A 112513-nucleotide genomic window follows, 5' to 3' on the forward strand; every position below is an offset into this window, starting at 1 on the left:
CCCCCGCCCCGCCGGCCGCCGCCCCTGCCTCTGTCGCTGCCCCGGCTGCCCCCGCCGCCCCGGCCCCCGCCGGCGGCTCGGCCGAGAGCGCCTACGTCACCCCGCTCGTGCGCAAGCTCGCCGCCGAGCACGGCGTCGACCTCGCGACCGTGCAGGGCACCGGCGTCGGTGGCCGCATCCGCAAGCAGGACGTCCTCGACGCGGCGACCACGAGCGGCAGCGCCCCTGCAGCCCCCGCCGCCGCCCCGGCGGCCCCGGCCGCAGCACCCGCAGCACCCGCAGCGCCGGCCGCCCCCGCTGTCGCGGACACCGCCGCCGCTGCGGCACCGACGCTGCCCCAGCCGGCGGCCGCGCCGGCTGCGCAGCCGAGCGCGCCGGCCCCGGCGTACGCCTCCCAGCCCGTCGCCGCCGCGGCCCACACCACGGTGCGCGGCACGACCGAGGAGCTGTCGCGGCTGCGCAAGGTCATCGCTGCGCGCATGACCGAGTCGCTGCAGGTGTCGGCGCAGCTCACGACCGTCGTCGAGGCCGACGTCACCGCGATCGCGCGGCTGCGCGACCAGGCGAAGGGGGCCTTCGAGCAGCGCGAGGGCACCAAGCTGTCGTTCCTGCCGTTCTTCGCGCTCGCGACGATCGAGGCCCTCAAGGCCCACCCGGTCGTCAACTCCAGCATCGACCTCGCGGCCGGCACGGTGACCTACCACGACGGGGTGCACCTCGGCATCGCCGTCGACACCGACCGCGGCCTGCTCGTGCCGGTGCTGCAGGGCGCGGGCGACCTCAACCTGGGTGGCCTGGCACGCGGCATCGCCGACCTCGCGGAGCGCACCCGCACCAACAAGGTGACGCCCGACGAGCTCGGCGGCGGGACCTTCACGCTGACCAACACCGGGTCGCGCGGGGCGCTGTTCGACACCCCGATCATCAACCAGCCGCAGGTCGGCATCCTCGGCACCGGCGCGGTCGTCAAGCGCCCCGTCGTGGTCAAGGACCCGTCGCTCGGCGAGGTCGTCGCGGTGCGCTCGATGGTCTACCTCGCGCTCACCTACGACCACCGCATCGTCGACGGCGCCGACGCGGCCCGCTTCCTCGTCACGGTCAAGGAGCGCCTGGAGGAGGGCGACTTCGCCGCCGAGCTCGGTCTCTAACCCCCGGGTGCGGGCCAGCGGCGCCCGCGGTTGACTGGGGTCATGAAGATCGCAGTCACGGGCGCGTCCGGCCTCATCGGACGCGCCCTCGTCCCCGCCCTGCGCGCTGACGGCCACGAGGTCGTCACGCTCGTTCGCCGCGCCCCTCAGGGCGCCGGCGAGATCGGCTGGGACCCGGCCCGGCGCGAGCTCGATCCGGCCGCGCTGACCGACGTCGACGCGGTCGTGCACCTCGCCGGCGCGGGGGTTGCGGACAAGCGCTGGTCCGATGCGCGCAAGCGCGAGATCGTCGCCAGCCGGGTCGACGGCACGACCACGGTCGCGCTCGCGATGGCGGCCGCGCCGGAGCGCCCGCGGGTGCTGCTGTCGGCGAGCGCGGTCGGCTTCTACGGCGACACCGGCGACCGGCTCACCGACGAGACCGGACCGCGCGGCAAGGGCTTCCTCGCCGACACCTGCGTTCAGTGGGAGGCCGCGACGGCCCCCGCCGAGAAGGTGGCGCGGGTGGCCCACCTGCGCACCGGCATCGTGCTGTCCAAGGACGGCGGCGCGCTCGCCAAGCAGCTGCCCATCTTCAAGGCCGCCCTCGGCGCACCGCTCGGCAGCGGGCGGCAGTGGGTCCCGTGGATCACGCTCGCCGACGAGGTCGCAGCGATCCGCCACCTGCTCACCGCCGACGTCCGCGGCGCGGTCAACCTCGTGGCCCCCAACCCCGTGACCAACAAGGACTTCACCAAGGCGCTCGGCAAGGCCGTGCACCGCCCGACGCTGCCCGTCCCCGTGCCCGGCCCGGTGCTCTCGATCGGCCTGGGCGGCTTCGCCAAGGAGGGTGTCCTCGCCGGCCAGCGGCTCGCCCCCGCAGCCCTCGAGGCCAGCGGCTTCGCCTGGTCGCACCCGCGTCTCGACGAGGGCCTCGCCGCGGTCCTGTAGCGACCTCTACGGTCGGGTCGTGGCGGACTCCGACTGGCGGCAGCAGACGTACCTCGTCCGGTGCGAGTGGGGACCGGTCGGCGCGGCCCGGGTCGCGGGCGACGGCGCCGTCGTCGTGGTCGACGTCCTGTCGTTCAGCACCTCGGTCTCGGTCCTCGTGGAGCGCGGCACCGCTGTCGTCCCCGCGCCGTGGCGCGACGGTCGTGCCGCCTCGCTGGCCCGCGACCACGACGCTGACCTCGCAGTCGGCCGCCGCGAGGTCACCGATGCGTCGCCGTGGTCGCTGTCACCGGCGGCGCTCCGTCGCGCACCCGCAACGCCGCGGCTCGTCCTGCCGTCCCCCAACGGCTCGGCCATCGCCGCGGCCTCGACCGGTGTGGTCGTCGCTGCCTGCCTGCGCAACGCGACGGCTGTCGGTCGGTGGCTGCGCTCGCAGGGCTACGGCGCGGACCGGGCCGTCAGCGTGATCGCGGCCGGCGAGCGCTGGCCCGACGGCTCGTTGCGGCCCGCCCTCGAGGACCTGCTCGGTGCCGGCGCCGTGATCGCTGCGCTCTCGGCCGTGTCGCTGTCCCCCGAGGCCGCCGCGGCCGCTGCCCTGTACGACGCGATGACGCCCGCTTCGGTCGCAGACGCGGTCCGGGCCTGTGCATCCGGCCAGGAGCTCGCCGCGAGCGGGTTCGGCGAGGACGTCGACATCGCGGTGGAGATCGACCAGAGCGGCGTCGTGCCCGTCCTCCTTGACGGGATCTTCCGGCAAGCCAGGTAGCGGCACCTACCTCACACCAGTTCGCACTCCCAGTCCTCGAAAGGGGGTTCGACGACGTACGTCGGGTCGAGGCGTGCGCGCCACCACTGTGCGGCCCGTTGTCCAGCGGCATGCTCGTTGGTGACCGTCCCGTCCTCACGGACATCGAGAACGTTCGTGAAGATGGCGAAGAGGCGTTCGAGGTCAGACCCGTACCCGAGCAACGAATCGCGGTAGTCGCCCTCGAAATCCTTGAACACGTCGGCGATGCCGAGAGTGCCGTTACCAACGAAGAAGGCGAAGAAGCGAATGGCTGAGCGAACATCGGTAGTCAGTTGAGGCACGGCAGACAGTCTGGCACCGCGCCTGCCATCCTGGCCTGAGGTGCTTCCACCGACCCGCTGAGAAGGCCGGATAGCCCGGGCTGGGGACAACTCGCTTCCGCGGAAGCGACCGAGCGCGTGAAGGCCGGCTATTTGTCGGGGTCGAGTCGGGCTCGGAGCCGTTGTACCGCTGCGAGTAGGGGTTCAAGGTCGTTGGCGACGGTCCCGCTGACGATGGCATGCTCGGTGTCGAAGTATCGGTGTGCGAGTTGGTCGCGCATGGCCGAGATGTTCCGCCATGGAATGCCCGGTTCAGAGGCGAGCAGCGACGGTGAGACGGCTTTGACAGCCTCGCCGATCTCCAGCAGTCGAATGCGGACGGCGTCGAAGACCAGTCCGCCCGACAGTTCGCCGCGGGCGCCTTTGGGACCGGATCGCCGCGATGGCGGTATCGATGTCGTTGAGGCGCTGTTCGTCGTACCGCTTCACAGGCGAACCAGGTCGGCCTCGACAGCCGGGCGAACTCCAGCCTTCAGGCCAGACTCGGGGATGAGGTCCACCGGGGAGCCAAGCAGCTCTTCGAGCTCGTTCTGGACCTTGGCGATCGCGAACAGCCCCATCCCGGCAGGGAGCTGTACTAGCAAGTCGACGTCGCTATCGGGACGGTCCTCACCACGGGCGACGCTTCCGAAGACGCCCATGACATGAACTCCGTGGCGACCGGCCACCTCCAGGACTTCCGCTCGACGTCTCCGAAGACGCCGGCCGACGGGTCCGGTCAAACGTTGCACGCCTCGGCGTGGCCTCCCGATCGACAGGTCTAGCTCGAAGCCCGTTGCCGCGACGAGTGCCGCAAGAGTCGGCACCGACGGTTGGCGGCGCCCAGCCTCGTAGACGCTGATGACGCTCTGCGTCACGCCTGCCTTGTCCGCGAGCTGCGCCTGCGACAGGCCGGCTGCCGTCCGGGCCTCGCGCAGCAGGCTGGCCGCCTTCATGCTCACCATGGCTCATCATAGCGGATTGTGCATTGTCAGCGACTCTCTTCCGCCACGGGCAGGGGCTTGTTCGAGCTAGTGACGCCTCCCGTTGTCGTCGACGGGAGCTTCCCCCGGGGCTCACCTGAGTGACGGTCCGCCGCGCTCGCCGAATCGCTCGCGCGCGGCCTGCTTGCTCACCCCGAGCACGGCAGCGATCTGCGTCCACGAACGCCCGCGCTCCCGGGCGGCCGTCACGCGCTGGGCGAGCGTCAGGTCGCTGGCGGCCACCGCCAGCATCGCCTCACCGATCGCGCGAAGGTCCTCTCCGTCCGCGTCTGGCGCTGTGAGGGCGGCCGGGTCGAGGGACTCGAGCCAGGCCTCGGCATCCGCGACAGCGCGCTCGAGTTGCTCCTTGCTTCGTGCCATCTTCACCACCTGCCTGGACGGGCGCTAGGACATCAATGACAAGGTAGCCTTGTCGCATCCCGGAGGTCCACGCCCGGCGTTACCGACCGGTCACGCAGGGGCGACCGAGGCGAGCAACCAGCGACCGCTGGACTTCACGAGCACCACGTCGTACGACGCTGCCGGCCGCTCGCCGACCTGCTCGAGCACCGTGCCGCCGATCGTGCGCACCTCGTGCGGTGCAAGCACGTCGACGGTGCGGAGGGCGACACGATCCGGAGACTGCTGACGAACCTCGAGCTCGATGACGCGGTGCCGCAGCCCGGTGGCGACGCGTCCCGCGTCCGCGAGCCGACGGACCGCCGCGGTGTCGGCGGCGAGGCCCGCGGAACCGGGCGCCCACACGGAAGTCAGCCCGTCGGTGGCGGCCTGCGCGAAGGCCTCGGAGCGGGCACGGTCGAGGGAGTCGAGGACAGCCGTCCACGTGACGAGCCTGGTGGCCGTCGGCGACACCGCAACCGGCGGGACGGCGACCGGGAGGGCAGTGATCGACGGCGTACCTGCTGCACGACCCCAGGCCCACCCGGCGCCCGCGGCCAACACGACGAGGGTCAGTGCTGCACCCACGACCAGACCCCGCCGCCCAGGGACCCGGGACCTGAACCTGGACGTGCGCAGGGGGTCGGACAGCACGCGCGCGCCTCGGTCGCGCAGTGGCACCGCGACAGGACGGGTCACCGGCTCCTCGGAACGCGCCGACCACGACGCCGCAACCACCGGACGGATGAGCGGCGCGGCGTCAGGATCAACGGCCGGCACAACGGCCGGCACGGTGAGCGGCCCGCCGGCGGCCCGCAGCGGCAACGGGGTGCAGGACTGCTGCAGCGTCCGAGCGAGGGAGGTGGCGGTGGGCCGGGCAGCGGAGTCGGGGTGGACGGCGGCGGAGAGGGCGGCGAGCAGCGCCGGCGGTGCGTCGGACGCGGGAGACGCGGGAGACGCGGCGGGCCCCGACGAGGGCAAGGGCGCAGGGTCGGGGAGCGGCAGCCCGAGCAGCCGCAGCCCGAGCACGCCGAGGGCCCACACGTCGGACGCCGGGGTGACGGGGGCGCCGGCGAGGCAGCCGGGGGTGGCGTCGACGGGCCGCTGCTCCCCCGGCGCCTTGGCCGCCCCGAGGTCGGCGAGCAGCGGCATCCCGTCTGCGGTGAGCAGCACGGTGGCGGGCGACACGTCGCCGTGGACGAGGCCGGTGGCGTGCGCGGCCGCGAGGCCGAGCGCGACCGGGACGAGCACGGTGACGACCTCGCCCGGGTCGAGGGTGCCGCGACGCGAGAGCAGCCGGCCGAGCGTCCCGCCGACCGCGTGGTCGAGGACGAGCACGGTGTCGTCGAGCAGCACCCCGCGCAGCCGCACGACGTAGGGCGAGCTCACCCGCGCGAGCGCCTCGGCCTCCCGCTGCAACAGGTCGGGGTCCACACCGGGGAGCAGCCACTTGAGCGCGACGACCTCGCCGGTGACCCGGTGGACGGCCCGGTGCACCCGCGCCGCCCCGCCGGTGGCGAGCAGCTCCATCACGTCGTACCCCGGGACCTCCTGCACTCCTCGACGCTAGGCGCGCGGCCTCGACAGGCGGCCGAGTTGTCCACAGGCATAGGGTCGCCCGGTGCCTGAGGTCATCGTCGTCGGGGCCGGGCTGGCCGGCCTGGCGTGCGCGCGCCACCTCGCGCGCCACGGTGTGGAGGTCGTGGTCCGCGAGGCGGCCGACGCCGTCGGTGGTCGGGTCCGCACCGATCGCGTCGACGGGATGCTGCTCGATCGCGGCTTCCAGGTGCACAACACCGGCTACCCCGAGGCCCGGCGCGTCCTCGACCACCCGGCGCTGGACCTGCGGCCCTTCGCGGCGGGCGCGCTGGTCCGGGTCGGCGACCGGCTGCACCGGGTCGGCGACCCGCGACGCGTCCCGACCTGGGCCGCGTCGACGGCGCTCGCCCCGATCGGCAGCATCAGCGACAAGGCCCGCATCCTGCAGCTGTCGGCCCGGGCGGCGCTCGGCTCCGCCGACCGGCTGCTGGCAGCCCCGGAGACGACGACCCGCGAGGCACTGCGGCAGCGCGGCCTGTCCGACACCGTCGTCGACCGCTTCTTCCGACCGTTCCTGTCCGGGGTGCTGCTCGAGGACGAGCTCGCGACGTCGAGCCGCTTGTTCGACCTCGTCTGGCGGTCCTTCGCGCTCGGCACCCAGGCGGTGCCGGCGGCCGGCATGCAGGCGATCCCGGAGCAGCTCGCCCGCGGCCTCGACGTGCGGCTCGACAGCCCCGTCGACACCGTCGCACCCGGTCGCGTCGACGGCGAGACCGCCCGCGCGGTCGTCGTCGCCACCGGCGCGACTGTCGCCGCCCGCCTCGTCCCCGGACTCGTCGTCCCCGCGCTGCGGCGGGTCACGACGCTCTACCACCTGGCCCCCGAGCCGCCCGTCACCGAAGCCGCGGTGGTGCTCGACGGCGAGCGCAGCGGGCCCGCCGTCAACAGCGTGGTCCTCACGCAGGCGGCTCCGTCGTACGCCCCTGGTCGTCACCTCGTCTCGAGCTCGGTGCTCGCGTGGGGCGTCCCCGAGCCGGAGGTGCGGGCGCACCTGGCGCGTGTCTACGGCGTCGACACGTCGCGGTGGGAGCACGTCGCGAGCTACGACGTCGAGGACGCGCTGCCCGCGATGCCCCCGCCGATGGGGCGCTTCCGGCGCGACGTCCGCCTCGACCACGGGCTCTTCGTCTGCGGCGACCACCGCGACTCCGCGTCCATCCAGGGCGCGCTCGTCTCCGGCCGCCGCGCGGCGACCGCCGTGTTGAAGGAGCTCGCGTGAACATCCTCGCCATCGGTGGCGGCGGCTTCGTCCCGACCGAGCGCTACGGCGCCGCCCCCGGCCCGCTCGTCACGCACGCCCTCGCCCTCACCGGCAAGGAGGCACCGCGGGTCTGCGCGCTCTACACCGCGACCGGTGACGACGTCGCGCGCATCGCGCAGTGGCACTCCTGCTGGGCGGCCTACGGCCACGGCATCCGCGCCTCCCACGTCGCCGTCCTGCCGATGCCCAACGTCGACGACCTGCGCGCCCACCTGCTCGCGCAGGACGCGGTCTACGTCGGCGGTGGCTCGGTCGCGGGCCTCGCGGTCCTGTGGCGCCTGCACGGGCTCGACGCCGTGATGCGCGAGGCCTGGCAGGCCGGTGTCGTGCTGTTCGGGGTGAGCGCGGGCTCGCTGTGCTGGCACAGCGGAGGTACGACGGACAGCTTCGGCCCCGAGCTGCGGCCGTGGACCGACGGCCTCGGCCTCATCCCCGGCTCGAACTGCCCGCACTACGACAGCGAGGCGAGACGGCGACCGCTCTACCAGCAGCTCGTCCGCGACGGCGTGCTCGCGCCGGGCTACGCCGCGGACGACGGGGTCGGCCTGCACTACGTCGGGACGACCCTGCACGAGGCCGTCGCGGATCGCCCCGGGGCCTCGGCCTACCGGGTCGACGTCACGGGCGAGGAGCCGGTGCCGACTCGCCTGCTCGGCTGAGGGCGCTGGGCCACCAGGTCCGACGGTCCAGCTGCAGGGTCAGTGCGGGCACGAGCAGGCTGCGCACGACGATCGTGTCGAGCAGCACCCCGAAGGCGACCGCGAAGCCCAGCTGGGCGAGCGGCACCAGCGGCAGGACGCCGAGCACGCCGAACGTCGCGGCGAGCACGACCCCCGCGCTGGTGATGACGCCGCCGGTGACGGCCAGGCCCTTCAGCGTACCGGCCCGGGTCGACCCGGTCTCGACGGTCTCCTCGCGCACCCGCGACATGAGGAAGATGTTGTAGTCGATCCCGAGCGCGACGAGGAAGACGAACGCGAACAGCGGGAACGACGAGTCGGCGCCCGCGAAGCCGAAGACCTCGTTGAAGACGATCGCGCAGACGCCGAGGGTCGCGGCGTAGGACAGCACGACCGTGCCGATGAGCATCAGCGGTGCGACGACGGCCCGCAGCAGCAGCGCGAGCACGACGAGGATCACCAGCAGCACCAGCGGGATGATGACGCGGTTGTCGCGCTGCGAGGCCCGCTGCAGGTCGAGGTTGATGGCCGTCGACCCGCCGACGAGGACGTCACGGGAGACCTCGTCGACCTCGTCGCGCAGCCGGTCGACGACGGCCTGCGCGTCGGTGCCGTCTCCCGACACCGACAGCGTCGCGTTGAGCAGCACCAGGCCGTCGCGCTCGTTGCGCGGGGCGGCCGGGTCGGTCGGGTCGGTCGTGGCGAAGGCGCTGCCGACGACGTCGCGGTCGGCGTCGACGACCCGCTTGACCGCGTCGGCCTGGGCGACCGGCGCGACGACCGTGACCGGCCGGCCGCTGCCCGCGTCGTAGTGGCGCTCGATGACCTCCTGGCCGACGACGGACTCGTTGCGCTCGGTGAAGAAGTCGGAGCTCCCGATGCCGCTCGCCTGCAGCTGGGTGGCACCGGCGGCGAGCACGAGCAGGGCGCCCGCGCTGAGCAACGACACCCGGCGGGGGTGGGCGCCGACGTGCTCGCTGATGCGGCCCCAGACGCCGTGCTCGGTAAGGCCCAGGTGGTCGGCCTGCGGGACCCGCGGCCAGAAGGCCCGGCGCCCTATCAGCAGCAGCAGCGCGGGCAGCAGGGTGGTCATGGTGAGCGCCGCGGAGACGACACCGATCGCGGCGACCGGGCCGAGGCCGCGGTTGCTCGCGAGATCGGAGGCGAGCAGGCACAGCAGGCCGAGGCAGACGGTGGCGGCGCTCGCGACGATCGCGGGCACCGCGCCGCGCAGCGCCACCCGCATCGCGTCCCAGGGCCGGTCGAACTCGTGGAGCTCCTCGCGGTAGCGCGCGATGAGCAGCAGCGCGTAGTCGGTGCCCGCGCCGAAGACGAGCACGGTGAGGATGCCCTGGCTCTGGGCGTCGACGGTGAGCAGATCGGCCCTCGCCAGGCCGTAGATGACCGCGGCAGAGGTGGCGAAGGCAGCTCCGGCGCAGACCAGCGGCAGCAGCCACAGCACGGGGCTGCGGTAGACGAGGAGCAGGATCAGCACCACGACGCCGGCGGTCGCGAGCAGCAGCGGCCCGTCGATGCTCGAGAAGACCTCGAACTGGTCGGCCGAGAAGCCACCGATGCCGGTCACCCAGACCCCGAGGCCGTCTTTCGGGTCGGTGCCATCGCGGATCTCCCCCACGATGACCGGCAGCTTCTCGACGTCGGTGCCGTCGACGGCCGCGACGACCTGCAGCGCCTGGCCGTCCTTCGCTGGCTGTGCGGGCAGCACCGCGACGACACCCTCGACGCGGGCGATCCTCGCCGCGTCGCGCTCGACCCGCGCGCGGTCCGCGTCGGTGATCCCGCTGGTCCGCTCGTAGACGACGAGGGTCGGGAAGACGTCGGCTCCCGCGAGGGCCTTCTCGACCTCGAGCGCCAACGTCGACTCGGCGCTGTCGGGCAGGAACGCCGACTGGCTGCTCTCGACGACATCTGCCAGCTTGCCCGACAGCGGGCCCGCGACGGCGAGCACCAGCAGCCACAGGACCGCGATGGCGCCGGCGTAGGGACGGACCCGGTGGCGACGGGCAGGGGTGTCGATCATGCCGGGCACGCTAGCGACGGCGGGGTCCTCCCGCCCTTCGGCGTCCCACGTGTCGGGAGCGATGTGCGCCACGTCTCGTCAGGGGCGGTGCGTCGTACCCTCGTGGGGTGGAGATGCGTCGGCTGGGAGTGCTGCCCTACGCCGAGGCGTGGGACCTGCAGCGGTCGGTCCACGCCGAGGTGGTCGCCGGCGGTGACGACGTGGTGCTGCTGCTCGAGCACGATCCGGTCTACACCGCGGGCAAGCGCACGGAGGCGTGGGAGCGGCCGCTCGACGGCACACCGGTGGTCGACGTCGACCGCGGCGGGAAGATCACCTGGCACGGGCCGGGTCAGGTGACCGGCTACCCGATCACGCGGCTGGCGGACCCGGTCGACGTCGTCGCCTACGTGCGCGCGCTCGAGCAGGTCCTCATCGACACCTGCGCCGCGCTCGGCCTCGCGACGACCCGGGTCGAGGGTCGCTCCGGCGTGTGGACGCTGGACGGGGCGCGCAAGGTCGCGGCCATCGGCATCCGGGTGGCGCAGGGAGTCACGATGCACGGCTTCGCGCTCAACTGCGACCCGGACCTCACGGCGTACGACGCGATCGTCGCGTGCGGCATCACCGACGCGAGCGTCACGTCGCTGACCCGAGAGCTCGGGCGGTCCGTGACCGTGGCCGACGCGCTGCCGGTGCTGGAGCGGCACCTGCCGTCGCTGGTCGCCGCGCGGGTGTGACGGTCCGACCCGCGACCGGGCTCGACGAGGCGGCGATGATCGGTGCCTGGGTCGCGGCCCAGGGGGCCCGCGGGCTGCCGCCGTCGAAGGCCCGGCAGTCACGTGTGCGCGCCAAGCTCCGCGAGCCGCTCGCTCTTGGGCTCGTGAGCGGCGACCCCGTGGTGGGGATGCTGCTCGCCGAGCCGTGGCGCTCGCCCGAGGGCCGCCTCGTCGGCGGTGTGCTGCACCTGTCGATGCTCTTCGTCGCTCCGGCCTCGCAGCGGGCGGGCCACGGGACCGCGCTGGTCACGGCGCTGCTGGCCCGCTACCCGCAGGTGCGGGTGTGGTCGCGCGACGCCGTGGGCTTCTACGAGGGCCTCGGCTTCACCCGGACCGGTGCCGAGTCCGACGTCGGCGTAGAGCTCGAAAGCCCTGCGCTGCAAGCACTTCGGCCCTAGTCTGCACCTCGTGGAGCACTGCGACGCCTGCCGCTTCGACGCGTCGCTGTGGACCCGCGAGGACCTCCGGCGCACCCTCGAGATGGCGCCCCTGCTGGTCGAGGGCGTGACGGGTCGTCGTGGTCCTGCCGTGTCGTCAGACGACGTCGACCTGGTCGCCGCGGTGCACCGGCTCTGGCACGACCTGTCGACCGCCGGTCGCGATGCCTGCGCCGGGACCCCGTCGGTCTCCGGCGTCGTGGTCCAGGTGTCGCTGTCCCGCGGGGGCGTGCCGAAGCTGCCGGTCCTGCGCGCGGCCGTCACCGCCCAGGGCGTCTCCGGCGACCGGCAGGCCACCCGCAGGCACCACGGGCGGCCGTGGCAGGCGGTGTGCCTGTGGTCAGCGGAGGTCGTCGACGCCCTCGCCGCCGAGGGTCACCCGATCGGCTACGGCTCGGCCGGGGAGAACCTCACCGTCCGCGGCCTGCCCTGGGCGTCGGTGCGACCTGGTGCGCGGCTGCTCGTCGGCTCGGCGCTGGTCGAGGTGATGGCCTTTGCGATCCCGTGCCGCAAGAACGCGCAGTGGTTCGCCGACGGCCGCTTTCGCCGGATGGCACAGGAGGTCTCGCCGGGCCGGTCGCGGCTCTACGCGCGCGTGGTCGTCGACGGCGTCGTGGCCCCCGGCGACCCCGCGGTCCTCGAGCCGTTCGCCGTCCCGACGCAGGCGGTGCCCGCACGGCAGGAGTCGTTCTTCTAGGGTCTGCGCCATGCCCTACGCCCTCGAGCTCCGCCAGCGCTTCACCCCGCTGCAGAACCGCTACGACCTGGTCGGCTTCCGCGACGGCAGCGAGACGCTGCTGGGCTACGCCGAGCAGAAGCGCTTCAAGCTGAAGGAGAAGATCACCTTCTACGGCTCCGACGACAAGTCGCAGGTCGCCTTCACCCTCGGCGCGCGCAACGCCTTCGAGATCGCCGGGAAGTACGACGTGTGCGCGGCCGACGGCACCGTGCTCGCGACCATCGCCAAGGACCCGGCGAGCTCGCTGTTCCGCTCGACCTACCACATGGTCATCGGCGGGCGCGACCTGCTCGGCACGGAGCGCACGCTGTGGAAGGCGCTCTTCCGCCGGTTCGTCGACCTGCCGCTGTTCCCGATCCAGTTCGACGTCCTCGACGCCGGCCGGCCGGTGCTGACGATCGACCGCATCATGCAGATCCGCGACAGCTACCGCACCGAGGTCGCCGACGACAGCGTCGACTGGCGGGTGGCGGCGGCGATGACGGTGGCCGTCGACGCGTTCATGCAGCGCTGACGTCTCGCTACACCTGCGGCAGCACCTCCGACGCAACGAGCTCCAGCTGGTCGAGGTCGGTGAGGTCGAGGGCCTGCAGGTAGAGACGGCTGGCGCCGACCTCGCCGAAGGCACCGATCTTGTCCACGACCTCTGCGGGCGTTCCCGCGAGACCGCCGGCCCGGAGCGACTCGACGCTGCGCCCCAGGGCGTCCGCGCGGCGGCGCACCTCAGCCTCGTCACGTCCGACGCAGAGCGCCTGGCAGGCCGACAGCACCAGGGAGCGCCCGGTCTGCGCCGCCGCGGCGCGCACCCGACCGAACTGCTCCGCCGTCGCCTCGAGCGAGGCGAAGGGCAGGTTGAACTCGGTCGCGAACCGCGCCGCCAACCGGGGTGTGCGGACCGGACCGCTGCCGCCGACGACGATCGGCACCGGCGACTGCACCGGCTTGGGCAGGGCCGGTGCGTCGACCAGCGCGTAGTGCTTCCCGGCGAAGGAGTAGGGACCCGACGAGGCCCACAGCCCGGTAACGATCTCGAGCTGCTCCTCCAGCCGCTCGAAGCGCTCCCCGAGCGACGGGAAGGCGATGCCGTAGGCGGTGTGCTCCTGCTCGAACCAGCCCGTCCCGAGCCCGAGCTCGACCCGGCCGCCCGACATCGCGTCGACCTGGGCGGCGGCGATCGCGAGCATCGCGGGCAGCCGGAAGGTCGCGGCAGTCACCATCGTCCCGAGCCGAATCGTGGAGGTCTCGCGCGCAAGTCCGGCGAGCGTGACCCAGGCGTCGGTCGGGCCGGGCAGACCGGTGCCGTCGCGGGGCGTGACGAACCCCGGGAAGTCGAAGGCCACCAGGTGGTCTGAGCGGAAGAACGCGTCGAAGCCGCACGCCTCCGCGGTGCGGGCGACGGCGAGCAGCTCGTCGTACGACGCACCCTGCTGGGGCTCGGTCATCACGCGCAGGTCCATGGCCCGGGACGATAACCGCACCCGCACGCGTTAGCCTGGGGTGTGACGATCGCCCCCGACGGCCGCAGGATGCTGCGCCTCGAGGTCCGCAACGCGGCGACCCCCATCGAGAAGAAGCCGTCATGGATCCGGACCCGCGCGGTGATGGGCCCGGAGTACACCGCGCTCAAGGCGCTGGTGAAGGACGAGGGCCTGCACACCGTGTGCGAGCAGGCCCAGTGCCCCAACATCTTCGAGTGCTGGGAGGACCGCGAGGCGACCTTCCTCATCGGCGGTGACCAGTGCACCCGCCGCTGCGACTTCTGCACGATCGACACGGGCAAGCCCGCCGACTACGACACCGACGAGCCGCGCCGGGTCGCGGAGTCGGTCGCGACGATGGGCCTGCGCTACGCCACGATCACCGGTGTCGCCCGCGACGACCTCCCCGACGGCGGCGCCTGGCTCTACGCCGAGACGGTCCGTCAGGTGCACGCGGCCGTCGAGGGCATCGGCGTCGAGCTGCTCGTGCCCGACTTCGACGCCGTGCCGGAGCAGCTCGCCGAGGTCTTCGGCAGCCGACCCGAGGTGCTCGCCCACAACCTCGAGACGGTCCCGCGGATTTTCCGCCGGATCCGCCCCGGCTTCCGCTACGAGCGCTCGCTCGACGTCATCACCCAGGCCCGCGCGGCCGGCCTCGTCACGAAGTCCAACCTGATCCTCGGCATGGGCGAGACCCGCGAGGAGGTCAGCGAGGCGCTCGCCGACCTCGTCGCCGCGGGCTGCGAGCTCATCACGATCACGCAGTACCTCCGGCCCTCGAGCCGCCACCACCCCGTCGAGCGCTGGGTCGAGCCGCAGGAGTTCGACGAGATGGCCGAGGAGGCCCGCGAGCTCGGCTTCTCCGGCGTGATGAGCGGCCCCCTGGTCCGCTCGTCCTACCGCGCCGGCCGGCTCTACGCCGAGGCCGTCGCGGCCCGCGGCTAGCTGGTCCGCACCCAGGCGGTCGTCCCCTCCGGCACGACACCCTCGACCGGCCGCGACGACAGCAGCAGCTCCCCCTCGGGCAGCGGCACGTCCGGCCCGGTCGACAGCACGCAGACGAGCGCACCCCCGCCCTCGAGGTCACGGGCGAAGGCGAGCGCGCCCTCGGGCACGTCGCGCCAGCGCACCTCGCGTGACAGCGACGGCAGCAGCGCACGCCGGGTCTCGAGCGCCCTGCGGTACGCCGACAGCGTCGACGCGTCGTCGCCCTGCTGCACCGCCACGGCGCGGTCCAGCGCCTGCGGGCCGAGCGGCAGCCATGGCGTCCCGGTCGTGAAGCCGTGACCGGGAGACTCGGCGGTCCACGGCACCGGGGTGCGGCAGCCGTCGCGTCCGACGACCTGCCCGCCGGAGCGCAGCCAGATCGGGTCCTGGCGCAGCTCGGCCGGCACGTGGTCCTGCTCGAGCCCGAGCTCCTCCCCTTCGTAGAGGTAGGGCGAGCCCGGCAGTGCGAGCAGCACCATCGTCGCTGCCAGCGCCCGCGCCCGGCCCTCCGCGCCACCGCCGTAGCGGGTGGCGTGGCGCACTACGTCGTGGTTGGACAGCACCCAGGTCGGTGACGCACCGTCGACCTCGAAGGCCTCGAGCGACTGAGTCAGCAGCGCCTTCCACCGGGTGGCGTCGAAGGGCGCGGCGAGCAAGGGGAAGTTGAAGGCCTGGTGCAGGCGGTCGCGCCCGACGAAGCGGGTGACCCGCTCGACCTTCGGCAGGAACACCTCTCCGACCATCACGCGGTCGCCGGCGTAGGAGTCGGTGATCTCGCGCCAGCGGCGGTAGACCTCGACGACCTCCGGCTGGTCCCAGGCGTTGGGCATGTGGTGGAACATCACGCCGTCGGCCTCCTCGCCGGGAGGATGGTCCTCGAGCCCCTCCTGCTTGTAGAGCGCGTGGGCGACGTCGATGCGGAAGCCGTCGACGCCACGGTCGAGCCAGAAGCGCAGGATCCGCTCCCACTCCTCGTGGACGGCGGGGTTGCGCCACTCGACGTCGGGCTGGCGGCTGTCGAACAGGTGGAGGTACCACTGCCCGTCGGGCACCTGGGTCCAGGCGGGCCCGCCGAAGACCGAGTGCCAGGAGTTCGGCGGACCACCGTCGCGCCCGTCGCGGAAGACGTAGCGCTCCCGCATCGGCGACAACGGGTCCGCGAGCGCCTCGCGGAACCACGCGTGCTCGTCGCTGGAGTGGTTGGGCACCAGGTCGACGATGACGTGCAGGTCGAGCTCGTGGGCGCGGGCCAGCAGCGCGTCGGCGTCGGCCAGGGTGCCGAACAGCGGGTCGACGTCGCACTGGTCCGCCACGTCGTAGCCGTGGTCCGCCATCGGTGAGCGGTAGAACGGGGTCAGCCAGACCGCGTCGGCACCGAGCGCCGCGACGTGCGGGAGCCGGGCCGTGATGCCGGGCAGGTCACCGACCCCGTCCCCGTCGGAGTCGGCGAAGCTGCGGACGTAGACCTGGTAGACGACGGCGTCGCGCCACCACACGGAGGGGGCCGTCACACCGAGACGCGAGCGCCGGTCGCCGCGTCGAACCAGTGCAGTTGCTCCGGGTCGGGCGCGAGCCAGACCGACGCGCCCTTGGCCGGCGGTGACTTCGGGTCGACGCGCGCGACGAGCACCTGGGCGCCGTTGCTGCCCTCGACGCTGGCGTGGACGAATGCGTCGGAGCCCAGCTCCTCGACCAGCTCGACCGTCGCGGGGACGCCCTCGCCGGAGCCGACCAGGCGCAGGTCCTCCGGCCGGGTGCCGAGCACGGCCGCGGACCCGGTCAGGCCGGCCGCGGTCTCGCGCGACGGGGTGAGCACGAAGTTGCCGAGGTGCGAGGCGCCGTCGCTGCCGATCTCGACGTCGAAGAGGTTCATCGCGGGTGAGCCGATGAAGCCCGCGACGAAGACGTTGCCGGGCCGGTCGTACATCGCGCGCGGGCTGTCGACCTGCTGCAGGACGCCGTCCTTGAGGACGGCGACCCGGTCGCCCATCGTCATCGCCTCGACTTGGTCGTGAGTGACGTAGAGCGTCGTGACACCGAGCCGGCGCTGCAGCGAGGCGATCTGCGTGCGGGTCGCCACGCGCAGCTTGGCGTCGAGGTTGGACAGCGGCTCGTCCATGCAGAAGACCTGCGGGTTGCGCACGATGGCGCGGCCCATCGCGACGCGCTGGCGCTGGCCGCCCGACAGCGCCTTGGGCTTGCGCTCGAGGTAGTCGCTGAGGTCGAGGACCTTCGCAGCCTCCTCGACCCGCGTGCGGATCTCGGTCTTCGGCACGCCCGCGATCTTGAGCGCGAAGCCCATGTTGTCGGCGACGGTCAGGTGCGGGTAGAGCGCGTAGGTCTGGAAGACCATCGCGATGTCGCGGTCGCTCGGGTCGACGTTGCTCACGTCGCGGTCGCCGATGCGGATCGCCCCGCCGTCGACGGGCTCCAGGCCTGCGAGCATCCGCAGCGACGTCGACTTGCCGCAGCCCGAGGGCCCGACGAGGACGAGGAACTCGCCGTCACCCACCTCCAGGTCCAGGGCGTCGACGGCGGGGCGCTGCGCCCCGTCGTACATCCTCGTCGCCTTCTCGAAGGTGACCGTGGCCATCGTGTGCCTTCCCTCCACCGGCAGGAACGTGCCGGACGATCCGAGTGGGAGTGGTGCAAGTCGACGCGCCGGGTTGCCCCGACGTTGTCGTGACGCGCATCCTGCGGCACACTCGCCGCAACTGCAAGCGCTTGCAGCAAGGAGGAGCCCGGTGATCGCCCGGATCGAGGACGTGGCACGCGAGGCCGGGGTCTCCACCGCGACCGTGTCGAGGGCGCTGCGCGGGCTGCCCAACGTCTCGGAGGTGACCCGGGTCCGGGTCGTCAGGGTGGCGACCGACCTGGGCTACGTCGTGAGCCGCACGGCGTCGACCCTGGCCAGCGGGCGCACCCTCACGGTCGCGGTGCTCAGCCCCTTCATGGAGCGCTGGTTCTTCTCCCAGCTCATCGCGGCGGTCGAGTCCGAGCTGCGCACCCGCGGCTACGACGCACTGCTGATCGGGCTCGCTCAGCCCGGTGCGCCCGGCCGCGATGCCTTCAAGCCCGAGACCCTGCGCGGCCGGGTCGACGCCGTCGTGGTCCTCACCGCCCCGCTGACCGGTGGCGAGCTCGACGGGGTCCGGCGGCTCGGTCTGCCGACCGTGTTCATCGGGGCCTCGCTCGGTGGGGCGATGTCGGTGCGGGTCGACGACGTGGCTATCGCACGGACGGCGACGGAGCACCTGCTCCACCTCGGGCACACGCGGATCGCCTACGTGGGAGGCGATCCGCACGAGCCGATCAACTACACGACGCCAGCCGACCGGCGGGCGGGGTGGATGGCAGCGATGCGAGCGGCCGGGGTCGAGCCGGTCGCGGCGTACGAGGTGCCGGGGCTCTTCACGCCCGCAGGAGGCCTGGCCGCAGGACGCGCGCTGCTCGCACTGGCCGAGCCGCCGACGGCGGTCTTCGCGGCCTCCGACGAGATGGCCTTCGGTGTGCTGGCCGCCGCACGCGAGGCAGGGGTGCGCGTGCCGGCGCAGCTGTCAGTGGTCGGCGTCGACGACCACGAGCTCGCGACGCTGGTCGACCTGACGACGGTCGCGCAGCCGGTGGCACGCCAGGGGACGCTGGCCGCACAGCTCGCCCTCGACGCCATCAGCGGGCTCTCACGGACACAGGAGCACGTCGTGGTCCCCGTCCACCTCGAGGTGCGCGGAACCACCGGGCCATGTCCGGCTTGAGGATGCTTTTCGCAGAGACTTGAGCCTGCGGACGGCTTTGTTACGGGATCGTGACCGGTGATCACGGTCACACCTGTTGCGACCTCGTAACGCAAGCGCTTGCATGATGCTCTGCTGGGCTGCGATCACGCCGCCCCCTTCGGAGGGATCCGCATGACCTCACTCACCCGCGGCCGCCGCCGGGCGTCTGCTGCCGGAGCGCTCGCGCTCGCCGTCGGCCTCGCAGGCTGCGGCTCCAGCGACCCCGACCCCGTGGCCACGACCGGGGGTGACTGCGCCGCCTACTCGTCCTACGGCGACCTCAAGGGCAAGACCGTCACCGTCTTCACCGGGATCGTCACCCCGGAGGACGCGCTGCTGGAGAAGACCTGGAAGCCCTTCGAGGACTGCACCGGGGCCGACATCAAGGGCACCTTCGACAAGTCCTTCGAGACCCAGATCCTGGTGCAGGCCCGCGCCGGCAACGCGCCCGACATCGCGATCGTCCCGCAGCCGGGCCTGCTCAAGCAGCTCGTCGCGACCGGCAAGGCCAAGCCCGCGCCGGCAGCGACGACGGCCAACGTCGACAAGTTCTTCTCGCCGGACTGGAAGTCCTACGGCACCGTCGACGGCACCTTCTACGCCGCGCCGCAGAACGCCAACATGAAGTCCCTGGTCTGGTACTCCCCCGCCGAGTTCAAGGAGAAGGGCCTCACCGCCCCGACCACGCTCGCCGAGCTGCAGACCCTCACCGACACGCTGGCAGACGGCGGCCGCAAGCCGTGGTGCGCCGGCATCGCCAGCGGCGAGGCGACCGGTTGGGTGATCACCGACTGGATGGAGGACATGATGCTCCGGCTGTCGGGGCCGGAGACCTACGACAAGTGGGTCAACCACGAGATCGCCTTCAACGGTCCCGAGTCCACCGCCGCCCTCGACGCGGTCGGGGCGATCCTCAAGCAGGACAAGTACGTCAACGGCGGCCTGGGCAACGTGAAGTCGATCGCGACGACGACCTTCCAGGACGCCGGCCTGCCGATCCTCGACGGCGCGTGCTCGCTGCACCGCCAGGCGAGCTTCTACGCCGCCAACTGGCCGAAGGGCACCACCGTCGCCCCCGACGGTGACGTCTTCGCCTTCTTCCTGCCCGGCAAGACCGCCGAGGACAAGCCGGTCCTCGGCGGCGGCGAGTTCCTGCTCGCCTTCGCCGACCGTCCGGAGGTCCAGGCCTTCCAGACCTTCGTCGCGAGCGACACCTGGGCGACGCTGGCCGCGCAGGGCGGTGGTGGTCGTGCCGTCTCCGCCAACCGCGGCGTCGACATCAGCAAGTGCGACTGCAGCCCGATCGACACCCTCGCCTTCGAGACGCTGACCGACGAGAACGCCACGTTCCGCTTCGACGGCTCCGACGCGATGCCGGCAGCCATCGGCTCCAACGCCTTCTGGAAGCAGGCGACGAGCTGGATCACGGGTCAGAGCACGAAGGACACCGTCGACAAGATCGAGGCGGCCTGGCCGAAGTAGACCCGACGTCGGGCGGGCTGGTGCGCACAGCACCAGCCCGTCCGCGCTCGTTCCTCGCACCGACCCCGACCAGGCACCCGAGGTGAGACGTGAGTCCCAGTCAGAAGTTCCTCGAGATGGCCGGCGCGCTCTCGGTCTTCCTCGCCGTGATGGGCGTGATCCTGCTCGTCGCGTCCCGCTTCGGGGGCCGCAAGGGCGATCGCGTGGTCGCCGGTGCGTTCCTGCTCCCCACCGTGCTGCTGGTGCTCGTCGGCCTGGTCTACCCCGGCCTGCAGACGATCTACTTCTCCTTCTTCGACGCCGCTGGCAGCGCCTTCGTCGGCATCGACAACTACACGACCATCTTCACGACGCCCGACCAGGTCACGGTGCTGCGCAACACCTTCCTGTGGGTCGTCGTGACGCCGTTCGTGGCCACCGCGGTGGGGCTGCTCTACGCGATCCTCATCGACAAGGCCCGCGTCGAGGCCTTCGCGAAGGCGCTGATCTTCCTGCCCATGGCGATCTCCTTCGTCGGCGCGTCCATCATCTGGAAGCTGGTCTACGAGTTCCGCCCGGACCAGCCCGGCATCAAGCAGATCGGCCTGCTCAACCAGCTGCTCGTCACCGCCGGGCTGCCACCGCAGCAGTGGCTGATCAACGAGCCGTGGAACACCCTTCTGCTCATCATCGTGATGATCTGGATCCAGGCCGGCTTCGCGATGACGGTGCTGTCGGCGGCCATCAAGGCCATCCCCGAGGACATCGTCGAGGCCGCTCGCCTCGACGGGGTCCGGGCCTGGGGGATGTTCCGGTTCGTCACCGTGCCGAGCATCCGGCCCGCCCTCATCGTGGTGCTCACCACCATCGGCATCGCGACGCTGAAGGTCTTCGACATCGTCCGCACCATGACGGGCGGGCAGTTCGACACCAGCGTCGTGGCCAACGAGTTCTACAGCCAGAGCTTCCGCAGCGACGAGCAGGGCCTCGGGGCCGCGCTCGCGGTGCTGCTGTTCGCCCTCGTCCTGCCGATCGTCGCCTACAACATCCGCCAGCTGCGCGCCTCGGAGGCACGATGACGACCGGCCAGACCGGCACTGCCGTGCCCGTCACGACCACGCCCCCGATGAAGCCCCTCGAGAGCGCCTCGGCCAAGGCCAAGCGCCGGCTCACCTCGAAGTGGGCCTCGCTCGCCGCCGTCGTCATCGCGGTGCTGTGGACGCTGCCGACCTTCGGCCTCGCCGTCACTTCGATCCGACCCGAGCGACAGATCAAGACCAGCGGCTGGTGGACCTTCTTCAAGGACCCGCAGTACACCCTCGACAACTACCGCGAGGTGCTGAGCTCGACCGGCAGCGCCGGCCTCGGCAGCTACTTCGTCAACTCGTTCGTCATCGTCATCCCGTCGGTGGTCATCCCGATCTGCCTGGCCGCGCTGGCCGCCTACACCTTCGCCTGGATCGACTTCCGCGGCCGCAACCTGCTGTTCGTCGCGGTCTTCGCGCTGCAGATCGTGCCGATCCAGGTGACCCTCATCCCGCTGCTCAAGCTCTACGTCGACACCGGCCTCGCGGGTGAGTTCGCCACGGTCTGGATCTCGCACTCGATCTTCGCGCTGCCGCTCGCGATCTTCCTGCTGCACAACTTCATGCGCGAGATCCCCAAGGAGCTCATCGAGGCGGCCCGCATGGACGGCGCCGGCCACGTCGGCATCTTCTTCCGGGTCCTGCTCCCGCTGCTCACCCCGGCGCTCGCCGCGATCGGCATCTTCCAGTTCCTCTGGGTCTGGAACGACCTGCTCGTCGCGCTGACCTTCGCCAGCACCTCCGACACGCAGCCGATCACGGTCGCGCTGGCCAATTTGGTCGGCACCCAGGGCACCCAGAACCACCTGCTGTCGGCGGGCGCGTTCGTCGCGATCGTCGTACCCGTCGCGGTCTTCCTGTCCCTGCAGCGGTTCTTCGTCCGCGGCCTGCTCGCCGGCGGCCTCAAGGGCTGACGCGTCAGGCACCCAGCAGGTCGCGCACACGGCGCTCCTGCTCACCGGCCAGTGCCGCGACCAGCGACGCCAGCGCCCGGGAGCGCAGGGCCGCCACGGACGCGTCCGGCTCGAAGAGCACCGAGACGTCGGTGGCGACCGCCCGCCAGCGGTCGCGCTCGGCCGCCAGCAGCGCGGCGTAGGCGTCGCGGGCCCGGCGCTCCCGGCCGTGCCAGGCGAGCGCACCGACCCCCGCGCAGTCGGCACGGGCGGCGTCCACCTGCGGGGCGGCCTCCCCCGCGACCCCGGCCACCAGGGCCTCCAGCGAGGCGCGCACCGCCGCGGGCGTCGAGGCCCCGGTGAGCTGCGGCGAGGCGTACTGCACGGTCCCCGCGGCGCGCGCAGCTTCGTGAGCCTGCACCGCCTCGCCGGCCTCGACACACGCCAGCAGGGCCCGCTGCTCACCGTCGGCCGCGACCCTGTCGACGCCGGTGCCGAGCACCGCCGTGGCAGCCAGCGCCACGAGCAGCGCCTGCGGGACTCGGCGGGCAGCCAGGCCGTCGACAGGACCCTCGACGACGTCGGTCATGCCCGCCCGGCAAGGCGGTCGGCGATCAGCGCGGCGTAGAAGGCATACGACGCCTTCGGCACCCGACGCAGCGTGCCCGCCTCCACCGCGACGAGCCCGAAGCGCTGCGTGTAGCCCTGCGCCCACTCGAAGTTGTCGAGCAGCGACCAGGCGAAGTAGTCACGCACCGGCACACCGGCGGCGACGGCCTCGTCCAGGGCCGCGAGGTGGGTGCGCAGGTAGTCGACGCGGTCGAGGTCGGGCTCGCCGGGCGGGTCGGGGAAGGCGCCGCCGTTCTCGGTGACCCGCAGCGGCACGCCGGGGGCACGCGCCGCGACCCACCGCAGCGTGTCGACGAGCCCGGTCGCGTCGACCTCCCAGCCCATCGTCGTGAGCGGCGGTCGCGGCGCGAAGGAGAAGTCCGGAGCCCCGGGGAAGGCGTCGACGTCCTGCCCGACCCCTCCGGCCGCCGGCGCGGGCGGACCGATGCGGAACGGCGTGTAGTAGTTGACGCCGATCCAGTCGGCGGAGCCGCGCACCAGCGCGAGGTCGTCCTCGCGGCCGGCCAGCGCGGGCAGGGCGCTCGGGTAGGTCCCGTCGACGAGGGCGTCGACCCAGAGCCTGTTCTGCAAGGCGTCGACGACGTCTGCCGCGACCGGGTCGCCGTCGGGCTCGCAGCGCACCGTCGTGAGGTTGAGGACGATGCCGACTTCCGCGCTGGAGTGGGCAGCGCGCACGGCGTCGGCGGCGAGGGCGTGACCGAGCAGCAGGTGGTGCGCGGCGTCGAAGGCCCGAGCAGGCTCGCGGACCCCGGGCGCGAAGACCCCGGCCGCGTGGCCGAGGAAGGCCGTGCACCACGGCTCGTTCATCGTCGCCCAGGACGGGACCCGGTCGGCGAGCCGGTCGGCGACCACCATCGCGTAGTCGGCGAAGCGGTGCGCGGTGTCGCGCGCGGGCCAGCCGCCGGCCTGCTCGAGCGCCAGCGGCAGGTCCCAGTGGAACAGCGTCGGGAAGGGCCGGATCCCGCGCTCCAGCAGCCGGTCGACGAGCCCGTCGTAGAAGTCGAGCCCTGCGGAGTTGACCGGCCCCTGCCCGCTGGGCTGCACCCGCGGCCAGGCGATCGAGAAGCGGTACGCCGAGACCCCCAGGTCGCTCAGCAGCCGCAGGTCGTCGTCGACCCGGTGGTAGCTGTCGCAGGCGACCCGGCCGTCGGAGGCGTCCAGCACCGCACCCGGACGGGTGCAGAACTCGTCCCAGGTGGACGGCCCGCGGCCGTCCTCGTCGTACGCCCCCTCGATCTGGAAGGCACTGGTCGCGACGCCGTAGCCGTAGGCGCTGGTCATGGGCCCTCCACGGGCGTGAGCAGGGCGCGCTCGTCGGGCTTGTGGCGCAGGACGGTGTCGACGTAGCTGCGGGTGGCGGGCAGCAGGCCGATGTCGTGCCCGGCCGCCTCGGAGAGGAACCACCGGTGCTCGAGGACCTCGTGGAAGACCTCGGCGGCCTCGAGCTTGCCGCGCAGCTCGCGGGGCACGGCGCGCACGACGGGCTGGAAGCTCGCGGTCAGCCAGTCGTGGGCGACGATCTCCTCCGGCTCGGTCTCCTGGCCGGTGGCCGCGCGGTAGGAGTCGAGGTCGTTGAGCAGCCGGCGGGCCTGGTTCTCCTCGACGTCGAGGCCGGTGAGGCGCAGCAGCCGGCGCGCGTGGTGGCCGGCGTCGACGACCTTGGGCTGCACCTGGACGCTGTCGCCGGACTCGTCGCGCAGGACCTCGAGCTCGGCGACGTCGAACCCGAGTTCGTTGAGCTTGCGGATGCGGGCGTCGACCTTGAAGCGCTCCCCCACCCCGATCGTCTGGCGGCCGGTGAGCGCCGACCAGAGCGCTTCGTAGCGGGCGGCGATGGTGTCGCCGGTCTCGACGGGGTCCGTGGCCGGGTCGAGCAGCTCGCCGGCCTGCAGGTCCATGAGCTCACCGATGGTGTTGGTGCGGGCCAGCTGCAGGTCGTAGCTGCGCTGACCCTCGGAGAGGACCTCGTGGTGCTCGGTCGTCTCGGCGTCGACGAGGTAGGCCGAGAACGAGCCGGCGTCGCGGCGGAACAGCGTGTTGGACAGCGAGCAGTCGCCCCAGTAGAAGCCGCCGAGGTGCAGCCGGACGAGCAGCACGGCGAGGGCGTCGAGCAGACGGACCGCGGTCTCCGGGCGCAGCGTCTGCGACAGCAGCGCGCGGTAGGGCAGCGAGAACTCCAGGTGGCGGGTGACGAGCGCGGTCTCGAGCGGCTCGCCGTCGGGAGCGGTGCGGCCGTCGACGATGCCGACGGGATGGACGGCCGGCACACCGGCGCGGTCGAGCGCACGGAGGACGGCGTACTCCCGCTCGGCCGACCAGTGGCCGATCTCCTTCACCGCGAAGACGGTGTCGTCGACCCGCACGAAGCGCACGACGTGGCGCGAGATGCCTCGAGGGAGGCCGACCAGCCGCTCGGCCGGCCACTGCTCGAGCGGCACCGACCACGGCAGGTCGAGCAGACCCGGGTGGGTCGGCTCACCGCGCACCTGCAGGACCACCGCCCCACCGTCCCACGCTGTGACCAGCGGCATGAGGGTGAGCCCGCAGGAGCAGGTGCGACACTGCCGAAACAACGAGGGATGGACCGAGTCGATCCGCGAGGTTCACCGACGTGTCACACGCCCGTCACACGCCTCCGCCATCCTCATCCGTGACGCCGTTCCCCTGGAGGTCACCATGCTGCTCATGTCGCCCGTGTCGTTCCTCTCGACTGTGCAGGAGCTCCTGCTGCAGACCCTTCCCCACGGCGGCCAGCGGGGAGCCCGGCGCAACGCGTGGGCGTCGATGAGCGCCGACGCGTCGATGGCCCGTGCCCGGCGCGAGGCCGCGAGCGCGCTCGACGCCGCGACCACCCGCGACCAGGAGCGGGTCCGCACGGCCCGCTGACCCGCCGGGGGCTAGCGTGCCCCCATGGCCGAGCTCGTCTACCCGCCCGTCGTCCGCCTGACGAAGACGGTCTTCCGCGCCCTCGGGCTGCGCTTCGTCATCACCGGCGAGCAGCACGTGCCCCGCACGGGCGGGGCGGTGATGGCGATCAACCACGTCGGCTACCTCGACTTCACCTTCGCGGGCCTCACGGCGCAGCCGGCCCGCAGGCTGGTGCGCTTCATGGCCAAGAAGGAGGTCTTCGACCACAAGGTCAGCGGCCCCCTCATGCGCGGCATGAAGCACATCCCCGTCGACCGGGCGGGTGCGGCGAGCGACAGCTACCAGGCCGCGGTGAAGGCGCTGTCGGCCGGTGAGATCGTGGGTGTCTTCCCGGAGGCGACGATCTCGCAGTCGTTCGAGCTGAAGGCCTTCAAGACGGGCGCCGCACGGATGGCGCAGGAGGCCGGCGTGCCGCTGCTGCCGGTCGTCGTCTGGGGCAGCCAGCGCGTGATGACCAAGGGCCGCAAGAAGGACCTCACCCGCGGCACCCCGATCCGCATGGTCGTGGGCGAGCCCTTCACCCCGGACCCCGCCGCCGACCCGCTGGCCGTGACCGCCGAGCTCAAGGCCCGCATGCAGGTCCTGCTCGAGGAGGCCCGCGGCAGCTACCCCGGCGGGCCGCGCACCCCCGACGACACCTGGTGGGTCCCACGGGCGCTCGGCGGCACTGCCCCGACGCTCGAGGAGGCCGAGGCGGCCGACGCGCAGGAGCGCGCCGACCGGGCCGCGCGCCGGGCGGCCCGCGACGCGGGCACCGCTGACTAGGCTCGTCACCATGGCGGACCGGAAGAGCAAGGACAGCAAGCCGAAGAAGGCCAAGCGCGCGAAGGCGCCGCGCGGCGAGCGGGTCAAGCAGCTCCGGCAGGCCTTCACCATCACCCGCCAGACCGACCCGAAACTGCCGTGGGTCCTGCTGGCGGCGTTCCTGCTCACCCTCGCGCTGTTCGTCTCGATCGGGCTCGTCGTCGGCCAGCCGGTGCTGCTGGGCATCCTCGGAGTCCTGATGGGCGCGCTCGTCACGACGCTCGTCTTCGGCCGCCGGGTGCAGCGCACGATGTACAACCAGGCCGAGGGCCAGCTCGGTGCGGGCGCGTTCGTCCTGCAGCGCATGCGCGGCGACTGGCGCGTGACCCCCGCGGTCGGCTTCAACCGCGAGCAGGACCTCGTCCACCGCGTCATCGGCCGCCCCGGCGTCATCCTCGTCGCCGAGGGCTCCCCCGCCCGGACCCGCCAGCTCATCGCGACCGAGAAGAAGCGGGTCGCGCGGGTCATCGGCGAGACCCCCGTCTACGACGTCGTCATCGGCAACGACGAGGGTCAGATCCCCCTCAAGGCCCTCGAGCGGCACCTCATCAAGCTGCCACGCAACATCAAGCCCAAGACCGTCAACGAGCTCGACCGACGCCTCAAGGCCCTGGCCAACGTGCAGGGCGCCATGCCCATCCCCAAGGGCCCGATGCCCACCAGCGGCCGGGTGCCGCGCGGCAAGACGAGGTAGTCGGAGACCAGCAACGCTGCGGCGGTCGGGCCGGCCGGGTCACAGCCCCTTCTCGTCGTACGACGAGTTGCGTCCGTGGAGCGTCACCGTGCTCGTCTGCCGGAGCGCGCTCTCAGGCGCGGACGACGACGCTGCCGACGGCCTTGTCGTGCAGCCCGCGACCGTCCGGGTCGCTGACGAGGGCAGGCAGCAGCAGGCCGAGCAGTGCGAAGCGCAGCAGTGCGCGCGGCAGCGACAGCGGGCCCTGCGAGGTGCTGACCAGGCGCAGGCGCAGCAGTCGCATGCCCGGGGTCTGTCCGACGAGCGGGACGAGCAGGACGTAGACCGCCCCGAGAACGGCGACGCCCAGCAGGCCCCTGGCCGCGGACTCAGGGTCACGGATGAACAGGCCAGCGATGAAGCCGGACGCCAGCGCGTCGATCGCGAAGGCGGCTGAACGACGGCCGAAGCTCGCGACCGAACCGGGGCCGTCGGCCGGGAGCCCGAAGCGGTGGCCGCGGTGCCCGCCGGCCGGCCGGATCTCGACTCCGGCCGCGCCGAGGCCTGACAACCAGGTCCCTGTCGGTCTCGCCACACGGCCAGGCTAGCCTCGGACCCGCTGTACCGCATGCCAGCCGCCTGCCGACGTCGCCAGGCCCGCTGCTCCGCACGACCACAGTCCGCGTAACGGCACCGAAACACACGGGACACCGGGGGGTCACAGCCCCTGGCTAGCGTGCGGTGTCGACACCCCACGAGCCGGAGGACGTACACGTGTTCAAGGACGCCAGCGAGGTCCTGAGCTACATCAAGAAGGAAGCCGTCGAGATGGTCGACGTGCGGTTCTGCGACCTGCCGGGCGTGATGCAGCACTTCACGGTGCCCGCCGGCTCGTTCACCGAGGACGTCTTCACCGACGGTCTCGGCTTCGACGGCTCGTCGATCCGCGGCTTCCAGGAGATCCACGAGTCGGACATGCTCCTGCTCCCGGACCCGACCACCGCGCGCCTCGACCCGTTCCGGGTTCGCAAGACCCTCATCGTCAACTTCTTCATCCACGACCCGCTGACCGGTGAGGCCTACTCCCGCGACCCGCGCAACGTGGCGAAGAAGGCCGAGGCCTACCTCAAGGGCTCCGGCATCGCCGACACCGCCTTCTTCGGCGCCGAGGCGGAGTTCTACATCTTCGACTCGGTGCAGTACGAGGACAAGCCCGAGACGGCGTCCTACAAGATCGACGCCAAGGCCGCGGCCTGGAACACCGGCAAGGACGAGGTCGGGGGCAACCTCGGCTACAAGCCGCGCACCAAGGGCGGCTACTTCCCGGTCTCCCCGACCGACCACTACGCCGACCTGCGCGACGAGATGGCCGTCAACCTCGAGGCTGCCGGCATGATCGTCGAGCGCGGCCACCACGAGGTCGGCTCCGCCGGCCAGGCCGAGATCAACTACAAGTTCGGCCAGCTGCTCGAGAGCGCCGACAACCTGATGCTGTTCAAGTACATCATCAAGAACACCGCCCACGCCGCGGGCAAGACGGTCACCTTCATGCCCAAGCCGGTCCAGGGCGACAACGGCTCCGGCATGCACTGCCACATGTCCCTGTGGCAGGACGGGTCCCCGCTGTTCTACGACGAGGTCGGCTACGCGGGCCTGTCCGACACCGCGCGCTACTACATCGGTGGCCTGCTCAAGCACGCCCCGTCGCTGCTGGCCTTCACCAACCCGACGGTCAACAGCTACCACCGCCTCGTCCCCGGCTTCGAGGCCCCGGTCAACCTGGTCTACAGCCAGCGCAACCGCTCGGCGTGCATCCGCATCCCGATCACGGGCTCGAACCCGAAGGCCAAGCGCCTCGAGTTCCGCTGCCCCGACCCGTCGAGCAACCCCTACCTCGCGTTCTCGGCGATGCTCATGGCCGGCCTCGACGGCATCAAGAACAAGATCGAGCCGCCGGTCCCGGTCGACAAGGACCTCTACGAGCTGCCCCCGGACGAGCTCGCCAACGTCGCCCAGGTCCCCGGCTCCCTCTCCGAGGTCCTCGACGCCCTCGAGGCCGACCACGACTACCTGCTCGAGGGTGGCGTCTTCACCCCCGACCTCATCGAGACGTGGATCGAGTACAAGCGCACCGTCGAGATCGACGCCCTGCGCCTGCGCCCGCACCCCTACGAGTTCGCGCTCTACTACGACATCTAGTCAGACAGGCCTCTGACCTGCAGCTTTGCCGTTCGGAGGCCCTGGGTGTGCACATTCTGTGCACACCTCGGAAAGCACGAAGCCGCCGGACTTTCTGGAGTCCGGCGGCTTCGTCGTCGTCCGGGGGTCCGTCAGCCCAGGACGCGGTCGATAGCCCGCTTGGTGCGCTCCTCGCTGGCGGGCATCAGGTGGGTGTAGACGCGCAGGGTGAAGCCGGGGTCGGCGTGGCCGAGGTAGCTCGCGACGGCTCGCACGCTCTCGCCCTCGTCAAGCAGCACGCTGGCGTAGAAGTGGCGCAGCGCATGCATGCCGTTCTCCCGGCTGGTGGGCAGCCCCGCCGCCAGAAGCGCCGGCTTCCAGATCCGGCGGTTGACGTAGTTGCGGTTGAGCGGCTTGGACTCCCGGGACGTGAGCAGCAGGGCCACATGACGCTCCGGTCCGTCGACGAGCTGCCAGGGCAGGCCGGCCGTCCGTGCGGGGTAGTCCTGAAGGTAGGCCGACACTTCGAGGGCGACGGTCTCCGGCAGCGGCACCTCCCGGGTCTTGCGGCCCTTCGGCGGCGCGTACACCTGGTGCGGTCCGAGGATCTTGACCTGCCGGCGGACGTGCAGGACGCCTTCCTTGAGGTCCACGTCCTCCTCGGCCAGCCCGAACAGCTCGCCCTGGCGCAGGCCGCAGCCGGCAGCGAGGGTGACGATGAGGCGGTACCTCGCAGGTAGGGCGGCCTTGACGGCGCGCACCTGCTCGACGGACCACGGTCGCACCCGGCCGTCATCGAGGGCCGGCAGCCGCACAGACGCTGCGCTGCAGGGGTTCTTCGCGAGCCGGTCGTCGTCGATGGCCGCGTTGAACAGCGCAGAGAGGTTCGCGTGCACGACGCGGACGTAGCGCGGCGCGAGCCGTTGTTGGAGCAGCCGCAGCCAGGCCTGCACGTCGGACGGCTTGATTGCGTTGATCGCACGGTCCCCCAGGTGCGGTGACACGTGCAGGCGCAGGCGCAGCTCGGTGGCGATGCGGGTGGATTCGTCGAAGGTCTGGGCAGCGAGCCACTGCTCTGCGAAGTCCCGCAGCTTGATGCGCCCTGCGGTCGGGTCGACGTAGGCGCCGCGGAGCTTGTCGGCTTCGAGGGTGGTCGCGAACCGATCAGCGTCACCCTTGCGGCGGAAGGTCTTCGCGCGCTGGATCCCGGCGGGGTCGCGGAAGCGGACCTGGTAGCCGCCTCCCTCAGCGCGACGGTTGACGCTGGCCATGGGTCACCTCCCCCGCCTGCCTATGGCAGCGGCACGGTCTTCGGGGAGCTCACGATGAGGTTGTGAATAGCGACGGAGGCGTTGCGTCTCACGTCGCAGCAGTTCGCTGGCCAGCCGTTGCCGGGCATCCCGAGTCAGCGGGGAGGGCCGGACCACGCGGCTGGGCGGTCGGTGTTGGGCGGCGTGACCGCAGTCGGTGGTGAGGTCGTGCACGTCGCGGGTGGTGAGGAACAGGTGGTTGGCGTGCGTGCCACGGCTCAGGCCGACGTAACCGGCTTGGCTCGACAGGCTGTCGCCGCCGACGACCAGGGCTGTGTGGACGGTGCGGCCTTGGGCCTTGTGCAAGGTCATCGCATAGCCGTGGTCGAGGCACCCTTCCTGCAGCCAGGCTCGCTCGACGCGGACGTCTCGGCCGCTGGTGGTGCGCAGGATCAGACCGTCAGGCTGAAGGGCGAAGACGATGGCCGTTGTGCCGTTGAGCAGTCCGAGGGCGTGGTCGTTGCGGGTCACCAGGACCTGATCGCCCTGGCGAAACCCGATCTGCCCTTCGTCGGTGTCGATCCTGAGCTCTCGCCTGCCGAGCTGCCCAGCGGCCTGAAGGCGGTCACGGACCTGCTCGTTCAGGACCTGGACGTCGTCGCGGGTGCTGGCGAGCAGCACGGTCTGCCAGGGATCGGCGTGCTGGGCGCGGCTGGTGAGGTAGGCCGTGACAGCAGCGGCGCGGATCTGGTCGGCCTCGTGGCTGGTGTGCAGTCGCTCGTGCTGCCGGTAGATCTCCAGGGCGGTGATGGTGTCACCGTCGCGCAGCCGCTCGAGGGCGTCGCGTTCCCAGGGGTGCTGCTGCCGGTGATGGCCGTCGAGGACGAGGGCAGTGGGTTCACGGGTGAGGCGCGCGAACATACCGCCGGCTTGGAGCTCGGGCAGCTGCTGCGGGTCCCCGACGAGCACGACCTTGCAATCCCGCTCCGCGGCGAGGGTGAGCAGCGTGTGGAGTTGGCGGGTGCCGATCATCCCGGCCTCGTCGACGAGCAGCACTCCCCCGGTCGGGACGTGCCTGTCCGGCTGAGTGAGGGTGCGGGTGAGGGACACGGCGGGGACGCCGCTGGCCTGCTCCAGCCCCTGCGCGGTGAGCGCGGCCACGGCGGTGCCTGTCACGGTGATGCCGGCCGCGTGCCAGGCGTCCGCGGCGACGGCGAGGCCGGCGGTCTTGCCGCACCCGGCCGGGCCGGTGACGACCTCGACGGCCCGGCCGCTGGTGAGCAGCGCGAACGTCATCTGCTGCTGCTCGCCACGCAGTCCCTTGGCCCGGGCGACGATGGCTGCGACCTGTCGCGGATCGAGTCGTCCCAGGGCCGGCCCCGTGCGGGTGGCCAGGGTGAGTGCGGCGGCTTCGGTCTCGAGCAGGTCCTGGGTGGTGTAGGCGCGGCCGTCGGCCGTGATGACCGGCACGACCTGGTCGGTGCGGACAGCCGCGGACGTCGCAGCGAGCAGCTCGCTCGTGCTCGTGGCGACGCCTGGTGGGAGCTGGCTGATCAGCTCGCGCAGCAGCGCACCCTGTCCGAACGTCGCTGCTTCGCGCGTGACGCCCTCCGGCGAGAGGACCCGCCCCAGGGCGTCATCCATCTGCCCCGGCGGCGGAGGCGGGGACGGGTGGTCGAGCAACGTCGTGAGGTCCTTTGCGCTGAACCCGGCAGCGGCGGCGCGCTCCTGCCACTGGAGGCGCAACTGCGCCACCGGCTGACGGCGTTTGGCGGTTCGGGTGAGCAGGCATGCGGCCTGCGCGGCCAGGTGCCGCGCCCGCCCCCTTTGGGTCGCCGGCTCGGGCGTCTGCTCGAGGGCGTGCTCGATCTGGCGGCGGCGAGTGCTGAACTCACGCCGCACCCCGAGCGGTATCCCGGCGACTTCGGCGACGCCCCGGTCGATGCCGGTCCAGGACACGCCGAGCCGCTCGGTGAGCTCGGCCCGGAGGCGGTGTTGGTAGAGGTAGCTGGCGGTGGTGGCTTCGCGATGCAGGGTGCGGGAGTCCAGCGCCGACCAGCGCCCGTCGGTGCCGCGGGCGAGGTTGGCGATCACCACGTGGGTGTGCAGCTGTGGGTCCAGCGCGCGGCTGGTCGTGTGGGTGAACGCGGCCGCGACGAATCCGTCGGTGCCGATCCGCGGCGCGAGTTGCCCGTCGCCCTGGTGCCCGCGGGCCGCGCGTGCGGACAGGTTCTCCAGTAGCGCGAGAGCCTCCGCAGCGGCGTGCCGGTGCGCCGCGAGGACCTGCTCGACGACTGCAGGGTCGGCCAGAGCCATCAGCGTGCTGACGCTCTTCGGGGCCGAGAACGTCACGTCGAATCCGGCGCGACGTACGTCGACGCGGGCTCCGCTGTCGTCGCGGCGCCAGACCGGGCGGGCCAGCTGCTGGTCCCGATGGTGGCCCTCGAGCAGGTCTTGCAGCACCCGCGCGTCCTCAGCCGTGAGGCGACCGCTCAGGCCGAGAGCCTGGGCGCCGCGGCCGGTCCACTCCCCCGGCAGGTCCCGGCCGTTCACGTAGTACCCGACCGTCCCGGCTTGCCGGTCCCGCGCGAGGGCCCGCTCGTCCGGAACCGCGATCTCCTGGAGCAGCTCGCGTTCACACCCGTCGGCGCGCGTGTAGTAGCGCGCCGACGCGCCGCCAGCCAGCGTGGCGATGCTGATCACGGCCCGACCCGACAGCGCCGAAGCACCGCAGGGCTTTGGCGCGGCGTGGAGGTAGCGGTCACGCCGCGGACGCTGCGTTGTGACCGCCCCAAAAACGTGACCAAACGCTCCACGCCACCCCCGGATCCCGTGCGGGGGTGGCGCACCTGGAGCGTTGCCGCGCTGGCCCGCGCAGGGTCAGCGGCGACGCAGAGCACGACAGCTGACCAAGTAGGCACGCGCGGACAGTGCGGTCGTACAACCCCAGGATCACCACCGAGAACCCCAAGACGGGTCGTGGGGTTCTCGGCCGCCGCTGGCCGTGCAAGCCAGACCCGGCCAGACCTCGCGGTCCACAACTTGCCCGCCCGTGGGGTTGGCCGTCCCCTGACGCGCAACCTTGGGTCTATGACACGCCGCGATGACGATCCTGACGGGTGGGCATACGACGCCCCCCGGCTCGAGCCCACCGGTGAGCTGCTCACCCTCGCCCTGCTCGAGGACGTGTCAGCCCTGCTCAGCCTGCACGGCTACCCGCCGCTGCGTGGCTACGCCTTGGCCCAGCTCACTCTCTGCCTACAGCGCATCCACCCGCACTGACAGCAGCCGCCGGCGCCGGGCGCCATCCCGCGACGGCGCCGCGTATCGCAGATACCGGGGTGTGCGGCTCTTGGTCTTGGCTTGATCTTGGTCATGAAGGTCAGTGGCGAAGTGTGTGTCGGAGGTCCTTGGCGAGGAGGACGAGGTGCAGCGGGTCGGAAGGGCTGGAAAGGAAGTCGGGGATCAGGTGCAGGTAGTAGTCCCGGGCGGTCTCTGACTCGGCGTGGACGAGTAACGCTCGTGTCCCGATCTCGTCGGCGACAGCGACGAACCGCAGCAGGACGTCGGCGAGTAGGCCAGCCCCCAGTCCGCGGCGCTCGTGTCGGCTGTCGACCCCCAAGCGGGCGAGAAGCGCCACCGGCTGGGGATACCTGCCGGCGCCCCGGCGGACCCGCTCGGGAGCGGCCTCGAGAGACAGCTGCGCCATGCACCAGGCGTAGTACGCGACGACCTGGTCAGACCCCACCTCGGTGACGACGAAGACCCTGGTACCTCCGGAGGCAGCGGACTGTCGAGCATGCCGGCGCAGCCAGCTGGTCTGCTCCTCCGAACTGCAGCTGAAATCTTCGAGCTCGTGCTGCGGCTGAAGCGGGACCGGAGAGCGGTAGCTCACTCGAGGAACGGCGACGGACGCTCAAGCAACGCGCGGACGCTCCGCAGCTCGCGCGCTGGCCTTGTGTTGAGTGCTTCCCAAGCCGCGCGCTGATCGCTATCCAGCACGAACACGTCGCGGTCAGCCAGCACCCGGCGGGCCTCCTCGACCGCTGTCCCCACCACGAACTCCGTCAGATCCCCGCCACGCGTCTGCACGGCTCGCTCGATCAGCTCACGCTCATCGGGAGTCGTGCGTACCTCGAGGCGCCGGCTTCGGCGGCGTGCGTCCGTGGTGGTCATGGTGTGCCCTTCGTGTACGGACACTGTACGGCAAGCCAACTGCGCTGGCTAGGTCTAGCTGCCTGCGCCGAACGCCTGCCGGCACATCCTGCGGAATCGGGCCACGCTCACTGCCGGGGCCGCGGAGCCGCGTCCGTCCACCAGTCCGGCGCCGGTTCGCCCGTGTCGCGCAGGAAAGCCAGCGTGTTCGCGGCCTGCTCCCATTGTCCGCCGCTCGAGCCACAGAAGGACCAGAGTCCGGCGGCAGCGCGCTTGTAGCGGTGTATGAGGTCGTCCAGTTCGAACTCGTCGATCTCGCCAGCATCGAGTCGCACGAACCCCTCGCGCACGTGATCAAGCAGCCTGCCCAGTTGCTGCTGGTGGTAGGCAGCGACGACCGCGCGAGCGGCCTGCCGCGCGGACTTGTCTGCGCGCGGACTGTGACTCGTCCTCGGCTCACCCACGATCCGACCGTACGCTGCGGCGCCGAGTTGCGGCAGTGGTCAAGAACGGCTCCCCTTACCGGGTGCCGAGGGAGGGACAAAGAACGGCACTTCCCGGTGGTCCCTCCGGCCCCTATGTGCGGTTCAGCACGGGGCGTTCTCCGTGCAACCTACGGTCTAGCCACAATGGCCAGCGCGGCCAACGAACATGCCACCGTTGGTCAGCGAGTGCCTGTGCCGCAGCCAGCGGAGAGTCTGCCAAGCGTTCGTCCAGGCCCATTCGCGGCAGTCCCTGCACCAAACGACGCCGCAGCTCATCCGCGCGGTCGACATCCGTCAGCCGCAAAAGCACGTCGTCGTCCCACTTGCCAGCGACCGTCGCCTCAACGTGACGACCGTCCGCAGCGATGAAGACGTACTCGCCGTTCTTCACATCGATGCCCTCGACGCCCTGCCAAGCCGCCCACAGCGACTCGTATGCGTCGACGCCGCTGCCGTCCTCATAGAAGAGGAAGACTGCGAGAGGCGACCTATCCGGCTCCACAGCGCGAGGGTAAGGGTGCGTGCACCCGGTTGGATGCATGCCCACTGGTTGCGGTTGGCCACCCGCGGAAATGCCGGCTCCCGGTGATCGTCAGTCGGCGCTCATCCCGGCGAGGTAGGCGGCGACGGCGTGCGCGGCGTGCCGGTCGAGGTTGGCGCGCGCCATGTCGTAGCGCAGGGTGGTGCGGCTGTCGGCGTGTCGCATGGCGTACTGCATGTCCCGTAGCGGGACCCCGCTGACGAGGCCCGCCGTGCAGAACGTGCGTCGCAGGGTGTGTGGGCTCAGGTGCTGGGTCAGCCCGGCGTCTCGGGCCAGGCGGGTGAGCTGCCCGGCGGCGGACTGCCTGGTGAGGCGGTCGCCGTGCTGGTTGAGCAGCAGCGGACCGGAGGACCGGCCGGCGGTCGCCTCCCGCACAGCACGCAGCACGGGGACTGGCAGCGGGATGAGGGCAGGCTTGGCGCCCTTGCCCATGATCGTGAGCAGCTCGTAGCCGGACTGGCTCCGCAGATCGGTCACGTTGATCGCGATCGCCTCGCCAACCCGCAGTCCGATCATCCCGAGGAGCGCCACCAGCGCGTGGGGGCCTGGCCCGGCCCGCCGGGCTTGGGTGAGCAGTGCGGCGTACTCCAGCGGGTGCAGGACGGTGCGGCGCTGCCCCTCCCATGGCACCTTGGGCCTCGTGACGGCCAAGGCGGGGTCCTTCTCGCAGTGGCCGTCGATGACGGCGTACCGGTAGAAGCCCGCCACGGTGGTGAAGCGGCGGCCGATGGTGGCCGGCGCGAGTCCCTGCTGCTCCATCCAGCGCAGGTACAACTCCAGATGCGGCCGTTGAGCCTGCAGCGGCTCCACGCCACGTTCAGCGCACCAGCGAAGGAAGTAGCGCAGGTCCTGGCTGTAGGCCCGCAGCGTGTCGCCGCGGTAGCGGGCCAGGTAGCTCATCGCCGCGTAGTGCGTCGGGTCGGGCTGCTCCCAGAGCGTGCTGAGGGTGGACTGCGTCATCGGAGACCTCCTTGTAGGGGTCCTCGACGCTCCTCGGCGCGGCAAGCCGCATCACCGGGAGCCGGCATTACATGACTCGTCAACCGACGAGAGGGCGCCACAGGCTGTCAGGCTTGGGCGATGCCCCAGGGAGGTGGCTTAGGCGACAGCTGTCACCAGTACAGCGCGCAGCTTCCCCGCTTTGGCTGCGGCGACGTAGTTGCCGATCCCCTCCACGTAGATGGGCCCGTACACGTCGGCCGGGCCAACGGGAACGGAAGGTCGAGGTCCGAGGACAGAGTCAGTGCGGTCATCGACGTCCTCGATGGTGAAGCCCGCGTTTTCCAGCAATGCTGTGTAGCCCTCGACCGTCTCTAGGAACGACGAGCGCGCGTCCTCCGCCCATGGCAGTGGAAACGCAAGCTTGTCGGTCCCGGATGCCATCTGCTCGTACAAGGCGAAGCGAGAGCCCGGCACGAGCACCCTGTGCACCTCGCCGAAGACCGCCGCCTTGTCCGGCATGTTCATGCCGGCATGGACGATCATCGCAGCATCGAAGGTCGCGTCCTCGAACGGCAGCGACTCCGCTGATGCGGCAACGAACCGGGGGTTCCCGTCTAACCCGACGCGTGCAGTCAGCTCCGTTGCCGCCTCGACGAACTCCGGGGTGAGGTCGACCCCTGTGACGATGGCGCCGGACAGGGCCGCCATCCGCGACGGACCACCAACGCCGCTACCAACGTCCAACAATCGCTGTTCCGGTCCGGCGCCGAGCCGCTCAAGCACATGCTGCGTCGCTGGGGCACCCCCCGCGTGCAGATGATCGACCAACGCGAGATCACCGTGCGCGAGCACATCAACGTCGATACCGGCCGACGCAAGGGCAGCGACGATGGTGGCACTCAGGCTCGCGTCCGCGCCGTAGTAGCCGCGAACAAGCTCACTCACATCCATTGGGCACCCACCTCCACGCCAACACTATCCAGCCGACCGGGTGAACAGAAGTGCCGTTTCCCGTCCCGCCGCTGCGGCTCATGCGCCGGCAGGATCCGTCGTGCGGCCACGCTTTACGGCGTCAGAGGTCGCCCGTGAACGCCGCGACCACGATCCACGCAAGGATTGCTAGGAAGACCAGCCCGCCCAGTACGAGGCCGATCAGCGCCTTGCCATGCGGACGAGGTGACCCCGACCGCCAGGCCGTGACTGCTGCGGCGCCTCCTGTGACGCCTGCGAGCGGCCACAACCAGCCGTAGCTGCTGTCGTCTTCACCCGCCACCGCCATAGCTACGGCGAAAAGCACTGCGGCCAAGACCCCAAGGCCGAGCGCGACGTTCTCGCGCGACCCTGCTTGCTCCTGCGGAGCGGGATGACTGGTCATGTTTTTGCCCCTCTAGTCTCAGTCCGGACTGCTGAGCGCGGGTCAAGGCCACCAGAGCGTGCACTGGCCGAACTTGCAGCGCAAGCCCAGGCGCGACCACCTCTCCGCCGGCGTGTCGAACTCACGTCGTGCGCATCGGAAGTCATCCCCCGCGCGAGGCGAGGCGAAGCGACAGGCCCCGCGGAAGTCGCCGATGCGTCGAGCTCCAGTGGCTGACGCGCTCGATACATACGTGGCCGTTCGGCACCAAGGGTAGGTGCCGTTCTCCTCGTGGCCCCGCCCTGGTCCTTGAGCCGGGCCGAGACCTAGTTCATGCTCGCCTGGGAGGTGCGGCATGGCAGAGCGCCGGGTGACGAAGGTGGACCACGGTGTTGCCGGTCCCGTGAACGAGCTGCCTTGGCTCCGGAGAAAACTCGCTGTGAGAGTCACTCGGCGGATGCTGCGCAAGATGCCGGTAGAGGGCCTGCTGGACATTGACCGGGATGGACACCCCATCTGGGCTCCGGGCTACCCGAAGGCATCCGACCAGAGGTAGGTGCCGTTCTTGCACGAGGCACCCGGCCCGGTCGGTGCCGATAGCCTCCGCCTGTGTCCCACTCGTTCCACGTTGACCGACAGCTGCCTGACGGTGACTGGGTTGACTTCTGGAGCGAGGAGACACGGCGAACGCTGGCATTTCGCGGCGCGTGCTCGTGCGGATGGACTGGCCAGGACGTGTCTGGCGACCTGGCCGCAGGGCGTCCCGACGAGCAGAGCATGGAGCAGGCGTACGCCTACTGGGACCGCTTCCACTGCCCCGACTGGGAGCGGCGTCATCGAGGCGACCCCGACCAGGATTAGGTGCCGCCCCCGGAGGTCCCTGCGCCAGCTCAGACTCGCCTCTAGGTTGCGTTGGTGACCGAGCCCTCAGCGAGCGTCAGAGCGGTCTCCGGCGTCTTGGCGCTCGACGCGGACGAGCGCATCCTTCTCGTTCGTCGCGCGGACGACGGCACCTGGGGTCTCCCCGGTGGCGGCGTTGAGGTGGGCGAGACCTGGCTCGAGGCTGCCGTGCGGGAGTGCCGGGAAGAGACGGGTTGGGATGTAGCGGTTACCGACATGTTCGGTGCCTACAGCGACCCGGTGAGCCAGACGTTCACGTACGCAGACGGCCGTCGAGTGCAGTTCTTCGGCGTGGTGTTCCTGGCCACGGTGTTGCAGCAGACAGGTTCGCCTGACACTGAGGTGCTGGAGGTGGGCTTCTTTCCCACCGACTCACTTCCGGCACCGCTGTTCGTGCCGGACCGTCCGGTCCTCCTCGACTTTGCTTCCCGGCGGCACTTGCCTGTCATCGCATAGGTGGCGGCTGCCCCTGCACTGCCAGGGCCGCCAGCGCGAGCCCAGCTCTCCTCCCGTGTGCACATTCTGTGCACAGGACGCTGAGAACGCTCTGGAGGTGCTGAGAGGTGCTGAGGTGTGTTCCCGCAGGTCAGGATGTACGCAGGCTCTTGACGATCTTGTCGTTGAGCGCGAGGGGATGTTCTACGACATCTAGACCCGCACGCCCGCACACGAGGCCGCCGGACCCCGCCTGGGGCCGGCGGCCTCGCCGCGTTGCGGGCCGCTACACGGCACATCGATCACCCCTCGGCCACGGTCGGGTGACGCCGTCGTGCCGACCCCCATGCGACGTTCGGACACCACGCAGTCGCGAGCGGGCCCTCAGGTCCGGTAGACGTCGCGACGATGGTCGATGTCGAGCACGCGAACGGTGCGGCGCTCGTCGTCGATCTCGTAGCGCACGCGGTACTCGCCGCGTCGCGCGCGCCACTGCCCCTCGAACGGCGCCAGCAGCGGAGCACCCACTCGACGCGGCTCGCGGACCAGCGGCCCCGAGACGAACTCCCAGGCCGCGAACGCTGCGGCCTCAGGGAGGGCGTCGGTCAGCGCGCGCCGTGCACCCGGAGCAAGCAGAAGGTCGTACGGCGGTGGCTCGGCGGGATCAGCCACGACGCCTGCGCGCCATAAGGTCGGCCATCTCCTCACCCGTCACGCCCTTGCTGTCAGCGAGGTCGACCTGCGCCTGACGCACCCGGTCCATGGCGTCGGGGTCACTGAGCAGCTCCAGCGTCGCCTCCATGGACTCCAGGTCCTCGGCCGAGACCAGCACGACGTACGACCGGCCGTTCTTGGTGATCTGCACCCGCTGGTGCGTGCGATCCACCTCGTCGGCGATCTCCGACAGGCGGGCCTTGGCGTCCGAGAGCGGCACCGTGTCCATGGACCAGGATCCTAGTCTGCTCGATCGATCAACGCCACCTCGTACCCCGTACTGGTGAGGGCACAGCTTCGGGGATGGACGGACGGGCCGGACCGGAGTGCACTAGGCCCATGGGGATGTACGGCGAGGGTGCGCGCGAGCTGCAGGACCGCTTCGACAGCAGGCGGTTGGCCGACCGCCTGGAGCAGGTGACGCTGCACGACCGGATCACGCCGGGCGACCGGCGCTTCATCGAGGCCGCCGCGCAGTTCCTGCTCGGCACGATCGACGCCGACGGCTGGCCGGACGTGTCCTACAAGGGCGGGCGGCCCGGCTTCGTGCGCGTCCTCGACGACAGGACACTGGCCTTCCCGTCGTACGACGGCAACGGCATGTTCCGCAGCCTCGGGGCCATCCTCGAGGAGCCCAGGGTGGCCCTGCTGTTCATCGACTACGCGCGCCCGGACCGGATGCGCGTGCAGGGCCGCGGCGAGCTCACCGACGACCCTGAGCTGCTCGCGTCGTTCGAGGGGGCGCAGCTGGTGGTGCGGGTGACCGTCGAGCGGATCTGGCCGAACTGCCCCCGCTACGTGCACCGCATGGAGCTCGCAGAGCTCTCGCCCTACGCGCCCGAGCCGGGGCACGTGCCGCCGGTGCCGGAGTGGAAGGAGATGGACGTCTTCCGCGACGTCCTGCCGGGCACTCCCCCGTCCTGAGCCCAGGAGTCAGGCGTACGACGACGAGCCCGTCTCAAACGCGCTCGACGCGGTCGGCCTGCGGTCCGCGGTCGCTCTGACGCACCGCGAAGCGGACCCGCTCGCCGGGCGCGAGCGGCTCGGCGCCCGACAGCACGGAGACGTGCACGAAGAGGTCCGCGCCCCCTGCGTCCGGCGTGATGAAGCCGAAGCCGCGCTCGGCGTCGTAGCGCGCGACGACACCCTCACCCGGCCGCGCGGGTGCACCGCCGGACTGGGTCGTGGCGGACCGGGTGCCGCCGGACCGGCTGCTGGCGGGAGGCGGCGGGGTGTCCTCGGGCGCGGCGCTCGTCACCAGCTGCAGGTCACGGGCCTGCCGTCCCCTGTCGCCCTGGACGACCTCGTAGCGCACCCGGTCGCCCTCGGTGAGCCAGGTCAGCCCCTCCGCGAGGGAGCGGACGTGGACGAAGACGTCGTCGCCGCCCGCGTCGTGGGCGATGAAGCCGAAGCCCTTGCCCTCGTCGTACCAGGAGACGGTGCCGTCGGCCCCGTCATCGGTGGCCGGTTGCGCAGCGGCAGGACCGGCTGCGGTAGCGCCGGCGTCGGGGCCGAGCGGGACGAGGTGCTCGGCCTGGACACCGCGCTCCCCCTCGACGACGAGGAAGGCCACCCGCTGCCCCGCGACCAGGACACCGCCGGTCACGATCGAGGAGCTGTGCACGAAAACCTCGGGCCCACCGCCGTCGGCGGTCGCGAAGCCGTAGCCCTTGCCCGGCTCGTACCAGGCGACGGTGCCGAGCACACCCAGCGCGGCGCCGGGCGCGACCTCGCCGGTGACCCGGACGCTGCGCGCCTGCGGCCCGCGGTCTCCCTCGCCGACCTCGAAGTCGACGACCTGCCCCTCGCGCAGGAACCGCGCGCCGTCCTCGGCGAGCACCTCGGAGGCGTGCACGAACAGGTCGCTGCTGCCGTCGTCGGGCGCGAGGAAGCCGAAGCCCCGCTCGGGGTCGAACCAGCGGACAGTTCCCTGCGGCACGAAGAGCTCCTGGTCGAGAAGGTGGTGGTCCCTCCATTCTCGCCGACGCCCGCGTGGCCGCGTCCGGGTGGGGCACGACAGGAGGCCGACCCTCAGACCTGCGGGGTGATCCACGCCGTGTAGACGGTCCGGCCGGAGGGCGTGCCTGTCTCCTCGATGAGGAAGCGACAGCTCACCTCGCTGCCGTCGGCGCGCAGCACCGGCAGCTCCAGGTCGACCCCTAGCGCGTGCGCCTCCCCGGTCGTCAGGTGCCGGGTGAAGCCGGCCACGTGCGCCTCGCGGAAGCGGTGCGGCACGAGCACGACCACCCGCCGTCCCACCAGCTCCTGCTCGGAGTAGCCGAGCGCGGCGCACAGGGGCGGGCTGACCGCGACGATGCGGTTGGCGTCGTCCGCGGCGACCGCTCCGCGGTCCGACGACGCCACCACAGCCGGGTCCCAGTCGAGAGAGCGGAGCGAGTCGGCGTGGACGAGGTCGGTGAAGCGCTCCGCGTCCGTGCCCGGCCAGGGCGACGGAGGGGTGCCACCCAGCTGCGCGATGACCTGCTCGCACGCCCAGTCCCGGACCGCGATCACCTCCGGCAACCCTGGCCGCACCAAGAGCTCGTCACGCGCCGCGAGGGCCTCGGCCTCGTCGAGCACGTCCTGGAGCCCGGCGTAGGCGACGGCTCCGGGGGCGCCGGGGAGCAGGGCGTCCACTGAGGGCGGTGCCACGGTCAGCGGTGAGGGGTGGCCCTCTGGGAGCGAGGAGGTGAGCGCACCCTGCGCCGCAGCCCGCTCGACGGCCCGCTCGACCGCGTCCGACAGAGCCCGTCGGGCGGCATCGGCGAGGACGAGGTCGTCGCTGGGGATGCCCCGGGAGGCTCGCAGGAGCGTGAGCTCGCGCACCAGCGCGTCGTGGTGCTGCCGCGCCGCGGCCCATAGCGTCGCGGGGACCCCGAGGAGCACCGCCGCCACGGGCTGCTCGGCACCGGGCACCTCCTCCGGGTCACCCCAGGCATCCAGCAGGTGCTCAGCGCCGTCCGGTCCCGTCGGCTCGATCCCGTCCCCCAGCGCGAACCACACGACCTTGCCCGCATCTCCGAGGGAGTGGACGCCGTGCTCGCTGGTGACTGCCGCGACCAGCGACATGCCGCGACCGGTCGTGGCCTGCTCGTCGTACCCGCGAGGCGAGGGCGGCGCGGGGTTGCGATCACGGACCTCGACGCGCAGCAGGTCGCCGTGCGCGGCGACCGTGACGGTGAGGTCAGTGTGGGCGTGCAGGACGGCGTTGGTCACGATCTCGCTGACCGCGAGCTCGGCCGCGTCGAGACGCGACTGCCAGCCGAGCTGCTCGAGGAAGCCCGCGACGAAGCGGCGTGCGGCCCGGGCGCTCGCCGGGTCGGCGGGCAGGGACAGCGAGCGCTCGACGCTGAGGTCCGCCGGCTCGGCGTCGCCGTCCTCCACCCCGCCGTGGAAGCGCACGGCGAGCAGCGCGACGTCGTCCTCGGCGTCGTCGTCGAGCAGCCCCGCGAGCAGGGCGTCGCAGAGCTCCTCGAGCGACAGCGCACCGAGCTCGCCCACCAGTGCACGCAGCCGCTCGATGCCGACGTCGAGGTCCTCGCCGCGCCGCTCGACGAGCCCGTCGGTGTAGAGCAGCAGGGTCGACCCCACGGCTACGTCGACGCTGCTGTCCGTGCGGGTGCTCTCCACCGACAGCCCGAGCAGCAGGTCCGGCTCGGACTCCAGCACCTCGACCGTGCCGTCCGGACGTCGCAGGACCGGTGGCAGGTGGCCGGCATTGCTCCACCGGACCCGCCGCACCCGTTGCTGGCGCTGCTCCTCGGTCTGCTCCACCCGGGCCAGAAGAGCGGTGGCGAGCACGTCCACCTCGAGCCCGCGCAGCGCCCGCTCGAGCGCAGCGAGGACGGCCGCCGGAGGCTTCTTGACCGCATACGCGGTGGCGCGCAGCAGGTTGCGCATCGTGGCCATGGCGGCCGCGGCGTGACGGTCGTGACCGACGCAGTCGCCGATGACGAGGGTGAGAGCACCGTCGGGTACGACGAAGCCGTCGTACCAGTCGCCACCGACCGCGGCCTGCTGCGAGGCAGGGGCGTAGCGCACGGCCACGCGCAGGTCGTCGGGCTGCGGTGGGGCGGTCAGCAGGCTGCGCTGCCACGTCTCGGAGAGACGGCGTGCCTCCGCGGCCTGCCGGCGCTCGGCCTGCAGGACCTGGACGCGGTCGAGGGCCTGCGCGGTCTGCGCGGCGAATGCGGCGAGCAGTTCGCGCTCGTCCGGGCCAAACTCGCGCGGTTGCGCCCAGGACACGACGAGGCTGCCCAGGAGCCGGTCGCCGGACCGCAGCGGCAGCACGGCCCAGGCGTCGCGCCCCGTCCCGTCGTACACGACCTGCATCTGCGGGGTGAACGCGAGTCCCGCAGCGCGGTCCGGGAGGAAGACGGGCTCGCCCGTGCGGGCTGTGTAGGAGCCGGGGAGCGAGCCATCAAGAGGCAGCTCACCGAACTCCAGCTGCACCTGCTCGCCGAGGCTCTCGGTCATCGCGAGCCGGATGACGCCGCGATCGTCGTCACGGACGCAGACCGCCCCGCCGTCAGCCCCCAGCACCGCCGCGCCGTGCTCGATGACGACCCGCGTGAGGTCCTCGTCGTCCTCCGCGCCGGCGAGGGCGAGCGCCACCCGCGCGAGCCCGCCGAGGCGCTCGGCCGAGGTGTGCAGGCTCGTCACGTCGAACACCACGCCCACGAGCCGCTCCAGCTCGCCCGCGACCCCCGCGACGCCCTGACCCCTCGACAGAAGATGGCGCACCGAGCCGTCCGGCTGCACGGCCCGAAAGGTCGTCTCCATGGCCTGCCCGGGCCCCGTGGCGGAGAGCACTGCCTGGACACGCGGGAGGTCCTCGGGGTGGCACCGGGACTCGAAGGACGCGATCGTGCCCTCGAAGTCGTCGAGCACGATCCCGAACATCGCCGCGCACGCCTCGTCCCAGACGAGCTCCGACGTCGTGACCGCGTAGTCCCAGTACCCCAGCTGCGCGGCGTCCTGCGCCAGCCGCAGACGAAGGGACGAGGTGAGCGGGTCGAAGGCCGCTGCGCGGGGGTGCGACGGGTGCGGTGTCATGCGCAGGGCGATCTCCTTCACAGTGCTGCGATACCTGCCCCGCAGCCGACGGATCACGCCTGTCGCCGCGGGCTGGTGTCCGACGACCCGTCACGTCGGGACCTTCGACCCTGACGGGCCGGATGGCGTGGCGCCAGAGTCGGCGAGGAGAGAGGAGCACGCCATGCACGCACTGACCTACCACGGTCCCGGACGACACTCCTGGGAGGAGGTGGCCGATCCGGTCGTCATCGACGACCGCGACGCCATCGTCCGCATCGACGCCGTCACCATCTGCGGCACCGACCTGCACATCCTCAAGGGGGATGTCCCCACCTGCGCTCCCGGCACGACCCTCGGCCACGAGGCCGTAGGCACCATCCTGTCCGTGGGACCGGGGGTGCGGCACCGGGCACCCGGCGACCGGGTCTTGATCTCGTGCATCACGTCCTGCGGCTCCTGCGAGTACTGCCGCGAAGGCAGCTACGGACAGTGCACCGGAGGCGGCGGCTGGATCCTCGGACACCGGATCGACGGGGTCCAGGCCGACCAGGCCCGGATCCCCTTCGCCGACAGCTCGACGCACCTGCTGCCCGCGGGTGTGTCCGACGAGGACGCCCTGATGCTCGCGGACATCCTCCCGACCTCCTACGAGGTCGGTGTGCTCCGTGGCCGCGTCAGCCCCGGTGACACCGTCGTCATCGTCGGAGCGGGCCCCATCGGCCTGGCCGCGATCCTCACCAGCGCACTGTTCAGCCCGTCGGCGGTCGTCGTCATCGACCCGTCCGCGACCCGTCGTGACGCGGCCAAGCGGCTCGGCGCGACGGTCTGCGTCTCGACCCCGGAGGAGGCGACAGAGGCACTGCTCGAGCTCAGCCCCCGCGGTGGCGCCGACGTGGCCATGGAGGCCGTCGGACTGCCGGAGACCTTCGAGGCCTGCACGCGACTGGTGCGTCCCGGCGGTTACGTCGCGAACATCGGCGTGCACGGCAAGCCCGCCGTTCTCCACCTCGAGGACCTCTGGATCCGCAACGTGACCATCACGACCGGTCTGGTCGACACGAGCACCACACCGCGACTGCTGCGGATGCTCGCCTCGGGACAGCTGCGCCCCAACGGCCTGCTGACCCACCGGTTCGGGATGGGCGAGATGATGGAGGCCTACGACGTCTTCGGTCGCGCGGACGCCAACGAGGCGCTCAAGGTCGCGCTGTTCAGGACCTGACGTGCGCGCTCCTGACCTCCCTGCCCTCGACCGCTCGCTGCGTCGAGCGTCCGTGCTGCGTGCGGCACGGGCGCTGCGCGGCGACGCCCTCGACAACGCCCGCCGCTCATTAGCCGTGATCGGCCGCTCCCGCTCCGACCGCGCGGAGCTGCAGGGCTCACTCGCCGCGCCCGCCGTGGCCGGTGATCTCGGCGCGCTCGGGCACGACGAGTGCCTCGCGCTGCTGGGCACCCGCAAGGTGGGGCGGATGGCCTACGTCGCACGCGCCGGCGTGCCGCAGATCGTGCCCCTCAACTACGAGCTGGCCGGCGACCACGTGCTCGTCCGCACCGGACCCGGACCGCTGCTGCAGGCTGCCCAACGCCACGACCACGTGGCCTTCGAGGTCGACGACCTCGAAGAGCTGCTGCACGGCGGGTGGAGCGTCGTCGTGCAGGGCACCCTGACCGAGCTCCACGCGATCCCTCGCGACGCCTGCGACCCGACGCCCTGGGCCGCCGGCCCCCGCCGCCACCTGCTGCAGCTCGAGACCCGCCGGGTCACGGGCCGCCGGCTGGTCGGCCTCGACCACCCGTGACCCGCAGCCCCACGACCCACGACCCACGACCCACGAGGAGCCACTCCCATGGCCACACTGCCGCACGACCTCACCGATCTCTCCCTTGCCCCACTCGTCCTCCAGCTCGACCGGCAGCTGGCGTCGTACACCGCCCTGAACGGCGAGGAGATCCACCTGCGGGTGTCGCTCGAGGTCGATGCCGACCCGCGCTTCGCACCGGCCCGCCGCGAGTGCGTGCTGGACGCCCTCACCCGGCACCTGGACGTGCACGGCTGGGAGCTGAGCTGGACCACGCGGGGCCTGCGGCTGCACCACGAGGCACGCACGGTGACCCTGGGGGTCCCGCCGTCCCTCGCTGCCTACCTCGAGCTGCGCTGAGCCGACCGCCGCTCGTCACGCTGACGGCACGCACCACGACCCCGAGGGACGCCCTATGACGCACGGCCCGCTCGTCGCACTGCACGGCAAGTCTGCCTGCTCGGAGCAGCAGTCATGAGCTCCACCGCCACCGCGCTCGACGACGGCATCACGCTGGACGTGCTGCTGCGCGACGGGTCGATCGCCCAGGTTCGGCTGCTCCGTCCCGAGGACCGCGACGCCCTGACCGCCCTCAACGAGCGGGTCTCCTTGCGGACCCGGCACCTGAGGTACTTCAGCGTCAGTGACGGCCCCGGCACGTGGTACGTCGACAAGCTCGTGCACGGAGCCGAGGCCCACGCGACCCTGGTCGCCGTGGTCGACCGCGAGATCGTCGCGACCGCCGGCTTCGCGCGGTCCGAGCGAGACCCCCGGCAGGCAGACCTCGCCCTGCTCGTCGACGACGACCACCAGCTGCACGGCCTCGGCGCGCTGCTGCTGGAGCACCTGGCGACCCTCGCCCGGCACCACGGCGTGGAGGCCTTCACCGCCGACGTGCTGCAGGAGAACACCCGGATGCTGCGGCTGCTGCACGGGAGTGGCTTCGCGACCACCGGGACAGGGGCACACGGGACCCTCGAGCTGACGGTTGACCTGCACGAGATGCCGGGGCTCTGGGACGCCGTCCTGCGCCGCGACCGGCAGGCCGAGCAGGCCTCGCTCGAGCCCGTGCTCCGGCCGTCGAGCGTCGTCGTCGTGGGGAGCACCCGCTCCGGCAGCGTCGCGGACCAGGTCTACAACAGCCTGGTGCGCACCGGCTTCACCGGTCGACTGACCTTCGTGGACGGGCGCACCCGGCTGTCCGACCTGCCCGTGACGCCCGACCTCGTCGTCGTCGCGGTCCCGGCGCCTGGGGTCCTCGCCACTGCGCAGGACGCTGCGAGCAGGGGGGCGCGCGGCCTGCTGGTCCTCAGCGCGGGGTTCGCCGAGAGCGGGGCGGAGGGGGCGGAGCGCCAAGCCGCGCTGCTCCGCCTGTGCCGCGACACGGGCATGCGCCTCGTCGGCCCCAACTGCCTGGGGATCCTCAACACCGACCCGGCCATCTCGCTCAACGCCACCTTCTGCGACGCGCAGCCGCGCAGCGGGTCGGTGGCCCTGGTGTCCCAGTCGGGCGCCGTCGGCATCGCCGCCCTCCGCCACGCGGAGCGCCGGGGCGCCGGGCTGTCGCTGTTCGTCTCCACCGGCAACAAGGCCGACGTCTCGGGCAACGACCTGCTGGCCTACCTGCAGGACGACCCGCGGACCAGCGTCATCGCGCTCTACCTCGAGTCCTTCGGCAACGCGCGCACGTTCGCCCGGCTGGCCAGGGACGTCGGGCGGACCAAGCCCATCGTCGTGGTCAAGGCCGGGCGATCTGCCTCGGGCGCGCAGGCAGGCCAGTCGCACACCGCTGCCGCGGCGACGCCCGAGATCGCCATCGAGGCCCTGCTGCGCGAGGCCGGGGTCATCAGGGCCGACGACCTCGACGAGCTCTTCGACGTGCTCTCTGTCCTGGAGTCGGGCCGGCTGCCTCGGGCCAAGCGGGTCGCGGTCATCGGCAACTCCGGCGGACCGGGGGTGCTCGCCGCGGATGCGTGTGCGGGAGCGGGGCTGCAGATGGCGGAGCTCTCCCCCGCGACGACCCAGCAGCTGCTCGGCCTGCTGCCGACGGGCGCGTCGGCGCGCAACCCCGTCGACCTGCTCGCCACGATCTCCCCGGCGGACTTCGAGACCGCGGTGCGCCTCGTCGCGGCCGACCCCGGCGTGGACGCCGTCGTGACGATCTACACGCCGCTGCTGCGCGATGCGGAGACCGCCTACGCCGAGGCGATCGCCCGGCTGCAGCGGGAACGCGAGGACGTGCCCGTCGTCGCGACCTTCCCGGGGCTCCACACCCCGCCTGCGGCGCTCGGTCGCGAGGGGCGCAACGCGGTGCCCTTCTTCGAGTTCCCCGAGCGGGCGGTGCGAGCTCTGGGCCGGGCCGCGGACTACGTCGAGCAGCGCGACCGCGGTGATGAGCCGGCCACGCCCACCGCCCCCGAGGGTGCGGCGCTGGGTGCGCGGCTGGTCCTGACCTCGCGGGCGGAACCGCAGGGATGGCTGACGCCGAGCGAGGCCACCTCGGTCCTCGAGGCCTACGGCATCCGGTGTGCCCGCGTCGTCGAGGTGCACGACCCCGAGGCGGCCGTCGCGGCTGCGGACCTCCTCCACTACCCGGTCGCGCTCAAGGCGGCCGGCACCACCGTGGTGCACAAGGCAGACGTCGGTGGACTGGCTCTCGACCTCACGACCGCCGACCAGGTCCGCACGGCCTACCTCGACCTGCAGCGCCGCGTCGGTCCCGCGATGACGGGCGCGATCGTGCAGCGGATGCACCCGACCAGCGGTGGCCTCGAGCTCATCGCGGGCCTCACCGTCGACCCGACCGTCGGGCCGCTGCTGCTGGTCGGCGCCGGTGGCACCCTCACCGACGTGCTTGGCGATCAGGTCGTGCGCGTCCCCCCGACGAACCGGCGCGACGCCCTGGAGATGCTGTCGGAGCTGCGCTGCTCGCGGTTGTTCGAGGGCTACCGCAACCTGCCCGCGCTGGACCTCGAAGCGACGGTCGACGTGCTCCTGGCCCTCGCCTGCCTGGCCCGCGACCTGCCGGAGGTGCAGGAGCTCGACATCAACCCACTGCTCGTCACGCCCCACGGCGCGACCGGCATCGACGTCCGCGTGCGGATCGGCACTCCCCAGCACCACCGCGAGCTACCGGCTCGCAGCCTCAGCAGCTGACCGACCGACAGGAAGAGGCAGCCATGGAGCTCACCCGCGAGCAGCTGGTGCCGCTCGTCGCCCTGGCGGGGCGTGCCCCGTCGCTGCACAACAGCCAGCCCTGGCGCTTCGCGCTCGACCGGGGGGCGATCGAGCTGCGCGTCGACCCGGAGCGGGGCCTCTCCGTCTCCGACCCGCGGGCCCGCGAGCTGGTCATCAGCTGCGGCGCGGCGCTGCTCACCCTCCGTCTCGGCCTGCGCGGCCTCGGCCTCGACGTGCACGTCGACCTCGTCCCCGCCTCCGGCGACCCACTGCTGCTGGCCCGCGTCCGTGCCTCCCACGGCGATCCGCCGACACCGGCCGAGGCGCGCATGCTCGCGGCGGTGCCGCACCGTCACACCGAGCGCCACGGCTTCACCCGCAGGCCGCTGCCGGCGACCCTGCTGCAGGCCCTGGCGCGCGACGTCCGCACGGAGGGGTCGCGACTCGTCATCGTCGACGACGAGCGGATCCGCACCCGGATCACCCACCTCGCGCTGCGGGCCGAGGACCGCCGCGAGGCCGACCCCACCTGGCAGGCCGAGCGGGCCCGCTGGGTCACCCAGGAGGCCGGCCGACGCGACGGCATCCCCGTGCGCGCCCTCGCCGACGGGCCCTTCGACGCGTCCTTCCCGCTGCCTGTGCCGCGCTTCGCCCCACGGCCCGCCTCCGGGGGCGACCACCAGCGGATCGGTGCGCCCGGACGGCTCGCCGTCATCACCACCGGCGGCGACACGGTGCCCGACTGGATCTCCGCGGGTCAGGGCCTGCAGCGCCTACTGCTGCGCGCCGCGGACACCTGGGTCTTCGCGGCCTTCAACACCGCGGCGCTCGAGGATGGCGGCGACCGGGAGCGGCTGCGCGAGGTCCTCGGCATCACCGACCACCCCCAGATGCTGTTCGAGCTGGGCTGCGCGCCGTCCACGCACAGCACCCCGCGGCTGAGCCCCGCGAGCCTGATCGACACCGCGATCCGCCTCTAGCGCTGCTACGCCGAGCCCGACCAGGCCAGGTCCGCCGCGGCCAGCCGGTCGACAGCCTCGACCAGCACGCTGTCCTGCTTGCAGAACGCGAAGCGCACCAGCGTCGCGCCGACGTCGCTGTCGCAGAAGGCCTCGGTCGGGATGCAGACGACGCCGGCCCGCTCTGGCAGAGCCCGGGCGAAGTCGGTGCCGCTGCGCCAGCCCAGGGATGCGACGTCGGCCTGGAGGAAGTAGGTCGCGTCGGAACGCAGCACCTCGAGACCGCACGCCCGCAACCCGTCGGCGAGCAGGGTCCGTCGCTCCCCCAAGGAGGCGGCCAGGGCGGTGACCCACGCCTGCTCGTGCTCCAGCGCGTGGGCGACCGCCGACTGTGCGGCACCGTGCGCGACGAAGGTGAGGAACTGCTTCACGGTCTGGACCGCGCGCACCAGCTCGGCGGGGCCCGTGACCCACCCGGTCTTCCAGCCGGTGACCGAGTAGGTCTTCGCCGCTGACGAGATCGTCAGAGTCCGCTCGGCCATACCAGGCAGGGTGGCGATCGGGAGGTGGCGCAGCCCGTCGTACACGAGGTGCTCGTAGACCTCGTCGCTGAGCACCAGCAGGTCGTGCTCGATGCAGAACGCCGCGACGTCGCGCAGCTCTGTCTCGGTGAGGACGGTGCCACTCGGGTTGTGGGGGGTGTTGAGCAGGAGCAGTCGGGTGCGGTCGGTGAGGGCAGCCCGGAGGTCCGCCACGTCGAGGCGTAAGCCTGCACCGTCGCGGCGCAGCGGCACGGCTCGGCGGACGCCGCCGGCGAGGGCCACGGAGGCGGCGTAACTGTCGTAGTACGGCTCGACGAGGAGAACCTCGTCGCCCGGCTCGACGAGGGCGAGCACGCTGGCGGCGATCGCCTCGGTCGCACCGACGGTGACGAGCACCTGGCTGTCCGGGTCGAGCGTGATGCCGTAGTGGCGCTGCTGGTGGGAGGCGACGGCCTGTCGCAGGACGGGCAGTCCCGGGCCGGGTGGGTACTGGTTGAGGCCGGCCCGCAGGCCGCGGACGTGCTCCTCGACCATCGCTGCCGGTCCGTCGGTGTCGGGGAAGCCCTGCCCGAGGTTGACCGACCCGGTCCGCAGCGCGAGCGCCGACATCTCCGCGAAGACCGTCGTGCCGAAGCCCTGCATCCGGTGCACGAGCAGCCTTCTCATGGGCGCGAGCGTAGGGCCGTCCACCCGTCGTCGGGCGGCGGTCAGAGGTGGCTGAGCACGAGCAGCGCGACGTCGTCGGACCCCGCCGTGCGGCAGCCGAGCTCCTCGAGGACGTGGTCCGCCACCGCCTCCGGTGGCATCCGCAGCTCGGCGACGGCCTGACGCAGGCGCTCCAGCCCGGTCTCGATGCTCTCGTCGCGGCGCTCCACGAGCCCGTCGCTGAACAGCACGGTGGTCGACCCGGCCTCCAGCGCGCAGACAAGCTCGGCGTACTCCCCCGTCGCCACCCCGATCGGAGGTCCGGGCTCGAGGTCGAGGTAGCGGGGCTGCCCCACCACGGGAGCGACCAGCGGCGGTGGGTGACCCGCGGTGGCGCAGGTCAGCAGCCGCGTGGCCGGGTCGTAGGAGCACACGAGCAGGGTCGCGAGCTCGAGGTCCATCATCTGGTGGACCCCACGGGCGAGGCGCTCGAGCAGCGCACCCGGGCCATGCCCCTCGAGCGCGAGGGCGGCCCCGAGGCTGTGCAGCTGCCCGGCGCGGGCGGCCGACGCGGTGCCGTGGCCCATGACGTCGCCGAGCATGACGACCAGGCGACCCTCGACGCGCACGGTCTTGAAGAAGTCTCCGCCCGCCAGCGCGCCCGACGTCGCCGGGAGGTAGCGGGTGGCCACCACGACGTGGGGAACCGCCTGCGCCTCCTTGGGGAGCAGCGCGCTCTGCAGGACCCGCACCTCGCGCTCCAGGGCCTGCTCCGCGTCCTTGCGGTGCGTCACGTCTTGGAGGAAGAAGCTCATGCCCTGGGCGTCCGGCCAGACGTGCACCTCGAGCCACGCCCCACGCAGCCGCACCTCGACGGTGGTCGGCTGGCCCGTCGCGCGGGCCTGGCGGTAGGCCTCCTCCGCCTCGGTCCCGCTGGCCTCCGGGAAGGCCTCCCACAGCGGTCGGCCGATCAGCTCGTGGCGCCGTCGCCCGAAGGAGGCCTCGGCGCCGGCGTTGGCGTAGGTGAGCGACCAGTCGTGGTCGACGCGTACGAACGCCGCGGGCATCGTCTCGAGCAGCCGACTGAGCTCCTCGCTGAGCCCGCGCTCGGCGGAGCTGTCGTAGGCCGCACCCACGATCCGGGCCGCCTGACCGAGCAGCCCGGGGAGCACCCGACCACGGGCCTTGACCCAGCGGTGGCCGCCGCCGGGGAGCCGCACGCGGTAGTTGAGGACGAGGTCGCCGAGCGCCTCCACCGCGCTGTCGGTGGCCTGGCGCACGCCGGGGAGGTCCTCCGGGTGGACGACGGACTCGAAGGACGCGAGGTCGCCGGCGACGTCGGCCTCGGTGAGCCCGTGCAGCGCGCGCATCCGCGCGTCCCAGACGAGCAGGCCGGTGCCCAGGTCGTGGTCGAAGCTGCCGAGGTCGGCGGCCGCCGCGGCCAGCTCGAGCCGGATCGACGTCGAGGACCCCTCGTTGGAGCGGCTGCTGCTGTCGAGCTCGTCCGCCACCAGCTCGGCGATCGACAGCAGGCGCGCGACGTCACCGGCCAACCACTCCCGGGGCTCGCTGCCGTAGACGCACAGCGACCCGAGCACGTTGCCGGGCTGGTCGCACAGGAGCACCCCGAGGTACGACGACACCGCTCCCGTGGCCACCGGTGGCAGGTCGCTCACCCATGGGTGGGTCTGGGCGTCCTCGATGGCGAGCGGGGCCCCGAAGGCTGCCGTGACCGTGCACAGGCTCGCCTCGACCGGAGACCTCCGACCCGAGTCGTCCAGCTCCGCTCCGTGCAGGGCGGCCACGTGCTGCTCAGCCGCGCCCAGCAGGCTCACCTGCGCGTAGTCGGCGCCGAGCACCGCCGCCGCCAGCCGGGTGAGGTCCTGGACCCGCACCTGGCCCGGTGCATCGAGGACGATCCGCTCCACCGCATTCACCCGGGCGGGGTCCAGGAGCACCGAGAGGTCCGGTCGGTCACCCAGCGCTGCGGGCGGCCGGTCCGGGGGCGACATGGCGCTCACCCTAGGTGACGGGCCGACCCCTGATCCACCGCATGCTCACCCGGCACTGCTCCGTTCGGCCCCGTCAAGATGGTCACGACGTGCCATGGATCGATCACGCTCGGTGACTGCATCGTGGTGGCATGCGCAGGACGACCCGAGAACGAGACCGCGGCTTCACGCTGGTCGAGCTGCTCACCGTCGTCGTGGTGCTGGGGGTACTGGCCGCCATCGCGCTCCCGCAGTTCCTCGGGCAGAAGAACCGCGCGTTCCGGGCCGCGATGACCTCCGACCTGCGGATGGTCGTGCTGGCCCAGTCGACGCTCGCGACCGACGGGCTGGGTCCGACGACCGACGTCGGCGTGCTGCAGGCCAACGGCTACCGCCAGACCGACGGCGTCAGCCTGCCGCTCGTGGCGACCAGCGGCCGCACCTACGTCGCCTGCGTCACCCACGCCTCCGTCGGCAGCTGGCTCACCTACGACGCCGCGAGCGGCGAGTGGAGCGACGAGGACAGCGCCTGCGCGTGAGCGCCACGGTCAGACCGGCGTGCCCTCCGCGATGTGGCGGCGACCACGGGCGTCGAGCAGCAGCGGGATGACCGGCTCGGCGGCCTGGCCCATCTCGATGCGCACCGACGACCCCGACGGCTTGGTGCGGATGCCGTGCAATCTGAGTACGTCGGCGATCTCGGCCACCTCGCCCTTGGACATGACGTACGCCGAGGGCGGTGGGTCGACGACCTGCCCGGCGGTCGGCGGCGTGTTGTCGGCGCCCCCGAAGTAGACCGGCGCCGAGCGCTTCGCGCCCTCGCTCTTCTTGCGGCCCGGCGCGCCCTCGGTGACGAAGCGGGCGATCGCGCCCTGGTCGCGCATGAAGCGCAGGGTGTCGCGGGTGACCTGGGTCTGCGAGGCGACCCGGCGCAGGTTGAGCGTCGGCTCGCTCATGACCTCCCCGGGCCCGTTGCGCGGGTCGGCCGACACCGCGGACTCCACCAGGATGCCCAGGGCGTGGCGCAGCCCGACGGCGTTGCGGCAGATCCCCTCGTCCTCGTCACCGGCGGTCTGGGTGACCTCCTGCGGTCCGACCTTGTAGAGGCCGTACTCGTCGGCGGTGTAGCCGGCCGCGATCGCGCCCTTGCCGATGTACTCCTTGGCCAGGGTGCGTGACAGGTCGCGCACGCCCGCGTCGACGTTGAGGTTGCGTGGCCAGAGGTAGAGGATCTCGTCGTCGTAGAGGACCGGCACCGACGGGCCGTACTCGTGCAGGTCGAGCACCACGTCGGGGCCGAGGTCGCGCAGGACCGCGGCGATGGCGCGGCTCTCCGCGACCGACAGCGTCAGGTGGTCGCGGTTGATGTCGACGCCCTCGGAGTTCTCCCGGGTGTTGGCCGCGCGGCCGTCGGGGTTGGCGCTCGGCACGACGAGCACGGTCTGCTCGGCGAGCTGCGACAGCAGCACCTTGTCGTCGGTGAAGGCGAGGTCACGCAGCAGGGCGAGACCGGTCTCGCGACCGGCCGGCTCGTTGCCGTGCTGGCTGCCGACGAACATCGACGTCGGCTTCTTCGTCGAGCCGGGCTTGGGGTTGCCGAGGGTCACGAGGTGCAGCGGCCTGCCCTCGGCGGTTGTGCCGATGACCTCGAGCCGCACCCGCTTCGACTTCTTCGCGACCTCCTTGAGGAAGGCCACCTCCTCGTCGTGCGTCGTCCACGAGGCGCCACCGCGCTTCTCGAACCCGGTCCGGGGCGCGGACGCAGGGACACCCGCGAGCGAGCTCGAGGCGGCTGCGGGGACGACGAGGGCACTGCCCGCGAGGGCGAGGAACTGGCGGCGGTCCATGCCTGCACACTTCGCCGCGCGCGCCGTGCCTCCTGCCGGGAGATCAGGCGGGCAGCGTCACAGGGACAGTGACGGTCGCGGGCGCCTCGTCGCGGCGCTTCACGACCGCGATGGCCAGCAGCGCCAGGGCCGCGACCGCGAGGTCGAAGGGGTACTCGGGCCGCAGCACCTCGCTGCCGCCGGGCCGGACGAGGACGGCCAGCACCAGGGTCGTCCACACCATCGCGGTCGTCGTGCGCACCCCCGCGCCACCGACGGCGACGAGGGCGAGACCGGGCAGGAGGTACCACGGGTGGAAGACCGGCCCGAGGACCGCCACGGCCACCATCGCGAGGCCGCAGCGCAGCAGGACCTGGTCGGCGCTGACGACGCGGCGCAGCAGCAGCAGGACGCACAGCCACGCGGCCAGCGCGAGGGCCGCGAGATGGACCAACGACTCGGCCCGGTCACCGGCGCGCAGCCCACCGACCCAGGCCGCGACCTCGCCGACGGGGGTGCCGATCATGCTGGTCACCGAGAGCCGCGAGCCGTGCGAGGTCGACTCGCCGATCGCGGTCAGCCAGGTGAAGCCGTAGCCCGACAGCACCGACAGAGCGGTGAGCACCGACGTGCCCACCGCACCGACGGCGACGAAGGCGCCGAGCAGGGTGCGGACGTGACCGGGGGCGTGGCGGGTGGCGTGACCAGGGGCGTCGGCCTGGCGGCGGTGCAGGACCCACAGCACCGCGACGAAGGGCAGTGCCACGACCGCAGTGACCTTGACCGCCGCGGCCAGCGCGATCACCCCGGCGCCGAGCAGCGGGTGGCGACCGAGGGCCAGCGCGAAGCCGGCCAGGACGAGCGGGACGATGAGGACCTCGTTGTGCAGCCCGCCGAGCAGGTGCACGAGCACGAGGGGGTTGAGCAGCGCGAGCCAGGTCGCGCGCGCCGGGTCGACCCCGACGCTGCGCGCAAGCCGCCGCACCAGCACGGCCAGGGCCACGAGCGAGACCACGGCCAGCAGGCGCATCACCGCGACGCCGACGAGCACCCCGCCGCCGCTGACCCGGCTGACCTCCTCGGCGATGATGAGGAAGCCGGGGCCGTAGGGAGCGGGGGTCAGCCACCAGGTGGTGCTGACGGCGTCGAGCAGCGGACCGGGGAGGTAGGCCGGACCCTGCGTGTAGGGGTCGAGGCCGGACAGCGCGAGCTGCCCCTGCGCGAGGTAGCTGTAGACGTCGCGGCTGGCGAGCGGCAGACCGACGAGCAGCGGTGCGCCCCACAGCGCCCCGACCCGCCACAGCCAGGCGGTGGGCGGCGCGTCGTGCGGCGTCATCCGCCGGCCGAGCCGCAGCCAGGCGGTCACGAGGACGACGATCCCGACGTAGAACACGACGGTCGACAGCGTGCGACCAGGGTGGGTCATGCGCAGCCAGCCGAGCACCGGCACGTCGTCGAGCGGGCCCGGCGCGCGGTAGGGACCGCGGGCCCAGGAGGCGAGCGACAGCAGCACGGTGCCGAGCAGCCCCAGGCGTATGACGGGGTCGGTGCGCAGTCGGGCCGGGCGCAACGCGAGGCGCTCGACGTCGACGGCGGCAGAGGGACTGGCGGCGGTCACGGGGCACCTCCTCGCGGGCAGACAGACGGTCAGGACACGGGCACATGCCCGTCGAGTGTCCCCCAGCCCACCCCGCACCGTCTGCGGCCGCGACCGGTGACCTCGCTCACCCGGTACGGACCTGGGATCAGGGGCAGGCGGCGTCGGCGCGCAACCGGAGCCGGCTGGCGATCCGGTACGTGCCCGTCTGGGCGGCGTCGAACCTCGTCCAGCGCCCCTTGGGCGCGAGGCAGCCGTCGCCTCCCTCGAGGGTGAGCCACCGGCTGTGCTGGACCTTCACGTCGTAGCTGCCCGGCGCCTCGACCCGCACCGTCACGCCGGTGCTGTCGAGCGAGACGACCGTGGCGGTGCTCACCGACGGGCGGCCCGCGACCTCGTAGAGCACCCAGTCGGCGTTGCGCCACACCTCGGTGAGGTAGGGCAGCCCGGCGCGCACGAGCGCCGCCTCCGCGCGCCCGACCCAGGACGGCTCGACCCCGGCGACCGCGACGTGCTGCACGCCGTTGTCCTCGAGCCACACGCGGTAGGTGGTCGCGTCGAGGGTCCCGTCGAAGAACAGCGGGTGCCGCTCGGTGTCGGCCTGCCGCAGCCAGCCGCGCGCGAGCGGCTGCGACAGCGCGACGTGGACCGCCTCCCAGTAGTGCCGGGTCGGGGGGATCTCGAGCCGCCCGGTCGGCGCTCGGCGGTCCAGCTCGGCGACGAGCGGCGCGCTGTAGGCGGCCTGCGCGATGGGGCTGCCCCGCGTCTCGTAGTCGCCGCGGATCACCGGCGGTTGGTAGGCCGTGAGCAGCACCGCCGCGACGGTCGCGACGGTCAGGCCGCGTCGGCTGGTCGCGAGCACGACCGGCACGGCGAAGACCACGGCGAGCCGGGTGGCGTTGAGCCCGACGGGGGTGTGCACGGCGTACGCCGCGAGGTTGCCCGCGAGGCTGAGCAGCGCGCCGGCGCGGACGACCCGGTGGCGGGTCAGCAGGGCCGCCCCTGCCGACAGGACCATCGCGTGCGAGGCGTCGCGCCAGCTCATGGTGTTGTAGCCGCCCTGCCCGAACAGCCCGGCGGTGACCACGAGCGGCAGCGCCGCCGCCGCTCCGAGCCACAGGCCCTCTCGGCGCTTGCCCGTCAGCAGCAGGGCCGCGCCGGCCAGCCCGACGAACAGCCCGGCGACCGGGCTGGCGGCGCTGGACAGCACCGCCAGGACGACGGCGGCGCGGGTCCACTCGCGGGCCAGCGCCGCGAGAGCGCCGAGGCCGATCGCCAGCCCGACGGCGTAGGTGATGCGCCCGCTGACGAGGTTGCCGTGGACGAACAGGGTGCCGACGACCGCACCGGTCACCGGCCTGCGGACGCGGGTGCGGGCCAGCAGCGCGGCGAAGAGCACCGAGGCGGCGGCGGAGGCGAGCACACCGGTCGGGCGGGCACCGAGCAGCGCGGTCAGGTGCTGCGCACCCAGGCTGTAGCCGAGCTGCTGCGTCCCGGCGTACCAGCGGAAGTCCACCGGGGCGAGCCCGCCGACCTCGGCGAAGTCGGCGCGCGCGACTGCGGCCGACAGGTCGGTGCCCATCGGGTCGGCGAGCAGGTAGAGGCTACCGAGCAGGGCCGACAGCAGTCCCGCGAGCAGGACCGCCAGCCGGACCGGGCCGGTGCCCGCGGTCTCAGGCAGCGGGCTTCTTCCGCGGGGCGCGCGGCGCCCTCGTCGACGTGGACGCCTTCGGGGCGGGGGTGGGCGCGCCCTCGGCCGCGGGCCCGCCCGCGGGGTCACCGAGGAAGTCGAGCAACGTCGAGGCGACGACCTCGGGGGCCTCCTCCACGACGAAGTGGCCGGCGCCGGGGATCGTCACGACGACGCACTCGGGGCCGAGGTCGCGGGCGATCCCCTCGGCGACGGAGACCGGCAGGACGGGATCGGCTGAGCCCCAGACGACGAGGGTGCGCTCGGCGGTGACCCGCGGGGGACCGGCGGGCGTGGGCTGTCCCGGCAGCATCGCCCTGAGCCTGGGCCGGGCGGCGCCGCGGTAGTAGCCGAGCATCGCGCTGACCCGGGCCGGGTCGGTGTAGGCCGCGTGGTACTCCGCGCGGCGGTCCGGGTCGAGCTGGTGCCCGGCCTTCCAGCCGATCGACAGCATCGCGTCGACGATGTGGCGGCCACCGGCGCGGAAGGCCAGCTCGGGCAGCACCGGCAGCGCGAGCAGCGGGATGTGGGCGGCGCGCAGCAGCGGCACCTCGCGGTAGGGCGCGTTGAGGACGGCGAGGCGGCGGACCAGCTCCGGGTGCGCGCCCGCGAGACCGAGGGCGAGCGAGCCGCCCCAGTCGTGGCCGACGACGTCGATCGGACCGCTGGTCTCGGCGGTGACGAGCGCGGCCAGCTGCGCGACGACCGAGGCCGGGTCGTAGGGGCCGGTGTAGGCCGAGCCGCCGAGGCCGGGCAGGTCGGGTGCGAGGACGCGGCGACCCGTGGCGGCGATGCGGGGCGCGAGCTCGCTCCACATGGAGGACGTCTCGGGCACGCCGTGCAGCAGGAGCACCGGACGACCGGGGCCCTCGTGCTCGCGCACGAGGAAGCGGGTGTCGGCGACCGTGACGGTGCGGGTCCGGCTCATGCGTAGAACACCCTCTCGACGACCGCGCGAGCCCGTCGGGTCGCACGGCGGTAGTCGTCCAGGAAGTCGCCCTGGGCCCCGGCAGGGTAGCCGAGCGCCCGGGCCACCCCGGCGAGCTCGCGACCGCTCGACGGCAGGGCGGTGGCGGGCCTCCCGCGGACCAGCACGAGGGCGTCGCGGACCCGCGTCGTGAGCCGCCACGCGGTGCTCAGGACCTCGCCGTCGTCCGGGTCGAGCAGCCCGGCGTCGACGGCCGCGGCAAGGGCCGGGAGCGTCGACGTCGTACGCAGCCCCTCGACCTCGAAGGCGTGCTGGAGCTGCAGCAGCTGCACGGTCCACTCGACGTCGGCGAGGCCGCCGTGACCGAGCTTGAGCTGCAGCGAGCGGTCCGCGCCGCGCGGCACCCGCTCGGCCTCGACGCGCGCCTTGATCCGGCGTACCTCGAGCACGTGCTCGGCGGGCAGGCCGCCCTGCGGCCACCGGACCGGTTCCACGTCGGCGAGGAAGCGCTCGGTCACCCCCGGGTCACCGGCGAGCGGCGCGGCGCGCAGCAGGGCCTGCGACTCCCAGACGTGCGACCAGCGGGCGTAGTAGGCGGCGTAGGACTCGACGCTGCGGGTGAGCGGGCCCTGCTTGCCCTCCGGCCGCAGGTCGGCGTCGATGGCGAGCGGCGGGTCGGGGGCGGGCAGCGCGAGCAGCCGCCGGGTCTCGTTGGCGACGTCGTGGGCGAGCGCGGCGGCCTCGGACTCCGGCGTGCCGGGGTCGGCGGCGTGGACGAAGAGCACGTCCGCGTCGGAGCCGTAGCCCTGCTCGTCACCGCCGAGCCGCCCCATCGCGACGACGGCGAGCCGCACCGGCAGCGGCCCGCGTCGCTCGGCCTCCACCTTGCGGGTGGCGACGTCGAGCGCCGCTGCGACCGTCGCAGCGGCGACGCCGGACAACGCCGGACCCGGGTCGTCGAGCAGCCCGAGCAGCTGCGCGCACGCCGTCCGCAGGAGCTCCTGACGGCGCAGGCCGCGCACCGCGGCGACCGCCGACTCCCAGTCGTCGCGACGGCGCACCACGGCGAGGAAGGACGCCGTGAGCTGGTCGCGGTCGCGGGGCACCAGTGCCGTGTCGTCAGCGAGGATCCGCACCGCCTCGGGCGCGCGGGCGAGCAGGTCGGCGACGTAGCGGGAGCCGGCCAGCAGCCGGGCCAGCCGCTCGGCGGCCTCGCCCTCGTCGCGCAGCAGCCGGAGGTACCACGGGGTCGAGCCGAGGGCGTCGGAGACCTGCCGGAACGACAGCAGGCCCGCGTCGGGGTCGGCGGCGCCGGCGAACCAGCCGAGCATCGCCGGCAGCAGCGTCTGCTGGATGGCCGCGCGCCGCGAGACCCCCTCGGTGAGCGCCTCGAGGTGGCGCAGCGCGACCGCCGGCTCGGCGAAGCCCAGCGCCTCGAGCCGCGCCTTCGCCTGCGCCGGCTCGAGCCGCACGTCGTCGGCGGGCAGCCGCGCGACCGCCGACAGCAGCGGCCGGTAGAAGAGCTTCTCGTGCAGCCGCCGGACCTCGCGGGTGAAGCCGGCCCGCTCGCGACGGAAGGTCGTCAGCGCGTCACCGCGGTAGCCGACCGCGCGGGCCAGTCGGCGCAGCGCCGCGTCGTCGTCGGGCGCGGGCAGCAGGTGGGTCCGGCGCAGCCGCTCGAGCTGCAGGCGGTGCTCGACGGTGCGCAGCCAGCGGTAGGCCTCGGCAAGGTGACGGGCGTCCTCGCGTCCGACGTAGCCACCCGCCGCGAGCTGGTCGAGCGCGGTGAGCGTCGTGCCGCTGCGCACCGTCTCGTCGCCGCGACCGTGCACGAGCTGCAGCAGCTGCACCGCGAACTCGATGTCGCGCAGCCCACCGGGTCCGAGCTTGACCTCGCGGTCGGCGCGGTCGCCCGGCAGGGTGCTCTCGACCCGCCGCCGCATCGCCTGCACGTCCTCGACGAAGCCGTCGCGCTCCCCTGCCCGCCAGACCATCGGCGCAACCGCGTCGACGTAGTCCCGGCCGAGCTGCAGGTCGCCGGCGACCGGTCGCGCCTTGAGCAGCGCCTGGAACTCCCAGGTCCTGGCCCACCGCCGGTAGTAGGCCTCGTGACTCGCGAGCGTCCGCACCAGCGGTCCGGCCTTGCCCTCGGGTCGCAGCGCCGCGTCGACCGGCCAGGCCGCCTCGCCGCAGACCCGCATCATCGCACTGGCGAGCTGGGTCGCGGTCCGGAGCGCCGCTTGCTCGTCGACGCCCTCCATCGGCTCGGCCACGAAGACGACGTCGACGTCGCTCACGTAGTTGAGCTCGCGGCCCCCGCACTTGCCCATGCCGACGACGGCAAGCCGGCAGCCGGCAGCGTCCTGCGGCAGCTCGGCGAGGGCGACCGCGAGCCCGGCCGACAAGGTCGCGGCCGCGAGGTCGGCCAGCTCCCCCGCGACGTCCTCGACGGCGACCGCACCGGACAGGTCGCGAGCAGCCAGCCCGAGCAGGCAACGGCGGTACGCCGTGCGCAGGGCACCCACCGCTGCTCGGCCGGTGAGCCGGGCGCGGGCGCCGCCGGACCCCCACGGCAGGGCGTCACCGAGAGGGGCACCCACCGCGGCGAGCAGCTGGCTCTGCAGGCCGTAGAGGCTCGGGCGTGACGACGACGCCTCGTCGTCGACGAGCACCTGCCAGTCGGCGGGGTGACCGACCAGGTGGTCGCCGAGGGCCGCGCTCGCGCCGAGGACGGCGAGCAGCCGCAGCCGCAGCCCCTCCTGCTCGCGCACGGCCCGCAGCAGCGCGGCGCGGTCCGGCACCGCCACCGCCAGCCGGGCCAGCGCAGCGACGGTGAGGTCCGGGTCGGCGGTGTCGGCGAGGGCAGTCAGCACCACGTCGTCGGCGGCAGCGTCGTCCCAGAGCCCGAGCTCCTCGAGCGCTGCCCGCGACCCCACGACGTCGGAGAAGCCCAGCCGGGCCAGCGACGGCCCCGTCTCCCGCTGACCTGGTCCGGTCATGAGCTGCAGCTGGCTAGGCGTCGACGACGGGCAGGAGGCGGCGGGGTGGGGAGGCGGGGTGCTCGGCGAGGCGGGCCCAGCGCTGCACGGCCGGCCGCCAGACCTCCTCGACCTCCTCGAGCGCGGCCACGGCCCGCTCGACGACGTCGTCACCGGACAGCCCGAGCAGGTCGAGCTCCTCACCGCTGCGTGCCGCCCACGTCTCGAGGTGCTCGCGGGTCGGCTCGGGGTGGAACTGCACGCCGTAGGCGCGGTCGCCGACCCGGAAGGCCTGCACCGGGTAGCGCGGCGATCCGGCCAGCAGCAGCGCGCCCGGCGGCAGGTCGACGACCCCGTCGGAGTGCCACTGCACGACGGTCGGGGTGAAGGGCACCGGACCGAAGACCGGGTCGTCGGCCGCGGCGTCGCGCTTGGCGACGAGCCGCGCGCCGAGCTCGGGTGCCTCACCGCGGGCCACCCGGCCGCCGGTCGCCTCGGCGAGCAGCTGGTGACCCAGGCAGACCCCGAGGACGGGCGCGCCCGCCGCGACGGCCGAACGGAGCAGGTCCTTGGTCGCGCGCAACCACGGCGCGGAGCTGTCGTCGTACGCCTGCTGGGGTCCTCCCATGACCACGAGCGCGTCGTGGTCGCCCAGGTCGGCAGGGACCTCGTCGCCGGCCCACGGCTCGCAGAGCACGAGCTCCATGCCGGCCTCGGGCAGCCACTCCCCCAGCCGCCCGACGGTCTCCGAGGCGGAGTGGGTGACGACGAGCGCGCTCGTCACAGGACCGGGAGGTAGCGGCCGAGCTCGAACGGCGTGACCTGACTGCGGTAGTCGCGCCACTCCTCGCGCTTGTTGCGCAGGAAGAAGTCGAAGACGTGCTCACCGAGGGTCTCGGCGACCAGCTCGCTCGACTCCATCACCGTGATCGCCTCGGCGAGCGAGGTCGGCAGCGGGGCCATCCCCATCGCGCGGCGCTCGCCGTCGGTCAGCGACCAGACGTCGTCCTCCGCGCCCGGCGGCAGCGGGTAGCCCTCCTCGATGCCCTTGAGACCGGCGGCGAGCAGCACTGCGAAGCACAGGTAGGGGTTGGTCGCGCTGTCCGGGCTGCGGATCTCGATGCGGGTGCTGTTGCCCTTGGTGGGCTTGTACATCGGGACCCGGACGAGGGCACTGCGGTTGTTGGAACCCCAGCAGACGTACGGCGGAGCCTCGCCCCCGGAGATGAGGCGCTTGTAGGAGTTGACCCACTGGTTGGTGACGGCCGTGATCTCGGCGGCGTGGCGGAGCAGGCCGGCGATGAAGTGCTTGGCGACCTTCGACAGGTGCAGCGGGTCGGACCCGTCGTAGAAGGCGTTCTGGTCGCCCTCGAAGAGGCTGAGGTGGGTGTGCATGCCGCTGCCAGGCTGGTCGCTGAAGGGCTTGGGCATGAAGGTGGCGTAGACGCCCTGGGTGAGCGCCACCTCCTTGATGACGTGGCGGGTCGTGAGGATGTTGTCGGCGGTCGACAGCGCGTCGGCGTAGCGCAGGTCGATCTCCTGCTGACCGGGCGCGACCTCGTGGTGGCTGAACTCCACCGAGATGCCCATCCGCTCGAGCATCGTGATCGCGTCGCGGCGGAAGTCCTGGCTGACGCCGTGGGGGGTGAGGTCGAAGTAGCCACCGGCGTCGACCGGGACCGGCAGCTCCCCCGGGCCGGGCTGGCCCTTGAGCAGGAAGAACTCGATCTCGGGGTGGGTGTAGAAGGTGAAGCCGGCGTCGGCGGCCTTCGCCAGCGCCCGGCGCAGGACGTGGCGCGGGTCGGCCCACGACGGCGTGCCGTCAGGCATCGTGATGTCGCAGAACATCCGGGCGGTGCCCGGGCCGTCGACGCCCTCGCCGCGCCACGGCAGGACCTGGAAGGTCGCCGGGTCGGGCTTGGCGAGCATGTCGCTCTCGTGGACGCGGGCGAAGCCCTCGATGGCGCTGCCGTCGAAGCCGATGCCCTCGGCGAAGGCGCCCTCGAGCTCGGCCGGCGCGATGGCGACCGACTTCAGCGTCCCGAGCACGTCGGTGAACCACAGCCGGATGAAGCGGATGTCGCGCTCCTCGAGCGTGCGGAGCACGAACTCCTGCTGCTTGTCCACGTCACTCGTTTCCGCAGGTCAGGGCCATGATCAGTGTTCTCCAGTCCGCAGACAGTCCGCAACTCCGTCGCACCCGGCGACACCTCATTGTGTCCTGTCCACCCCCGGACTCCGGTAGGCAGCACCGACGTGGGCCGCTGCACAGCCGGGACCGACGACGGAAACGCAGGCGCCGAGGCCACCTGTCCGCAGTTCTGCTCGTCCACGGCGACGGCCAGACGACCGCGACCAGGCAGCATGCGGCTCGGGCCACCTGCTCAGACGAGCGCCGGGACGGCCTTGATGGCCACGTAGGCCGCGACGACCACGAGGAGGGCCGCGAACGACCGGGTCAGGGTGATGGCACGGAGACGATCGGCGACCCGCTTGCCTGCCAGGGAGCCGGCGATGGCGGCGAGCGTGAAGGGGACGATGACGCTCCACGCGAAGCTGCCGTGACCTGCTCTCGCTACCAGCGCCACCGCGGAGTTGACGGCGATGACCAGCAGTGACGTGCCCACGGCGGAGGGCATCGGCATGTGCAGGAGCACGACGAGCACGGGAACGACGACGAAGCCTCCGCCGACGCCGAGGAAGCCGTTGAGGAAACCGATGCCCAGGCCAGCGGCGGCCAGGCGCCAGGCGAGGTCGGTGCGGCTCCTCTCGGCCGCGACCTCGGCGGTTGTGGCTCCTGGCGCCGGCTCCCGCGGCGAGTCCGCTCCCCCCGCCCGCACCACGGCCCGAGCTCGGGCGAGCATCCCGCTCGCGGCCAGCAGCATCACGACGGCGAAGCAGAGCAGTAGCGCGTCAGGGTCCACGGCGCGGTTCAGCTGGGTGCCGAGCACCGCGGCCGGGACGCCGAGCAGCGCGAGCAGGACACCCGACCCCCAGCGCGTCTGACCCGAGCGCGCATGGCTGACGCTGCCGGTCGCCGCCGTCATCCCGACAATCACTAGGCTGGCCGTGGTCGCCTCCTGGGCCGACAGACCGAGGGCGTAGACGAGCGCGGGGACGGTGAGGATCGAGCCGCCGCCGCCGAGGGCTCCCAGGGCCAGACCGATGAGCAGCCCGAGAGCAACAGCGGCCAGGATCACGGGTCGATCACGCGATCTCGCCTGGGCTGCCGTCGTCGCGGACCACCGGTAGGCCAGCCGCGGCCCAGGCCGTCATCCCGCCTGCCATGTTCGACACCCGGAGCCCGGCCTGTGCCAGCTGCGCAGCCGCCTTCCCGGAGCGGTTGCCCGAACGGCAGACCGCGACGACCGGTCGGTCACCCGGCACGTCGTCGGCGCGCAGCGAGCTCAGCCGGGCGTGGATCGCTCCGGGCGCACGGCCCGCCGCCCACTCCTCGTCCTCGCGCACGTCGACGAGCAGGACGAGCCCGGCTGCGGCGGCGTCGGCGGCCTGCTGCACGGACACCTCGGGGTCGGGTCCTGTCATGTCTGGCTCCTCTCCGGCCCGACGGGCGACCGCCCGCCCTGAGCGTCGGCAGACAGCTGGACGCTGCGGCCGTCGAACTGCGCGGTGACGGCGAAGCGATCACCGCGCACGATCGTGCGCCGGTGCTCGACCGGCCGACCGTCCAGGCATCCGGTGCGCTCGACGGCCAGCAGGGCGACGCCAGCGGGGATGTGCAGCAGGGCGCGCTCGCCTCGCAGTGGAAGCACGGCGCGCACCTGCTCGCGGCCCCCGGTCAACCGCAGCCCACAGTGCTCGAGCAGCTCGGTGTAGAGGGCGGTGTGCGTGAAGTCCACCGTCAGCAGGGGGTGGGCGAGGTCGGCTGGTAGCCACACCCGGTCGAGAGCGAGCGGCTCCCCGGCGGCGAGGCGCACCCGCTCGAGGTAGACCAGGGGCGCCGACTCCTCGAGCAGCAGCCGCGTCGCGACGACCCCGTCGCGTCGCAGGTCCAGCGCGCGCACGATCGAGCGCTGCTCCAGGCCGGCGCTCTCGACGGCCGCGAACAGCGAGCTCAGCGCGCCCAGCTGTTGCTCGACCTCGACCGGGCCGAGGCGGGGCTTGCGACCGCGAGCGGCGGTGACCCTGCCTTCGGCGCGCAGGTGCCGCAGGGCTTCTCGGACGGTGTGTCGGCTGACGGCGTACTCCTGCGCCAGTGCCAGCTCGCCAGGGAAGCCCTCCGCGAACTCGCCACCGGCGAGCCGGACCCGCAGGTCTGCGAGCAACTGCGCCCACAGCGGCGACCCCGAGGCGCGTGCCAGCGGCCGCCGGCCTTGCCTTGTCGCCTCCATCGGCATAATGTACGTACATTAGCCGGTGGGGGCAAGCACGAGGAGAGCACAGTGCGCGTCGACATCCTGGAGACCAGCCACCTCGGTGACCGGAGCTACGTCGTCTCCGACGGCAGCGTGGCCCTCGTCGTGGACCCGCAGCGCGACCTCGACCGCGTCGAGGCACTCCTCGCGGAGCTGGGCGTCGAGGTGCGCATGGTGGTGGAGACCCACCTGCACAACGACTACGTGACCGGGGGCCATGCGCTCGCGCGCCGCACGGGCGCGACGTACGTCGTGGCTGGTCGCGACGAGGTCGCCTTCGAGCGCTGCGCCGCCCACGACGGCGACGAGCTCACCGTCGGCGAGCTGACCGTCCGGGTCATCGAGACCCCGGGGCACACCGACACGCACCTGGCCTACGTCGTCACCGACCACACCGGCGGTGCGCCGGCGGTCTTCAGCGGCGGTTCCCTGCTCTACGGCAGCGTCGGGCGCACCGACCTGCTCGGCACGGATCGCACCGACGACCTGACGCGCAAGCAGTGGCGCTCGGCGCGACGGCTCGCGAAGGCCCTGCCGGACGACGCCGCGCTATTCCCGACGCACGGCTTCGGGTCCTTCTGCTCCTCAGGCGGCGCGAGCGGTGGGAGCGACAGCACGATCGGCCAGGAGAAGCGCCGCAACGACGCCCTCACCGAGGACGACGAGCAGTCCTTCGTCGACAAGCTCGTCGCCGGGCTAACGAGCTACCCCGCCTACTACGCGCACATGGGTGCGCTTAACGCGCAGGGCCCGGACGAGCCCGACCTGACGCCCGTGCGCACCCTGGACCCCTCGGAGCTCGCTGCCCGGATCCGCACCGGCGAGTGGGTCGTGGACCTGCGTGACCGGAAGGCGTACGCCGGACAGCACCTGGCAGGAACCGTCTCCATCGGGATCGGCACGCAGTTCTCGACCTACGCCGGTTGGGTCATCCCGTGGGGTTCGCCGATCACCGTGATCGGTGAGAGCCCGTCGCAGGTCGCTCAGGCACAGCGGCAGCTGGTGCGCATCGGCATCGATCACCTGGCTGGCAGCGCGACCGGCGAGCTGATCAGCCTGGCACCCGACGTGCCCGTGCGTTCCTACCAGCAGGCGACCTTCGCGGATATGCCTGACGTGGCGCACGTCCTGGACGTGCGCCGCGACGACGAGGTCAAGGACGGTCACATCCGGGGCGCGAAGCACATCCCCCTGCACAGCCTGGTCGACCGGCTCCACGAGGTGCCGAGGGGCAAGGTCTGGGTGCACTGCGCCAGCGGCTACCGGGCGAGCATCGCGGCAAGCATCCTCGACCGTGCGGGTCACGAGGTGGTGCACCTCGACGACGACTTCGACAACGCCGAGAAGGCCGGTCTGCAGGTCGTGCGGCCATGACGGTGGTCGCGGATCTGGGTGACGGGAGCGCATCTGCGTCGGCAGACGAGGACACGCGCGGTGCAGGACGAGCGGGGCTCGCTGCCCTTGCTCGGGATGGCGACGTTGGGAAGCAGCGCCGTCTTCGTGGCGTGGCGTGGCGTGGACGAGCCTGACCTGCTTCGCCTGCTGAGGGAGAGAGCCGCCGGCTCAGGCCAGTGAGAGGAAGAGCTTCTCGAGCTTGGCCGTGTCGATGGCGGCGGCCGCCGCGTCGTCCTGGCTCAGGCACTGCCGCAGACCACTGGCGACGATGCTGAACCCCGCCTTGTCCAGCGCCCGCGAGACCGCTGCCAACTGAGTGACGACGTCTTCGCAGTCCCTGCCCGCCTCGAGCATGCGGATGACGCCCGCGATCTGACCCTCCGCCCGCCGGAGCCGGTTCACCGCGAGCTTGATCGCATCGTCTTCGAGCTGCATCGTGCCTCCTCATCCCTCCGTCACACGGTGGTGACGTGTCCAACGGCGCACCCTCGCGCCCTTCTCGCGGTCAGTCGCGACTGCTCTCCATCTCACCGCCGGCCTCTCTCCACGCCGTCGTCCCACCCACCACGGAGCGGACATCGTGGCCGGCGGCACCGAGCAGCTCCGCTGCCTGGCTGCTGCGGCCGCCGCCCTGGCAGACCAGATACACCGTCTGATCCGTGGGGACCTCGTGGGTGCGGGTCGGCAGCTCGCTGAGCGGGAGGGACCGCGCGCCGGCCACGTGCCCTGCGGCGTGCTCCTCAGACTCCCGCACGTCGATGACGACGGCGCCCTCGGTGCGGGCCCGCTTGAGCTGGTCGATGGTGGCTTCCGTGGTCATGGCATCTCCTCAGGTCTTTCCGGTAAGGTACCCGTAGGGGTATAGGGCTGTCAGATGTCCTGGGTCGGGAGGGCCAGGGTGACCCAGTCGTGCAGGCCACCGCGGTAGTACGCCAGCGCGGTCGCCGGGAAGCCGGCCTCGAGCAGCTGACGGATGGCGTCGGGGGACTGCGGGCACTGCGGGCCTTTGCAGAACAGCACCGACAGTCCCCGTCGATCAAGCTCTCCCTGCTGTGCGATCACCTGGTCGTGCGGGACGTTGATCGCACCAGGCAGCGTCCGACCGCCGAACGAGCCGACCGTACGACTGTCAACGAGGGCGGCGCCCTGCTCCTGCAGCGCCAGCAGCTCCAGCTCCCCCACGGTCCGCACCCCCGGCGCCACCTCCATGGGCTGCAGCTCGCCCCACGTCGTGTCGACGGCCACGAGGTCGCTCTCAACCTCCAGCGGCCAGGGCACGCTTCGAGGGTCCTGCTCCCGGGCGCGCTCCGCCCGGCCTGTTATCGAGCCCGCCGGTGCTGCCGGAAGGCCTCGCCCCGCAGCGGCCCGTGGACCAGCGGGCCGAGCACGCACACGTCGGCGGCGCCGGCCACGAGAGGGATCCCCCCGGCCGCAGCCAGCACCTTGCCCTTCGTGTCCCCTCGACGCAACCCCGTCGTGATGATGCCGATGCCTGCGGCGATGCGCAGCACCCGCCCTGGTTGGCTTCCGATGACGTCGATCGGCTTCATGGTCGATCCCTCTCAGTCGCAGATCCGTCGGCGGACGACGACGTACGCCGCCAGCCCCGTGCTGAACAGCGCCCACCACGCCGGTTCGGCGATCTCCAGCGGCCACTGGGGGTCGAGCAGCAGCACGGCGCCGATGAGTCCGAGGCACACGGCGGCTTCGTGTCGCACCCTCGCTCCGGCAGCCGTCCCGACCATCCCGAGCAGCAGGAAGCCGGACAGGTCGCCCACCACTCCCCTGGCGAGGTAGGGGAACCCGCCGGTGCCGTAAGCCGTGCTGGAGACGACCGCGGCGACGCCGGTGCTGACGAACTCCGCCTTGGACAGCGCGACGCTGCGGGTCGTCACCTTCACGGCTGCACCTTGAGCAGCTCGAGTGCAGCGGCCTTGCCACTGCTGCCCGCTATCCCGCCGACCGGCGCGGTCGAGGCGCCACAGGTGTAGAGACCGGCGACGCCCGGAACGGTGTGCCCGGAGAGCCGGCGGGTGGGCCGCATGAACGCCAGCTGGTCGAGGCTGATGTCGAGCTGCATGGGGTGCGCACCGGGCCAGCGCAGCTCCTGCGCCATGAACGTCGGGGTGCGGATGTGCCGGCCCGTGATGCTGGCGGTGAAGCCCGGTGCGTGCGCCTCGACCTGCGCGACCATCGCGTCGGCGAACGCCTCCTGCTGGTCCTCCCAGCCGCCCTCGACGTCGTACGGCGCGCAGGGGCAGGCGAGGTACACGGTGTGCGTGCCCGCCGGGGCGAGCGAGTCGTCGTAGACCGACGGGGTGAAGCAGTACGTCGACACCGGGTCCGGGAGCCGTCTGCCCTCGGCGGACAGGAACCCGTGCCGCAGCTCGTCGAGGGTGTCGACGTGGGACTGCAGGCCGTTCCAGTCACCGGGCCGGGCGTTCGGATATGGCGGGAGCTTGTCGGTCGCCAGGTGCACCAGCATCTGCACGGCGTTGCCGCGGTGCGCGGCTCTCAGCTCGACGCCGTCCCGGCCGGCCAGCGGCGGATCCAGCAGGCCGAGCAGCGCGGTCTGCACGTCGACCGCCGTGACGACTGCGGAGGCCTCGATCCGCTCGCCGCCCTCGAGGACGACGGCCTTCGCCGTCCCGCCTCGGGCATCGATCCGCTCCACCACGGCCCCGGTCCGGACGCCGCCGCCCCATCCCTCGAGCCGGCGGATCAGGGCGGAGGCCAGCGACTGCGAGCCGCCGAGCGGGTGCCACTGCCCGAACAGGTGGTACGCCGCCTGCCAGAAGACGAAGAACGACCCGCCCGTGGCGTGCGGCCCGGCCGAGGAGTGACTGGCGAACGATGCGATGGGCGCGCGGGTCAGGTCGCTCGGCAGGGCGGTCTCCAGAAGCGTGCCGTAGGGCGCGATGAGGTCGTGCACCATCCCGAACGGGCCCCCGGCGCGCTTGACCCCCTGCAGCAGCGGGCCGATCTTGCTGGCGACTGCCTTGAGCACCCCGCCCGGCGTCGACCCGCTTTCCAGGCCGGTGACGGCCGTCTTCACCAGCGGGATCGCCCGGTGCATGAAGGCGCGGTAGGCCTCCGCGTCGGCGCGGCTGTGCTCGGCGATCGACGCGACCGTCTGCTCGAGGTCGCGGTGGAACCGCACCACCCTGCCGTCGCGGAAGAGCCCCGTGGCGAAGGGGTCCATCGGCACGTACTCCAGGCCTGCCCCGGCGAGGTCGAGCTCCGCGGGGATGCGGGTCATGTTGATGATGTTGTGGGCAGCGGCGTGGGTGTTGAACAGGTAGCCGGGGATCGTCTCGTCCGTGCGCGATCCCCCACCCGGCTTGTCGGCTGCCTCCAGCACCAGGACGTCCTTGCCGGCCTTGGCCAGGTAGCACGCTGCGACGAGGCCGTTGTGCCCGCCACCCACCACGACGACCGGTGCGACAGGCATCACGCGTCTCCTCTTGATACCCCGGGGGGTACCTGTGTAGTGTTGGCCTGGATCACGACATACCCCCGTGGGTGTGTCTGACACGAGCGAGGAGCGACATGAGCATCAGCACCGACGGGCCCGACACCTCGACATCTCCTGTCTCCGCGGACCCGCCACGGCACGGGCCGCTCGGCAGGCTTGGTCTCTGGACCGCAGGGCACTTCCGACTGCTGCTCGTCGTCTGGGCCGTCGTTGCGATCGGGCTGGGCGCCTTCGCACCAAAGGTCGAAGGGGCACTGGCCGGAGCCGGTTGGGAGGCCTCGGGGTCCGAGTCGGTGCAGGCCCGCGACCTGGTGCAGCAGCAGTTCGGAGGCCTGTCGAGCGCGGCGCTGCAGGTCGTCGTACGGGCCGACGACGGTCTGGCCGACGGTCGCGGTGCCGACGTCGTCCGCGAGGCCACGGCGCTGCTGCAGGCCGACGACCGGCTGTCCACGATCGTGCCGCCCACGGCGGGGCTGTCGATCTCAGAGGACGGCCGGACCGGCGTGCTGCAGGCCGGTGCCGCCAGCACGAACATGAACGAGATGGTCCGCGCCGCGGACGACCTCAAGGAGCCGCTGCGCGAGCTGGGCGGCGACGGCGTCACCGTCGCTCTGACCGGCTCGTCCGGGCTGTGGAGCGACTTCAACGAGGCCAACCTGGAGGCGATGCTCAAGAGCGAGCTGCTCAGCTGGCCCGTGACGCTCACGATCATGGTGCTGGCGTTCGGCTCCCTCGTCGCCGCAGGGCTGCCCCTGATGCTGACCGTCCTCGGTCTGGTCTCCGCTGCCGGGACGCTCTGGATCGGCGCGCAGTTCGCCGACATCAGCATCTGGGCGCTGAACTTCGCGCTGATGTTCGCGCTCGCACTCGGCATCGACTACGCGCTGTTCCTCGTCGTGCGCTTCCGGGCCGCGCGAGCGAGCGGGCTCAGCTCGGCGGAGGCCGCCGCCGTCACGATGGACACCGCCGGCAAGGCGGTCCTGTTCTCCGGGATCACCGTGCTGATCTCGCTGTCCGCGGTGCTGCTCGTGCCGTCGCCCGCCTTCCGTTCGATGGCGCTCGGCATCATGATCTCGGTCGTCTTCATCCTGGCCGCCACCCTGACGCTGCTGCCTGCCGTGCTGGCCCGCCTCGGTGACCGGGTCAACGGGCTGTCCATCCCCGGCATCTCAGCTGGCGAGCACCGGTCCGCGCGGTTCGCCGCATGGGGCGAGCGCCTCTGGCGCCGCCCGGTCGCCTACGGCAGCGTCGCCCTGGTTGCGCTCGTGGCACTGGCCGTGCCCGTGTTCGGCCTGCAGACCGGTATGCCCAGCATCAAGGTCGTCCCCAGCGAGAACAGCAGCCGGGTCGGCTACGACCTGGTCCAACAGGCCTTCGGCCCCGGGGCGCCCGGCACCCTGCAGGTGGTCACGACCTCGGCGCAGGCCGCCGCCGTCAGCCGCGCCGCCGAGGCCGACCCCGGTGTCGCACGGGTCTTCCCGGCGATGCCCGGCGCCGACGGCGCCACCTCACTCGTCCAGGTGGTCCCGGCGAGCGACCCGTCGGCCACGGCCACCGGGGACACCATCGACCGACTGCGCGGCGCACTGCCCGCCGGAACGCTGGTCGGCGGTACCGCCGCGGAGAACCACGACCTCGAGCAGGTGCTGAACGACAAGACCCCGCTCGTCGTGGCGATCGTGCTGGTCCTCGGGTTCGCGCTGCTGCTCGTGGCACTGCAAGCCCCGCTGCTGGCGGCCATGGGGGTGCTGACCAACCTGCTGGCCACCGGAGCCGCGTTCGGCGCCGCGAAGCTGGTGTTCCAAGACGGCATCGGGTCGGGGCTCTTCGGCTTCGAGAGCCAGGGGTTCCTGGACGCCTGGGCACCGGTGTTCTTCTTCGCCATGATCTTCGCGATCGGCATGGACTACACCGTCTTCCTGCTCGCCAGCGCGAAAGAGCACTGGGAGAAGTCCGGAGATCCCAAGGAGGCCATGGTCGGGGGGATCGCGCACTCCGGCCGGGTCATCTTCGCGGCCGCCGGTGTGATGGTGGCGGTGTTCTTCACCTTCGCCCTCTCCGGTCCGCTGCCACCCAAGGAGATGGGCGTCGTGCTCGGCATCGCCGTCCTGCTCGACGCCGCCCTCGTCCGCTTGCTCCTGCTCCCAGTCCTGATGCGGCTCACCGGTCGGGCCGCGTGGGCCTGCCCGGGCTGGTTGCGTCGCGTCCTGCCCGACATCCGCTTCAGCCACTGACATCCAGAGGAGTACCACCGTGTGCAGATCAGCGACCTGCCAGCAGTGCGGCAAGGCCACGTGGGCCGGCTGCGGCCAGCACGTCGACAGCGTGATGAGGTCGGTGCCATCAGGCCAGCGCTGCACCTGCCCCCGGGAGAAGCCAGCCATCCCGACGCGCTGGTGGAGCTTGCGCCGCCGGTGAGCCGCGCGGCTTGCTAGAAGGGGACGCGGGCGTGGTGCGTGTCCAGCAGGAAGTCGCACCATCCACCGAGGCGGGCGCACAGCCGACGCCTCCAGCTCACCGGGCTCGGCGAGTGTTCCTCGTGCGCAGCAGGGTGGAGCAGGTCGTTCGTCACGTGGACGTCCTCAGTCGACGGTCTGTGTCCGGGCGGCAACGGTCAGCGAGCGGGCTAACGCGGTGTCAGGCGGGACAGAGGCAGTCGTCGACTGCGGTGAGCGAGGTCGCAAGGAGGCAGCGACAGAACAGCGCGCTCCCCTGCCGGCTCTCTCTCACGCGGTTATCGTCGCATGGCGTTACCGGCGACTCCACGTGACGCCGGGTCTGCGCAAGCCGAGCGTGCTCCGTGCCGGCGGCGTCCCGGTAGCGCGCCCGCCAGCGGCCATTGTCGCGGCGAGTCACCGAGGACACGCACCTGCCCGCAGACAGTCCGCAGCACCGACGAGACGGGGCGACTTCAGCCGACACCCTGCGCGACTCCCATGCACACAACGTTCGTGTCCGAATCCCGATCTGCGTGCCTGTGAGGCAGCCCGACGACACGCTCGGCCTCGTCCGGCTGCGTGTCCACCCTGTCAGCGCTGTGTCACGGCGGCATGACGGGCTCGCCGGTCAGGCCGGTCAGGCGGCCGAGAGGGCTGACACCACACCGGCCCGCAGCGTCGCGGCGTCGAGCTCGGCGAACGGACCGGTGGCGTAGGGGATCGACCAGACGTGCAGCATCTCGCCGGTCGTGCCGACCGCGGAGCCCGCGGGGCAGCCGCCACCGGGGAGCTGGGTGATGGCGATGCCGCGGGTCGCGTCGAGGCACAGGTCGTCGTGGGCGTGCCAGCTGGTGAGGGACCCGCCCGGCTGCGGCGGGGTCTGGCCCTTCGGCGTGATGTACATGCCACCGACCAGCATCCGGCGGCCGTCGGGCAGGACGACGTAGAGCAGGCTCTCGACCTTCTGCGGGTCGAGCAGCCGCCCGTCGGCCTGGTAGCCGGGGTGGGCGTAGTGCAGGAGCTTGCCGTCCGCGTCGTGCACGACCCGGTAGCCGGCGGCCTCGGCGGCGGCCACGTCGGCGTAGCGGACCAGACCGGCGACCGTGGCTGCGCGCAGCCGCTCGGCCGCCACCTGCTGCTCCGCGGTCGGCGGCGTCGTGTCGGCGGGGTGCCCGTGGGTCCCCTGCGGCTGGGCCCCCTGCGGCTGGGTCCCCGCCGGGGCGGCAGCGAGGTGGGCCCTGCCCTCGTGACCGGCGTCGCGCCCGGCGTCGACGGCGTGCCCACCGCCCCCGAGGACGAGCAGGCTCGTGGTGGACCCGACGACGAGCACTCCGGCGGCGGGCAGCAGCAGCCGCGGGACCCGCCAGGCGCCGAGGGCCAGTGGCACGGCGAGCACGACGAGGAGCTCGAGACCGGAAGCGAGCAGCCCGGCGGCGGTCTGCGCCTCAGGCTCTCCTGCCGAGGGACCGAGCGGCCAACCGACAACGGAGACGGCGGCGTAGGCCAGGACCAGCACTCCCGACGCCGCAGCGCCGACGAGCAGCAGCAGCCGGCTCGGGCGGATGACCACGGCGGCCGCCCACCCCAGCTGGGCCCAGGCCGTCAGGGCCATAGCGAGCCCCATCGTCCAGTGGTGGTCGGCGTGCTCCGGCGCGACCGCGACGTGCACGACCCCCGCACCCACGGCGAGGCTCGCGAGGGCGGCGCGCATCCGCGGGTCGAGGTCCACGACTCACTGTCTCCCGGCTCGGCGACCGGCGCGATGGCCCGTCGTGACCAGCGTCAGACCCCCCAGTCGGGGCGCAGCGGCATCCCCGAGAAGCCTTCGGTCGTCCGGACCGCCAGGACCTGGTGGAGCTGGATGTCGTTGCGCTCGAACGCGAGTCGCGACCCCGCCAGGTAGAGCGCCCAGACCCGCGCCGTGCCCTGCCCGACCTCGGTGACGGCGTCGTCCCAGCGGGCATCGAGGTTGTCGCACCAGGCATGGAGGGTCCGGGCGTAGTGCTCCCGCAGGTTCTCCTCGTGACGGACCTCGAGCCCGGCGGCCTCCAGCTCGCGCACGACCCGGCCGACCCCGGGCAGTTCGCCGTCGGGGAAGACGTAGCGCGCGATGAAGCCGCGCTTGCTGATCGCTGCCGCCTGCTCGTCAGCGCGGGTGATGCAGTGGTTGAGGAGCCGTCCCTGCGGGCGCAGCTTCCCCGCCAGACGGCGGGCGTAGTCGGGCAGCCCCTTGATGCCCACGTGCTCGGTGAGACCGATGGAGCTGATGGCGTCGAACCCGGTCTCGGGCACGGCGCGGTAGTCCTGGTGCCGGATGTCCACCTGCCCGGTCAGCCCCGACTCGGCGACGACCTTCTGCCCCCACTCGGCCTGCCTGCGCGACAGCGTGACCGCGACGACCTCGACGTCGTAGTGCGTCGCGGCATGGACAGCCATGCCGCCCCAGCCGCAGCCGACGTCGAGCAGGCGCATGCCCGGACGCAGCCCGAGCTTGCGGCAGACCAGGTCGAACTTCGCCGCCTGGGCCTGCTCCAAGGTGGTGCTGTCTTCGGCGTAGACCGCGCAGGTGTAGGCCATCGACGGGCCGAGCACCCACGAGTAGAAGAGGTTGCTGACGTCGTAGTGGTGGGCGATCGCGACGGCGTCGCGACCGAGGGTGTGGGCCCGGAGCCCCGCGACGTAGCGGCGAGCGCCGACCTCCTGCGGCGGTGGCTCGACCCAGGTGAGGGCCTCACGCCCGAGACGACGCAGGGCCGACAGCCGCTGCCTGGCTGTGAGGTCGCCGATGGTGTCGCCGGCAAGCGCACGCAGCGCGCTGTAGTGATCGGGTGCCACGAGGTCGAGCTCACCGGACACGTAGGCCCGCACCAGCCCGAGCTCCCCCGGGGCGCTCACCAGGTGGGCGAGCGCCTTCCGGCTGCGCAGCCGGAGGACCGGCGCACCGGGCGGCCCCGCGGCCGACCCGTCGTAGGCCTCGACACGGATCGGCTTGGCCAGGACCGCGTGCAACTCGTCGGCGATCATCGCGCTCATCCTCCTCGGACGCACTTCTCGTAGAGGTCGAGGAACCGGGCCTGCGGGTCGTGCTCGTCCTTGAGCCGGCGGTAGACCGGCCCGTTGTAGAGCCTCCAGAACGCCTCCTCGTCGTAGTACGACGTCGAGTAGAGCGACTTGCGGCCGCCGAGATGCCCGACGAGCCGCTCGACGAGCCGGTTGTGGGTTCCGTCAGGCTCGCCGGGGCCCAGCGCCACCGAGGACCAGAACCCGACGTTGACGTAGAGCACGGAGGGGTCCAGCCGGTAGAGGTCCCACACGTCGTCGGGGCCCCGCTGCCGCAGAGGGCAGAACCACACCGGCTCGATCGGCACCTCTCCCGCGAAGACGTCCATGAAGTTGGCCACCCGGTCCACGGGCACCTCGACGTCCTGCACGACGTCCTCGCGCTCGGGCAGCCCGCGGCGACGGTCGAGGGCGGACTTCCACCCGTGTCGCCGCTCGAAGGCGACCAGTGCCCAGTAGACGTCGCTGCGCAGCCAGCGTCTCGGCCAGATCCGGCGGACCACCGGGTGCTGGGCCCCGAAGGCCCGGCTGCACCAGAACCAGTCGGTGTCCCAGCGCCATAGGTAGTCGCGGACGGTCAGCCAGTCCTCAGGCCGCTGCCGCAGCGACCGGTAGTAGATCTCGCGACCGGTGTAGTCGGACACGTGCGGGGCCGCGGACGCCCAGGACCCCAGGGTCACCCGGGTGTCGTCGGGCCCGAACCAGACCGCGTCGACGAACGCGACCGGCTCGCCGTCGTAGGAGCCCGCAGCGCACACGTCGGTCATCAGTGCCGCAGCCTGCGCGACGGACCCGCACCGGACGTGTCGCAGGTGCACGAAGGGAAGCACGGGCTCGAGCTCGATGCGCAGCCGGAGCGCGTAGCCGAGCGTCCCGTAGCTGTTGGGGAAGCCGTGGAACAACGCGCTGTCCTGCTCGCGGCTGCAGGTGACCACCCGCCCGGCGCCGGTGAGGACGTCCATCTCCAGCACCGACTCGTGCGGGCAGCCGTTGCGGAAGCTGGAGGCCTCGATCCCGAGCCCGGCGACGGCCCCTCCGAGGGTGATCGTCTTCAGCTGCGGGACGACGAGCGGCATCAGCCCGTGCGCCAGGGTGGCGTCGACCAGCTCCTCGTAGGTGGTCATCCCGAGGACGTCGGCGGTGCGACCGTCGACGTCGACGTCGAGCACTCCGCGCCACCCGGACACGTCCAGCCCTGGCGTCGTCGCCGGCGCCCGGTCTCGGAACAGGTTGGAGGTGCGCTTCGCCAGGCGCAAGGGCGCCCCCTGGGGCCACGCCTCGACCTGGCCGGCCAGCTCGCGGGCAGCCAGGTCGTACGACGTCGCCGTCACGCTCACGCACCCAGTGTGTCGATCACACGACCCGTTGGGAAGACTGGGCGCACGCCCATCTCCAGGAGGACCCATGACTGCCCCCGTGACGTCCAGCGGCACCTTCTCCCTCGGCGGTGACCTGCCCGTCCACCGCCTCGGCTTCGGTGCGATGCGCATCACCGGCAAGGGCATCTGGGGCCCGCCCGCCGACCACGACACCGCCCTGGCGGTCTGTCGTCGTGCCGTCGAGCTCGGCGTGGACTTCATCGACACCGCCGACAGCTATGGGCCCTACGTCAGCGAGGACCTGCTGCGCGAGGCGCTGCACCCCTACGACGGGGTCGTCGTCGCGACCAAGGGCGGCCTCACCCGCTGGGGCCCGGACCAGTGGGAGCAGGTCGGCCGTCCGGAGTACCTCCGCCAGTGCGTGCACATGTCGCTGCGTCGGCTCGGCGTCGAGCGCATCGACCTGTGGCAGCTGCACCGCATCGACGCGCAGGTGCCCGTCGAGGAGTCGCTCGGCGCGGTCAAGGAGCTGCAGGACCAGGGCCTCATCCGCCACGTCGGCCTGTCCGAGGTCACCGTCGAGGAGATCGAGCAGGCCCGCAAGGTCGTCGACGTCGTCAGCGTCCAGAACCTCTACAACCTCGCCAACCGCCAGTCCGAGGCGGTCGTCGACCACTGCGAGGCCGAGGGCATCGCCTTCATCCCGTGGTTCCCCGTCGCGTCCGGCGACCTCGCCCGCCCCGGCGGTGTCCTCGACGGCATCGCGAAGGAGACCGGCGCGACGCCGGCCCAGCTCGCCCTGGCCTGGCTGCTCAAGCGCTCCCCCGTCATCCTGCCGATCCCGGGCACCGGGTCGGTCGCGCACCTCGAGGAGAACTGCGCGGCGGCCGAGGTCTCCCTCACCGACGCGCAGTTCGACGCCCTCACCGACCTGGCTCGCTGAGGTGCGGCTCGCCGCCCTGGGCCTGGTGGTGCTGCTCGCCGGCTGCACCGGCGCCGAGCCGCAGTCCTCACCGACCGCCGAGGCCGACTCGACGGGCGGCAAGCCGCAGCTCGCGGTGACGAGCAGCTGCTACGGCGAGTGCTCCTACACCTCGCCGCTCGGCCTGCCCGACGTGGCCGTCTACGCCGACGGTCGGGTCCTGTCGGTCGACCGCACCGGCACCGACAGCCGGCCGGTCCTGCGCACCGGGCAGCTCGACCAGTCGACGCTCGCGCGGCTGCAGGAGCTCGCGATCGCCGCCGGTCTCACCTCGGGCGGCCGCAGCACCCTGGCCCGCGACACGTCCTTCGCCGACGGCGGCGGCAGCACCTTCACGGTCCGCCTGCGCAGCACGCTCACCACCGTCGAGGTGCCGCTGCTCGACCCCACAGCCCCCGACGCAGAGGCCTACGCCGACCCCGCGCGGGTGACCCGGATGGCCGAGCTCGGCAAGGCCCTGCGCGAGGCGGCCGCGCTCGCCGACACCGACGTCACGCCTTCGTCGTACGTCGTCAACGCCCGTCCCGCCACCGCTTCTGCTGGGGTCGACCCGGCCGCCTGGCCCGGGCCGGCGCTCGCCGGGCTGCCGCAGGTCGGGGACGGGCTGCGCTGCGCGATCGTCACCGGCGCAGCCAAGGACGCCGTAGCCAAGGCGGTCGACGCCGACGGCTTCGGCGGCCGCTACACCAGCGCCGGGCGCCTGTGGCAGGTCGTCGGCCGGGCGCTGCTCCCCCACGAGCAGAACTGCGCCGACGTCGGGGAGACCGCCGGTGCCGCCACCGCCGCCGGCCCGCGCTTCCCGGGCGACTCGCGCCCCGCGGCCTAGTCCCGCAGCGCGGCCACGGCGCCGGCCGCGACGACGAGCCCGGCTGCCAGGGCCAGCCACAGGCCGACACCCGCCGAGGGCATGAAGGCCTCGGCGAGCTGCGCGCCGAAGTCGCCGAACCCCTCCTCGAGACCGCCCCCGGTGAGAGGGGCCCCGTCGAACCCGAGGTCGGTGGCGGCGTCGGAGGTGGCGGACCCGAGCCCCGACGTGAAGCCGTCGGTCGCGCTGCCGATCCGCTGCCTGACGGCAAGCGCGGCACCAGCACCGGCGAGCCCTCCGAGCAGCGCCCCGACCCGCAGCAGCGGACGTGCGGCGCGACCGATGAGGCCGGCGCCCTCCTCGACTGCCGCGACCACGGCGACGAGCCCGCCGACGAGCGCCGCTGCTCCCCACTCCACCTTGAGCCCGCTGAGGTCGAAGACCAGGACCGAGACCCAGGGCAGCAACGACGACAGGGCGAGCAGCACGCCGCCGAGGCCCAGGAGCAACGCCGGCAGGGGCAGCGCCCGGGTGGCGGGGGGCGGCACAGGGGTCGGCACGGCCGCGGGCCAGCCCGGGGCCGGCACCTGACCGGCTGTCGCTGCAGTCCCGGGTGCGGGTGCGAACCCGTGCGTCACCGGTCCGTCGGGCGCACGGCCCGGGCCGTAGTAGTCAAAGGTCATGCGGAAGCCCCCATGCCACCCCATCGGCAGGCCGAGGCGACCGTCTTGAGCCCGACGGCGACGGCCTAGGGTCGGCGCATGGCGCAGCTCAGGGTCGGACTCGCGCAGGTCGACCACACCGTCGGGGACCTCGCAGGCAACGCCGACATCGTCAGCGCCTGGACCCGCAAGGCGCTCGACCAGGGCTGCCACCTCGTGGCCTTCCCCGAGATGGTCGTGACCGGCTACCCCGCCGAGGACCTCGTCCTGCGGCACAGCTTCGTGCAGGCCTCGCTCGACACCCTCGAAGGCCTGGCCACCCGCCTCGCCGACGAGGGCGCGGGTCGCGTCGCCGTCGTCGTCGGCTACTGCGGTCGCAGCGACAACCCCGCGCCCGCCCTCGGCCGCCCCGCCGGAGAGCCGCAGAACTCCGCCGCGGTGCTCTACGACGGGCGGGTGGTCGCCCGCTACGCCAAGCACCACCTGCCCAACTACGGCGTCTTCGACGAGTTCCGCTACTTCGTGCGCGGCGACCGCTTCCCGGTCGTGCGGCTGCACGGCATCGACGTCGGCCTCGTCGTCTGCGAGGACCTGTGGCAGGAGGGCGGCCCGGTCGCGGTCGCCCGCCAGGCATCGGTCGGGCTGCTGGTCTGCATCAACGGCTCGCCCTACGAGCGCGGCAAGGACGACGTCCGCGGAGCCCTCGCGCGCCGGCGCGCCGCGGAGTCCGGTGCCGCGCTCGCCTACGTCAACACCGTCGGGGGCCAGGACGAGCTGGTCTTCGACGGCGACTCGCTCGTCGTCGACACGAGCGGGGCGATCGTCGCCCGCGCACCTCTGTGGCAGGAGGGCCTGCTCGTCGTCGACCTCGACCTGCCCACGCAGACCCTCGCCCTCACCGGGCCGGTCGACGCGCGCGACGGCACCACCATGGCGGTCGACCACGTGGTCCTGCACGAGCAGGCGGTCCCGTCGTACTCCCCCTCCGTCCCGGGGGTCGCCGTCGCCCTCGGCGACGAGGCCGAGGTGTGGGGAGCGCTGGTCACCGGCACCCGTGACTACGTCCGCAAGAACGGCTTCCGGTCGGTGGTCCTCGGGCTCTCGGGCGGCATCGACTCGGCGCTGGTCGCGACGATCGCGCGCGACGCCCTCGGCGCCGACGCCGTGCACGTCGTCGGCATGCCGAGCGACTGGTCGTCGAGCCACTCGGTCACCGACGCGGAGGAGCTCGCCCGGCGGCAGGGCCTGCACTGGCAGCTGCTCCCCATCAAGGCGATGGTCGACGCCTACCTCGCCACCACCGAGCTGACCGGCCTGTCGCTCGAGAACCTGCAGGCGCGCGTGCGCGGCACCCTGCTCATGGGGCTGTCCAACCAGCACGGCCACCTGGTGCTGACGACCGGCAACAAGAGCGAGCTCGCGACGGGCTTCTCCACCCTGTACGGCGACAGCGCCGGTGGGTTCGCGCCCATCAAGGACGTGCCGAAGTCGTTGGTCTGGAACCTCGCCCGTTGGCGCAACGGCCAGGGCGACGGCGAGCTGATCCCGGTCGCCTCGATCGACAAGCCGCCGTCCGCGGAGCTCGCACCAGGGCAGCTCGACAGCGACCGGCTGCCGGACTACGCCGTCCTCGACGCGGTCCTCGAGGACTACGTCGTCCGTGACCTCGGCCGCGCGGACCTGCTCGCCGCCGGCCACGACCCCGCCGTCGTCGACCGGGTCGTGCGGCTCGTGGACGTGGCGGAGTACAAGCGGCGGCAGTACCCCCCGGGTCCGAAGATCACCCCGCGCGCCTTCGGCCGCGACCGCCGACTGCCCATCACCTCGAAGTGGCGCGAGCACTGACCCTGTGACGCAGGACACCGGGACAGCAGTGTTGCCCGCGTGTCACGCTGGTGGCGACCCGGGGACGCGACCGTGCGCCCCGAGGCGATCCCCCCGGAGGCCGGCATGACCGACTCGCTCCCGTCGCTCTACGGCGGCGTCACCAGCCGGCGCGTCACCGTGCGCGACCTGCAGCTCGCCAAGGACGCCGGCGAGAAGTGGGCGATGCTCACGTCCTACGACATGCTCACGGCCCGGCTCTTCGACGAGATCGGGATCCCTGCGCTGCTCGTCGGTGACAGCGCGGGCAACAACGTCCTCGGCTACGACACCACCGTGCCGGTGACGATGGACGAGATGGTGCCGCTGGTCCGTGCAGTCGCGTCCTCGACGTCACGCGCGCTGGTCATCGGTGACCTGCCCTTCGGCTCCTACCAGGGCTCACCGGCGCAGGCGCTCGAGTCCGCGGTCCGCTTCATGAAGGCCGGCGCGCAGGCGGTCAAGCTCGAGGGCGGCCGCCGGGTGCTGCCGCAGGTCGAGCTGCTCGTCGAGTCCGGCGTCCCCGTGATGGGCCACCTCGGGCTCACGCCGCAGTCGGTCAACACCCTCGGCGGCTACCGCGTGCAGGGCCGCGGCGAGGCCGGCGACCGGCTGATCGAGGACGCCCTCGCGATGCAGGAGGCGGGTGCTTTCGCTCTCGTCCTCGAGGTCGTCCCGTCGGACCTCGCGGCCCGCGTCACCAAGGAGCTCGCGATCCCGACGATCGGCATCGGGGCGGGTGCGGAGACCGACGCGCAGGTGCTCGTCTGGACCGACATGGCCGGCCTCACCCCCGGCCCCGGCCCGAAGTTCCTCAAGCGCTACGCCGACCTGCGCACGATCCTCGGCGACGCCGCGAAGGCCTACGCCGACGACGTCCGCACGGGCACCTACCCCGGCCCGGAGCACGGCTACGTGTGACCGCGAGATGATCACCATCGAGCGTGATGGTGATCCATTCGCGTCGACACGCCGAGGTGAGGCGCGACACGATCAGCCACCCCGAAGGCGTACGCCGCGGCGCGACCCCGACAGCTCCTCCGCCCTCGCGGGCGCTCCGGCCGGTGCGGACGCGACCCGTCGTACGAGGGGTCTGATCATGTCGCGACGACACGCCGCCAGCTAGCGCGCGACGATCACCCCGGAAGCGATGGTGATCATCTCGTGCGGCGGCGGGCGGCGAGGGTCGCCGCCAGCAGCGCGGCCGCGAGGGCGGGCAACAGGGGGCCGGAACCCGTGGCGGGCAGGGGGCGGGCGGGCGGCGCTGCGGGCGGGGCTGCGGGCGGGGCTGCTGCCACGATCCGGTCGAAGGCCACCAGGTGGATCCAGGAGCCGCGGTCCTGGAAGGGCATCGTCAACGACGGCCCGATGACGCCGGTGAGCGACTCGACGGGCGAGCGCGGGTGACGCATCCGCCAGGTGGACGGGTCGGCGCCGTAGCGCTCGGTCAGGACCGCCACGGCACGGTCCAGTGCGGTCCGCACCACGGCCTGCCGGGTCCGCCCGCCGAGGTGGTCGTGCTGGACGGCCAGTGACGAGCGCGAGGGGTCGAGCACCCGCAGGACGAGGTTGTCGGCGGGCGTCGCGTCGAAGGCGTGCGTCGCGTAGGAGTCGCGCTCGGCCAGGACCTGGACCGGCACGTCGCGCAGGACCTCCGAGACGAGCACCTGCATGAGCGCCCGGAACACGGTCGGCGCCGGACCGTCGGTCACGGCGTCGTCGGTGAGCTCGCCGGCCGATGTCCCCGCACCCGGCCCGTAGGCCGTGCCGTCCCACCCGGCGAGCAGGTCGCGGGCCGCGCGCTGCGCGTCGGTGAGGCCAGCCGTCCCGAGCACGCGGAGCAGCAGCGGGACGAACTCACGCGCCCGGTGGTCCACCGTGCCCGCGCGGTAGTCGATCGCCCGCAGGTCCTCGGGCGACACCTGGCCGTCTGCCGCGAGCGCGTCCTGGAGCGCCTGCACACGGGAGGCCGCACCGGCAGGCCGTGCGGACGTCGCGTCGGCGGTCCAGGTGTCCTGCCAGCCGGCAGCGGGCTTGCCGTTCCAGTTGGCGATCCAGCCCTGCGCGGGGTCGACGACGTGCGGCAGGTCCTCGAAGCCGCGCATCCCCCGCCAGTCCTGCGAGCCGTCACCGAGGGAGGGCAGCCGCGGGTCGACGGACGCGGCGCGCAGCGGGTGCAGGCCGGGGTGCCAGTAGGCGATGCGGCCGTCGGCATCGGCGTAGGCGACGTTCTCGTTCCACGTCACCTGCCGCACCGCGGCCTCGAACTCCTCGAACGTCTTCGCGCGGTTCCAGGCCAGGATGCCGTTGACGGTCTCGAGCTCGCGGCCCCACATCGCGATCTGCAGCGCGCGCGCCCGGGTGCCGTCGTCGGAGGTCGCGACGATCGGGCCGTGCACGGTGCGGCAGACCTGCAGGACCTCCTCCTGCACGGGCAGGCCGACCGGGACGCCCTCGACCTCCTGCCGGAAGCGGATGACCTCGTCGCGACAGGACGCCGGCTTCCACACACCGGCGTGCTGGAACTCCACCCCGGAGCCCGCCGGCCGCACGGTCTCGACGAAGGAGTCGATGGTCTTGGAGTTGCCGGTCGTCAGCGCCCACGCGACGCGCGAGCCGTAGCCGATGCCGACCGTGGGGAGCCCTGGCACGGAGACGCCGCGGGCGTCGTAGCCCGCCCCGTGGACCTCGAGCTCCCACAGCACCGAGGGGTAGGACCAGCCGAGCTGCGGCGCACTCTCCAGCAGCGCCCCGCCGGTCGTGGTCCGCGACGGCGACACCACCACCTGGTAGGAGCCGCCGTGCAGACCGCGGGCCCACGCCACCAGCTGCTGCGCCGGGCCGAGCGCCACCGCCGCGGCCTCCGGCGCGAGCCCGTCGAGCGGCACCTCGTCGGGGTCCTGCGTGCCGCCTCCGGGGATCGCCGGCACCCCGGCGCTGATGCCCTCGCCGAGCTCCGGCGGCAGCGCCAGCGCGGCGTCGGCGGCCGCGTCGAAGACGGCGCGGGTCGGCGCCGGGCCGCTCTCGAAGGCCCCTTCCGACACAGGGACCGTCACCGGTGCGAGGCGGTCGTCGGTGCCGTTGAGGTCGAGGAAGACGTCGCGGCCGGCCTCGCGACCGAGCGCCTCCTCGAGGACCCGCAGCCGCTCGACGCTGCGGAACTCGTCACCACCCGCCGACGCCACGGTCCGGGTGATGAGCACGCCCGCGGCGAGGGTGTCGGTCACGGTCCAGGCCGCAGGCAGCGTCGACAGCAGGGCGTACTCCGCCGGCAGCTTCGTCGGGTCGGTGCGCACCTCGGTGATCCAGGCGTCGAGACCTTCGGCGTAGGAGCGGATCACGTCCTGCGACTCGGCCGGCAGCGCAGCCAGAATCGCGGCGTACTCCTGCTCGCTGTAGGTGACCTGCCGCGCCTGGCGGTCGATCTCCAGACCGCTCGGGCCGACCAGCTCGGCGTAGGTCCCCCGGGCGTAGCGCCGCACCGCGTCGGCGAGGAAGAGCCGGTCCTGCCCGGCTGCGTAGCCCGCGCCGAACCACACGTCCGACGCCGTGTCGCCGCTGACGACCGGCACCCCGAAGTCGTCGCGGCCGATCCGCACGCCGGGCCGCGGCTGCTCGACGTCGGCCGGCTCGCTGAAGTCACCGGGCTTGAAGCCGCCGCTCCAGAACAGCTCGCGCTGGTCGTCGACGTGCGGCCCGTAGTCGCCCGGACCACCGGCCATCCCCTGGGCCTGGCCGGTGACGCTGACGAAGCCGCTGTTGCCCGGCCCGAGGACGGTGACGGCGCTGTGCTCCTGCTCGGGCACCTCGGCGACGGCGGACGGGGCGAGGAGGAACGGGAGGACGAGCGGGACGGCGAGGACGACCGGGGGGAGGCGCACGGGGCGACCCTAGGGTGCGAGCTGCCTCTCGAGCAGGAGCCGCGCCTCGGCCAGCGACGGGCCGTACCACGTGAGGTGCCGCCCGCTGACGCACCGGCTCGACGCCGCGAAGCACTCCGGGCCGTCCTCGGGAGAGAAGGCGTAGGGCTCGTCGGGCAGGACGACCAGGTCGTACGACGGAAGCTGTGCGAGCTCGATCCGGGGATAGCGGTCGGGGCTGTCGGCGAGCACGTTGTCGACACCGAGCCGCGACAGGACGTCACCGGTGAAGGTCCCGCTGCCCACCGCCATCCACGGCCGCCGCCATACCGGGACGACGGCGCGCCGACGCGGCCCGGTCCACGGGTCGGCCCAGGCCGCGCGAGCCTCGTCGAGCCAGCCGGGCCGGTCGAGGCCGCAGGCTGCCAGGGCCCGCTCGAGGCTGACCAGCGCCCCGGGCAGGGTCCGCGGGAAGGTCACCCAGACCGCGACCCCGGCGGCCCGAAGCGCGTCGATGTCGACCTCGCGGTTCTCCTCGGCGTTGGCCAGCACGACGTCGGGCCGCAGCGCGAGGACGGCGTCGACGTCGGGGTTCTTGGTGCCGCGCACGCGGGTCACGCCGAGGTCACCGGGGTGGCTGCACCAGTCGGTCGCGCCGACCAGCAGCCCGGGTGCGGTCACCGCGACGGCCTCGGTGAGCGAGGGCACCAGCGACACCACGCGGGCCGGAGCGGCGGGCAGGTCGACGTGGGCACCGGTGTCGTCGAGCGCGCGGTCCCGTGTGTCGGACGGCACAGGTGCGGGCACGGCACGATCCAAGCACCCGGACGTTGCGCCAGGTGAGCAGGAACCGGCCCGCGGGTGGCGAAGTGATCACTCGACGGACCGGGCGCAGGGTGTCAGGATCAGGACAGAACGGACACCCGGCACCCAGCAGGAGATCGGCCCTCGGTGGCGAACACGTCACCACAGCTCGACACGACACAGGGAGCCCGCGGTGGACGAGCACGACGGCACGGAGCAGGCGCCAGCGCCTCGCGCCCGCCGGCTGCGCGCGCTCCCCGGATCGGTCTCCCCCATCGACTACCCGGGCTCCGACCTCCCCCGACCGGTGCTCTCCGCCGTCGGCGAGGGCGTCGACGCCCCGCGGGTCGCGGCCCTCGACGCGCTGCTCAAGGACGTCGACGACCTGCGCGCGACCGTCCGCCGCGACCTCGGCCTGGCCGCAACCGCCGTCTCCGCGGGCGAGGAGCGGCTCGCCGCCTTCCTGCTCGACCAGAGCGCCGACGACCTGCAGTCCTTCCAGGACCGCTCCGAGGTGCGGCTCACCGACCTCGACGCCCCTGCCCTGCCCGCCGCCGTGGGCGCCGACGAGGTCGGCCCGCCGATCAGCGCGCGTCCGCGCCACCGCCGCCTCGCCCCTGCCGCTCCCCTGGTGGCCGCCGCTGCCGCGCTGTTCGTCGGCCTGTCCGGCGGGCTCCCGGCGCTGACCGGGCAGACCGCGGCCGGCAGCTCCTCGGCCGTCGACTCCTTCACCTCCCTCACCGACGAGGTCCGGGCCGGCGCGTCAGCCGAGCGGGTGAGCGCCGCAGCGGAGCAGCTCCACGACGAGCTCGTGCCGGTGCTGCAAATCGCCAGCAGTGACCCGCAGGCCGCTCAAGATGCCATCGACCTGCTCACCCGCGAGACCGCCGTCCTGCTGAGCAGCCCTGACACCGACCACCCCGAGGTCCAGCGCGCGATCCGCGACGCCCAGGCACTGGTCCGGATGCTCAAGCGCGCCGTCCGCCGCCCGGCCGACAAGGCGCCTGCCGTCCCGGTCCAGGTGCCGCAACCGCAGGCGGAGCCGTCGTCGGAGAAGCCGAGCCCGAAGCCGACGTCCTCGCCCAGTGCCAAGGCGACGTCCTCGCCCAGCAGCTCCCCGTCGTCCAGCCCGAGCAGCTCCTCCTCCGCGGGGGCCGACGAGGACGACAGCAAGAACGACCCGCTCGACCCCGACCTCGGCTGAGCCGGCCGCTGCTCAGGCAGGCGCGAGCAGGACCTTGCGGGTCCTGGGATCCGCGGTGACGACGCGCACCTTTACGCTCTGCCCCAGCGGCAGGTCCGCCCCGTCGCAGCGCGCCCGTACCGGGGGCTCAGCCAGCTGCACCGTGCCGTAGCGCGGGCCCGCGTCGACGACGACCGCGTCGAACTCCTCCCCCACGCACGGCGCGAGCACCACGGCCTCAGCGAGGTCGACGGTCGCGCGCTCCAAGGCCGACGCGCGCCGCCCCGAGTCCGTCATCACGGCAGGCAGCTCGGGCAGCCGCGCCCGCACGTGGTCGGGCACCGGCGTGCCGGCGCAGACCGCGAGGCACACCTCGGTGGCAGTGCGGTCGGCGAGCCGGCGCAGCGGCGCGGTGACGTGGGCGTAGGGGGCCGCGACCGCGGAGTGCAGCGGCTGCTCGGGAGGCCCGCCGTCGAAGGCGGTGTAACCGGCCCCGCGCAGCAACCGCGTCGACAGGGCGAGCACGGCCGCCTCTGCCGGGACCGACGCGTCGAGCCGCGAGACGACCTCGGCGTACTCCTCGTCGGTGTCCCAGCGGACCCCGAGCGCGAGGGCGCTGCGGCGCAGCGCGGTGACGTCGTCGGCGTCCGGCGGCGGCAGGGTCCGCAGCAGCCCGACCCCGGCGTCGAGCATCATCCGGGCGGCAGCCATGCCGGTGAGCAGGCTGATCTGGGCGTTCCAGCCCTCGACCGGCAGGGGGGCGCGCAGCTCGAGCCGGGGCCGCCCGTCCGGGCCGTCGGTGACCTCCTGGTCGGGGGTGGGCAGGTCCACCGCGCCGCGGTCGCGACCCCGCTGCTGGCGCAGCTCGCCGACCTCCCGCAACAGCTGGAGCTGCTCGTCGGCGCTGCCGTCGTCGAGCGCTGCCTGCACCTGCGCGTAGGACAGCTTCGCGCGCGAGCGCACTTTCGCCCGCTCAACCCGCGCGGACGTCACCTCACCGTGGGCGTCGAGGGCGACCGACCACAGCGCCGCCGGCCGGACCTGGTCCGGGAGCAGGCTGGCCGCGCCCTCGCCGAGCACGTGCGGGTGCAGCGGCACCCGGGTGTCGGGGGCGTAGAGCGTCTCGCCGCGCTGCAGCAGCTCGAGGTCCAGGGCACCACCGGGTACGACGAACGCGGTCAGGTCGGCGATCGCGTAGTGGACGGCGTAGCCGTCACCGTCGCGGGCGATCGCGAGCGCCTGGTCGAGGTCGCGGCTGTCCGGCGGGTCGATGGTGACGAGGGGCAGGTCGGTGCGGTCGAGCTCCGGCAGCCGCGGTGCGCGGGCCGCCTGCTCGGCCTCGGCGAGCGCCTCGGGGGTGACGTCTTCGACCACCTCGAGCTCGCGGCGCAGGTCCGCCCAGGAGGGCACGCGCGCGGGGGGCAAGTGGATGCGGGGGCTCGGCACCCGCCCACCCTAGGCAGTTGACGGGGCTGGCCTGCCTCCCTAAGGCCAACCTTTTCGTTGAGCAACCAAGTGGGTGAACACGTCGATGGCGACCGATCCGCTCAGCCGGGTCTTCGCCGCGCTCGCCGACCCGACCCGCCGCGCGATCCTCGAGCGGCTGGCCGACGGCGAGGCGACGGTCAACGCGCTGGCCGAGCCTTTCGCGATGAGCCTGCAGGCCGTCTCCAAGCACCTCCAGGTGCTCGAGGCGGCGGGGCTCGTCACGCGCGGCAAGAAGGCCCAGTGGCGTCCCGCCCGGCTGTCCGGTCGACCCCTCGGGCCGGCCGCCGACTGGCTGGAGCGCTACCGGGTCCTCTGGGAGAGCAGCTTCGACCACCTCGACGCGCACCTGCGCGACGTGCAGGGGAAGAGCACATGAGCGGCTACACGAGCACCCGCACCTTCGGCGCGCCGCGCGAGCTGGTCTGGGGCTGCCTCACCGAGGCCGGCCACGTCGGGGTGTGGTTCGGCGGCCACGACGGTCGCATGGAGGACATGGTCTGTGAGCCCGTCGTCGGGGGTCGCTGGGGCGGCACGATGGTCCTGCCCGACGGCCACCGCATCGAGTGGGACGGCCGGTTCCTGGTCGTCGAGGGGCCCGCCCGCCTGGTCTGGGCCTTCACCGACGTGCCACCGCTCCCGGCCGACGCTACCGAGGGCTACGCGATCACCCTCACCGAGGTCGACGGCGGCACCGAGCTGGTGCTCACCCAGGAGGGCGGGGCACTCACCGAGGAGCAGTACGTCGAGGCCCGCGCCGGCACGTCGATCTTCCTCGACGTCCTCGCCGAGCACCTCGCCACCCTGCGCGCCTGACCGCCCCGCCCCCTCCCGAGTGATCAACGGTCCCGGCGAGCGGAGGCGCCGAGGCGGTCACTCCTTGTCGGAGACGCCGGCGCTGTCGAAGGTCGCCATCTCGGCCAGGGCCCGCACCGCGGCCTGGACGAGCGGCAGCGCGAGCACCGCACCGGTGCCCTCTCCGAGCCGCAGCTCGAGGTCGACCAGCGGTCGCAGCCCGAGGTGCTCCAGCGCCACGGCGTGCCCGGGCTCTGCCGAGCGGTGGCCGGCGAGGCAGGCGTCGAGGCAGTCCGGCGCGAGCGCTGCGGCGACCAGCGCGGCTGCACCGGCGATGACGCCGTCGAGGATCACGGGCACCCGCGCCGCGGACGCACCGAGCACGAAGCCGGCGATCGCGGCGTGCTCCAGCCCGCCGACCGCGGCCAGCGCACCGACGGGGTCACCGGGGTGGGGCTGGTGGAGGGACAGAGCACGGCGTACGACGTCGGTCTTGCGCGCGAGCGTCTCGTCGTCGACACCGGTCCCCCGGCCGGTGACCACCTCGGCGGCCGCGCCGGTGAAGGCGGCGATCAGCGCGGCCGAGGCGGTGGTGTTGGCGATGCCCATGTCGCCGCTGAGCAGCACGTCGTGGCCCGCGGCGACGAGCTCCTGCGCGACCGCGATGCCGACCTCGAGGGCCTGCACCGCCTCGTCGCGGGTCATGGCCGGCTCGACCGCGAGGTCGCGGGTGCCGGCGCGGACCTTGCGGCGCAGCAGGCCCGGTGCCTCGTCGAGGTCGCCGGCGACGCCGACGTCAACGACCGTGACGGTCGCCCCGACCTGCGCGGCGAAGGCGTTGACCGCCGCTCCCCCGGCCAGGAAGTTGCCGACCATCTGCAGGGTGACCTCCTGTGGCCACGGCGTGACGCCCTGGGCGTGCACACCGTGGTCGGCGGCGAAGACCGCGACCGCAGCGCTCGACGGTACCGGCGGCGGGCAGGTCCCGAGCAGCCCCGCGACCCGGACGCTCACGTCCTCGAGGGCGCCGAGGGCTCCGCGCGGCTTGGTCAGCCGGTCCTGCCGCTCGCGCGCCTCGGCGAGCGCGGTCGGATCGGCAGGCCGGATCGCGGCCACGGTCTCGTCGAGCAGCTGTCCCACGGTGGTGTCCCTTCAGGTGGTGCGAGCGACCGCCCCGCTCCGCCCTCGACGCCCCCCCCCGCTCGCTGATCTTCGCCGTGTTGCGACTCGCTGAGCGTGCGATATCGCAAGGAGGCGAAGATCACCGCGGGTGGGACGGCGGGCGGGGCGGATTGTGCGGGTGAGGTGGGTGCGGTCAGGTGGACGGGTCAGGTGGGGAGGGCGCCGCCGTGGCGGCTGATGGCGGTCTGGACCGCGGCTCGGAAGGCCGCGGTGTCGGTGCCGCCCAGGTTCTCGACGCGGGTGCCCTCGTGGGGAAGGTGCGTCAGCACGACGCCGGGCAGGGTGCCGGCGAGCGCGCGGACGTCGGGCAGGGCGACGTCGCAGACGACGACCTCGTCAGGCGCCCGGTCGGTGCACATCAGTCGCGCTGCAGCTCGGGCGCGGGGTCGGTCGACGTGACCGCCTTCTCCAGCTCCACGACGGGCAGGTAGACGCGGGCGCCCTCGTCGAGGAACTCGGCGGACTTCTCCGCCATCCCCGCCGCGAGGGCCGCCTCCTCCGACAGGCCCTTCTCCTCGGCGTACTTCCTGACGTCCTGGCTGATCCGCATCGAGCAGAAGTGCGGCCCGCACATCGAGCAGAAGTGCGCGGTCTTGGCCGCACCCGCAGGCAGGGTCTCGTCGTGGAAGTCGCGGGCGGTCGTCGGGTCGAGGGAGAGGTTGAACTGGTCCTCCCACCGGAACTCGAAGCGCGCGTCGGACAGCGCGTCGTCCCACGCCTGCGCCCCCGGGTGGCCCTTGGCGAGGTCGGCCGCGTGCGCCGCGATCTTGTAGGTGATGACGCCGTCCTTGACGTCGTCGCGGTCCGGCAGGCCGAGGTGCTCCTTGGGCGTGACGTAGCAGAGCATCGCCGTGCCGTACCACCCGATCATCGCCGCGCCGATCGCGCTGGTGATGTGGTCGTAGCCCGGCGCGATGTCGGTCGTCAGCGGCCCGAGCGTGTAGAACGGCGCCTCGTGGCAGACCTCCAGCTGGAGGTCCATGTTCTCCTTGATCTTGTTCATGGGGACGTGGCCGGGGCCCTCCACCATGACCTGGACGTCGTACTCCCAGGCGATCTTCGTGAGCTCGCCGAGGGTCCGCAGCTCGCTGAACTGCGCCTCGTCGTTGGCGTCGGCGATGCAGCCCGGGCGCAGGCCGTCACCGAGGGAGAAGGTGACGTCGTACTCCGCCATCAGCTCGCAGATGTCGCGGAAGCGCGTGTAGAGGAAGTTCTCCTCGTGGTGCGCGAGGCACCAGGCGGCCATGATCGAGCCGCCGCGCGACACGATGCCGGTCTTGCGGGTCGCGGCCATCGGCACGTAGCGCAGCAGCACGCCGGCGTGGACGGTGATGTAGTCGACGCCCTGCTCGAACTGCTCGATCAAGGTGTCGCGGTAGACCTCCCACGACAGGTCCTCGGCCTTGCCGTTGACCTTCTCGAGCGCCTGGTAGATCGGGACGGTGCCGATCGGGACGGCGCTGTTGCGCAGGATCCACTCGCGGGTCGTGTGGATGTTGCGACCGGTCGAGAGGTCCATGACGGTGTCGGCGCCCCACCGGGTCGCCCACGTCATCTTGTCCACCTCCTCCTCGATCGAGGAGGCCACCGCGCTGTTGCCGATGTTGGCGTTGATCTTCACGAGGAAGCCGCGGCCGATGGCCATCGGCTCGACCTCGGGGTGGTTGACGTTGGCCGGGATGACCGCACGGCCGCGGGCCACCTCGTCGCGCACGAAGGTCGCGTCGAGGCCCTCGCGGATCGCGACGAACTCCATCTCCGGCGTGATCTGGCCAGCCTTGGCGTAGGCCATCTGCGAGACGGTCCGGCCCGGCAGCGCCTTGCGCGGCAGCCGCGTGCTCGCGAACTGCGAGTCCAGGTTGCGGTGGTCATGGGCCTTGAGACCGTTGTCGACAGGCAGGACCTCCCGACCGGGGTACGACGCGGTGTCCGCGCGCTCCTCTATCCACGGCGCGCGCAGGGCCGGCAGCCCGAGCCGCACGTCGGTGCGCAGGTCCGGGTCGGTGTAGGGGCCGCTGGTGTCGTAGAGGACGACGCTGTCGCCGGTGGTGAGCCGGACCTCGCGCATCGGCACCCTGATGTCGGGGCGCGAGCCCTGCAGGTAGGTCTTCGTCGATCCCGGGAAGCTGGTCCCCGTGCTGGGGCTGTCGTCGAGCGCCGTCATGACGGCTCCTCCCTACGCCGGAACTACCCGGATCAGGTGCGAACGGTCGGCGGCCGGTCCTGCCGCCCTCTCGGCCTCGGCGTGAGGCTCCCGCGGGTCACCCGGAGCCTAGAACAGCACGGCGGTCCGCAGCAGGCCGGTGCCCTCGGCGCGCCCGGACAGGGTGCGGGCGAAGTCCACGGCGTCGAGCGACAGCCGCTCCCCACCGCTGCCCCGCGACCAGCGACCACCGGCCGGCCCGGTGAGCTCCAGGTCGAACGGCTGCCCGTGCAGGTCCGCCCACTCGGCCACGAGGTCCTGCACCAGGCGCCCGTCGTGGTCGGCGGTGACGACCGGCGTGCGGTCGGTGGCGGCGCAGATGTCGACGCGGTGCATCCACAGGTCGCGGTTGATGACCCGGTCGAACAAGTAGCCGACGCCGACCTTGCCGTCGTTGGTCGGCACCCTCACCAGGCTCCGCAGCGGCTCGGGGAAGCGCCGCCGGAAGCGAGCGAAGCGCGGCAGGACGCTGCCTGCACGGTCCCGGGCCTGCTGCGGTGCCCAGTCGTCGCGGGCCCGCTGCCCCGCCTGCATGAAGGCGTCGAGCGGAGGCAGCCCCTCGGCCCTCGCGAGCCGGCGGCCGGCGAGCTGCTGCCTGACGCCCTCCGCCGGGGAGAGGAACGCCTCGGCGGAGGCGACCTGGTGGACGACGACCTGGCGCACCGTCCACGCAGGGCAGGCCGTGGGCCGCTCCCACTCCTGCGGTGCCAGGTCGTCGAGGACGGCGAGCTGGCGCGCGATCGCCTCCTCGGCGAGCGCGAGCGCCTCGTCGCGGGTGAGCGGCGCGATGTCCAGGGCGGTGATGGTCATGATGAGCCTCTCGTCATCGGGGCAGGCGCGGGCGGTCGTGCCCGAGCCAGGAAGTCGGTGAGGGCGTCGTCGAGCAGGTCCCGCCAGCGCCGACCGCCGGGGTCGTTGGCGATCTGCTGGCTCATCAGCCCGGTGTGCAGCGCGCTCCACAGGTCGAGGTCGCGCTGGGAGGTGACGCCGAGGGCGGCGAGGCCGGTGCGCATCCGCTCGTAGAGGACCTCGGCCCTCGCGTAGGACTGCGCCGAGGGGACGAATCCGGGGACGGTCCGCAGGAACAGCAACCCGAACCTCGCGGGCTGTGAGACGCACCAGTCGAACAGCAGCTGGTTGGCCGTGCGGAACGCCGCCTCGGGCTCGCCCGGCAGGTCGGTGAGCAGCTCGAGCAGCTCGTCGTTGGCGGCCGCGAACATCCGGTCGTAGAGGTCGGCCTTGGAGCTCACGTAGCCGTACAGCGACGGCGGCTGCATGCCGACCTCGGCCGCGACGTCGCGCAGGGACAGGCCGGCGAGCCCGTCGCGGTCAGCGAGGCGCCACGCGGCGTCGAGGATGTCCTTCGTCGTGGCGGCCCGCCGAGCCGCGACCCGACCCACCTTCGGTTCTCCGAACACCCTTCGGACAATGGCCCGGTCGCCGGGCGTGGTCCATAGCCCGTCCGGGCCAGCCCACCCGCTGCGTGACCCGGCGCCGCGGTTGTGCTTTGCTCGTCGTCCGCAGCGCCGCTCGCTGAGGAAGCCGGTGAGATCCCGGCGCGGTCCCGCCACTGTGACTGACCCGTACGAGGGTCGGGAGCCAGACACTCGGAGCGGCGCGAACCGACCCACGGGGCGAACGACCCCCGGGAGGAGCACACCCGATGTCTCAGCTCACCGCCCGCCTGCACGGCACCCGCACCCCGGCCGCAGCCCTGCTCGCGCTGCTCGGCGCCACGTCGATGCTGTTCGCGGTCGCGTTCGACCAGGGCCAGGTCGCCGCGCTGGCGCAGGCCGCCTTCGGCGACTCCACCGTGCACGAGCTGTTCCACGACGCACGGCACATGCTCGGCTTCCCCTGCCACTGATGGGCGCCCTGCTCGGCCGCGGCGCCCTCTCCGGGGCGCTGGCCGGCCTGCTGACCTCCGTCGTCGCGTTCTTCCTGCTCGAGCCGGTCCTCGACCGGGCCATCGCCCTCGAGGGTGGCGGCGGCGACGGTCCGGTGTCCCGCGAGGTCCAGAAGCTGTTCGGCCTGCCCGTCGGCTTCGCCCTCGTCGGGCTCTCCCTCGGCCTGCTGTTCGCGGTCGCCTACCGCGTCCTGCCGTCACGCGCCGACGACTGGCACCGCTCCACGGGGCTCGCCCTCGGTGCCTTCCTGGCACTCGCCGCGGTGCCGCAGCTGCGCTACCCGGCGAACCCACCGGGCGTCGGGGACCCCGAGACGATCACCACGCGGACGTCGTCGTACCTCCTCGCGGTCGCCGTCGGCGTCGTCGTGGTCGCAGGGGCCTACGCCGCCCTCCGCGCGTTGGACCGGCGCGGTGTCCCCGCGGCCGCCCGGCAGAGCCTCGTCGTCGCGGGGTCGCTCGCGGTCGTCGCGGTCGGCTACGCGCTGCTGCCCGACAGCGGCGACGCCGTGGAGGTCCCCGCGACGCTGGTGTGGGACTTCCGAATCCGGTCGCTCGGGGTCCTCGCGCTGCTCTACGCCTCCCTCGGGGCGGCCTTCGGCCTGCTCTCGACCCGGGCCTCCCGCGTGCCGGACGCCCCGACCGACGCGCTCGTCCGAGCGGCCGGCTGACCACCCGGCTGCTGCTGGTCCGCCACCCGGGGACCGCCGCGACCCGGACCGCGACGGTGCCCGCGGACGAGCCGGCGACGGGCGTCCTCCCGGACTGGTCGCGCTTCCTGGGCCGCGCCGGGACGGTCGTCACCTCACCTGCCCGGCGCTGCTCGGTGCCCGGGGCCGCCGTCGACGCACGACTCCGCCCGTGGGACCTCGGCGCCTGGGTCGGACGGGACCTGGCCGAGCTGGACCTCGCTGGTTGGCGCGCCGACCCGGGCTACGACGAGCACGGCGGCGAGACCCTGCAGGCCCTGTACGACCGGGTGGCCGGACTGCTCGCGGACTGGCACGACCGCGACGACCGGCTGGTCGCGGTCACGCACGCGGCGGTGGTCAAGGCGGCTGTCGTCCACGCGCTGCACGCACCGGTGCAGGCGACCTGGGACGTCGACGTCGCGCCGTCGTCGGCCACCGAGCTGCACGCGACCCCGACGGGCTGGCGGGTCGTCGGCGTCAACCGGTGAGTAGCGTGCGGCCGGTGCTGAAGAAGACCTACGCCGCCCTCGCTGTCACCGACGCCCTGCTCGCTGCCACCGGTCGCGCCGGCCCGCGGCGGGTCACCAAGCCGCTGCTCATGCCCGTGCTCGCGGCCTCCTCCGACCGCCCGTCACAGCGGGCACTGGCTCTCGGGTGGGGTGGCGACGTCGCACTGCTCGGCTCCTCGCCGGCGGCGTTCACGACGGGGCTCGCGTCGTTCCTCGTCGGTCATGCCGCCTGGATCGCCGCGGTCCGCGGGCGCGGCGGCGGTGGCCTCCTGCGCCGCCGGCCCGCGGCTGCCGCGCCCTACGCCCTCGCCTGGGCGGGCCTCAACGCCTACCTCTGGTCGCGCACCGGTCGCGACCGGCTGCCGGTCCTGGCCTACTCCGGCGCTCTGGCCGCGATGGCCCTGACCGCGCTCGACAGCGGCGATGCCCGCACGGCAACGGGCGGCGCGCTGTTCATGGCGTCGGACAGCCTGCTGGCGCTGGAGAAGTTCGGCGGTGTGCACCTCCCGCTGCACGAGGGCCTGGTGATGGCGTCCTACACGGCCGCCCAGGCGCTGCTCGCGTCAGACGCCGACTGACAGCCCCCCTGATCGCCGGTGGGTCACGCGACTAGGCGCCGGTGAAGACGGCCTTGCCCGGACCGTGGGCGAGCAGGCTGGAGATGCCCGCCTCGAGGTCGCTGGTCTCGAAGACCCTGCCGCTCACCTCGGAGCTCATCGCGTCGGCGGCAGCCACTCCCCCGTCGCGGGCGGCGAGCAGGATCTGCTTGCCCCACCCGGCAGCCAAGGTCGGTCCGGCGGCGAGGGCGGCGGCGTGGGCGCGAGCCTCTGCCAGCAGGTCTGCACGGGGGACGACGCGGTTGACGACACCCCACTGCTGCAGCTCGGTCGCGGAGTAGACCTGCCCGGTGAGGACAGCCTCGGCGGCCCGCGCCACCCCTGCCCTGGCGACGAGCCGCTGGGTGCCGCCGCCACCCGGCGTGAGCCCGACGGTCGCCTCCACCAGGCCCATGCTCGCCTCCTCGGCAGCCCACAGCAGGTCGCAGCCGAGGACCAGCTCGAAGCCGATCGTGAGGTTGAGGCCGTGGACCACGGCCAGCGTCGGCAGCGGCAGCGCCTCGAGCTCGTGGACGATGTCGAGGAAGCTCTGCATGAGGGCGGCACCCGAGGCGTTGTCCCGACCGCGGAAGTGCGCGACGTCCACGCCCGCGCAGAACACCTTGCCCTCCGCCCGCACGAGCACCGCACGGGCACCGGTGGCCGCGATGCTCGACACCGCAGCCGCGACGTCGGCGATCATCTGGCCGTCGAAGAGGTTCAACGGCGGCCCGGACAGGACGAGCTCGGCGACGTCGCCGAGCAGGTCGATGCGGGCCTTGGGCGCTGCTGTCGACGTCATGCGGCGACCCTAGTGCGGCTACGTTCAGCGCCATGGCAATGAGATGGGCAGGGCTCGCACGCGCGGTGGGCGCGGTCGCCGTCCGACAGGCTCCGCGTGTCCTGCGCCAGGTCCGGCGGGCCCGGGCGGGCGCTGCCCAGCCGCGACGCGGGCCGGTGCGTGGCGGTCCCCGCCAGACGCTGTCCTACGCGCCGCAGCCCGACGGGCGCGCCGACCCGGGTGAGGTCGTCTGGACGTGGGTCGCCTACGAGGAGGACCCGTCGAAGGGCAAGGACCGGCCGGTCGTCGTGGTGGGGCGGGACGGCGCGACGCTGCTGGGGCTGATGCTGTCGAGCAACTCCGACCGTGACGGCCAGCGCGGCTGGCTCTCGCTCGGCGTGGGGCCGTGGGACGGCGAGGACCGCCCGAGCTGGGTGCGCCTCGACCGCGTCCTGCAGCTGCGCGAGGACGCCATCCGCCGGGAGGGCGCGGTCCTCGACCGCCGCCGCTTCGACCGCATCGCGACCGCGCTGCGCAAGGACCACGGCTGGTCCTGACCTGGCTCTGGACACGCCCACCCATCGGGAGCACACTCGCGCCGCCACCATCGAAGCGAGGAGCACCGATGCCCACGTTCATGGACTACCACGACGACCTCAAGCTGCCGGAGGACGTCATCAAGGAGATCGGCAAGGGCGCGAGCAACGGCGAGACCGACGAGTTCGGGGTCCGCCAGGTCGAGCTCTACCACAACGCGGACGGCAAGGTGTACTGCCTGCTCGACGCCCCCGACGCGGACGCGGTGCGCAAGCACCACGCCGCTCTCGACGTCGCGTGCGGCGACGTCCACGAGGTGCACAAGCTCTTCTAACGCTGCTCAGAACGCGGCGAGCACGGCCCACAGCGCGGCGACGAGGCGGTCGCTCGCGGCGCGGTCCCGCACGGCCACCCGGAAGTGGTCGGGACCGAGTCCCGGGAAGGTGTCGCCGCGGCGGACCGCGATGCCGAGGTCGCGCAGCCGGTCGCGCACGTCGGGGTGCCCGGGAACCTCGCAGAGCAGGTACGGCGCCTCCGACCCCGCCGTCACCGTCACGCCGAGGCCCCGCAGCAGGCCCTCGAGCCGCCACCGCTCCTCCGCCGTGGCGCGCGCCGCGTCGTCGGCCTCGGCCAGCGCCGCGGGCGACAGGCACGCGACGACCGCCGCGAGCGCCGGGGTGCTGACCGGCCACAGCGGCTGGGCGTCGCGCAGCCGCGCGACGAGCTGGGGGTCGGCGAGCAGGTAGCCGACCCGCAGCCCGGCCAGCGCCCACGTCTTGGTGAGCGAGCGCACGACGACCAGCCCGGGCAGGTCGGCGCGCCCCGCGACCGACGCGGTCTCCCCCGCCACCGCGTCGGCGAACGCCTCGTCGACGACGGTGACGCGCCCCGGCCGGCACAGCGCCGCGACGTCGTGCACGAGGCCGGTCGGGTTGGTGGGGTTGCCGACCACCACGAGGTCGGCGTCGTCGGGGACGACCAGGGCGTCGTACGGCGCAGCGAGCACCACCTGCTCCACCTCGTGACCCGCGGCGCGCAGTGCGGCCTCCGGCTCGGTGAAGCCCGGGTGGACGACGACGGCGCGGCGCGGGGTCAGTGCGCGGGCGAGCAGCACGAAGGCCTCCGCGGCCCCCGCGGTGAGCAGCACGTCGTCGGTGCTGCGGGCGTGGCGGCGGGCGACGGCGGCGACCGCGTCGCCCTGCACGGGGTAGCCGCCGAGGGTGTCGAGCGAGCGGGCGAGCACGTCGCGCAGCCACGGCGGCGGGGCGCTGCCGCGCACGTTGACGGCGAGGTCGAGCAGGCCGGGCGCGAGCTCGGCGTCGCCGTGGAACCGCAGGTCCGTCACGGGTGCGCGTGGTCCCCGTGGTGGTCCCCGTGACCGTGGCCGTGCGTCCCGTGGCCGTGCGGGTGGGCCGGGTCGTCGGGGTGGTCGTGCGGGGTCTGCGGCTGGCCGACCTTGGCCTCGAAGCCGGGCAGCGCGACGCGGTAGGCGCAGGTGTCGCAGTTCATCCGCAGGTCCGCGCCGCCGATCTCGGCGTGGCGCTCGAGGACGAGCTCGGCCAGGGCCGCGCCCGGGCCGATGAGACCCGCGCAGTGCAGCTCGACGTCGCGGTCGGCCGCCCACGCGGTCGCCTGGGTGACGATCCGGTCGGGCAGCACCCCCGCGAACAGGAAGTAGGGCAGGACGACGACGCGGGAGTAGCCGAGGGCGGCGCAGCGGTCGAGCGCGGCAGGCACCGACGGCTCGGCGAGGCTGATGAACGACGTCTCGACGGTGCCGATGCCACGACCCTCGAGCAGCAGCCGAGCGGTCTTCGCGACCTCGGCGTTGGCGTCGGGGTCGGTGGCGCCGCGGCCGACGAGCACGACCGCGGTCGCCGGCCACAGGTCGCGGGCGACGACGGCCTCGAGGCGCGCCTCGAGCTCGCCGAGCAACAGCGGGTGCGGGCCGAGGGGGCGGCCGTAGCGGAAGGCGAGACCGGGGTGGCGCAGCTTCTCCCGCTCGAGCGCCGCGGGGATGTCGCCCTTGCTGTGGCCGGCGGCGACGAGGACGAGCGGCACCACGTCGACCGAGGTGTGGCCGGCGGCGACGAGCCGGGCGACCGCGTCCTGGATCGGCGGCGGCGCGAGCTCGAGGAAGCCGCCTTCGATGTCGAGGTGCGGGGCCCGCTTACGGACCACGTCGACGAGCTCGGCGAACTGCGCGACCCCGTCGGCGTCCTTGGTGCCGTGGCCGATGACGAGCAGGGCGCGGCTCACGAGAGCCCTTCGGCGTAGAGCAGGGCGTTGAGCGCGGCTGACGCCACCGCCGAGCCGCCCTTCTCGCTGACGTTGGACACCGCCGGCAGGCCGCTGTCGCGCAGCGCCGCCTTCGACTCCGCGGCCCCGACGAAGCCGACCGGCAGGCCGATGACGAGTGCCGGCGCGGCGTCGAGCTCCAGCAGCCGGAACAGCGCGGTGGGTGCGCAGCCGACGACGTAGACCGCGCCCGGTCCGGCCAGGGCCGCGGCCTCCTCCAGTGCGACCGCGGAACGGGTCAGCCCGTCGCGGGCGGCGGCCTCGCGGACCCGGCACAGCGCCGAGACCCGGGTGATGCCGGCGGCGACCATCTCGACGTCGGCGACGACGGGGGCGCCGTCGGCCAGGGCTCGTCGGGCCGCCTCGAGCAGGGCCTCGTCGGGCAGCACGAGGTCGGTCGCGTAGTCGAGGTCGGCGCTGGCGTGCACGACGCGCTCGACGACCGCGCGCTGCAGCGGCGGCAGGTGGGACAGGTCGAGGCGCGATCGCAGGATCGTCATCGACTCCGCCTCGATGGGATGGATCGTGCGGGTCAGTCGAACCACCTCAGGGTCTCTCGCAGGGACACGACCTCACCGACGACGGTCGCGACGGGGGCCTTCAGGCCGGCGTCGGCGACGTCGGCGGCGAGCTGGTCGAGGGTGCTGACGACGACCCGCTGGTCGGGGGTCGTGCCGCGCTCTATGCAGGCCGCGGGGGTCTGCGGGTCGCGGCCGTGACGGACCAGCCCGGCGCAGATCAGCGCGAGCCGGTCGTGGCCCATGAGGATGACCAGAGTGCCCGGCCCGGTGGCGAGCGCGCGCCAGCGCACGGTGCTCGCCGGGTCGTCGGGGTCGAGGTGACCGGTGACGACGCAGACGTCCTGCGTGGTGCCCCTGGCCGTGACCGGGATGCCGGCGTACGCCGGGGCCGCGATGGCGCTCGTGATGCCCGGCACGACCTCGAAGGCGACGCCGGCGTCGACGAGCGCGGCGGCCTCCTCCGACCCGCGGCCGAAGACGAAGGGGTCACCGCCCTTGAGCCGCACCACCCGCCGACCGGCCTGCGCGTGGGCGACGAGCTGCGCACTGATCTCCTCCTGCCGCGGCGCGGTGCCGGTCCAGGAGGTCTTGCCGACGTCGACGACCTCCGCGTCCGCGCGGACGTGGGCCAGCACCTCGGGGCTGACGAGCCGGTCGGTGAGCACGACGTCGGCGAGCCCGAGCAGCTCGGCGGCGCGCAGCGTCAGCAGCCCCGGGTCGCCCGGACCCGCCCCGACCAGCGCGACCGTGCCGGGGGCGAACTCCCGGCTCACGCGCCGACCAGCCGGACGAGCGCGTCGCGCGGGCAGACCTCGACGCACTCGCCGCAGTCGGTGCAGCGGTCGGCCCGGACCTGCAACGGCAGCGACGGCACGATCGCATGCGACGGGCAGGTCAGCAGGCAGGCACCGCAGGCCGTGCACTCGTCGGTGACGAGGTAGCTCACGCCCACCGGTAGCCCCGCGGGGTGACGAAGCGGCCGCCGACGACGACCGACTGCGACGACCCGACGACGACGCAGGCGTACATCGTGACGTCCTCGACGTCGAGCTCCCCGAGGGTCGTGAGCACGACGGTCTCGTCGGGTCGGGAGGCGTTGGTGACGATGCCGACCGGGGTGCTGGCCGGTCGGTGCTCGAGCAGCATCCCGACGGCCTTGGCGAGCTGCCAGTCGCGACCCCGGCTGCGCGGGTTGTAGAAGGTGACGACGAGGTCGCCCTCGGCCACGGCCCGGACCCGCCGCTCGATGGCCTCCCACGGCGTGTGCAGGTCAGAGAGGCTGACCGAGGCGTGGTCGTGACCGAGCGGTGCGCCGAGTAACGACGACGCGGCCAGGGCAGCCGTCACGCCGGGCACGCCCACCACGTCGATCGTGTCGTCGGCGACCTCGAGGGCCGGCGAGGCCATCGCGTAGACCCCGGCGTCGCCGCTGCCGATCAGGGCGACCGCGTGGCCGAGCCGGGCCTCGGCGACGGCGCTGTGGGCCCGCTCCTCCTCCTTGCCGAGGCCGGTCACGAGCATCCGGGTGCCGGGGCGGGCGAGGTCGCGCACCTGGTCGACGTACTGGTCGAGGCCCACCCACACCGACGCGCGGCGCAGCTCGTCGGCGGCCCGCGGGGTGAGCAGGTCACGAGCTCCCGGGCCGAGCCCGACCAGCGCGAGCCGACCCCGCGGGGCGCGTCGCGCCACTGCGACCGTGCCCATCGCGGACTTCTGCTTCTCCACGACCAGCGCGCCGTGCAGCGACGCGGCGGCCTCGGCGACCGACGGGGTGCCGAGCACCTTCAGCGGCTCGTCACTGGGGTTGGGGACCGTGACCGTCGCGAGCTGCTCGGCCGGGTGGGTGACGAGCTGCCAGCCGCGGCGCGCGCACAGCTCGAGGAGCCCGGCCTCGTCGGCCTTCGCCTCGACGGTCGCGACCAGCGCGACCGAGCTGGCGGACAGGCCGGCGTCGGCGAGGGCGCGGTCAACCAGGTCCTCGAGCTCGTCGGCACCGACCCCGCGGGAGGCCCCGATCCCGAGCACCAGCGACGGCGGCCGCAGCACAGCGGTCAGGGGGTCGAGAGCGACGAGCCGGTCGGTGACCGCCACGACGTGCTCGCCGTCGTCACCGACGGGTAGGGGCGGCAGCGGCCAGGTCGCGTCGGCGACGAGCTGCACCGGCTCCCCGTCGAGCATCGCTCGACTGACGGTCGCGACCGCGCCCTCGACCGGCCAGCCGAGGGTGTCGAGACCGGGCAGGCCGACGGCATCGGTCGCGGTCGTGACGACGGCCGTGGTGCCGAGCAGCTGCGAGACGGTGTGGGCGAGGTCGTTGGCCCTGCCGCCGTGCCCGCCGAGCACCGGCACCGCGAAGCGCAGCGCCTCGTCGACGCACACGATTCCGGGGTCGACGTCCTTGCCCTCCAGCAGCGGGGCGAGCAGCCGGACGGTCGCGCCGGTGGCGAGGAAGCAGACGAGCGCGTCGCACTCGCGCCAGGCGGTGGCGATCTCGCGGACGTCGTACGACGTGGTCTGCCCGAGCCCGCCCGCCAGCCGCTGGGCGGCGCTGCGACCCGCGGCGGTGGTGGTGACGAGGCCGATCACGTGAGCACTCCGGACACGACGAAGACGGGGTTGGTGGGCGCGAGGCGGTGCGCGCCGGCGAGCGGCACGAGCCGCTGCGCCTGCAGCATCACGGCCTCGGTGTCGTAGCCGACGAGCGCCTCGATGGTCGGCACGACCCGCTCGAGCGCGGCGACCGCGACGACGACGCGGCGGGGCCGGCGGGCGGCGACCGCGGCGACGACCTCCGGCCCTCCCCCACCGACGAAGACGGCGTCAGGGTCGGGCAGGACGGCGAGGACCTCGGGGGCGACACCGACGACGACCTGGACCGGCACGTCGTGGAGCGCCGCGTTGACCTCGGCGCGCGCGGCCTGCTCCTCGTAGCGCTCGACGACGACGACGGCCGCGCCGAAGCGGGCGCACTCGATGCCGACCGAACCGCTGCCGGCACCGACGTCCCAGACGAGCAGGCCGGGGCGGGGCGCGAGCCGGGCCAGCACGTGGGCGCGCACCTCGGACTTCGTGACCATGCCGTCGCGGTGCTGGAAGGCGTCCTCGGGCAGGGCCCAGCCGTCGGGGACGCCGAGGCCGCCGAGGCGCCACGGCATGGGGGCGTCGGCCTCGTCGTCGTGCAGCGGGTCGGTGACGATGACGACGTTGGGCTCGAGCCAGTCGTCACGCGCCGCGGCCTCCTCCGCGCTGAACCAGCCGGTGCGCTCGTCGGCCTCGCCGAGCCGCTCCGCGACGAACAGCACCCGGTCGGGCCGCTGCGCGAGGGCCTCGCCGAGCTCGCGCGGGCCGGACCCGGGGGCGGTGAGGACCGCGGTCTTGCGCGAGCGGCGGCAGGTGTTGACGGCCAGGCGCAGGTCGCGGCCGTGGGCGCTGACCACCTCGGCGTCGTCCCAGCGCAGGCCCGCGCGGGCGAAGGCCACGGCGACGGACGTGAGAGCGGGGACCACCTCGGGAGTGGCGCCCGCGGACCGCAGCCGCCGCACGATGCCGAAGAAGCCGGGGTCGCCGCTCGCGACCACGACGACGGGGCCGTCATGACCGACCGCCTCGGCCACGGCCTCCCGGACGTCACCCATGACGACGGTGCGCGCCCCGGCGGGCACCGGCACCGCGTCGAGGTGGCGCTGCCCGCCGACGACGAGAGTGGCCCGCTCGAGCCGGTCGAGGGCGCGCGGGGACAGCTCCCCGTCGTAGCCGATGACAGTGATCACGCGGCGGTCACCCAGTCCTCTCGGGTCGCGGCGACGACGCGGCGACCGGTGAAGTCCACCATCGCGACCTCGGCGGTGAGGGCGCCCTCGGTGAAGCGCTGCAGCACGTCCTGCACGGCCTCGCACAGCCGGTCACCGGCGACCCGCAGCACCCCGGCGGTCTCCCACAGCTCGTAGGCGTGGCGGGCGGTGTTGGCCTCGCGGACCGCGGCGGCAGTCGTCGGCTCGAGGTCGGCCAGCACGTCGAGCGGCACCTTCGAGCGGGTGTAGTGGGTCATGACGACGCCGCCCGCGAGCTTGGCGAGCTTGCCGACCATCCCGACGAAGACGACCTGCGACAGGCCGAGCTCGACCGCCCGGCGCAGCGCCGCCCCGGTGAAGTCGCCGACCTCGACGAAGCAGACGTCGGGCAGGTCGGGCAGCAGCGCCATCGCGCCCTTCTCGGTGCGGCCACCGGTCGCGAGCACCAGCGTCGGCAGGCCCTGCGCGGCCATGACGCCGACGGCCTGCACGACGGAGGCCCGCCACGACTCGGTGGAGAACGGACGCACGACGCCGGTGGTGCCGAGGATGGAGATGCCGCCGAGGATGCCGAGCCGTGCGTTGGTCGTCTTCTTCGCGCGCTTCTCGCCGTCGGGGACCGACACCTCGACGCGCAGCCCGCGGTCGGTGACCTCCCGGACGGCCTGCGTGATCATCTCGCGCGGCACCGGGTTGATGGCCGGCCCACCCACCTCGAGGCCGAGGCCCGGCTTGGTGACGGTGCCGACCCCGGTGCCGGCGTGCAGGGACAGCTCGTCGGCCCAGGAGACCGTCACGGTGAGGTGCGCGCCGTGGGTGACGTCAGGGTCGTCGCCGGCGTCCTTGACCACGACGGCGGTCGCTTCTGTGGCGCCGAACGAGCACTCCTCGACGGCGAAGGAGACCCGCTGACCGCTCGGCAGCGCGACGTCGACGTGCTCGACCGCGACCTGGTCGCGCAGCGCCAGCGCGGCGGCCTTCGCCGCGGCGCTGGAGCAGGTGCCCGTGGTCCAGCCCGACCGCAGCGGGCCGGTGCGGACCTTTGCGGTGCGCGGCAGGTCCGGCTCCCTGATCTCGCTCATCGCGAGGCCTTCAGCGCGGCCCGCGCCTCCTGCGACTCCACCTTGCGGTGCTCGTGGAAGTGACCCGGGTGGTAGAGGTGCGACCGCGTGCCCTGGCTCGCGAGCGCGGGTCCGACCAGCACCAGCGTGTGCTTGTAGAGCTTGTGCTCCTTCACGCGGTCGGCCAGCTCGCCGAGCCGGCACTCGAAGAGCAGCTCGTCCGGCCAGGTCGCGGCATAGGCGACCACGCACGGGGTGTCCTCGTCGTAGGACCCCGCGAGCAGCTCGGTCTGCAGCTGCTTGGTCCGCGCGGCCGACAGGAACAGGCACATCGTCGCGCCGATCTCGGCGTAGGCCCGGACCGTCTCTCGCGGCGGCATCGGCGTCTTGCCGCCCTCGAGGCGGGTGAGCACGACCGACTGCGCGACCTCGGGGATGGTGAGCTCGCGCTGCACGAGCGCCGCGACCGCGGAGAAGCTGCTGACCCCCGGGATGACCTCGGTGGCGAGGCCGAGGGAGTCGCACAGCTCCTTCTGCTCCTGGGTACCGCCCCACAGCGCCGGGTCTCCGGAGTGGATGCGCGCGACCCGCAGGCCCTCGCGCGCGGCCCGCTCGTAGTGCCCGGTGATGCCCTCGAGCGAGTGCTCCGCGGAGTTGACGACCACCGCGTCGGGCCGGGCGTGCTGAAGGACGTCCTCGTGCACGAGCGACGCGGCCCAGATGACGATGTCGGCCTCGGCGATGCGCTGCGCCCCGCGCAGGGTGATGAGGTCGGCCGCGCCCGGGCCCGCCCCGACAAAGCTCACGAGCCCGGTCACAGCTTGCCTCCACGGGTGGTGCGTCGAGCGGGGACGATGACGGTCGAGAGGTACGCCGCCTCGGCGGGCGCGTCGGCGAGCGGGCCGACCTGCTGGTCGGGCAGGCCGAGGGCCGAGCCGAAGACCGCGTCGTCGAGTCGGCCGTGCCGGGCCAGGACGTCGCGCAGCCTCGCGACGTGGCGACCGCCCTTGTAGGCGACCACGCTGTCGAAGTGGGTGAGCGCCTCCTCGAAGGCCTCGAGCCCCGCGGTCAGCGGCAGCAGCGCGAGCGACTCGGTGCCCTCGCACAGCACGGTGCCGGAGCGGCTCGCGAGGTCCTGCATCGCGGTGATGCCGGGCACGGTGTCGACCTCGACCTCGGGCAGCCGCTCGCGCACCGCGTCGGCGAGGTAGGTGAAGGTGGAGTAGACGGCCGGGTCGCCGATGGTCGCGAAGGCCACCGTCCCGCCGGTCGACCGCAGGTGGTCGGCGACCGCGTCGGCGGCGTCCTCCCAGGCCTGTCGGCGGGTGTCGGTCGCGCCGCCTCGGTCGTCGAGGGCGAAGACCAGCCGGGTGATGCGGTCGTGGTCGACATGGGCCCGGACGGTCGCCTCCGCGCGGCCCTGCTCGTCGGCGTCCATCACGGGCACCACGACGAGGTCGGCCTCGCGCAGCACGCGCACGGCTTTGACCGTCACGAGCTCCGGGTCGCCCGGGCCCACTCCCACTCCGGTCAGGCGCATCGGGCAGCCTCCACGAAGCGCGTCGCGATGCCCGGGATCCCAGCCCAGTGCAGGTGGAGGTACGACGCGTGGACCGCACCTGCGACGAAGCCCTCACCGTTGGCCCACGCTCCGCCACCGACCGGGTCGACCTGGGTGCGATGGAACTCGTGACCGGTGACCGGCAGGTCGCCGACCCACGACGCGACGGCGGCCTTCGTCTCGCGGTAGCCGAGGGTGAGGCTGTCGGTCATGCGTGCGGTCGCCGCGACGACACCGCACATCGGCAGCCCGTCGAGCTCCTCGCAGAGGTAGAGCAGGCCGGCGCACTCGGCCGCGATCGGCGCGCCGGTCGTGGCCAGGGCGGCGATGTCGGCGCGCAGGGTCGCGTTGGCCGACAGCGCCGCCGCGTGGACCTCGGGGAAGCCGCCACCGATGACCAGGCCGCGGGTGCTGGCGGGCAGATGGGCGTCGCGCAGCGGGTCGACGGTGACGACGTCGGCGCCGGCCGCGGTGAGCAGCTCGGTGGTCTCGGCGTAGGAGAACGTGAAGGCCGCTCCCCCGAAGACCGCGACGACCGGCCGGGTCGGCGCTGATCCTCCGGAGGATGTGGCGATCACGCCCGCCTGCGCCCCGTCAGTGATCGCCACATCCGGGGACCAGGGCAGCGCGTCGAGCGGCCCGGCAGAGCGGGCCACGGCGAGCAGGGCGTCGAGGTCGAGGGAGGCCTCCGCGAGCAGCGCGAGCCGGTCGACGACGGCCAGCGCCTCCGCGGACCGCTCGGCGGCCGGCACCAGACCGAGGTGGCGCGACGGCACCTCGATGCCGGCGTCGCGGCGCAGCACACCCAGCACGGGCACGTCGCCGAGCGCCTCGCGCAGCAGCGCCTCGTGACGGTCCGAGCCGACCCGGTTGAGGACGACGCCCGCGAGGCGGACGCTGTCGTCGTACGACGTGAAGCCGTGCACCAGCGCCGCGACCGAGCGCGACATCGACGACGCGTCGACGACGAGCACGACAGGTGCGTCGAGCAGCCGCGCGACGTGGGCGGTCGAGCCGAAGGCGGTCGCACCGCGCCCGTCGAAGAGGCCCATGACGCCCTCGACGACCGCGACGTCGGCGTCGCGCGCACCGTGGAGGAACAGCGGCGCGACGAGGTCCTCGCCGACGAGCACCGGGTCGAGGTTGCGGCCGGGCCGGCCGGTCGCGAGCGAGTGGTAGCCGGGGTCGATGTAGTCGGGGCCGACCTTGTGCGGGCTGACGGCCAGGCCGCGCCGGCGCAGCGCCGCCATCAGACCAGTGGCGACGGTGGTCTTGCCGGCACCGGAGGACGGGGCGGCGAGGACCAGGCGGGGCGCGCTCACCACTCGATCCCCCGCTGGCCCTTCTGCCCGGCGTCCATCGGGTGCTTGACCTTGCGGGTCTCCATGACGAGGTCGGCGACCTCGAGCAGCCGCGGGTCGGCGTCGCGGCCGGTGATCACGACGTGCTGCGTGCCGGGGCGGCTCGCCAGCGTCTCGACGACGTCGTCGACCGACACCCAGCCCCACGTCATGGGGTAGGTGAACTCGTCGAGGACGTAGAAGCGGTAGGTCTCCGCGGCGAGGTCGCGCTTGACCTGCTCCCAGCCCTCGAGGGCGTTGGCGGCGTGGTCGTCGTCGGTGCCGGCCTTGCGGGTCCAGGACCAGCCCTCGCCCATCTTGTGCCAGGCGACGGTGCCGCCCTCGGCGCTGTCGCCGAGGACCTTCAGGGCCTGCTCCTCGCCGACCTTCCACTTCGCGCTCTTGACGAACTGGAACACACCGATCGACCAGCCCTGGTTCCAGGCCCGCAGGGCCATCCCGAAGGCCGCGGTCGACTTGCCCTTCATCTCGCCGGTGTGGACCACGACGAGCGCGCGGTTGCGGCGCTGGCGGGTGGTGAGGCCGTCGTCGGGGACCTCGGTCGGCTGTCCTTGTGGCATCAGGCGATCCTCCGGATCGACGGCATGTCAGGCCGCCTTCACGACGCGGGTGAGCGACTCGGCGGAGAGCTCCTCGAGCCGGATCGCGCGACCGACCTGCTCGCCGAGCCGTTGGGCGAGCCCGAGCCGCACCGGCCCGCTCTCGCAGTCGACGACGACGACCGTCGCGCCGGTCGCGGCGAGGTGCGCGGCAGCCAGCTCGGGCGACGGGCCTGAGGTGTGCCGGCCGTCGGTGACGACGACGACGAGGGCCCGCCGCGCGGGGTCGCGGACGGCCTCGACGCGCAGCAGCTCGGCGGCGCGCAGCAGCCCGTCGGACAGCGGGGTGCGGCCACCGGTCGGCAGGACGCGCAGCCGGGCGACGGCGGCCTCGACGCTCGCGGTCGGCGGCAGGACCAGCTCCGCGGCACTCCCCCGGAAGGTCACCATGGCGACCTTGTCGCGCCGCTGGTAGGCGTCGGTGAGCAGCGACAGGACCGCGCCCTTCACCGCGCCGGTCCGCTGCCGCGCGGCCATCGAGCCGGACGCGTCGACGACGAAGAGCACGAGGTTGCCCTCCCGCCCTTCGCGGACCGACTCGCGCAGGTCCTCACGTCGTACGACGAGCAGGTCCTGACGACCGCGGGCCCGCTGGTGGGGGGCCGCGGCGCGCAGGGTCGCCGTGAGGTGGACGCCGCGGACGGGACCGCGGGGCAGGCGGGCGCCTGTGGTCTGGCCGGTGCCGCCCTCGGTGCGCGAGCGACGGCCCGCCGCGCCGCCGCGGCGGTTGACCCCGTCGACGGTGAGCGCGACCGCCTTGTAGGCCTCGTCCGCCTCCGCCGTCCGCTCACCCGCGCTCCCCTGGCCGCGCGACGTCTGCTCGGCGTCCGAGGCGGCCGCTCCCGGGTCGGCGGACGTCGTCGCAGGACCCTCGTCGGACGTCTGCCCGGGTCCCACCGCGGCGTCGTCCGGGTAGGCGGACGTTGCGGACGGTGGGGTGGGAGGGGGCGTGGGGTCCGGATCCGGGTCGGTGTCGTCGGGGGTGACCGAGGACAGGGCGTCGTCGAGCTGCTGCTCGTCGAGACCGGGGGCCTCGAAGGGCGTACGACGGCGACGGTGCGGCAGGGCGAGGCGGGCCGCGGTGCGCACGTCGTCGGTGGTGACTTCGTCGCGGCCGTCCCAGGCGGCGAGCGCGATCGCGGCCTTCGCGGTGACGAGGTCGGCACGCAGGCCGTCGACGTCGAAGGCCGCGCAGACGGTGGTGATCTCGCGCAGCGCGCGGTCGGACAGGACGACCTTGGGCAGGTGGTCGCGGGCCACCGCGATCCGCTCGGCCAGCGCCGCGTCGTCGGCCTCCCAGTCGGCGGCGAAGCCGGCCGGGTCGGCCTCGAAGGCGAGCCGGCGGCGCACGACGTCGGCGCGCTCGACCGGGTCGCGGGTCGCCGAGACCTCGACGGTCAGGCCGAAGCGGTCGAGCAGCTGCGGACGCAGCTCGCCCTCCTCCGGGTTCATCGTGCCGACGAGCAGGAAGCGCGCGCCGTGGCGGACCGAGA

Annotated in this window: 111 protein-coding genes, 3 pseudogenes and 2 riboswitches (1 of these 116 cut by a window edge); of the genes and pseudogenes, 43 read left to right on the forward strand and 71 right to left on the reverse strand. The window is 73.0% G+C overall.

All coding sequences use genetic code 11. The features are described 5' to 3' along the window. The 3 genes from Q8R60_02000 to Q8R60_02010 form a co-directional block, all read left to right on the forward strand. Nucleotides 1-1148: 2-oxo acid dehydrogenase subunit E2 (locus Q8R60_02000; protein MDP3711244.1), on the forward strand; the 1148-nt coding region annotated here is incomplete at its 5' end. Between the two features lie 42 nt (nucleotides 1149-1190). Further along, nucleotides 1191-2078: a TIGR01777 family oxidoreductase gene (locus Q8R60_02005; protein MDP3711245.1), complete on the forward strand. Its 888-nt coding sequence runs from the start codon at nucleotides 1191-1193 to the stop codon at nucleotides 2076-2078. A 19-nt stretch (nucleotides 2079-2097) separates the two neighbouring features. Beyond that, entirely contained in the window at nucleotides 2098-2844 is a 747-nt protein-coding gene (locus tag Q8R60_02010; protein MDP3711246.1) for a 2-phosphosulfolactate phosphatase, read from the forward strand. An 11-nt stretch (nucleotides 2845-2855) separates the two neighbouring features. Here Q8R60_02010 and Q8R60_02015 read toward each other — a convergent pair whose 3' ends face one another. From Q8R60_02015 to Q8R60_02030, 4 genes are all read right to left on the reverse strand, one after another. Further along, nucleotides 2856-3167: a hypothetical protein gene (locus tag Q8R60_02015; GenBank protein MDP3711247.1), complete on the reverse strand. Its 312-nt coding sequence runs from the start codon at nucleotides 3165-3167 to the stop codon at nucleotides 2856-2858. 464 nt (nucleotides 3168-3631) lie between these two features. Beyond that, a complete protein-coding gene (locus Q8R60_02020) occupies nucleotides 3632-4141 on the reverse strand; it encodes a helix-turn-helix domain-containing protein (protein MDP3711248.1) in 510 nt (169 codons plus the stop codon). Nucleotides 4142-4261: 120 nt separating this feature from the next. Next, nucleotides 4262-4549, reverse strand: a complete 288-nt coding sequence (locus Q8R60_02025; GenBank protein ID MDP3711249.1) for a hypothetical protein — start codon at nucleotides 4547-4549, stop codon at nucleotides 4262-4264. A gap of 90 nt (nucleotides 4550-4639) precedes the next feature. After that, nucleotides 4640-6124 carry a serine/threonine-protein kinase gene (locus Q8R60_02030; protein MDP3711250.1) on the reverse strand — a complete coding sequence of 495 codons (1485 nt, stop codon included), beginning with the start codon at nucleotides 6122-6124 and terminating at the stop codon, nucleotides 4640-4642. A 64-nt stretch (nucleotides 6125-6188) separates the two neighbouring features. Between Q8R60_02030 and Q8R60_02035 the strand changes: the two genes are divergently transcribed. Together Q8R60_02035 and Q8R60_02040 are read left to right on the forward strand one after the other, a co-directional pair. Continuing rightward, the gene (locus Q8R60_02035; GenBank protein MDP3711251.1) at nucleotides 6189-7385 is read left to right on the forward strand and encodes an NAD(P)/FAD-dependent oxidoreductase; all 1197 of its coding nucleotides are present in this window, start codon (nucleotides 6189-6191) and stop codon (nucleotides 7383-7385) included. Continuing rightward, nucleotides 7382-8086 carry a peptidase E gene (locus tag Q8R60_02040; GenBank protein MDP3711252.1) on the forward strand — a complete coding sequence of 235 codons (705 nt, stop codon included), beginning with the start codon at nucleotides 7382-7384 and terminating at the stop codon, nucleotides 8084-8086. Before Q8R60_02035 ends, Q8R60_02040 begins: the two co-directional genes overlap by 4 nt. Here the strand turns inward: Q8R60_02040 and Q8R60_02045 are convergent. Next, entirely contained in the window at nucleotides 8046-10148 is a 2103-nt protein-coding gene (locus Q8R60_02045; protein ID MDP3711253.1) for an MMPL family transporter, read from the reverse strand. The genes Q8R60_02040 and Q8R60_02045 overlap by 41 nt on opposite strands. Before the next feature lie 113 nt (nucleotides 10149-10261). Between Q8R60_02045 and lipB the strand changes: the two genes are divergently transcribed. From lipB to Q8R60_02065, 4 genes are read left to right on the forward strand one after another with little or no spacing between them, the layout of a single operon-like run. Continuing rightward, nucleotides 10262-10867 (forward strand): lipoyl(octanoyl) transferase LipB, encoded by a 606-nt coding sequence (lipB, locus tag Q8R60_02050; GenBank protein MDP3711254.1) that lies wholly within the window; start codon nucleotides 10262-10264, stop codon nucleotides 10865-10867. Beyond that, nucleotides 10864-11304, forward strand: coding sequence for a GNAT family N-acetyltransferase (locus tag Q8R60_02055; GenBank protein MDP3711255.1), 441 nt, complete (start codon nucleotides 10864-10866; stop codon nucleotides 11302-11304). Before lipB ends, Q8R60_02055 begins: the two co-directional genes overlap by 4 nt. Before the next feature lie 10 nt (nucleotides 11305-11314). Continuing rightward, entirely contained in the window at nucleotides 11315-12040 is a 726-nt protein-coding gene (locus tag Q8R60_02060; GenBank protein MDP3711256.1) for an MOSC domain-containing protein, read from the forward strand. Between the two features lie 10 nt (nucleotides 12041-12050). Continuing rightward, complete coding sequence (locus Q8R60_02065) at nucleotides 12051-12596, forward strand: hypothetical protein (GenBank protein MDP3711257.1); 546 nt, start codon at nucleotides 12051-12053, stop codon at nucleotides 12594-12596. Nucleotides 12597-12603: 7 nt separating this feature from the next. On the opposite strand, the gene Q8R60_02070 is transcribed toward Q8R60_02065, so the two are convergent. Next, nucleotides 12604-13539, reverse strand: coding sequence for an LLM class F420-dependent oxidoreductase (locus Q8R60_02070; GenBank protein ID MDP3711258.1), 936 nt, complete (start codon nucleotides 13537-13539; stop codon nucleotides 12604-12606). A gap of 42 nt (nucleotides 13540-13581) precedes the next feature. Here Q8R60_02070 and lipA point away from each other — a divergent pair, with 42 nt between their 5' ends. Continuing rightward, complete coding sequence (gene lipA, locus Q8R60_02075; GenBank protein ID MDP3711259.1) at nucleotides 13582-14505, forward strand: lipoyl synthase; 924 nt, start codon at nucleotides 13582-13584, stop codon at nucleotides 14503-14505. On the opposite strand, the gene Q8R60_02080 is transcribed toward lipA, so the two are convergent. Then, entirely contained in the window at nucleotides 14502-16058 is a 1557-nt protein-coding gene (locus tag Q8R60_02080; protein MDP3711260.1) for a glycoside hydrolase family 13 protein, read from the reverse strand. The two genes, lipA and Q8R60_02080, sit on opposite strands and share 4 nt — an antisense overlap. After that, nucleotides 16055-17140: a sn-glycerol-3-phosphate ABC transporter ATP-binding protein UgpC gene (gene ugpC / locus Q8R60_02085; GenBank protein MDP3711261.1), complete on the reverse strand. Its 1086-nt coding sequence runs from the start codon at nucleotides 17138-17140 to the stop codon at nucleotides 16055-16057. The genes Q8R60_02080 and ugpC overlap by 4 nt, the downstream gene beginning before the upstream one ends. Before the next feature lie 151 nt (nucleotides 17141-17291). Between ugpC and Q8R60_02090 the strand changes: the two genes are divergently transcribed. From Q8R60_02090 to Q8R60_02105, 4 genes are all read left to right on the forward strand, one after another. Continuing rightward, nucleotides 17292-18302 (forward strand): LacI family DNA-binding transcriptional regulator, encoded by a 1011-nt coding sequence (locus Q8R60_02090; GenBank protein MDP3711262.1) that lies wholly within the window; start codon nucleotides 17292-17294, stop codon nucleotides 18300-18302. Between the two features lie 153 nt (nucleotides 18303-18455). Next, nucleotides 18456-19805, forward strand: coding sequence for an ABC transporter substrate-binding protein (locus Q8R60_02095; GenBank protein MDP3711263.1), 1350 nt, complete (start codon nucleotides 18456-18458; stop codon nucleotides 19803-19805). 89 nt (nucleotides 19806-19894) lie between these two features. After that, complete coding sequence (locus tag Q8R60_02100) at nucleotides 19895-20863, forward strand: sugar ABC transporter permease (protein ID MDP3711264.1); 969 nt, start codon at nucleotides 19895-19897, stop codon at nucleotides 20861-20863. Then, nucleotides 20860-21783: a carbohydrate ABC transporter permease gene (locus tag Q8R60_02105; GenBank protein MDP3711265.1), complete on the forward strand. Its 924-nt coding sequence runs from the start codon at nucleotides 20860-20862 to the stop codon at nucleotides 21781-21783. Before Q8R60_02100 ends, Q8R60_02105 begins: the two co-directional genes overlap by 4 nt. A gap of 4 nt (nucleotides 21784-21787) precedes the next feature. On the opposite strand, the gene Q8R60_02110 is transcribed toward Q8R60_02105, so the two are convergent. The 3 genes from Q8R60_02110 to Q8R60_02120 are packed head-to-tail and all read right to left on the reverse strand — an operon-like array spanning nucleotide 21788 to nucleotide 24923. Next, entirely contained in the window at nucleotides 21788-22351 is a 564-nt protein-coding gene (locus Q8R60_02110; GenBank protein MDP3711266.1) for a hypothetical protein, read from the reverse strand. Further along, nucleotides 22348-23673 carry a GH1 family beta-glucosidase gene (locus Q8R60_02115; GenBank protein ID MDP3711267.1) on the reverse strand — a complete coding sequence of 442 codons (1326 nt, stop codon included), beginning with the start codon at nucleotides 23671-23673 and terminating at the stop codon, nucleotides 22348-22350. Before Q8R60_02115 ends, Q8R60_02110 begins: the two co-directional genes overlap by 4 nt. Beyond that, nucleotides 23670-24923, reverse strand: a complete 1254-nt coding sequence (locus tag Q8R60_02120) for a DUF4032 domain-containing protein (protein MDP3711268.1) — start codon at nucleotides 24921-24923, stop codon at nucleotides 23670-23672. The genes Q8R60_02115 and Q8R60_02120 overlap by 4 nt, the downstream gene beginning before the upstream one ends. Before the next feature lie 145 nt (nucleotides 24924-25068). Here Q8R60_02120 and Q8R60_02125 point away from each other — a divergent pair, with 145 nt between their 5' ends. The 3 genes from Q8R60_02125 to Q8R60_02135 are packed head-to-tail and all read left to right on the forward strand — an operon-like array spanning nucleotide 25069 to nucleotide 26818. Next, entirely contained in the window at nucleotides 25069-25278 is a 210-nt protein-coding gene (locus tag Q8R60_02125; GenBank protein MDP3711269.1) for a hypothetical protein, read from the forward strand. A gap of 24 nt (nucleotides 25279-25302) precedes the next feature. Beyond that, nucleotides 25303-26085 carry a lysophospholipid acyltransferase family protein gene (locus Q8R60_02130; GenBank protein ID MDP3711270.1) on the forward strand — a complete coding sequence of 261 codons (783 nt, stop codon included), beginning with the start codon at nucleotides 25303-25305 and terminating at the stop codon, nucleotides 26083-26085. Nucleotides 26086-26095: 10 nt separating this feature from the next. Further along, a complete protein-coding gene (locus tag Q8R60_02135; GenBank protein ID MDP3711271.1) occupies nucleotides 26096-26818 on the forward strand; it encodes a DUF4191 domain-containing protein in 723 nt (240 codons plus the stop codon). Between the two features lie 112 nt (nucleotides 26819-26930). On the opposite strand, the gene Q8R60_02140 is transcribed toward Q8R60_02135, so the two are convergent. Beyond that, entirely contained in the window at nucleotides 26931-27392 is a 462-nt protein-coding gene (locus tag Q8R60_02140; protein ID MDP3711272.1) for an RDD family protein, read from the reverse strand. 179 nt (nucleotides 27393-27571) lie between these two features. Here Q8R60_02140 and glnA point away from each other — a divergent pair, with 179 nt between their 5' ends. Beyond that, nucleotides 27572-28996 carry a type I glutamate--ammonia ligase gene (gene glnA, locus Q8R60_02145; protein ID MDP3711273.1) on the forward strand — a complete coding sequence of 475 codons (1425 nt, stop codon included), beginning with the start codon at nucleotides 27572-27574 and terminating at the stop codon, nucleotides 28994-28996. Between the two features lie 131 nt (nucleotides 28997-29127). Here the strand turns inward: glnA and Q8R60_02150 are convergent, their stop codons facing one another. Both Q8R60_02150 and mobF read right to left on the reverse strand, forming a co-directional pair. Next, nucleotides 29128-30246, reverse strand: coding sequence for a tyrosine-type recombinase/integrase (locus Q8R60_02150; GenBank protein MDP3711274.1), 1119 nt, complete (start codon nucleotides 30244-30246; stop codon nucleotides 29128-29130). Nucleotides 30247-30249: 3 nt separating this feature from the next. Further along, nucleotides 30250-32928, reverse strand: a complete 2679-nt coding sequence (mobF, locus tag Q8R60_02155) for a MobF family relaxase (protein ID MDP3711275.1) — start codon at nucleotides 32926-32928, stop codon at nucleotides 30250-30252. Between the two features lie 387 nt (nucleotides 32929-33315). Between mobF and Q8R60_02160 the strand changes: the two genes are divergently transcribed. After that, the gene (locus Q8R60_02160) at nucleotides 33316-33507 is read left to right on the forward strand and encodes a hypothetical protein (protein MDP3711276.1); all 192 of its coding nucleotides are present in this window, start codon (nucleotides 33316-33318) and stop codon (nucleotides 33505-33507) included. Between the two features lie 100 nt (nucleotides 33508-33607). On the opposite strand, the gene Q8R60_02165 is transcribed toward Q8R60_02160, so the two are convergent. The 7 genes from Q8R60_02165 to Q8R60_02195 all read right to left on the reverse strand — a co-directional run bounded on the left by Q8R60_02165 (nucleotide 33608) and on the right by Q8R60_02195 (nucleotide 37723). Next, nucleotides 33608-33934 (reverse strand): hypothetical protein, encoded by a 327-nt coding sequence (locus tag Q8R60_02165; GenBank protein MDP3711277.1) that lies wholly within the window; start codon nucleotides 33932-33934, stop codon nucleotides 33608-33610. Nucleotides 33935-34116: 182 nt separating this feature from the next. After that, nucleotides 34117-34401, reverse strand: coding sequence for a DUF1778 domain-containing protein (locus Q8R60_02170; GenBank protein ID MDP3711278.1), 285 nt, complete (start codon nucleotides 34399-34401; stop codon nucleotides 34117-34119). A gap of 107 nt (nucleotides 34402-34508) precedes the next feature. After that, a complete protein-coding gene (locus Q8R60_02175) occupies nucleotides 34509-34844 on the reverse strand; it encodes a hypothetical protein (protein MDP3711279.1) in 336 nt (111 codons plus the stop codon). A 112-nt stretch (nucleotides 34845-34956) separates the two neighbouring features. Further along, nucleotides 34957-35367 (reverse strand): hypothetical protein, encoded by a 411-nt coding sequence (locus tag Q8R60_02180; protein ID MDP3711280.1) that lies wholly within the window; start codon nucleotides 35365-35367, stop codon nucleotides 34957-34959. Between the two features lie 90 nt (nucleotides 35368-35457). Then, nucleotides 35458-36366, reverse strand: coding sequence for a tyrosine-type recombinase/integrase (locus Q8R60_02185; GenBank protein MDP3711281.1), 909 nt, complete (start codon nucleotides 36364-36366; stop codon nucleotides 35458-35460). A gap of 138 nt (nucleotides 36367-36504) precedes the next feature. Continuing rightward, nucleotides 36505-37299 (reverse strand): class I SAM-dependent methyltransferase, encoded by a 795-nt coding sequence (locus tag Q8R60_02190; protein MDP3711282.1) that lies wholly within the window; start codon nucleotides 37297-37299, stop codon nucleotides 36505-36507. Nucleotides 37300-37420: 121 nt separating this feature from the next. After that, nucleotides 37421-37723, reverse strand: coding sequence for a hypothetical protein (locus Q8R60_02195; protein ID MDP3711283.1), 303 nt, complete (start codon nucleotides 37721-37723; stop codon nucleotides 37421-37423). Nucleotides 37724-38437: 714 nt separating this feature from the next. Here Q8R60_02195 and Q8R60_02200 point away from each other — a divergent pair. Beyond that, nucleotides 38438-38563, forward strand: a complete 126-nt coding sequence (locus Q8R60_02200; GenBank protein ID MDP3711284.1) for a hypothetical protein — start codon at nucleotides 38438-38440, stop codon at nucleotides 38561-38563. Nucleotides 38564-38617: 54 nt separating this feature from the next. Then, on the forward strand, nucleotides 38618-39058 hold the full coding sequence (locus Q8R60_02205; GenBank protein MDP3711285.1) for an NUDIX domain-containing protein: 441 nt from the start codon (nucleotides 38618-38620) through the stop codon (nucleotides 39056-39058). A 363-nt stretch (nucleotides 39059-39421) separates the two neighbouring features. Here the strand turns inward: Q8R60_02205 and Q8R60_02210 are convergent, their stop codons facing one another. After that, the gene (locus Q8R60_02210; protein MDP3711286.1) at nucleotides 39422-39709 is read right to left on the reverse strand and encodes a type II toxin-antitoxin system RelE/ParE family toxin; all 288 of its coding nucleotides are present in this window, start codon (nucleotides 39707-39709) and stop codon (nucleotides 39422-39424) included. Next, a complete protein-coding gene (locus Q8R60_02215) occupies nucleotides 39702-39980 on the reverse strand; it encodes a type II toxin-antitoxin system Phd/YefM family antitoxin (GenBank protein MDP3711287.1) in 279 nt (92 codons plus the stop codon). The genes Q8R60_02210 and Q8R60_02215 overlap by 8 nt, the downstream gene beginning before the upstream one ends. Before the next feature lie 110 nt (nucleotides 39981-40090). On the opposite strand from Q8R60_02215, the gene Q8R60_02220 reads away from it, so the two are divergent. Further along, the gene (locus Q8R60_02220) at nucleotides 40091-40675 is read left to right on the forward strand and encodes a pyridoxamine 5'-phosphate oxidase family protein (protein MDP3711288.1); all 585 of its coding nucleotides are present in this window, start codon (nucleotides 40091-40093) and stop codon (nucleotides 40673-40675) included. A 34-nt stretch (nucleotides 40676-40709) separates the two neighbouring features. Here Q8R60_02220 and Q8R60_02225 read toward each other — a convergent pair. From Q8R60_02225 to Q8R60_02240, 4 genes and pseudogenes are all read right to left on the reverse strand, one after another. Then, a pseudogene (locus Q8R60_02225) lies at nucleotides 40710-40901 on the reverse strand (cold shock domain-containing protein). Nucleotides 40902-41024: 123 nt separating this feature from the next. After that, a pseudogene (locus Q8R60_02230) lies at nucleotides 41025-41456 on the reverse strand (cold shock domain-containing protein). Nucleotides 41457-41495: 39 nt separating this feature from the next. Beyond that, a pseudogene (locus Q8R60_02235) lies at nucleotides 41496-41690 on the reverse strand (cold-shock protein). A gap of 92 nt (nucleotides 41691-41782) precedes the next feature. Further along, on the reverse strand, nucleotides 41783-44827 hold the full coding sequence (locus tag Q8R60_02240; GenBank protein MDP3711289.1) for a SpoIIE family protein phosphatase: 3045 nt from the start codon (nucleotides 44825-44827) through the stop codon (nucleotides 41783-41785). Between the two features lie 142 nt (nucleotides 44828-44969). Here Q8R60_02240 and Q8R60_02245 point away from each other — a divergent pair, with 142 nt between their 5' ends. From Q8R60_02245 to Q8R60_02265, 5 genes are all read left to right on the forward strand, one after another. Beyond that, nucleotides 44970-46010 carry an alcohol dehydrogenase catalytic domain-containing protein gene (locus Q8R60_02245; GenBank protein MDP3711290.1) on the forward strand — a complete coding sequence of 347 codons (1041 nt, stop codon included), beginning with the start codon at nucleotides 44970-44972 and terminating at the stop codon, nucleotides 46008-46010. 1 nt (nucleotide 46011) lies between these two features. Further along, nucleotides 46012-46587 (forward strand): pyridoxamine 5'-phosphate oxidase family protein, encoded by a 576-nt coding sequence (locus Q8R60_02250; GenBank protein MDP3711291.1) that lies wholly within the window; start codon nucleotides 46012-46014, stop codon nucleotides 46585-46587. 48 nt (nucleotides 46588-46635) lie between these two features. Then, on the forward strand, nucleotides 46636-46947 hold the full coding sequence (locus Q8R60_02255) for a hypothetical protein (GenBank protein MDP3711292.1): 312 nt from the start codon (nucleotides 46636-46638) through the stop codon (nucleotides 46945-46947). A 114-nt stretch (nucleotides 46948-47061) separates the two neighbouring features. Continuing rightward, complete coding sequence (locus Q8R60_02260) at nucleotides 47062-49743, forward strand: GNAT family N-acetyltransferase (GenBank protein MDP3711293.1); 2682 nt, start codon at nucleotides 47062-47064, stop codon at nucleotides 49741-49743. A gap of 23 nt (nucleotides 49744-49766) precedes the next feature. After that, nucleotides 49767-50744: a hypothetical protein gene (locus tag Q8R60_02265; GenBank protein ID MDP3711294.1), complete on the forward strand. Its 978-nt coding sequence runs from the start codon at nucleotides 49767-49769 to the stop codon at nucleotides 50742-50744. Between the two features lie 5 nt (nucleotides 50745-50749). On the opposite strand, the gene Q8R60_02270 is transcribed toward Q8R60_02265, so the two are convergent. Next, complete coding sequence (locus tag Q8R60_02270) at nucleotides 50750-51931, reverse strand: pyridoxal phosphate-dependent aminotransferase (protein ID MDP3711295.1); 1182 nt, start codon at nucleotides 51929-51931, stop codon at nucleotides 50750-50752. A gap of 41 nt (nucleotides 51932-51972) precedes the next feature. Next, complete coding sequence (locus Q8R60_02275; GenBank protein MDP3711296.1) at nucleotides 51973-53922, reverse strand: SpoIIE family protein phosphatase; 1950 nt, start codon at nucleotides 53920-53922, stop codon at nucleotides 51973-51975. A gap of 131 nt (nucleotides 53923-54053) precedes the next feature. Between Q8R60_02275 and Q8R60_02280 the strand changes: the two genes are divergently transcribed. Then, a complete protein-coding gene (locus tag Q8R60_02280) occupies nucleotides 54054-54440 on the forward strand; it encodes a prepilin-type N-terminal cleavage/methylation domain-containing protein (GenBank protein ID MDP3711297.1) in 387 nt (128 codons plus the stop codon). 9 nt (nucleotides 54441-54449) lie between these two features. Here the strand turns inward: Q8R60_02280 and Q8R60_02285 are convergent, their stop codons facing one another. From Q8R60_02285 to Q8R60_02330, 10 genes are all read right to left on the reverse strand, one after another. After that, a complete protein-coding gene (locus tag Q8R60_02285; GenBank protein ID MDP3711298.1) occupies nucleotides 54450-55748 on the reverse strand; it encodes a M14 family metallocarboxypeptidase in 1299 nt (432 codons plus the stop codon). A 43-nt stretch (nucleotides 55749-55791) separates the two neighbouring features. Next, nucleotides 55792-57345, reverse strand: a complete 1554-nt coding sequence (gene mptB, locus Q8R60_02290; GenBank protein MDP3711299.1) for a polyprenol phosphomannose-dependent alpha 1,6 mannosyltransferase MptB — start codon at nucleotides 57343-57345, stop codon at nucleotides 55792-55794. A 127-nt stretch (nucleotides 57346-57472) separates the two neighbouring features. Continuing rightward, on the reverse strand, nucleotides 57473-59104 hold the full coding sequence (locus tag Q8R60_02295) for a hypothetical protein (GenBank protein ID MDP3711300.1): 1632 nt from the start codon (nucleotides 59102-59104) through the stop codon (nucleotides 57473-57475). After that, the gene (locus tag Q8R60_02300) at nucleotides 58998-59942 is read right to left on the reverse strand and encodes an alpha/beta hydrolase (GenBank protein MDP3711301.1); all 945 of its coding nucleotides are present in this window, start codon (nucleotides 59940-59942) and stop codon (nucleotides 58998-59000) included. Before Q8R60_02300 ends, Q8R60_02295 begins: the two co-directional genes overlap by 107 nt. Beyond that, entirely contained in the window at nucleotides 59939-62941 is a 3003-nt protein-coding gene (locus tag Q8R60_02305) for a bifunctional [glutamine synthetase] adenylyltransferase/[glutamine synthetase]-adenylyl-L-tyrosine phosphorylase (GenBank protein ID MDP3711302.1), read from the reverse strand. Before Q8R60_02305 ends, Q8R60_02300 begins: the two co-directional genes overlap by 4 nt. Before the next feature lie 13 nt (nucleotides 62942-62954). After that, complete coding sequence (locus tag Q8R60_02310; GenBank protein ID MDP3711303.1) at nucleotides 62955-63704, reverse strand: type 1 glutamine amidotransferase; 750 nt, start codon at nucleotides 63702-63704, stop codon at nucleotides 62955-62957. Continuing rightward, nucleotides 63701-65047, reverse strand: a complete 1347-nt coding sequence (locus Q8R60_02315) for a glutamine synthetase family protein (protein MDP3711304.1) — start codon at nucleotides 65045-65047, stop codon at nucleotides 63701-63703. The genes Q8R60_02310 and Q8R60_02315 overlap by 4 nt, the downstream gene beginning before the upstream one ends. A 257-nt stretch (nucleotides 65048-65304) precedes the next feature. Then, a complete protein-coding gene (locus Q8R60_02320; GenBank protein ID MDP3711305.1) occupies nucleotides 65305-66120 on the reverse strand; it encodes a sulfite exporter TauE/SafE family protein in 816 nt (271 codons plus the stop codon). Nucleotides 66121-66127: 7 nt separating this feature from the next. Then, nucleotides 66128-66466 carry a rhodanese-like domain-containing protein gene (locus tag Q8R60_02325; protein ID MDP3711306.1) on the reverse strand — a complete coding sequence of 113 codons (339 nt, stop codon included), beginning with the start codon at nucleotides 66464-66466 and terminating at the stop codon, nucleotides 66128-66130. Then, nucleotides 66463-67272 carry a GntR family transcriptional regulator gene (locus Q8R60_02330; GenBank protein MDP3711307.1) on the reverse strand — a complete coding sequence of 270 codons (810 nt, stop codon included), beginning with the start codon at nucleotides 67270-67272 and terminating at the stop codon, nucleotides 66463-66465. The genes Q8R60_02325 and Q8R60_02330 overlap by 4 nt, the downstream gene beginning before the upstream one ends. A gap of 51 nt (nucleotides 67273-67323) precedes the next feature. On the opposite strand from Q8R60_02330, the gene Q8R60_02335 reads away from it, so the two are divergent. Next, complete coding sequence (locus Q8R60_02335) at nucleotides 67324-68670, forward strand: MBL fold metallo-hydrolase (protein ID MDP3711308.1); 1347 nt, start codon at nucleotides 67324-67326, stop codon at nucleotides 68668-68670. 189 nt (nucleotides 68671-68859) lie between these two features. On the opposite strand, the gene Q8R60_02340 is transcribed toward Q8R60_02335, so the two are convergent. From Q8R60_02340 to Q8R60_02365, 6 genes are all read right to left on the reverse strand, one after another. After that, the gene (locus tag Q8R60_02340; GenBank protein MDP3711309.1) at nucleotides 68860-69126 is read right to left on the reverse strand and encodes a metal-sensitive transcriptional regulator; all 267 of its coding nucleotides are present in this window, start codon (nucleotides 69124-69126) and stop codon (nucleotides 68860-68862) included. Between the two features lie 70 nt (nucleotides 69127-69196). Then, nucleotides 69197-69511 (reverse strand): rhodanese-like domain-containing protein, encoded by a 315-nt coding sequence (locus tag Q8R60_02345; GenBank protein MDP3711310.1) that lies wholly within the window; start codon nucleotides 69509-69511, stop codon nucleotides 69197-69199. A gap of 50 nt (nucleotides 69512-69561) precedes the next feature. Then, nucleotides 69562-69969: a rhodanese-like domain-containing protein gene (locus tag Q8R60_02350; protein ID MDP3711311.1), complete on the reverse strand. Its 408-nt coding sequence runs from the start codon at nucleotides 69967-69969 to the stop codon at nucleotides 69562-69564. A 41-nt stretch (nucleotides 69970-70010) separates the two neighbouring features. After that, nucleotides 70011-70241 carry a DUF2892 domain-containing protein gene (locus Q8R60_02355; GenBank protein MDP3711312.1) on the reverse strand — a complete coding sequence of 77 codons (231 nt, stop codon included), beginning with the start codon at nucleotides 70239-70241 and terminating at the stop codon, nucleotides 70011-70013. Between the two features lie 12 nt (nucleotides 70242-70253). Then, complete coding sequence (locus Q8R60_02360) at nucleotides 70254-70592, reverse strand: hypothetical protein (GenBank protein MDP3711313.1); 339 nt, start codon at nucleotides 70590-70592, stop codon at nucleotides 70254-70256. Beyond that, the gene (locus Q8R60_02365; protein MDP3711314.1) at nucleotides 70589-72142 is read right to left on the reverse strand and encodes an NAD(P)/FAD-dependent oxidoreductase; all 1554 of its coding nucleotides are present in this window, start codon (nucleotides 72140-72142) and stop codon (nucleotides 70589-70591) included. Before Q8R60_02365 ends, Q8R60_02360 begins: the two co-directional genes overlap by 4 nt. A gap of 98 nt (nucleotides 72143-72240) precedes the next feature. Between Q8R60_02365 and Q8R60_02370 the strand changes: the two genes are divergently transcribed. Beyond that, nucleotides 72241-74400: an MMPL family transporter gene (locus Q8R60_02370; GenBank protein MDP3711315.1), complete on the forward strand. Its 2160-nt coding sequence runs from the start codon at nucleotides 72241-72243 to the stop codon at nucleotides 74398-74400. Between the two features lie 841 nt (nucleotides 74401-75241). Here Q8R60_02370 and Q8R60_02375 read toward each other — a convergent pair. The 3 genes from Q8R60_02375 to Q8R60_02385 are packed head-to-tail and all read right to left on the reverse strand — an operon-like array spanning nucleotide 75242 to nucleotide 79001. Then, nucleotides 75242-76333, reverse strand: a complete 1092-nt coding sequence (locus tag Q8R60_02375; protein MDP3711316.1) for a hypothetical protein — start codon at nucleotides 76331-76333, stop codon at nucleotides 75242-75244. 53 nt (nucleotides 76334-76386) lie between these two features. Then, on the reverse strand, nucleotides 76387-77637 hold the full coding sequence (locus Q8R60_02380) for a class I SAM-dependent methyltransferase (GenBank protein ID MDP3711317.1): 1251 nt from the start codon (nucleotides 77635-77637) through the stop codon (nucleotides 76387-76389). After that, nucleotides 77634-79001 carry an FAD-binding oxidoreductase gene (locus tag Q8R60_02385; GenBank protein MDP3711318.1) on the reverse strand — a complete coding sequence of 456 codons (1368 nt, stop codon included), beginning with the start codon at nucleotides 78999-79001 and terminating at the stop codon, nucleotides 77634-77636. The genes Q8R60_02380 and Q8R60_02385 overlap by 4 nt, the downstream gene beginning before the upstream one ends. 67 nt (nucleotides 79002-79068) lie before the next feature. Between Q8R60_02385 and Q8R60_02390 the strand changes: the two genes are divergently transcribed. Beyond that, the gene (locus tag Q8R60_02390) at nucleotides 79069-79926 is read left to right on the forward strand and encodes an aldo/keto reductase (protein ID MDP3711319.1); all 858 of its coding nucleotides are present in this window, start codon (nucleotides 79069-79071) and stop codon (nucleotides 79924-79926) included. Between the two features lies 1 nt (nucleotide 79927). Beyond that, the gene (locus tag Q8R60_02395; protein MDP3711320.1) at nucleotides 79928-80791 is read left to right on the forward strand and encodes a hypothetical protein; all 864 of its coding nucleotides are present in this window, start codon (nucleotides 79928-79930) and stop codon (nucleotides 80789-80791) included. Here the strand turns inward: Q8R60_02395 and Q8R60_02400 are convergent. Beyond that, nucleotides 80788-81453, reverse strand: a complete 666-nt coding sequence (locus Q8R60_02400; protein ID MDP3711321.1) for a hypothetical protein — start codon at nucleotides 81451-81453, stop codon at nucleotides 80788-80790. The genes Q8R60_02395 and Q8R60_02400 overlap by 4 nt on opposite strands. Nucleotides 81454-81531: 78 nt before the next feature. Here Q8R60_02400 and Q8R60_02405 point away from each other — a divergent pair, with 78 nt between their 5' ends. Together Q8R60_02405 and panB are read left to right on the forward strand one after the other, a co-directional pair. Further along, on the forward strand, nucleotides 81532-83277 hold the full coding sequence (locus tag Q8R60_02405; protein ID MDP3711322.1) for an NAD+ synthase: 1746 nt from the start codon (nucleotides 81532-81534) through the stop codon (nucleotides 83275-83277). A 105-nt stretch (nucleotides 83278-83382) separates the two neighbouring features. After that, nucleotides 83383-84216, forward strand: coding sequence for a 3-methyl-2-oxobutanoate hydroxymethyltransferase (gene panB, locus Q8R60_02410; protein ID MDP3711323.1), 834 nt, complete (start codon nucleotides 83383-83385; stop codon nucleotides 84214-84216). A 236-nt stretch (nucleotides 84217-84452) separates the two neighbouring features. Here panB and Q8R60_02415 read toward each other — a convergent pair whose 3' ends face one another. Together Q8R60_02415 and Q8R60_02420 are read right to left on the reverse strand one after the other, a co-directional pair. Next, on the reverse strand, nucleotides 84453-87176 hold the full coding sequence (locus Q8R60_02415; protein ID MDP3711324.1) for a penicillin acylase family protein: 2724 nt from the start codon (nucleotides 87174-87176) through the stop codon (nucleotides 84453-84455). Between the two features lie 9 nt (nucleotides 87177-87185). After that, complete coding sequence (locus Q8R60_02420; protein MDP3711325.1) at nucleotides 87186-87962, reverse strand: helical backbone metal receptor; 777 nt, start codon at nucleotides 87960-87962, stop codon at nucleotides 87186-87188. 190 nt (nucleotides 87963-88152) lie between these two features. Between Q8R60_02420 and Q8R60_02425 the strand changes: the two genes are divergently transcribed. Further along, entirely contained in the window at nucleotides 88153-89163 is a 1011-nt protein-coding gene (locus Q8R60_02425; GenBank protein MDP3711326.1) for a hypothetical protein, read from the forward strand. Nucleotides 89164-89175: 12 nt separating this feature from the next. Here Q8R60_02425 and Q8R60_02430 read toward each other — a convergent pair whose 3' ends face one another. Further along, complete coding sequence (locus Q8R60_02430; GenBank protein MDP3711327.1) at nucleotides 89176-90588, reverse strand: RNB domain-containing ribonuclease; 1413 nt, start codon at nucleotides 90586-90588, stop codon at nucleotides 89176-89178. Nucleotides 90589-90673: 85 nt separating this feature from the next. Here Q8R60_02430 and Q8R60_02435 point away from each other — a divergent pair, with 85 nt between their 5' ends. Then, entirely contained in the window at nucleotides 90674-91006 is a 333-nt protein-coding gene (locus Q8R60_02435) for a metalloregulator ArsR/SmtB family transcription factor (GenBank protein ID MDP3711328.1), read from the forward strand. Further along, a complete protein-coding gene (locus Q8R60_02440; GenBank protein ID MDP3711329.1) occupies nucleotides 91003-91443 on the forward strand; it encodes an SRPBCC domain-containing protein in 441 nt (146 codons plus the stop codon). Before Q8R60_02435 ends, Q8R60_02440 begins: the two co-directional genes overlap by 4 nt. A 57-nt stretch (nucleotides 91444-91500) precedes the next feature. Here Q8R60_02440 and cobT read toward each other — a convergent pair whose 3' ends face one another. From cobT to Q8R60_02465, 5 genes are all read right to left on the reverse strand, one after another. Continuing rightward, nucleotides 91501-92562 (reverse strand): nicotinate-nucleotide--dimethylbenzimidazole phosphoribosyltransferase, encoded by a 1062-nt coding sequence (cobT, locus tag Q8R60_02445; protein ID MDP3711330.1) that lies wholly within the window; start codon nucleotides 92560-92562, stop codon nucleotides 91501-91503. A gap of 188 nt (nucleotides 92563-92750) precedes the next feature. Continuing rightward, nucleotides 92751-92963: a hypothetical protein gene (locus tag Q8R60_02450; GenBank protein MDP3711331.1), complete on the reverse strand. Its 213-nt coding sequence runs from the start codon at nucleotides 92961-92963 to the stop codon at nucleotides 92751-92753. Next, nucleotides 92963-94768, reverse strand: a complete 1806-nt coding sequence (gene thiC / locus Q8R60_02455; protein MDP3711332.1) for a phosphomethylpyrimidine synthase ThiC — start codon at nucleotides 94766-94768, stop codon at nucleotides 92963-92965. Before thiC ends, Q8R60_02450 begins: the two co-directional genes overlap by 1 nt. Then, nucleotides 94761-94872, reverse strand: a riboswitch (TPP riboswitch). It overlaps the preceding gene by 8 nt. 4 nt (nucleotides 94873-94876) lie before the next feature. Further along, on the reverse strand, nucleotides 94877-95617 hold the full coding sequence (locus Q8R60_02460) for a maleylpyruvate isomerase family mycothiol-dependent enzyme (GenBank protein MDP3711333.1): 741 nt from the start codon (nucleotides 95615-95617) through the stop codon (nucleotides 94877-94879). Further along, the gene (locus tag Q8R60_02465; GenBank protein ID MDP3711334.1) at nucleotides 95614-96225 is read right to left on the reverse strand and encodes a TetR/AcrR family transcriptional regulator; all 612 of its coding nucleotides are present in this window, start codon (nucleotides 96223-96225) and stop codon (nucleotides 95614-95616) included. Before Q8R60_02465 ends, Q8R60_02460 begins: the two co-directional genes overlap by 4 nt. A gap of 83 nt (nucleotides 96226-96308) precedes the next feature. Beyond that, a riboswitch (cobalamin riboswitch) is annotated at nucleotides 96309-96435 on the forward strand. Between the two features lie 35 nt (nucleotides 96436-96470). Between Q8R60_02465 and Q8R60_02470 the strand changes: the two genes are divergently transcribed. Genes Q8R60_02470 through Q8R60_02485 form a run of 4 tightly spaced genes read left to right on the forward strand, consistent with a single transcriptional unit; the run spans nucleotide 96471 to nucleotide 98492 of the window. After that, nucleotides 96471-96674 (forward strand): CbtB-domain containing protein, encoded by a 204-nt coding sequence (locus Q8R60_02470; protein ID MDP3711335.1) that lies wholly within the window; start codon nucleotides 96471-96473, stop codon nucleotides 96672-96674. Then, nucleotides 96674-97384 (forward strand): CbtA family protein, encoded by a 711-nt coding sequence (locus Q8R60_02475; GenBank protein MDP3711336.1) that lies wholly within the window; start codon nucleotides 96674-96676, stop codon nucleotides 97382-97384. Before Q8R60_02470 ends, Q8R60_02475 begins: the two co-directional genes overlap by 1 nt. Before the next feature lie 56 nt (nucleotides 97385-97440). Further along, nucleotides 97441-97893 (forward strand): phosphoglycerate mutase family protein, encoded by a 453-nt coding sequence (locus tag Q8R60_02480; GenBank protein ID MDP3711337.1) that lies wholly within the window; start codon nucleotides 97441-97443, stop codon nucleotides 97891-97893. Between the two features lie 14 nt (nucleotides 97894-97907). Continuing rightward, complete coding sequence (locus tag Q8R60_02485; protein ID MDP3711338.1) at nucleotides 97908-98492, forward strand: lysoplasmalogenase family protein; 585 nt, start codon at nucleotides 97908-97910, stop codon at nucleotides 98490-98492. 31 nt (nucleotides 98493-98523) lie between these two features. Here the strand turns inward: Q8R60_02485 and Q8R60_02490 are convergent, their stop codons facing one another. Next, entirely contained in the window at nucleotides 98524-99312 is a 789-nt protein-coding gene (locus Q8R60_02490) for an enoyl-CoA hydratase/isomerase family protein (protein ID MDP3711339.1), read from the reverse strand. A gap of 32 nt (nucleotides 99313-99344) precedes the next feature. On the opposite strand from Q8R60_02490, the gene Q8R60_02495 reads away from it, so the two are divergent. Together Q8R60_02495 and Q8R60_02500 are read left to right on the forward strand one after the other, a co-directional pair. Beyond that, on the forward strand, nucleotides 99345-99848 hold the full coding sequence (locus Q8R60_02495; GenBank protein MDP3711340.1) for a type II toxin-antitoxin system PemK/MazF family toxin: 504 nt from the start codon (nucleotides 99345-99347) through the stop codon (nucleotides 99846-99848). A gap of 68 nt (nucleotides 99849-99916) precedes the next feature. Then, nucleotides 99917-100162: a DUF4242 domain-containing protein gene (locus Q8R60_02500; GenBank protein MDP3711341.1), complete on the forward strand. Its 246-nt coding sequence runs from the start codon at nucleotides 99917-99919 to the stop codon at nucleotides 100160-100162. Nucleotides 100163-100168: 6 nt separating this feature from the next. Here Q8R60_02500 and cobC read toward each other — a convergent pair whose 3' ends face one another. The 13 genes in view from cobC to Q8R60_02565 are tightly spaced (at most 27 nt apart) and all read right to left on the reverse strand, a layout consistent with a single transcriptional unit that may run on beyond the window. Further along, nucleotides 100169-101173 carry an Rv2231c family pyridoxal phosphate-dependent protein CobC gene (gene cobC, locus Q8R60_02505; GenBank protein ID MDP3711342.1) on the reverse strand — a complete coding sequence of 335 codons (1005 nt, stop codon included), beginning with the start codon at nucleotides 101171-101173 and terminating at the stop codon, nucleotides 100169-100171. Beyond that, a complete protein-coding gene (locus Q8R60_02510; GenBank protein ID MDP3711343.1) occupies nucleotides 101170-102087 on the reverse strand; it encodes a sirohydrochlorin chelatase in 918 nt (305 codons plus the stop codon). Before Q8R60_02510 ends, cobC begins: the two co-directional genes overlap by 4 nt. Beyond that, nucleotides 102084-102671 carry a precorrin-8X methylmutase gene (locus tag Q8R60_02515; GenBank protein MDP3711344.1) on the reverse strand — a complete coding sequence of 196 codons (588 nt, stop codon included), beginning with the start codon at nucleotides 102669-102671 and terminating at the stop codon, nucleotides 102084-102086. The genes Q8R60_02510 and Q8R60_02515 overlap by 4 nt, the downstream gene beginning before the upstream one ends. Further along, nucleotides 102659-103420: a uroporphyrinogen-III C-methyltransferase gene (gene cobA / locus Q8R60_02520; GenBank protein ID MDP3711345.1), complete on the reverse strand. Its 762-nt coding sequence runs from the start codon at nucleotides 103418-103420 to the stop codon at nucleotides 102659-102661. The genes Q8R60_02515 and cobA overlap by 13 nt, the downstream gene beginning before the upstream one ends. Further along, on the reverse strand, nucleotides 103417-103593 hold the full coding sequence (locus tag Q8R60_02525; GenBank protein MDP3711346.1) for a 4Fe-4S binding protein: 177 nt from the start codon (nucleotides 103591-103593) through the stop codon (nucleotides 103417-103419). The genes cobA and Q8R60_02525 overlap by 4 nt, the downstream gene beginning before the upstream one ends. Then, nucleotides 103590-105233 (reverse strand): precorrin-3B C(17)-methyltransferase, encoded by a 1644-nt coding sequence (gene cobJ, locus Q8R60_02530; protein MDP3711347.1) that lies wholly within the window; start codon nucleotides 105231-105233, stop codon nucleotides 103590-103592. The genes Q8R60_02525 and cobJ overlap by 4 nt, the downstream gene beginning before the upstream one ends. Next, nucleotides 105230-106417: a precorrin-6y C5,15-methyltransferase (decarboxylating) subunit CbiE gene (cbiE, locus tag Q8R60_02535; GenBank protein MDP3711348.1), complete on the reverse strand. Its 1188-nt coding sequence runs from the start codon at nucleotides 106415-106417 to the stop codon at nucleotides 105230-105232. The genes cobJ and cbiE overlap by 4 nt, the downstream gene beginning before the upstream one ends. Next, complete coding sequence (locus Q8R60_02540; GenBank protein ID MDP3711349.1) at nucleotides 106414-107520, reverse strand: cobalt-precorrin-5B (C(1))-methyltransferase; 1107 nt, start codon at nucleotides 107518-107520, stop codon at nucleotides 106414-106416. Before Q8R60_02540 ends, cbiE begins: the two co-directional genes overlap by 4 nt. Further along, nucleotides 107517-108317 (reverse strand): precorrin-4 C(11)-methyltransferase, encoded by an 801-nt coding sequence (cobM, locus tag Q8R60_02545; GenBank protein ID MDP3711350.1) that lies wholly within the window; start codon nucleotides 108315-108317, stop codon nucleotides 107517-107519. The genes Q8R60_02540 and cobM overlap by 4 nt, the downstream gene beginning before the upstream one ends. Beyond that, nucleotides 108314-109039 (reverse strand): precorrin-2 C(20)-methyltransferase, encoded by a 726-nt coding sequence (cobI, locus tag Q8R60_02550; GenBank protein ID MDP3711351.1) that lies wholly within the window; start codon nucleotides 109037-109039, stop codon nucleotides 108314-108316. Before cobI ends, cobM begins: the two co-directional genes overlap by 4 nt. Continuing rightward, entirely contained in the window at nucleotides 109030-110385 is a 1356-nt protein-coding gene (locus tag Q8R60_02555; protein MDP3711352.1) for a cobyrinate a,c-diamide synthase, read from the reverse strand. The genes cobI and Q8R60_02555 overlap by 10 nt, the downstream gene beginning before the upstream one ends. Beyond that, entirely contained in the window at nucleotides 110379-110981 is a 603-nt protein-coding gene (gene cobO / locus Q8R60_02560) for a cob(I)yrinic acid a,c-diamide adenosyltransferase (protein ID MDP3711353.1), read from the reverse strand. The genes Q8R60_02555 and cobO overlap by 7 nt, the downstream gene beginning before the upstream one ends. A gap of 27 nt (nucleotides 110982-111008) precedes the next feature. Further along, nucleotides 111009-112513, reverse strand: the 3' portion of a protein-coding gene (locus Q8R60_02565; protein ID MDP3711354.1) for a putative cobaltochelatase. The gene runs 499 nt beyond the window's last position; 1505 of the gene's 2004 nt are visible here — the last part of the coding sequence; its start codon lies off the right edge, out of view — the gene reads right to left on this strand; the stop codon is at nucleotides 111009-111011.

It is taken from the genome of Mycobacteriales bacterium, from assembly GCA_030697205.1.
In the GTDB taxonomy this organism is placed as follows: Bacteria; Actinomycetota; Actinomycetes; order Mycobacteriales; family SCTD01; genus JAUYQP01.

Coding starts and splice junctions, on each gene's coding strand:
- Q8R60_02005 (MDP3711245.1), top strand. CDS start 1,191: ATGAAGATCGCAGTCACGGGCGCGTCCGGCCTCATCGGACGCGCCCTC.
- Q8R60_02020 (MDP3711248.1), bottom strand. CDS start 4,141: ATGAAGGCGGCCAGCCTGCTGCGCGAGGCCCGGACGGCAGCCGGCCTG.
- Q8R60_02025 (MDP3711249.1), bottom strand. CDS start 4,549: ATGGCACGAAGCAAGGAGCAACTCGAGCGCGCTGTCGCGGATGCCGAG.
- Q8R60_02045 (MDP3711253.1), bottom strand. CDS start 10,148: ATGATCGACACCCCTGCCCGTCGCCACCGGGTCCGTCCCTACGCCGGC.
- lipB (MDP3711254.1), top strand. CDS start 10,262: ATGCGTCGGCTGGGAGTGCTGCCCTACGCCGAGGCGTGGGACCTGCAG.
- Q8R60_02065 (MDP3711257.1), top strand. CDS start 12,051: ATGCCCTACGCCCTCGAGCTCCGCCAGCGCTTCACCCCGCTGCAGAAC.
- Q8R60_02070 (MDP3711258.1), bottom strand. CDS start 13,539: ATGGACCTGCGCGTGATGACCGAGCCCCAGCAGGGTGCGTCGTACGAC.
- ugpC (MDP3711261.1), bottom strand. CDS start 17,140: ATGGCCACGGTCACCTTCGAGAAGGCGACGAGGATGTACGACGGGGCG.
- Q8R60_02095 (MDP3711263.1), top strand. CDS start 18,456: ATGACCTCACTCACCCGCGGCCGCCGCCGGGCGTCTGCTGCCGGAGCG.
- Q8R60_02105 (MDP3711265.1), top strand. CDS start 20,860: ATGACGACCGGCCAGACCGGCACTGCCGTGCCCGTCACGACCACGCCC.
- Q8R60_02110 (MDP3711266.1), bottom strand. CDS start 22,351: ATGACCGACGTCGTCGAGGGTCCTGTCGACGGCCTGGCTGCCCGCCGA.
- Q8R60_02115 (MDP3711267.1), bottom strand. CDS start 23,673: ATGACCAGCGCCTACGGCTACGGCGTCGCGACCAGTGCCTTCCAGATC.
- Q8R60_02120 (MDP3711268.1), bottom strand. CDS start 24,923: ATGCCGCTGGTCACAGCGTGGGACGGTGGGGCGGTGGTCCTGCAGGTG.
- Q8R60_02125 (MDP3711269.1), top strand. CDS start 25,069: ATGCTGCTCATGTCGCCCGTGTCGTTCCTCTCGACTGTGCAGGAGCTC.
- Q8R60_02130 (MDP3711270.1), top strand. CDS start 25,303: ATGGCCGAGCTCGTCTACCCGCCCGTCGTCCGCCTGACGAAGACGGTC.
- Q8R60_02135 (MDP3711271.1), top strand. CDS start 26,096: ATGGCGGACCGGAAGAGCAAGGACAGCAAGCCGAAGAAGGCCAAGCGC.
- Q8R60_02150 (MDP3711274.1), bottom strand. CDS start 30,246: ATGGCCAGCGTCAACCGTCGCGCTGAGGGAGGCGGCTACCAGGTCCGC.
- Q8R60_02160 (MDP3711276.1), top strand. CDS start 33,316: ATGACACGCCGCGATGACGATCCTGACGGGTGGGCATACGACGCCCCC.
- Q8R60_02165 (MDP3711277.1), bottom strand. CDS start 33,934: ATGGCGCAGCTGTCTCTCGAGGCCGCTCCCGAGCGGGTCCGCCGGGGC.
- Q8R60_02170 (MDP3711278.1), bottom strand. CDS start 34,401: ATGACCACCACGGACGCACGCCGCCGAAGCCGGCGCCTCGAGGTACGC.
- Q8R60_02185 (MDP3711281.1), bottom strand. CDS start 36,366: ATGACGCAGTCCACCCTCAGCACGCTCTGGGAGCAGCCCGACCCGACG.
- Q8R60_02190 (MDP3711282.1), bottom strand. CDS start 37,299: ATGGATGTGAGTGAGCTTGTTCGCGGCTACTACGGCGCGGACGCGAGC.
- Q8R60_02195 (MDP3711283.1), bottom strand. CDS start 37,723: ATGACCAGTCATCCCGCTCCGCAGGAGCAAGCAGGGTCGCGCGAGAAC.
- Q8R60_02215 (MDP3711287.1), bottom strand. CDS start 39,980: ATGGACACGGTGCCGCTCTCGGACGCCAAGGCCCGCCTGTCGGAGATC.
- Q8R60_02220 (MDP3711288.1), top strand. CDS start 40,091: ATGGGGATGTACGGCGAGGGTGCGCGCGAGCTGCAGGACCGCTTCGAC.
- Q8R60_02245 (MDP3711290.1), top strand. CDS start 44,970: ATGCACGCACTGACCTACCACGGTCCCGGACGACACTCCTGGGAGGAG.
- Q8R60_02255 (MDP3711292.1), top strand. CDS start 46,636: ATGGCCACACTGCCGCACGACCTCACCGATCTCTCCCTTGCCCCACTC.
- Q8R60_02260 (MDP3711293.1), top strand. CDS start 47,062: ATGAGCTCCACCGCCACCGCGCTCGACGACGGCATCACGCTGGACGTG.
- Q8R60_02265 (MDP3711294.1), top strand. CDS start 49,767: ATGGAGCTCACCCGCGAGCAGCTGGTGCCGCTCGTCGCCCTGGCGGGG.
- Q8R60_02270 (MDP3711295.1), bottom strand. CDS start 51,931: ATGAGAAGGCTGCTCGTGCACCGGATGCAGGGCTTCGGCACGACGGTC.
- Q8R60_02275 (MDP3711296.1), bottom strand. CDS start 53,922: ATGTCGCCCCCGGACCGGCCGCCCGCAGCGCTGGGTGACCGACCGGAC.
- Q8R60_02280 (MDP3711297.1), top strand. CDS start 54,054: ATGCGCAGGACGACCCGAGAACGAGACCGCGGCTTCACGCTGGTCGAG.
- Q8R60_02285 (MDP3711298.1), bottom strand. CDS start 55,748: ATGGACCGCCGCCAGTTCCTCGCCCTCGCGGGCAGTGCCCTCGTCGTC.
- Q8R60_02300 (MDP3711301.1), bottom strand. CDS start 59,942: ATGAGCCGGACCCGCACCGTCACGGTCGCCGACACCCGCTTCCTCGTG.
- Q8R60_02305 (MDP3711302.1), bottom strand. CDS start 62,941: ATGACCGGACCAGGTCAGCGGGAGACGGGGCCGTCGCTGGCCCGGCTG.
- Q8R60_02325 (MDP3711306.1), bottom strand. CDS start 66,466: ATGACAGGACCCGACCCCGAGGTGTCCGTGCAGCAGGCCGCCGACGCC.
- Q8R60_02330 (MDP3711307.1), bottom strand. CDS start 67,272: ATGGAGGCGACAAGGCAAGGCCGGCGGCCGCTGGCACGCGCCTCGGGG.
- Q8R60_02340 (MDP3711309.1), bottom strand. CDS start 69,126: ATGCAGCTCGAAGACGATGCGATCAAGCTCGCGGTGAACCGGCTCCGG.
- Q8R60_02345 (MDP3711310.1), bottom strand. CDS start 69,511: ATGACCACGGAAGCCACCATCGACCAGCTCAAGCGGGCCCGCACCGAG.
- Q8R60_02355 (MDP3711312.1), bottom strand. CDS start 70,241: ATGAAGCCGATCGACGTCATCGGAAGCCAACCAGGGCGGGTGCTGCGC.
- Q8R60_02365 (MDP3711314.1), bottom strand. CDS start 72,142: ATGCCTGTCGCACCGGTCGTCGTGGTGGGTGGCGGGCACAACGGCCTC.
- Q8R60_02370 (MDP3711315.1), top strand. CDS start 72,241: ATGAGCATCAGCACCGACGGGCCCGACACCTCGACATCTCCTGTCTCC.
- Q8R60_02380 (MDP3711317.1), bottom strand. CDS start 77,637: ATGAGCGCGATGATCGCCGACGAGTTGCACGCGGTCCTGGCCAAGCCG.
- Q8R60_02390 (MDP3711319.1), top strand. CDS start 79,069: ATGACTGCCCCCGTGACGTCCAGCGGCACCTTCTCCCTCGGCGGTGAC.
- Q8R60_02400 (MDP3711321.1), bottom strand. CDS start 81,453: ATGACCTTTGACTACTACGGCCCGGGCCGTGCGCCCGACGGACCGGTG.
- Q8R60_02405 (MDP3711322.1), top strand. CDS start 81,532: ATGGCGCAGCTCAGGGTCGGACTCGCGCAGGTCGACCACACCGTCGGG.
- panB (MDP3711323.1), top strand. CDS start 83,383: ATGACCGACTCGCTCCCGTCGCTCTACGGCGGCGTCACCAGCCGGCGC.
- Q8R60_02435 (MDP3711328.1), top strand. CDS start 90,674: ATGGCGACCGATCCGCTCAGCCGGGTCTTCGCCGCGCTCGCCGACCCG.
- Q8R60_02440 (MDP3711329.1), top strand. CDS start 91,003: ATGAGCGGCTACACGAGCACCCGCACCTTCGGCGCGCCGCGCGAGCTG.
- Q8R60_02450 (MDP3711331.1), bottom strand. CDS start 92,963: ATGTGCACCGACCGGGCGCCTGACGAGGTCGTCGTCTGCGACGTCGCC.
- thiC (MDP3711332.1), bottom strand. CDS start 94,768: ATGACGGCGCTCGACGACAGCCCCAGCACGGGGACCAGCTTCCCGGGA.
- Q8R60_02460 (MDP3711333.1), bottom strand. CDS start 95,617: ATGACCATCACCGCCCTGGACATCGCGCCGCTCACCCGCGACGAGGCG.
- Q8R60_02470 (MDP3711335.1), top strand. CDS start 96,471: ATGTCTCAGCTCACCGCCCGCCTGCACGGCACCCGCACCCCGGCCGCA.
- Q8R60_02475 (MDP3711336.1), top strand. CDS start 96,674: ATGGGCGCCCTGCTCGGCCGCGGCGCCCTCTCCGGGGCGCTGGCCGGC.
- Q8R60_02490 (MDP3711339.1), bottom strand. CDS start 99,312: ATGACGTCGACAGCAGCGCCCAAGGCCCGCATCGACCTGCTCGGCGAC.
- Q8R60_02495 (MDP3711340.1), top strand. CDS start 99,345: ATGGCAATGAGATGGGCAGGGCTCGCACGCGCGGTGGGCGCGGTCGCC.
- Q8R60_02500 (MDP3711341.1), top strand. CDS start 99,917: ATGCCCACGTTCATGGACTACCACGACGACCTCAAGCTGCCGGAGGAC.
- Q8R60_02540 (MDP3711349.1), bottom strand. CDS start 107,520: ATGAGCGAGATCAGGGAGCCGGACCTGCCGCGCACCGCAAAGGTCCGC.
- cobI (MDP3711351.1), bottom strand. CDS start 109,039: ATGCGCCTGACCGGAGTGGGAGTGGGCCCGGGCGACCCGGAGCTCGTG.
- cobO (MDP3711353.1), bottom strand. CDS start 110,981: ATGCCACAAGGACAGCCGACCGAGGTCCCCGACGACGGCCTCACCACC.